The 115,343-nt window shown below is 71.9% G+C and carries 92 protein-coding genes and 1 pseudogene (1 of these 93 running past the window's edge); 55 read left to right on the forward strand and 38 right to left on the reverse strand.

What is annotated here, in order from left to right:
* Positions 1–196: 196 nt before the first annotated feature.
* The 7 genes from ACFWJ8_RS15075 (at position 197) to ACFWJ8_RS15105 (ending at position 12,095) form a co-directional block, all read left to right on the forward strand.
* Positions 197–3,106: a glycoside hydrolase family 2 TIM barrel-domain containing protein gene (locus ACFWJ8_RS15075; RefSeq protein ID WP_378812976.1), complete on the forward strand. Its 2,910-nt coding sequence runs from the start codon at positions 197–199 to the stop codon at positions 3,104–3,106.
* A 31-nt stretch (positions 3,107–3,137) separates the two neighbouring features.
* Positions 3,138–4,688 (forward strand): alpha-N-arabinofuranosidase, encoded by a 1,551-nt coding sequence (locus tag ACFWJ8_RS15080; protein WP_378812978.1) that lies wholly within the window; start codon positions 3,138–3,140, stop codon positions 4,686–4,688.
* 117 nt (positions 4,689–4,805) lie between these two features.
* Complete coding sequence (locus ACFWJ8_RS15085; RefSeq protein WP_378812981.1) at positions 4,806–7,271, forward strand: beta-galactosidase; 2,466 nt, start codon at positions 4,806–4,808, stop codon at positions 7,269–7,271.
* 23 nt (positions 7,272–7,294) lie between these two features.
* A complete protein-coding gene (locus ACFWJ8_RS15090; protein ID WP_378812984.1) occupies positions 7,295–8,602 on the forward strand; it encodes a glycoside hydrolase family 27 protein in 1,308 nt (435 codons plus the stop codon).
* Between the two features lie 231 nt (positions 8,603–8,833).
* On the forward strand, positions 8,834–9,961 hold the full coding sequence (locus tag ACFWJ8_RS15095; protein ID WP_378813215.1) for a Gfo/Idh/MocA family protein: 1,128 nt from the start codon (positions 8,834–8,836) through the stop codon (positions 9,959–9,961).
* Between the two features lie 5 nt (positions 9,962–9,966).
* Positions 9,967–11,199 carry a dihydrodipicolinate synthase family protein gene (locus ACFWJ8_RS15100; protein ID WP_378812986.1) on the forward strand — a complete coding sequence of 411 codons (1,233 nt, stop codon included), beginning with the start codon at positions 9,967–9,969 and terminating at the stop codon, positions 11,197–11,199.
* The gene (locus ACFWJ8_RS15105) at positions 11,196–12,095 is read left to right on the forward strand and encodes a sugar phosphate isomerase/epimerase family protein (protein ID WP_378812989.1); all 900 of its coding nucleotides are present in this window, start codon (positions 11,196–11,198) and stop codon (positions 12,093–12,095) included. The genes ACFWJ8_RS15100 and ACFWJ8_RS15105 overlap by 4 nt, the downstream gene beginning before the upstream one ends.
* A 474-nt stretch (positions 12,096–12,569) precedes the next feature.
* Here the strand turns inward: ACFWJ8_RS15105 and ACFWJ8_RS15110 are convergent, their stop codons facing one another.
* Positions 12,570–14,846: a beta-L-arabinofuranosidase domain-containing protein gene (locus tag ACFWJ8_RS15110; protein ID WP_378812991.1), complete on the reverse strand. Its 2,277-nt coding sequence runs from the start codon at positions 14,844–14,846 to the stop codon at positions 12,570–12,572.
* Positions 14,847–14,943: 97 nt separating this feature from the next.
* On the opposite strand from ACFWJ8_RS15110, the gene ACFWJ8_RS15115 reads away from it, so the two are divergent.
* The 7 genes from ACFWJ8_RS15115 (at position 14,944) to ACFWJ8_RS15145 (ending at position 23,033) form a co-directional block, all read left to right on the forward strand.
* A complete protein-coding gene (locus ACFWJ8_RS15115; RefSeq protein WP_378812994.1) occupies positions 14,944–15,978 on the forward strand; it encodes a LacI family DNA-binding transcriptional regulator in 1,035 nt (344 codons plus the stop codon).
* 62 nt (positions 15,979–16,040) lie between these two features.
* The gene (locus ACFWJ8_RS15120; RefSeq protein ID WP_378812997.1) at positions 16,041–17,045 is read left to right on the forward strand and encodes a LacI family DNA-binding transcriptional regulator; all 1,005 of its coding nucleotides are present in this window, start codon (positions 16,041–16,043) and stop codon (positions 17,043–17,045) included.
* Positions 17,046–17,107: 62 nt separating this feature from the next.
* Entirely contained in the window at positions 17,108–18,460 is a 1,353-nt protein-coding gene (locus ACFWJ8_RS15125) for a Gfo/Idh/MocA family protein (RefSeq protein WP_378812999.1), read from the forward strand.
* Positions 18,457–19,527, forward strand: a complete 1,071-nt coding sequence (locus ACFWJ8_RS15130; protein ID WP_378813002.1) for an NAD-dependent epimerase/dehydratase family protein — start codon at positions 18,457–18,459, stop codon at positions 19,525–19,527. Before ACFWJ8_RS15125 ends, ACFWJ8_RS15130 begins: the two co-directional genes overlap by 4 nt.
* On the forward strand, positions 19,524–20,423 hold the full coding sequence (locus ACFWJ8_RS15135; protein WP_378813005.1) for a 5-dehydro-4-deoxyglucarate dehydratase: 900 nt from the start codon (positions 19,524–19,526) through the stop codon (positions 20,421–20,423). The genes ACFWJ8_RS15130 and ACFWJ8_RS15135 overlap by 4 nt, the downstream gene beginning before the upstream one ends.
* A 71-nt stretch (positions 20,424–20,494) precedes the next feature.
* On the forward strand, positions 20,495–21,574 hold the full coding sequence (locus ACFWJ8_RS15140) for a mandelate racemase/muconate lactonizing enzyme family protein (protein ID WP_378813217.1): 1,080 nt from the start codon (positions 20,495–20,497) through the stop codon (positions 21,572–21,574).
* Between the two features lie 19 nt (positions 21,575–21,593).
* On the forward strand, positions 21,594–23,033 hold the full coding sequence (locus tag ACFWJ8_RS15145; protein WP_378813007.1) for an aldehyde dehydrogenase (NADP(+)): 1,440 nt from the start codon (positions 21,594–21,596) through the stop codon (positions 23,031–23,033).
* 143 nt (positions 23,034–23,176) lie between these two features.
* Here ACFWJ8_RS15145 and ACFWJ8_RS15150 read toward each other — a convergent pair whose 3' ends face one another.
* Both ACFWJ8_RS15150 and ACFWJ8_RS15155 read right to left on the reverse strand, forming a co-directional pair.
* Positions 23,177–24,205 carry a magnesium and cobalt transport protein CorA gene (locus ACFWJ8_RS15150; RefSeq protein WP_378813220.1) on the reverse strand — a complete coding sequence of 343 codons (1,029 nt, stop codon included), beginning with the start codon at positions 24,203–24,205 and terminating at the stop codon, positions 23,177–23,179.
* A gap of 234 nt (positions 24,206–24,439) precedes the next feature.
* Positions 24,440–25,606 carry a glycerate kinase gene (locus tag ACFWJ8_RS15155; protein WP_378813010.1) on the reverse strand — a complete coding sequence of 389 codons (1,167 nt, stop codon included), beginning with the start codon at positions 25,604–25,606 and terminating at the stop codon, positions 24,440–24,442.
* A 51-nt stretch (positions 25,607–25,657) separates the two neighbouring features.
* Here ACFWJ8_RS15155 and ACFWJ8_RS15160 point away from each other — a divergent pair, with 51 nt between their 5' ends.
* On the forward strand, positions 25,658–26,329 hold the full coding sequence (locus ACFWJ8_RS15160) for a ThuA domain-containing protein (RefSeq protein WP_378813013.1): 672 nt from the start codon (positions 25,658–25,660) through the stop codon (positions 26,327–26,329).
* Positions 26,330–26,428: 99 nt separating this feature from the next.
* Entirely contained in the window at positions 26,429–27,406 is a 978-nt protein-coding gene (gene galE / locus ACFWJ8_RS15165; RefSeq protein WP_378813015.1) for a UDP-glucose 4-epimerase GalE, read from the forward strand.
* Positions 27,407–27,487: 81 nt separating this feature from the next.
* Here galE and ACFWJ8_RS15170 read toward each other — a convergent pair whose 3' ends face one another.
* Entirely contained in the window at positions 27,488–28,459 is a 972-nt protein-coding gene (locus ACFWJ8_RS15170) for a LacI family DNA-binding transcriptional regulator (protein ID WP_378813222.1), read from the reverse strand.
* 108 nt (positions 28,460–28,567) lie between these two features.
* Between ACFWJ8_RS15170 and galT the strand changes: the two genes are divergently transcribed.
* From galT to ACFWJ8_RS15185, 3 genes are all read left to right on the forward strand, one after another.
* Positions 28,568–29,779 (forward strand): galactose-1-phosphate uridylyltransferase, encoded by a 1,212-nt coding sequence (galT, locus tag ACFWJ8_RS15175; protein ID WP_378813225.1) that lies wholly within the window; start codon positions 28,568–28,570, stop codon positions 29,777–29,779.
* Positions 29,776–30,972, forward strand: coding sequence for a galactokinase (gene galK, locus ACFWJ8_RS15180; protein WP_378813016.1), 1,197 nt, complete (start codon positions 29,776–29,778; stop codon positions 30,970–30,972). Before galT ends, galK begins: the two co-directional genes overlap by 4 nt.
* Before the next feature lie 119 nt (positions 30,973–31,091).
* On the forward strand, positions 31,092–31,934 hold the full coding sequence (locus ACFWJ8_RS15185; protein ID WP_378813018.1) for an alpha/beta fold hydrolase: 843 nt from the start codon (positions 31,092–31,094) through the stop codon (positions 31,932–31,934).
* A gap of 81 nt (positions 31,935–32,015) precedes the next feature.
* Here ACFWJ8_RS15185 and ACFWJ8_RS15190 read toward each other — a convergent pair whose 3' ends face one another.
* Entirely contained in the window at positions 32,016–34,325 is a 2,310-nt protein-coding gene (locus ACFWJ8_RS15190) for a glycoside hydrolase family 3 C-terminal domain-containing protein (RefSeq protein ID WP_378813021.1), read from the reverse strand.
* An 85-nt stretch (positions 34,326–34,410) separates the two neighbouring features.
* A complete protein-coding gene (locus ACFWJ8_RS15195; RefSeq protein ID WP_378813024.1) occupies positions 34,411–35,682 on the reverse strand; it encodes an MFS transporter in 1,272 nt (423 codons plus the stop codon).
* Between the two features lie 172 nt (positions 35,683–35,854).
* Here ACFWJ8_RS15195 and ACFWJ8_RS15200 point away from each other — a divergent pair, with 172 nt between their 5' ends.
* Positions 35,855–36,493, forward strand: coding sequence for a TetR/AcrR family transcriptional regulator (locus tag ACFWJ8_RS15200; RefSeq protein ID WP_378813026.1), 639 nt, complete (start codon positions 35,855–35,857; stop codon positions 36,491–36,493).
* 51 nt (positions 36,494–36,544) lie between these two features.
* Here ACFWJ8_RS15200 and ACFWJ8_RS15205 read toward each other — a convergent pair whose 3' ends face one another.
* Both ACFWJ8_RS15205 and ACFWJ8_RS15210 read right to left on the reverse strand, forming a co-directional pair.
* A complete protein-coding gene (locus ACFWJ8_RS15205; RefSeq protein WP_378813028.1) occupies positions 36,545–37,747 on the reverse strand; it encodes an ROK family protein in 1,203 nt (400 codons plus the stop codon).
* Positions 37,748–37,803: 56 nt separating this feature from the next.
* Positions 37,804–38,586, reverse strand: a complete 783-nt coding sequence (locus ACFWJ8_RS15210) for a histidine phosphatase family protein (RefSeq protein ID WP_378813031.1) — start codon at positions 38,584–38,586, stop codon at positions 37,804–37,806.
* A 188-nt stretch (positions 38,587–38,774) separates the two neighbouring features.
* Here ACFWJ8_RS15210 and ACFWJ8_RS15215 point away from each other — a divergent pair, with 188 nt between their 5' ends.
* Together ACFWJ8_RS15215 and ACFWJ8_RS15220 are read left to right on the forward strand one after the other, a co-directional pair.
* Positions 38,775–40,088, forward strand: a complete 1,314-nt coding sequence (locus ACFWJ8_RS15215) for an MFS transporter (RefSeq protein ID WP_378813034.1) — start codon at positions 38,775–38,777, stop codon at positions 40,086–40,088.
* A gap of 26 nt (positions 40,089–40,114) precedes the next feature.
* Positions 40,115–41,611, forward strand: coding sequence for a carboxylesterase/lipase family protein (locus tag ACFWJ8_RS15220; protein WP_378813037.1), 1,497 nt, complete (start codon positions 40,115–40,117; stop codon positions 41,609–41,611).
* 195 nt (positions 41,612–41,806) lie between these two features.
* Here ACFWJ8_RS15220 and ACFWJ8_RS15225 read toward each other — a convergent pair.
* The 6 genes and pseudogenes from ACFWJ8_RS15225 to ACFWJ8_RS15250 all read right to left on the reverse strand — a co-directional run.
* Positions 41,807–42,592 (reverse strand): annotated as a pseudogene (locus tag ACFWJ8_RS15225) (type IV toxin-antitoxin system AbiEi family antitoxin domain-containing protein); the annotation flags it as partial.
* 218 nt (positions 42,593–42,810) lie between these two features.
* Complete coding sequence (locus ACFWJ8_RS15230; RefSeq protein WP_378813039.1) at positions 42,811–43,797, reverse strand: LLM class F420-dependent oxidoreductase; 987 nt, start codon at positions 43,795–43,797, stop codon at positions 42,811–42,813.
* A 50-nt stretch (positions 43,798–43,847) separates the two neighbouring features.
* A complete protein-coding gene (locus ACFWJ8_RS15235) occupies positions 43,848–44,777 on the reverse strand; it encodes a DNA-methyltransferase (RefSeq protein ID WP_378813041.1) in 930 nt (309 codons plus the stop codon).
* Complete coding sequence (locus ACFWJ8_RS15240) at positions 44,774–45,823, reverse strand: biotin/lipoate A/B protein ligase family protein (protein ID WP_378813042.1); 1,050 nt, start codon at positions 45,821–45,823, stop codon at positions 44,774–44,776. The genes ACFWJ8_RS15235 and ACFWJ8_RS15240 overlap by 4 nt, the downstream gene beginning before the upstream one ends.
* A gap of 153 nt (positions 45,824–45,976) precedes the next feature.
* Complete coding sequence (locus ACFWJ8_RS15245) at positions 45,977–47,575, reverse strand: glycoside hydrolase family 6 protein (RefSeq protein WP_378813044.1); 1,599 nt, start codon at positions 47,573–47,575, stop codon at positions 45,977–45,979.
* Positions 47,576–47,718: 143 nt separating this feature from the next.
* On the reverse strand, positions 47,719–48,567 hold the full coding sequence (locus ACFWJ8_RS15250) for an alpha/beta fold hydrolase (protein ID WP_378813046.1): 849 nt from the start codon (positions 48,565–48,567) through the stop codon (positions 47,719–47,721).
* Between the two features lie 71 nt (positions 48,568–48,638).
* Between ACFWJ8_RS15250 and ACFWJ8_RS15255 the strand changes: the two genes are divergently transcribed.
* Together ACFWJ8_RS15255 and ACFWJ8_RS15260 are read left to right on the forward strand one after the other, a co-directional pair.
* On the forward strand, positions 48,639–49,106 hold the full coding sequence (locus tag ACFWJ8_RS15255; RefSeq protein ID WP_378813047.1) for a MarR family winged helix-turn-helix transcriptional regulator: 468 nt from the start codon (positions 48,639–48,641) through the stop codon (positions 49,104–49,106).
* A 5-nt stretch (positions 49,107–49,111) separates the two neighbouring features.
* Positions 49,112–50,452, forward strand: coding sequence for an MFS transporter (locus ACFWJ8_RS15260; RefSeq protein WP_378813228.1), 1,341 nt, complete (start codon positions 49,112–49,114; stop codon positions 50,450–50,452).
* A gap of 23 nt (positions 50,453–50,475) precedes the next feature.
* Here ACFWJ8_RS15260 and ACFWJ8_RS15265 read toward each other — a convergent pair whose 3' ends face one another.
* The gene (locus ACFWJ8_RS15265) at positions 50,476–52,917 is read right to left on the reverse strand and encodes a glycoside hydrolase family 2 TIM barrel-domain containing protein (RefSeq protein WP_378813049.1); all 2,442 of its coding nucleotides are present in this window, start codon (positions 52,915–52,917) and stop codon (positions 50,476–50,478) included.
* Positions 52,914–53,663: a TetR/AcrR family transcriptional regulator gene (locus ACFWJ8_RS15270; protein WP_378813052.1), complete on the reverse strand. Its 750-nt coding sequence runs from the start codon at positions 53,661–53,663 to the stop codon at positions 52,914–52,916. The genes ACFWJ8_RS15265 and ACFWJ8_RS15270 overlap by 4 nt, the downstream gene beginning before the upstream one ends.
* 197 nt (positions 53,664–53,860) lie before the next feature.
* On the opposite strand from ACFWJ8_RS15270, the gene ACFWJ8_RS15275 reads away from it, so the two are divergent.
* The 8 genes from ACFWJ8_RS15275 (at position 53,861) to ACFWJ8_RS15310 (ending at position 67,166) form a co-directional block, all read left to right on the forward strand.
* On the forward strand, positions 53,861–55,393 hold the full coding sequence (locus ACFWJ8_RS15275; RefSeq protein ID WP_378813055.1) for an ABC transporter substrate-binding protein: 1,533 nt from the start codon (positions 53,861–53,863) through the stop codon (positions 55,391–55,393).
* 63 nt (positions 55,394–55,456) lie between these two features.
* Positions 55,457–56,398, forward strand: coding sequence for an ABC transporter permease (locus tag ACFWJ8_RS15280; RefSeq protein ID WP_378813056.1), 942 nt, complete (start codon positions 55,457–55,459; stop codon positions 56,396–56,398).
* Positions 56,395–58,257: a dipeptide/oligopeptide/nickel ABC transporter permease/ATP-binding protein gene (locus ACFWJ8_RS15285; RefSeq protein WP_378813059.1), complete on the forward strand. Its 1,863-nt coding sequence runs from the start codon at positions 56,395–56,397 to the stop codon at positions 58,255–58,257. The genes ACFWJ8_RS15280 and ACFWJ8_RS15285 overlap by 4 nt, the downstream gene beginning before the upstream one ends.
* Entirely contained in the window at positions 58,254–59,102 is an 849-nt protein-coding gene (locus tag ACFWJ8_RS15290; RefSeq protein WP_378813061.1) for an ATP-binding cassette domain-containing protein, read from the forward strand. The genes ACFWJ8_RS15285 and ACFWJ8_RS15290 overlap by 4 nt, the downstream gene beginning before the upstream one ends.
* Before the next feature lie 90 nt (positions 59,103–59,192).
* The gene (locus ACFWJ8_RS15295) at positions 59,193–61,643 is read left to right on the forward strand and encodes a glycoside hydrolase family 3 protein (protein ID WP_378813064.1); all 2,451 of its coding nucleotides are present in this window, start codon (positions 59,193–59,195) and stop codon (positions 61,641–61,643) included.
* Entirely contained in the window at positions 61,640–62,776 is a 1,137-nt protein-coding gene (locus ACFWJ8_RS15300) for a serine hydrolase domain-containing protein (protein ID WP_378813066.1), read from the forward strand. The genes ACFWJ8_RS15295 and ACFWJ8_RS15300 overlap by 4 nt, the downstream gene beginning before the upstream one ends.
* A 17-nt stretch (positions 62,777–62,793) precedes the next feature.
* Positions 62,794–64,317 (forward strand): family 43 glycosylhydrolase, encoded by a 1,524-nt coding sequence (locus tag ACFWJ8_RS15305; protein ID WP_378813068.1) that lies wholly within the window; start codon positions 62,794–62,796, stop codon positions 64,315–64,317.
* Positions 64,317–67,166 (forward strand): family 78 glycoside hydrolase catalytic domain, encoded by a 2,850-nt coding sequence (locus tag ACFWJ8_RS15310; RefSeq protein WP_378813071.1) that lies wholly within the window; start codon positions 64,317–64,319, stop codon positions 67,164–67,166. Before ACFWJ8_RS15305 ends, ACFWJ8_RS15310 begins: the two co-directional genes overlap by 1 nt.
* A 33-nt stretch (positions 67,167–67,199) precedes the next feature.
* Here ACFWJ8_RS15310 and ACFWJ8_RS15315 read toward each other — a convergent pair whose 3' ends face one another.
* From ACFWJ8_RS15315 to ACFWJ8_RS15325, 3 genes are all read right to left on the reverse strand, one after another.
* Positions 67,200–68,678 (reverse strand): nucleoside hydrolase-like domain-containing protein, encoded by a 1,479-nt coding sequence (locus ACFWJ8_RS15315; protein WP_378813074.1) that lies wholly within the window; start codon positions 68,676–68,678, stop codon positions 67,200–67,202.
* Complete coding sequence (locus tag ACFWJ8_RS15320) at positions 68,645–69,703, reverse strand: nucleoside hydrolase (RefSeq protein ID WP_378813076.1); 1,059 nt, start codon at positions 69,701–69,703, stop codon at positions 68,645–68,647. Before ACFWJ8_RS15320 ends, ACFWJ8_RS15315 begins: the two co-directional genes overlap by 34 nt.
* A gap of 139 nt (positions 69,704–69,842) precedes the next feature.
* Positions 69,843–71,093, reverse strand: coding sequence for a D-arabinono-1,4-lactone oxidase (locus tag ACFWJ8_RS15325; RefSeq protein WP_378813077.1), 1,251 nt, complete (start codon positions 71,091–71,093; stop codon positions 69,843–69,845).
* A gap of 167 nt (positions 71,094–71,260) precedes the next feature.
* On the opposite strand from ACFWJ8_RS15325, the gene ACFWJ8_RS15330 reads away from it, so the two are divergent.
* Together ACFWJ8_RS15330 and ACFWJ8_RS15335 are read left to right on the forward strand one after the other, a co-directional pair.
* Positions 71,261–72,916, forward strand: coding sequence for an N-6 DNA methylase (locus ACFWJ8_RS15330; RefSeq protein WP_378813080.1), 1,656 nt, complete (start codon positions 71,261–71,263; stop codon positions 72,914–72,916).
* 59 nt (positions 72,917–72,975) lie between these two features.
* Positions 72,976–74,067, forward strand: coding sequence for a hypothetical protein (locus ACFWJ8_RS15335; protein WP_378813082.1), 1,092 nt, complete (start codon positions 72,976–72,978; stop codon positions 74,065–74,067).
* A gap of 9 nt (positions 74,068–74,076) precedes the next feature.
* Here the strand turns inward: ACFWJ8_RS15335 and ACFWJ8_RS15340 are convergent, their stop codons facing one another.
* Complete coding sequence (locus ACFWJ8_RS15340) at positions 74,077–74,814, reverse strand: FadR/GntR family transcriptional regulator (RefSeq protein WP_378813084.1); 738 nt, start codon at positions 74,812–74,814, stop codon at positions 74,077–74,079.
* A 125-nt stretch (positions 74,815–74,939) separates the two neighbouring features.
* On the opposite strand from ACFWJ8_RS15340, the gene ACFWJ8_RS15345 reads away from it, so the two are divergent.
* From ACFWJ8_RS15345 to ACFWJ8_RS15380, 8 genes are all read left to right on the forward strand, one after another.
* Positions 74,940–76,349: an MFS transporter gene (locus ACFWJ8_RS15345; RefSeq protein WP_378813087.1), complete on the forward strand. Its 1,410-nt coding sequence runs from the start codon at positions 74,940–74,942 to the stop codon at positions 76,347–76,349.
* Entirely contained in the window at positions 76,346–78,106 is a 1,761-nt protein-coding gene (locus ACFWJ8_RS15350; protein WP_378813090.1) for a dihydroxyacetone kinase family protein, read from the forward strand. The genes ACFWJ8_RS15345 and ACFWJ8_RS15350 overlap by 4 nt, the downstream gene beginning before the upstream one ends.
* Positions 78,096–78,578: a ribose-5-phosphate isomerase gene (locus ACFWJ8_RS15355; RefSeq protein WP_378813092.1), complete on the forward strand. Its 483-nt coding sequence runs from the start codon at positions 78,096–78,098 to the stop codon at positions 78,576–78,578. Before ACFWJ8_RS15350 ends, ACFWJ8_RS15355 begins: the two co-directional genes overlap by 11 nt.
* A gap of 86 nt (positions 78,579–78,664) precedes the next feature.
* Positions 78,665–79,534, forward strand: a complete 870-nt coding sequence (locus tag ACFWJ8_RS15360) for a triose-phosphate isomerase family protein (RefSeq protein WP_378813095.1) — start codon at positions 78,665–78,667, stop codon at positions 79,532–79,534.
* A complete protein-coding gene (locus ACFWJ8_RS15365; protein WP_378813098.1) occupies positions 79,531–80,325 on the forward strand; it encodes a sugar phosphate isomerase/epimerase family protein in 795 nt (264 codons plus the stop codon). Before ACFWJ8_RS15360 ends, ACFWJ8_RS15365 begins: the two co-directional genes overlap by 4 nt.
* Positions 80,322–81,185 (forward strand): phosphogluconate dehydrogenase C-terminal domain-containing protein, encoded by an 864-nt coding sequence (locus ACFWJ8_RS15370; protein ID WP_378813101.1) that lies wholly within the window; start codon positions 80,322–80,324, stop codon positions 81,183–81,185. Before ACFWJ8_RS15365 ends, ACFWJ8_RS15370 begins: the two co-directional genes overlap by 4 nt.
* A 9-nt stretch (positions 81,186–81,194) precedes the next feature.
* Entirely contained in the window at positions 81,195–81,950 is a 756-nt protein-coding gene (locus tag ACFWJ8_RS15375) for an SDR family NAD(P)-dependent oxidoreductase (protein ID WP_378813104.1), read from the forward strand.
* Between the two features lie 76 nt (positions 81,951–82,026).
* The gene (locus ACFWJ8_RS15380; protein WP_378813107.1) at positions 82,027–83,793 is read left to right on the forward strand and encodes a hypothetical protein; all 1,767 of its coding nucleotides are present in this window, start codon (positions 82,027–82,029) and stop codon (positions 83,791–83,793) included.
* Between the two features lie 79 nt (positions 83,794–83,872).
* Here ACFWJ8_RS15380 and ACFWJ8_RS15385 read toward each other — a convergent pair whose 3' ends face one another.
* Positions 83,873–84,544, reverse strand: a complete 672-nt coding sequence (locus ACFWJ8_RS15385) for an aspartate/glutamate racemase family protein (protein WP_378813109.1) — start codon at positions 84,542–84,544, stop codon at positions 83,873–83,875.
* Positions 84,545–84,720: 176 nt separating this feature from the next.
* On the opposite strand from ACFWJ8_RS15385, the gene ACFWJ8_RS15390 reads away from it, so the two are divergent.
* Positions 84,721–85,047, forward strand: a complete 327-nt coding sequence (locus ACFWJ8_RS15390) for an NUDIX domain-containing protein (protein ID WP_378813230.1) — start codon at positions 84,721–84,723, stop codon at positions 85,045–85,047.
* A 212-nt stretch (positions 85,048–85,259) separates the two neighbouring features.
* Complete coding sequence (locus ACFWJ8_RS15395) at positions 85,260–86,168, forward strand: GyrI-like domain-containing protein (protein ID WP_378813111.1); 909 nt, start codon at positions 85,260–85,262, stop codon at positions 86,166–86,168.
* 94 nt (positions 86,169–86,262) lie between these two features.
* Here the strand turns inward: ACFWJ8_RS15395 and ACFWJ8_RS15400 are convergent, their stop codons facing one another.
* A complete protein-coding gene (locus ACFWJ8_RS15400) occupies positions 86,263–87,279 on the reverse strand; it encodes a LacI family DNA-binding transcriptional regulator (RefSeq protein ID WP_378813114.1) in 1,017 nt (338 codons plus the stop codon).
* 165 nt (positions 87,280–87,444) lie between these two features.
* Between ACFWJ8_RS15400 and ACFWJ8_RS15405 the strand changes: the two genes are divergently transcribed.
* The 6 genes from ACFWJ8_RS15405 to ACFWJ8_RS15430 all read left to right on the forward strand — a co-directional run bounded on the left by ACFWJ8_RS15405 (position 87,445) and on the right by ACFWJ8_RS15430 (position 94,565).
* The gene (locus ACFWJ8_RS15405; RefSeq protein ID WP_378813117.1) at positions 87,445–87,837 is read left to right on the forward strand and encodes an L-rhamnose mutarotase; all 393 of its coding nucleotides are present in this window, start codon (positions 87,445–87,447) and stop codon (positions 87,835–87,837) included.
* The gene (gene rhaI / locus ACFWJ8_RS15410; protein WP_378813118.1) at positions 87,834–89,000 is read left to right on the forward strand and encodes an L-rhamnose isomerase; all 1,167 of its coding nucleotides are present in this window, start codon (positions 87,834–87,836) and stop codon (positions 88,998–89,000) included. Before ACFWJ8_RS15405 ends, rhaI begins: the two co-directional genes overlap by 4 nt.
* 78 nt (positions 89,001–89,078) lie before the next feature.
* The gene (locus ACFWJ8_RS15415) at positions 89,079–89,936 is read left to right on the forward strand and encodes an alpha/beta hydrolase fold domain-containing protein (RefSeq protein WP_378813121.1); all 858 of its coding nucleotides are present in this window, start codon (positions 89,079–89,081) and stop codon (positions 89,934–89,936) included.
* Between the two features lie 42 nt (positions 89,937–89,978).
* Entirely contained in the window at positions 89,979–92,015 is a 2,037-nt protein-coding gene (locus ACFWJ8_RS15420) for a bifunctional aldolase/short-chain dehydrogenase (protein WP_378813123.1), read from the forward strand.
* 196 nt (positions 92,016–92,211) lie between these two features.
* Positions 92,212–93,573 (forward strand): rhamnulokinase family protein, encoded by a 1,362-nt coding sequence (locus tag ACFWJ8_RS15425; RefSeq protein ID WP_378813233.1) that lies wholly within the window; start codon positions 92,212–92,214, stop codon positions 93,571–93,573.
* Positions 93,570–94,565: a serine hydrolase domain-containing protein gene (locus ACFWJ8_RS15430; RefSeq protein WP_378813126.1), complete on the forward strand. Its 996-nt coding sequence runs from the start codon at positions 93,570–93,572 to the stop codon at positions 94,563–94,565. Before ACFWJ8_RS15425 ends, ACFWJ8_RS15430 begins: the two co-directional genes overlap by 4 nt.
* A gap of 12 nt (positions 94,566–94,577) precedes the next feature.
* Here ACFWJ8_RS15430 and ACFWJ8_RS15435 read toward each other — a convergent pair whose 3' ends face one another.
* Genes ACFWJ8_RS15435 through ACFWJ8_RS15445 form a run of 3 tightly spaced genes read right to left on the reverse strand, consistent with a single transcriptional unit; the run spans position 94,578 to position 98,076 of the window.
* On the reverse strand, positions 94,578–95,423 hold the full coding sequence (locus ACFWJ8_RS15435) for a transglutaminase N-terminal domain-containing protein (protein WP_378813128.1): 846 nt from the start codon (positions 95,421–95,423) through the stop codon (positions 94,578–94,580).
* Positions 95,420–96,352, reverse strand: coding sequence for an alpha-E domain-containing protein (locus ACFWJ8_RS15440; protein WP_378813131.1), 933 nt, complete (start codon positions 96,350–96,352; stop codon positions 95,420–95,422). The genes ACFWJ8_RS15435 and ACFWJ8_RS15440 overlap by 4 nt, the downstream gene beginning before the upstream one ends.
* Positions 96,346–98,076: a circularly permuted type 2 ATP-grasp protein gene (locus ACFWJ8_RS15445; protein ID WP_378813134.1), complete on the reverse strand. Its 1,731-nt coding sequence runs from the start codon at positions 98,074–98,076 to the stop codon at positions 96,346–96,348. Before ACFWJ8_RS15445 ends, ACFWJ8_RS15440 begins: the two co-directional genes overlap by 7 nt.
* A gap of 97 nt (positions 98,077–98,173) precedes the next feature.
* Between ACFWJ8_RS15445 and ACFWJ8_RS15450 the strand changes: the two genes are divergently transcribed.
* Both ACFWJ8_RS15450 and ACFWJ8_RS15455 read left to right on the forward strand, forming a co-directional pair.
* Positions 98,174–99,796, forward strand: a complete 1,623-nt coding sequence (locus ACFWJ8_RS15450; protein WP_378813137.1) for a molybdopterin-dependent oxidoreductase — start codon at positions 98,174–98,176, stop codon at positions 99,794–99,796.
* Positions 99,797–99,937: 141 nt separating this feature from the next.
* Positions 99,938–100,621, forward strand: a complete 684-nt coding sequence (locus tag ACFWJ8_RS15455) for a FadR/GntR family transcriptional regulator (protein WP_378813139.1) — start codon at positions 99,938–99,940, stop codon at positions 100,619–100,621.
* 21 nt (positions 100,622–100,642) lie between these two features.
* Here ACFWJ8_RS15455 and rocD read toward each other — a convergent pair whose 3' ends face one another.
* From rocD to ACFWJ8_RS15480, 5 genes are all read right to left on the reverse strand, one after another.
* Complete coding sequence (rocD, locus tag ACFWJ8_RS15460) at positions 100,643–101,836, reverse strand: ornithine--oxo-acid transaminase (protein WP_378813234.1); 1,194 nt, start codon at positions 101,834–101,836, stop codon at positions 100,643–100,645.
* Between the two features lie 104 nt (positions 101,837–101,940).
* On the reverse strand, positions 101,941–102,831 hold the full coding sequence (gene ddaH, locus ACFWJ8_RS15465; RefSeq protein WP_378813142.1) for a dimethylargininase: 891 nt from the start codon (positions 102,829–102,831) through the stop codon (positions 101,941–101,943).
* Positions 102,832–102,993: 162 nt separating this feature from the next.
* Positions 102,994–104,010 carry an NAD(P)-dependent alcohol dehydrogenase gene (locus tag ACFWJ8_RS15470; RefSeq protein ID WP_378813145.1) on the reverse strand — a complete coding sequence of 339 codons (1,017 nt, stop codon included), beginning with the start codon at positions 104,008–104,010 and terminating at the stop codon, positions 102,994–102,996.
* Position 104,011: 1 nt separating this feature from the next.
* Positions 104,012–104,227: a helix-turn-helix transcriptional regulator gene (locus tag ACFWJ8_RS15475; protein WP_378813146.1), complete on the reverse strand. Its 216-nt coding sequence runs from the start codon at positions 104,225–104,227 to the stop codon at positions 104,012–104,014.
* Entirely contained in the window at positions 104,227–104,661 is a 435-nt protein-coding gene (locus ACFWJ8_RS15480) for a hypothetical protein (protein WP_378813149.1), read from the reverse strand. Before ACFWJ8_RS15480 ends, ACFWJ8_RS15475 begins: the two co-directional genes overlap by 1 nt.
* Positions 104,662–104,865: 204 nt before the next feature.
* Between ACFWJ8_RS15480 and ACFWJ8_RS15485 the strand changes: the two genes are divergently transcribed.
* On the forward strand, positions 104,866–105,882 hold the full coding sequence (locus tag ACFWJ8_RS15485) for a LacI family DNA-binding transcriptional regulator (protein WP_378813151.1): 1,017 nt from the start codon (positions 104,866–104,868) through the stop codon (positions 105,880–105,882).
* A 78-nt stretch (positions 105,883–105,960) separates the two neighbouring features.
* On the opposite strand, the gene ACFWJ8_RS15490 is transcribed toward ACFWJ8_RS15485, so the two are convergent.
* The 7 genes from ACFWJ8_RS15490 to ACFWJ8_RS15520 form a co-directional block, all read right to left on the reverse strand.
* Positions 105,961–106,959 carry an arabinan endo-1,5-alpha-L-arabinosidase gene (locus ACFWJ8_RS15490; protein WP_378813153.1) on the reverse strand — a complete coding sequence of 333 codons (999 nt, stop codon included), beginning with the start codon at positions 106,957–106,959 and terminating at the stop codon, positions 105,961–105,963.
* Positions 106,956–108,467: an alpha-N-arabinofuranosidase gene (locus ACFWJ8_RS15495; RefSeq protein WP_378813156.1), complete on the reverse strand. Its 1,512-nt coding sequence runs from the start codon at positions 108,465–108,467 to the stop codon at positions 106,956–106,958. Before ACFWJ8_RS15495 ends, ACFWJ8_RS15490 begins: the two co-directional genes overlap by 4 nt.
* Before the next feature lie 79 nt (positions 108,468–108,546).
* Entirely contained in the window at positions 108,547–109,224 is a 678-nt protein-coding gene (locus ACFWJ8_RS15500; RefSeq protein ID WP_378813159.1) for a YesL family protein, read from the reverse strand.
* A complete protein-coding gene (locus ACFWJ8_RS15505; RefSeq protein WP_378813161.1) occupies positions 109,221–110,540 on the reverse strand; it encodes an arabinan endo-1,5-alpha-L-arabinosidase in 1,320 nt (439 codons plus the stop codon). Before ACFWJ8_RS15505 ends, ACFWJ8_RS15500 begins: the two co-directional genes overlap by 4 nt.
* A gap of 2 nt (positions 110,541–110,542) precedes the next feature.
* Positions 110,543–111,502, reverse strand: coding sequence for a carbohydrate ABC transporter permease (locus ACFWJ8_RS15510; protein WP_378813164.1), 960 nt, complete (start codon positions 111,500–111,502; stop codon positions 110,543–110,545).
* Positions 111,503–111,511: 9 nt separating this feature from the next.
* Positions 111,512–112,417 carry a carbohydrate ABC transporter permease gene (locus ACFWJ8_RS15515; RefSeq protein WP_378813165.1) on the reverse strand — a complete coding sequence of 302 codons (906 nt, stop codon included), beginning with the start codon at positions 112,415–112,417 and terminating at the stop codon, positions 111,512–111,514.
* A gap of 103 nt (positions 112,418–112,520) precedes the next feature.
* Positions 112,521–113,855, reverse strand: coding sequence for an ABC transporter substrate-binding protein (locus ACFWJ8_RS15520; RefSeq protein ID WP_378813168.1), 1,335 nt, complete (start codon positions 113,853–113,855; stop codon positions 112,521–112,523).
* A gap of 316 nt (positions 113,856–114,171) precedes the next feature.
* On the opposite strand from ACFWJ8_RS15520, the gene ACFWJ8_RS15525 reads away from it, so the two are divergent.
* Both ACFWJ8_RS15525 and ACFWJ8_RS15530 read left to right on the forward strand, forming a co-directional pair.
* Positions 114,172–115,017: a PIG-L deacetylase family protein gene (locus tag ACFWJ8_RS15525; protein ID WP_378813170.1), complete on the forward strand. Its 846-nt coding sequence runs from the start codon at positions 114,172–114,174 to the stop codon at positions 115,015–115,017.
* Between the two features lie 41 nt (positions 115,018–115,058).
* Positions 115,059–115,229, forward strand: coding sequence for a hypothetical protein (locus ACFWJ8_RS15530; protein ID WP_378813173.1), 171 nt, complete (start codon positions 115,059–115,061; stop codon positions 115,227–115,229).
* Positions 115,230–115,239: 10 nt separating this feature from the next.
* Here ACFWJ8_RS15530 and ACFWJ8_RS15535 read toward each other — a convergent pair whose 3' ends face one another.
* Positions 115,240–115,343, reverse strand: the final stretch of a protein-coding gene (locus ACFWJ8_RS15535) for a proline dehydrogenase family protein (protein ID WP_378813175.1). The gene runs 3,841 nt beyond the window's last position; the window shows 104 of its 3,945 coding nt (coding positions 3,842–3,945); its start codon lies beyond the right edge, outside the window; it ends in the stop codon at positions 115,240–115,242.

Genomic DNA, 115,343 nt, shown 5'->3' on the forward strand with positions numbered 1-115,343 from the left:
GGCCGCTTCTGTTGTTTATACCCCCCGGGGGGTTGGCCGCGCCCCGCGCCCGCGGCACCCACCTCTCTTCCGACGATCGATTCCGATCATCTGAAAGACGAGCCGACGCGCCTGGACCATTCGGCCGCGAGCTGCGGTAGGACCTTAACCCGGTGCCACGGAAGGCACCGCCCCGCAGTCCGCTCATCGACGAGGAATGCCTTTGGACATCGCCACCCCCACGCCCGGATCGGGCGCCGTCGCACCTCGTGCCCGGCTGCGCTCGGACGCCCCGCAGCAGTCCCTCGACGGGCAGTGGAGGTTCCGCGTCTCGCCGTCACTTCGCAGCGCACCGGCCGACTGGCGCTCCGCCGAGACGGCGGGCTGGGGCACGGTCGACGTGCCGGGCCACTGGAACCTGCAGGGGTACGGAACGCCCGCGTACTCGAACGTGCAGATGCCGTTCCCCCTCGACCCGCCGTACCCGCCGGACGCCAACCCGATCGGCGACCACCGATTCGAGTTCGTGGCGTCCGACGCGGTGCTCGCCCACCGTCGCCGCCTGCTGCGCTTCGACGGCATCGAGTCCGCGGCCGAGGTCTGGCTCAATGACACGCTGCTCGGCACCACGCGCGGCAGCCGCCTGACGCACGAGTTCGACGTGTCGACGGTGCTCGCCCAGGGCGTGAACCGTCTCGCGGTGCGGGTCGCCCAGTTCAGCGATGCGACCTACATCGAGAACCAGGACATGTGGTGGCTGCCGGGCGTGTTCCGCAGCGTCACGCTGCTCGCGCGCCCCGATGGCGGGATCGACGACGTCTTCGTGCGGGCAGATTACGACGCGAGGACCGGCGCAGGACTGCTCGACGCGGCCGTCGAGGTCGACGGCGGCGGCGAGGCCCGCATCGTGCTCCCCGAGCTGGGCGTCGACGCCCCCGCGGGCAGCGCGCTGCGCCTCGACGGCATCGAGCCGTGGAGCGCCGAACGCCCACGCCTGTACGACGTCGAGGTGCGCACCGCCGCCGAGACGGTGCGCCTGCGCGTCGGGTTCCGTCGCGTCGAGGTCGCGGACGCGCAGCTGCTCGTCAACGGCGCGCCCATCATGTTCCGCGGCGTCAACCGCCACGAGCACCACCCCGAGCACGGGCGCGTGTTCGACGCCGACGTGGTCCGCGGCGAGCTGCTGCTCATGAAGCGCCACCACATCAACGCGATCCGCACGTCGCACTACCCGCCGCACCCCGACGTGCTCGACCTCTTCGACGAGCTCGGGTTCTGGGTCATCCTCGAATGCGACCTCGAGGCGCACGGCTTCGACCGGGTCGGGTGGCGCGGCGTGCCCAGTGCCGAACCGGCCTGGCGCGCGGCGTACCTCGACCGCATGCAGCGCACGGTCCACCGCGACAAGAACCACGCGAGCGTCCTGCTGTGGTCGCTCGGCAACGAGTCGTACCGCGGCGCGAACCTCGAGGCCATGGCCCGCTGGACCAAGGACTTCGACCCGACGCGCCTGGTGCACTACGAAGGCGACCCCGCGAGCCGCTACGTCGACGTGCACTCGCGCATGTACGCGCCGCACGACGAGATCCGCGAGCTCGGCGAAGAGGGCCTGCGCCCCGCGCCCGTCCGCGCGACCGCCGACGAGCTGCACCGACTGTCGCTGCCCGTGATCCAGTGCGAGTTCGCCCACGCGATGGGCACCGGCCCCGGCGGCATGCAGGAGTACTGGGACCTCTTCGAGCAGTACCCGCGGCTGGCCGGCGGCTTCGTGTGGGAGTGGATCGAGCACGGCATCCTCGCCCCCGACGACGGCACCGGCCGGCGTCGCATGCTGTACGGCGGCGACTTCGGCGAGGCCGTCCACGACGGCACCTTCGTGATCGACGGGCTGGTCGACGCCGACCGCCGCCCGCGCCCCGGACTCGTCCACTACGCGGCCGTCATCGCACCCGTCGTCGTGACCGTGGCGGCGGACCGCCGCCGTGTCGCCGTCGCGAACCGGTACGACGTCCTCGACCTCGCCCACGTCGCGCTCTCGTGGGAGCGCGTGGTCGACGGCGAGCGGGTGGATGCCGGCATCCTGACCCTCCCGTCGTGCCCGCCCCGCTCCGCGGTCGAGGTCGAGCTGCCCGAGTCCGCCCGCACGGCGCACCCGCACGCGGTGTCGGACGTCGTGACCGTCACCGCGACCACTGTCGCCGACAGCCCGTGGGCGGCGCCCGGACACGAGGTCGGCGCCGGACAGGACGTCGTGCGCCGCGCGCGGAGGGCCGCCGCACCGGCGCAGGCCCCGGCATCCGATCACGGCGTCGGTCCACTCGAGCTCGACCTGACCACCGGGCGGGTGACCGCCCTCGGTGGCCTCGCCCTCAGCGGCCCGGCCGTCGGTGTCTGGCGCGCGCCCACCGACAACGACCGCGACTACGGCCTGGAGGAGCTCGACCTGCCGACGATGGCCGACCGCTGGCACGACGCCGCGATCGACCGCATGGTGACGCGACTGGTCGGCATCGACGCCGACGGCGGCTCGGTGCGCGTGCGCACCCGCACCGGCACGCCGATCTTCGACACGGCGATCGACGCGACCGCGACGTGGACGGCGCTCGAGGACGGCGCCGTGCGCCTCGACATCGCACTCGAGCCGAACGCGAGCTGGACGGGCGAGTGGGCTCGCCTCGGCCTCGACTTCGAGCTGCCCGGCGCCCCGCGAGACGTCGACCTGGTCGGGTACGGCCCCGTGCCGAGCTACCCCGATCTGCGCGCCGGTGCGCGCTTCGGGTGGTGGCGCATCCCGGCCGCCGAGCTCACCGTCGACCACGTGCGCCCGCAGGAGAGCGGGTCGCGCATCGACGTGAGCGAGGCGACGATCCGTCTGCGGGACGGCGCGCTGCGGATCCGCTCGCTCACGACGCCGTTCGCGCTCACCGTGTCGCCGCACAGCAGGCCGGCGCTCGCGGCCGCCGCGCACGACTGGGAGCTGCCCGACGAGGACCGCACCTTCGTCTCGATCGACCTCGCCCAGGCGGGCGTCGGCACGGCGACGTGCGGTCCGGGAGTGCTGCCGCGGCACCGCCTGTTCCCGCGCGCCGCCGCGATCTCGCTCACGTTCGAGCACCTTCCGCTCTGATTCCGCCCCGATCCGATCCCCTGGAGCCCTGATGCCCGCTGACAGCACGACCGCCACCGCCCGCCTCGACCCGCACCACGGGATCTCCGACATCGACCGTCGCCTGTTCGGCGGCTTCGTCGAGCACCTCGGGCGGCACATCTACGACGGCATCTTCGAACCCGGCCACGCCGAGGCGGACGCCGACGGCTTCCGCACCGACGTCGTCGAGCTCGTGAAGGAGCTCGGCGTCTCCACCATCCGCTACCCCGGCGGCAACTTCGTGTCGGGCTACCGGTGGGAGGACGGCATCGGCCCGAAGGCCGACCGCCCGCGCCGCCTCGACCTGGCGTGGCACTCGACCGAGACCAACGAGGTGGGGCTGCACGAGTTCCAGGCCTGGCTCGACCGCGTGGGCAGCGACCTGATGCTCGCCGTCAACCTCGGCACGAGGGGCACGCAGGAGGCACTCGACCTGCTCGAGTACGCGAACGCCGACACCCCCACGGCATGGACCGACCAGCGCGCCGCGAACGGCCGCGACACCCCGTTCGGCGTCACGATGTGGTGTCTCGGCAACGAGATGGACGGCCCGTGGCAGGTCGGCCACCGCAACGCCGACGACTACGGCAAGCTGGCGATGCGCACCGCGAAGGCGATGCGCATGATCGATCCTGGCGTCGAGCTCGTGGTGTGCGGGTCGTCGGGACGCGGCATGCCGACGTTCGGCTCGTGGGAGCGCCAAGTGCTCGAGCACACGTTCGACGACGTCGACTTCATCTCGTGCCACTCCTACTACCAGGAGCACGACGGCGACGCACAGGAGTTCCTCGCGTCGGGCGTCGACATGGCGCGCTTCATCGAGTCGGTTGTCGCGATCGCCGACACGGTCGCCGCGACGAAGAAGAGCGACAAGCGCATCATGATCTCGTTCGACGAGTGGAACGTCTGGTACCTGCACGACGACGAGGGCGGCCAGAACGACAAGCCCGAGGAGAAGGGCTGGCCGGTCGCCCCGCGCCTGCTCGAAGACAAGTACAACGCGCTGGATGCCGTCGTCTTCGGCGACCTCCTGATCACGCTGCTGCAGCACGCCGACCGGGTGCGCTCGGCCTCGCTCGCGCAGCTCGTGAACGTGATCGCGCCGATCATGACCGAGCCGGGCGGCCCGGCCTGGCGCCAGACGACGTTCTTCCCGTTCTCGATCACGTCGCGCCTGGCGCACGGCCGCGCGGTGCGCGTGCCGGTGTCGGCGGGCACGTTCGTCTCGGAGAAGCTGGGCGAGGTCGCGAACGTCAACGCGGTCGCCACGATCGATGCTTCGACGGAGCTCAGCACAGGCGGCGTCTCGCTGTTCGTCGTGAACCGCTCGACGACGGATGCCACGACCCTGCGCGTCGACCTCGCCCCGCTCGTACGGGACCTCGGTCGCGACCTCGCGATCGCCGAGGCGCATGTGCTGTACGACGACGACCTGTACGCGGCGAACACGCTGGCCGACCAGACGCGCGTCGGAGTGGGCGTGGCCGAGGCGGCGATCGACGGCGACGTGCTCACGATCGAGCTGCCCGCGGTCTCGTGGGCGGCGATCCGGCTCGCCTGAGCCCGCGCGCGCCACGCGCAGAGGGGATGCCGCCGGCGGAGGATTCTCCGACGGCATCCGCTCCTCCTCCCGTGGCTCCTCCTCCCTCGTGACCGCCTCGCCCGACCGGAGCCCCGCATGCTGCACCTCGACGCCACCCACGGCGCCACCGACGAGCGCACGCCGCGCATGGCGAACGACGAGGACGCCCGCCCCGGGCTCTCGCTCACGAGCCGCAGCCTCGTCCGGGACGGGCGGCCGTGGCTGCCCGTCTCGGGCGAGCTGCACTACACGCGCGTGCCACGGGAGCGCTGGACCGAGCGACTGAGACTCATGCGGGCGGGCGGGATCACGGTGGTCTCGACGTACGTGCCATGGCTGCACCACGAACCGGTGCGGGGGCGGGTGCGCTTCGACGGGCGCTACGACGTCGGCGCGTTCGTCGACGCCGCGCGCGCCGAGGGCCTGGAGGTCGTGCTGCGGATCGGTCCGTGGGTGCACGGCGAGATGCGCAACGGCGGGTTGCCGGACTGGGTGCAGCACGCACCGGTCGCCCATCGCACCGACGATCCGGCGTACCTCGCGCTGGTGCGGGAGTGGTTCGCGCGCATCGCGGGTGCGCTCGACGGCCGTGGCACGCCGAGCACGCTGCTCGGCATCCAGCTCGACAACGAGCTCTACGACCAGCCTGGGCACCTGCTCACCCTCAAGCGCCTCGCCCGTGAGGCTGGGCTCTCGGCGCCCCTGTGGACGGCGACCGCGTGGGGCGGGGCGCAGCTCCCCGACCCGGAGGTGCTGCCCCTGTGGGGCGGGTACGGCGACGGGTTCTGGGTCGACCCGGGCGAGCCGTGGGATCCCACCTTCCGCGCCCACTTCTTCTTCTCCGACACGTGGGACGACCCCGGCATCGGCGTCGACGTGCGCGAAGCGGATGCCGCCGCCGCGGCGTCGGCCGGATCGCCCGAGCCGCGCTTCGTCTCGGTCGTTCCTCCCTCGCTCAGCGACCGGAGCACGGGCTCATCCCAGCCCACCCGGGCCCTCAGCGACCGGAGCACGGGTGCATCCCAGCCCACCCGGACGCTGAGCGACCGGAGCACGGGTGCACCGCAGCCCACCCGGGCGCTGAGCGAGCGCCAGCGAGACGAAGCGTGGCCGCGCGACCTCGGCGGCACCGCAGGGCTGTCGCCGTGGTTCCCGGCCGCGACGTGCGAGCTGGGCGGCGGCATGGCGACCGCCTACCACCGACGACCGCGACCCGAGGCCCTCGACATCGCGGCCGTCGCCCACGCCAAGCTCGGCAGCGGCTCCGCGTGGCAGGGGTACTACATGTACGCCGGCGGCACGAACCCCGGCCCCGACCTCGAAGAGACGCAGGCGACCGGGTACCCCAACGACATGACGCCGCGCGGGTACGACTTCCACGCGCCGATCGGCGAGGCCGGGCGCACCGCGCCGAGCCACGCCGCATTGCGACTGCAGCACGCCTTCATCGCCGCGTTCGGCGACCGCCTCGCACCGCTGCCCTCGTACCTGCCCGACGCGGGTCCGGTCGGGGTGACCGACTCCGAGACGCTGCGGTGGGCGGTGCGCGCCGAGGACGGCGCGGGCTTCGTCTTCATCGGGTGGCATCAGCCGCACGACCCGCTCCCCGTCTACCGCGAGGCACAGTTCCGGATCGAGACGCCACGCGGGTCGGTCGAACTGCCGAGCGCACCGGTCGACATCCCGCCCGGGACGCTCGCCCGATGGCCGCTCGGACTCGAGGTCGGCGGCGTCACGATCGACGGGGCGACGGCGTCCGCGCTCACCGTGCTCCCCGGTGCCGTGCCCACTCTCGTGCTGACCGAGGATGCCGGCATCCCCGTCGAGGTCGTGCACGACGGCGTCGTGCACCACGTCACGCCTGGAGGTGGGGCGCTGCGCCTCCGGGATTCACTCGACGTGCTGGTGCTGACCGCCGCCGAAGCCGCGGTCGCCTGGGTCGTCGAGGCGGGCGAGCGCCGCCTGCTCGTCTCACCCGACGAGGTGACGTGGGATGCCGCGGGCCGCGTCGCGGTGAGGTCGGCGACGGCGCACCCCGACGTGCGCGAGTACGTCGACTGCGGCTGGCGTGCCGTCGACCTCGTGCGGGTCTCCGGCTCCGCCCTGACGGCAGGGCTCGGCGTCCGCACCGAGCGCGAGGCGACCGTGCCGTCGGGCGACTACGGTGTGCGCGACGGGCGGCAGGCCGCACCGCGCGACGACGTGCTCGACGCGCACGCAGCGGTGTACCTGCTCGACGTGCCCGAGCACACCGCCGATGCCGTGCTGCGGGTGCGATGGGCCGGCGACGTCCTGCAGCTGCGGGTCGACGGCGAGACGGTGACCGACCGGTTCTGGGACGGATCGGAGCTCGTCGCGAACCTGCACGACGCGGGCGTCCGTCCCGGCTCGCGCGTCGAGGTGCGGGTGCTGCCGCTGCGCACCGACAGCGGGGTGCACCTGCCCGCCGACGCCGCCGCACGCCTCGCCGCGGCGTCGACGGCGCTGTGGGCGCTCGACGACGTGACCATCGATCAGCGTGCCCTGTGGCTGGAGCCGCAGCAGCCCGAGAAGACGACCTGACGAGAGACGAAGGAGACCCTCCGATGACCCTGCGCAAGACCCCGACGCCGCCCCTGGGCTGGAACAGCTGGGACAGTTACGGCACCACCGTCACCGAGGACGAGGTGCTCGCCAACGCCGAGTTCATGGCCGAGCACCTGCTCCCCCACGGCTGGGACACGATCGTGATCGACGCGGACTGGGCCGATCCGCACCCTCGGTCGCACGGCTACAACGAGGACGCCCGGCTCACGATCGACGCGCACGGCCGCCTGCAGCCCGACCCGGCGCGATTCCCGAGCTCGGCCGGCGGGGCCGGATTCGGACCGCTCGCGGCACGCCTGCATGGGCTCGGCCTGAAGCTCGGCGTGCACGTGATGCGCGGCATCCCGCGCGTCGCCGCCGCGGCCGACACCCCCGTGCTCGGCACGTCGACGACGGCGGCGGCCATCGCCGACGCCACGAACGTGTGCGAGTGGAACCCGCACTACCTGGGCCTCGACCACACGAACCCGGCCGCGCAGGCGTATTACGACTCGTGCGTCGCGCAGTTCTCCGAGTGGGGCCTCGACTTCGTCAAGGCCGACGACATGCTGTGGCCTTACCAGGTGCCCGACATCGAGGCCTATTCCCTCGCCGTGCAGCGCGCCGACCGCGACATCGCGCTGTCGTTCTCGCCCGGGCGCGACCTGTCGGCCGCCCACCTCGAGCACCTGCGTGCCCACGCGACGATGTGGCGCGTGTGCGACGACGTGTGGGACCGCTGGGACGACATCGAGCCCAACTTCGCGCGCCTGGCCCGGTGGGCGCCGTTCGCCGGCCCCGACGGCTGGCCCGACGCCGACATGCTGCCGCTCGGCCGCATCGGCATCCGCGCCGAGCGCGGTGAGCCTCGCGAGGGCGCGCTGACGCTGCCCGAGCGCCGGTCGCTCATGACGCTGTGGATCATGGCCCGCTCGCCCCTCATGATCGGCGGCGACCTGCCGACGAGCGCGCCCGAGACCATCGCGCTGTTCACGAACGACGAGGTGCTGCGCATCCTGCGCGACTCCCACGGCAACCGCGAGCTGCTGCGCGAGCGCGGACTCGTGGTGTGGGCCGCGGAGGGGCCCGCCGGCGAGCGCTGGGCGGCCGTGTTCAACCTCGGCGACGAGCCACGGGAGGAGCCGTTCGATACACGGTCTCTCGGCCTGGGCGCCGCGCCCGCCGGCGTCGTGGACGTGTGGGGCGACGAGGCCGTCGCCGTCGAGGCGGTGCACGAGCAGTCGAATGCGGCGCGCAGCGTGGCCCCCGGCAGCTCCGTCGTGCGGCTCGCGCTGGAGGCGCACGGCTGCGTGCTGCTGCGCGCCTGACGTCGGGGCGGTCGCCCGGACCGCGGGAGTGGATGCCGCGGGAAAGCGCTTGCGGGGCATCCACTCTCATGGCACACTGGATTGACAACTTGGAAAGCGTTTACCCGCTGGGCACATCGCCCCGGGCGACCACAGAGCATTCAGAGCAGAAAGCAGGACCCCGTGACCGATACGACCCTCGCCCCCGCCGGCACCGAGGCATTCCCCCAGGTGCGTGAGATCGGCATCATCATGAACGGCGTCTCGGGCCGCATGGGGTACCGCCAGCACCTCGTGCGCTCGATCCTCGCGATCCGCGACCAGGGCGGCATCGAGCTGTCCGACGGCACCAAGGTCACCGTGAAGCCGCTGCTGGTCGGCCGCAGCGAGGCCAAGCTCGCCGAGCTCGCCGCCAAGCACGGCATCGAGGACTACACGACCGACCTCGACGCCGCCCTCGCCGACCCGCGCTGGGAGATCTACGCCGACTTCCTCGTCACCAAGGCCCGCGCCTCGGCCCTGCGCAAGGCGATCGCCGCCGGCAAGACCATCTACACCGAGAAGCCCACGGCCGAGACCGTCGCCGAGGCCCTCGAGCTCGCACAGCTCGCGCAGGAGGCCGGCGTCAAGACCGGCGTCGTGCACGACAAGCTGTATCTGCCGGGTCTGCAGAAGCTCAAGCGGCTCATCGATTCCGGCTTCTTCGGCCGCATCCTGTCGGTGCGCGGCGAGTTCGGCTACTGGGTGTTCGAGGGCGACTGGCAGCCCGCCCAGCGTCCGTCGTGGAATTACCGCGCCGAGGACGGCGGCGGCATCATCGTCGACATGTTCCCGCACTGGAACTACGTGCTGGAGAACCTGTTCGGCGAGGTCAAGACCGTCTACGCGCAGGCCGCCGTGCACATCGCCGACCGCTGGGACGAGAAGGGCGAGCACTACACCGCGACCGCCGAGGACGCCGCGTACGGCATCTTCGAGCTCGAGGGCGACATCGTCGCGCAGATCAACTCGTCGTGGACGGTGCGCGTCAACCGCGACGAGCTCGTCGAGTTCCACGTCGACGGCACGCACGGCTCGGCCGTCGTCGGCCTGTTCGGGGCGAAGATCCAGCACCGCAACGCGACTCCGAAGCCGGTGTGGAACCCCGACCTGGCGGACGACCACGACTACGACGCCGACTGGGCCGAGGTGCCCGTGAACGACGTGTTCCAGAACGGCTTCCGTCAGCAGTGGGAGGAGTTCCTCGAGTCGTACGTGCTCGACACCCCCTACGCCTTCGACCTGCTGTCGGGCGCCCGTGGCGTGCTCCTCGCCGAGGCCGGCCTGCAGTCCAGCCGCGAGGGCCGCAAGGTCGAGCTGCCCGCGCTCACCCTGGAGTGAACCGGATGCCGCACCTCACCCTGCTCTCGGCCGACGGGGTCCTCTCCGCCGCCGAGCTGAACGAAGCCCCGGGGTACACGCGTCCCGACAGTCCGTTGCGCTCGCGCGTCGCGTACGCCGCCGCGCACGTGGTTCCGAAGACGTGGGCCGACAACACCCCGGGTCAGCCGGCCGAGGTCGACTGGGATGCCACCCTCGACTTCCGCCGCGCGGTGTACTCGTGGGGTCTCGGCGTCGCCGACGCCATGGACACCGCACAGCGCAACATGGGCCTCGACGCCGCCGCGACGCGCGACCTCATCGCCCGCTCGGCGCAGGTCGCGCGCGAAGAGGGCGGCTCGGTCGTCGTCGGGGTCAACACCGACCACGTCGACGGCGAGCGCATCTCGATCGACCAGGTCATCGACGCCTACAAGACGCAGCTGCATTTCACCGAGGAGCAGGGCGCCGGCCCCGTGCTGATGGCGTCGCGCCACCTGGCGCGGGTCGCCGAGTCGGCCGACGACTACCGTCGCGTCTACCGCGAGGTGCTGCAGTCGGCGGCCACGCCCGTCGTGCTGCACTGGCTCGGCACCGCGTTCGACCCGGTGCTCGAGGGCTATTTCGGCTCGACCGACTGGCGCGAGGCGTCGGCGGTCCTCCTCGACATCATCGGGGAGAACGTCGACAAGGTCGCGGGCGTCAAGATGAGCCTGCTGGATGCCGCCTCCGAGGTGTCGGTGCGCGAACGGCTCCCCGAGTCCGTGCGCATGTTCACCGGCGACGACTTCAACTACGTCGGCCTCATCGGCGGCTCCTCGGTCCCTGAGCTCGTCGAAGGGTCCGGGGAAGGCGCCTCGACCGGCTCAGCGACCGGCAAGGGCTATTCGGACGCGCTGCTCGGCGCGTTCGCGGCGATCACACCCGTCGCCTCGGCGGCGATCCAGGCGCTCGACGCCGGCGACCCGGCGCGGTACCTCGAGATCCTCGGCCCGACCGAGGAGCTCAGCCGCCAGGTGTTCGCCGCGCCGACGTTCTACTACAAGACCGGCGTCGCGTTCCTCTCGTGGCTGAACGGCCACCAGTCCGCCTTCCAGATGGTCGGCGGCCTGCACTCGGCACGGAGCCTTCCGCACCTGTCGCGCATCGTCGAGCTGGCCAACGCGTCACTGGCGCTGGAGCAGCCCGAGCTCGCGGCGGTCCGGTGGCACGGCATGCTGCGCCACAACGGCATCGAGGTCCCGGGGGTGCTCGCGTGAGCGCCCTTCGACCGGCTCAGGGACCGGACCCGCGCCTGTCGATCAACCAGGCGACCATCAAGTACGCCGACCTCGCCACCGCCCTGCGCGTGACGGCCGAGGCGGGCGTGCAGGGCATCGGCCTGTGGCGCGAGCCGGTCAACGAGGTGGGTCTGCAGACCGCCGCGTCGATGCTGGCCGACTCGGGCCTGCGCTTCACGACGCACTGCCGAGGCGGGTTCTTCACGGTGCCCGAGGGTCCTGTGCGGCGCGCGTCGATCGATGACAACCGGGTCGCCATCGAGGAGACCGCGACGCTGGCCGCCGCCGGCGCTGCCGGATCGACCGCCATCCTGGTGCTGGTCGCGGGCGGCCTGCCCGAGGGCTCGCGCGACGTCGCCGGTGCGCGTGAGCGCGTGCGCGATGCGATCGGCGAGCTCGCTCCGGATGCCGCCGCCGCGGGCGTCACCCTGGCGATCGAACCGCTGCACCCGATGTATGCCTCAGACCGCTGCGTCGTGTCGACGCTCGGCCAGGCGCTCGACATCGCGGCGGACTTCGACCCCGCCGTGGTCGGCGCGACCGTCGACACGTTCCACATCTGGTGGGACCCCGACGTGCTCGCCTCGATCGAGCGGGCCGGCCGCGAGGGCCGCATCGCCACGTACCAGGTGTGCGACTGGAAGACGCCGCTCGCCGCGGACGTGCTGCTGAGCCGCCACTACCCGGGCGACGGCGTCATCGACTTCGCATCGCTGACCGCCGCCGTCGAGGCGACCGGCTACGACCGCGACATCGAGGTCGAGATCTTCAACCAGGAGATCTGGGACACCGACCCCCGCACGGTGGTCGAGCGCACGGCCGCCGGGTTCGCGGCATCCGTCTCGCCGCATCTGCGCGCGCGCGTCGCAGGCTGACGCCGCCCGAGTCTCGGAGCGCCCGCGGGGTTCTTGGCCCCCGCGGGCGCTTCGTCGTTCGTGTCCCACGCTTCGTCTCGCTGGCGCTCGCTCAGCGACCGGCACCGGACCTTCAGCGAGCCGGGAACGGCCGCACCCACCGGTACCGGACGTTGAGCGAGCGAGGAACGAGCGAGACGAAACGCCCCGACCGCGCCGTCGACCTCCCTGCGCCACGCTTCGTCTCGCTGACGCTCGCTCAGCGACCGGCACCGGACCTTCAGCGAGCCGGGAACGACCGCACCCACCGGCACCGGACGTTGAGCGAGCGAGGAACGAGCGAGACGAAACGCCCCGACCGCGCCGCCACGCTTCGTCTCGCCGGCGCTCGCTCAGCGACCGGCACCGGACCTTCAGCGAGCCGAGAACGACCGCACCCACCGGCACCGGACGTAGAGCGAGCGAGGAACGAGCGAGACGAAACGCGGCGTCGGCTCAGCGATCGGAGGCCGCCGACAGCAGGCGCAGCTCCCCCAGACGGGGCGTCACGAGGCCCGCGGCCTCGATCCGCACCGTCAGCTCCACCGCGCCGGACGCGGTGCCGAGAGGCACCTCGCGCGTGAGCGCGGGCGACCCTGCGGGGACGGACTCGTCGAGGACGACGGCATCCCCCACCGCCACACGCACGCACGCCGGCTCGTCCGACGCGAGCCACGACACGCGCAGCGCGTCTGCGGTGCCGCTCCAGTCGCGCAGCGTGAGCGAGATGGTGCCGCGGGTGCGACGCCACCGCGCGTCGCCGTCGATCCCGGTCTCTTCATCGGATGCCGTCAGTCCGTGGTCCGACTCCGGCTGCTGCTCGCCGAACGCGACGAGGTCGCGCGTACGCGCCTCGAGGCCGAGGGACGCCGTGTCGATCGCCTTCAGCGCGGCCCTGCGTTCGGCGGCCGAGGTGACGGCGACCGGCCAGGACACGGTGTAGCGCGCGTCGTGGATGCCGGCGAAGGGCTCCAGCTCGACGACGCCGCCGTCGGCGGTCGGCACCCGCACGCGCCCGGGCGCCGTGCGCACGGCACGCGAGACGGCGTCGGACGCGAGCACCGGGGTCTCGGCGAGCGGCCGCAGCGGCCCGACGGCGATGTGTCCCATGCGTGCGCCGCTGCCCCGGTAGGCGACCCCGTCGTCGGCGATGCGCTGCGCGAGCACATCGGGACCGTCGACGATCCAGCCCCAGTCCGAGCCGTCCGCCGGGCGCTCGACGCGCAGGCGCCGCGGCAGCGTGAAACGCACGATAGCTCTGCCCGGCTCGACCTCGATCGCCGCCCGCGTGCCCGACGCGACCCGGCGGGTGGCGGCATCCTGTTCCACGACGGCCTTACCGGCGACCCAGTCCGGGATCAGCACTGCGACACGCGAGGACCGATCGGTCTGGATCTCGAGCGTCGCGTGCACGGCGTCCGCCTCGGACGTCGCATCGACCGCGAGCGCGACCTCGACGCCATCGAACCGCCCACGCGACGGCACGAAGGCGTTCACGCGCACCTCGTCGGGGCCCTCCGAGAACACGAGGGCCGCGTGCCGCGCCTGTGCCTCGAACCCCGAACCCATGCAGCACCAGAAGCCCTCGGCCTCCGGGGAGTAGACGCGGTAGTGCCCGGGCCGCTGCGGCGTGAAGTACACCAGCCCGCCATGATCGGGATGCTGCGCCGAACGCAGGTGGTTCGCCCGCGCCCGCTCGGCCCAGTGCAGGTACGCGTCGTCGCCCGTCAGCACGTGCAGCTCGGCGGCGAGCTTGACCATGTTGTGGGTGTTGCACGACTCCGGTCCTTCGCGGGCGATGAACATGCTCGCGAAGTCCGACGGGAAGTGCTCGCGCACGCTGTCGCCGCCGATCGCCGCGCTGCGGTGCCGCGCCACGCGCTCGAAGAACACGCGTGCGGCGGCACCCTCGCGCGCCTCGATGTCGGGCAGCAGCTCGGGCGCCACCTCCCGGGCCGCCCGCTCGATCGTCGCGAACCCCACCGCGACGGGGATCTGGGTGTTGGCGTGCAGGCCGTCGAGCTCGTCGCGACCGGCGGCGAGGGGCTCGACGAGCCCGCGGCGGGCGAACCTGCGCGCGAGGCGCAGGTAGGCGGCATCCCGGGTCACGAGCGCCAGACGGGCGAAGGCCTCGGTCATGCCGCCGAACTCGCAGTCCAGGATGCGGTCGAACACCGCGTCGTCGAGGGCGTCGTCGACGCGCAGCCACCAGGCGCCGAGGTCGTCGAGCGTCGTTCGCGCGACCGGGTCGCCGGCGAGCTCGACCGCGTCGACGAGCCCGGCGAGGATCTTGTGCAGGTTGTAGAGAGGCACCCACCGGCCGTTGAGGTGGAAGGCGCCGACGTCGGCGCGTCCGGCGCGCAGCTCGTCCCACAGCGCCTCGCCGCCCGGCACGCCGCCGACATAGCCGGTGCCGCGGGCGAGCTGGCATTCGCGGATGCCGCCGACCAGCGTCTGCACGAGAGCCGAGGCCGCCGCATCCCCTCCCGCGGCCAGCGTGCTCGCCGCCGAGAGCACGTGCCCGGCGGTGTGGCCGTCGAGCCCCTCGGCCTCCCAGCCGGGGTACGTGTCGGCGTGCGGGAGCCCCGCTTCGCGCCGGAACGGAGCGAGCAGCCGGTCGGGGTCGAGGCGGCGGATCGTGGCGCCGACCGTGACCTGCGCGTCGAGGTCGGCTCCCGGTTCGAGCCGCACGCGGGACGCCGGCAGGAAGCGCAGCGGGGCTGAGAGGGGCATGGCGCTCCTTCGCGGTGACGGATCCGGCTCGCCGCAATGCGGGAAACCGTTTCCCAATCTACCGCGCGAACCGGACAGAGGCCCTAGACTCTGGCCTGTGAGCGACACATCCGCGCCCGCCCGGGGCGCTGCCACCCTTCACGACGTCGCACGCGAGGCGGGCGTCTCGCTCGCGACCGCGTCACGCGTGCTCAACGGCTCGACCCGCAAGGTCGCCGAGAGCTATCGCGAGCGCGTGGAGGCCGCCGCGGAGAAGCTCGGATACACCGCGAACCTGTCGGCACAGGCCACTGCGCGCGGCACCGCGGCGATCGTCGCGCTCCTGGTCGCCGACATCGCCGACCCCTACTTCGGACAGCTCGCCGCCGGTGTCGCCCGCGGCGCCGACGAGGCCGGCCTCGTCGTCACCATCGCGATCACCGAGCGCGACCCGCAGCGCGAGGTGCGCCTCGTGCGGGCCCTGCGCGGTCAGCGTCCGCGCGGGCTCATCCTCGCGGCATCCCGCACCGAAGGCACCGACGCGGTCGGCCTCGCCGACGAGCTCGAAGCCTTCGCCGGCATGGGCGGACGCGTCGCGGTCGTCGGTCCCGGCGGCGGCTCGGCGCGCACCGTCGCCCTCGACAACCGCGGCGGAGCGGCCGCCCTCGGCGCTGAGCTCGCACGCCTCGGGTATCGCGAGGCGATCGTGGTCGCGGCATCCGAGGGCATCCGCACGTCGGACGACCGCGTCGCCGGGTTCACCGAGGGCTTCGGCGCGGGCGGCGGGACGGTGCGAGAGGTGCGCCGCGCCGGCTTCACGCGCGACGCCGGCTACGAGACGGCGCAGCGGCTGCTGGCCGACGGCCTGCCCGAGGGCACACTCATCTTCGGCATCAGCGACGTGGTCGCGATCGGCATCATGTCGGCGATCCGGGATGCCGGACGCCAGGTCGGTGCCGACGTCGCCGTCGCCGGGTTCGACGACATCGCCACCGGGCGTGACGTCCGCCCGGGCCTCACGACCGTGCACGTGCCGCTGGAGGATCTCGGCTACCGCGCACTGCACGCCGCGACCGATCCGGAATGGGATGACGCCGCCCCGCCGCTCCCCCTCGAGGTCGTCGTGCGCGGCTCGACCCCACAGCGCGCCTGAACCGCGTGCACCGCGGGAAGCGTTTCCTGCCCGGTTAGGCTGAGCCGACCGGAAGGAGCCGCATGACTCGACGGAACGACGGACCGGCGCGCGTCACGATCGCAGATGTCGCCGCACGGGCAGGGGTGTCGCTGTCGACGGTGTCGCGCGCGCTGAACGGCAATCCGACCGTGGACCCCGCCCTCGCTGAGCGGGTGAAGGATGCCGCAGCCGCCCTCGACTACACCGCGAGCCCCGTCGCGCGCAGCCTGGTGCTCGGGCGCACGCAGACGGTCGCGGTGATCGTGCCCGACCTCGGCAACCCGACGTTCCAGGAGATCCTGCGGGGGCTGAGCCGCGCGGCCGTCGCCGACGACTACCACGTGCTCGTGGCCGACTCGGCGGAGTCGGTCGACGAGGAGCGCGTGCTCGCGGGCACCACCAGGCGCCGCACCGACGGCGTGATCCTGTGCGCCCCCCGGCTGCCTCAGGACGAGCTCGACCGGCTGGTCGGCGGTCTCCGCCCGGTCGTGCTGATCAACCGCACGGCAGGCGACGTGCCCTCGGTGCGCGCGGACTACCGCAGCGCCCTGACCGCCGAGCTGGACCATCTGCACGGCCTCGGCCACCGGCGCATCGTCTACCTCGCGGGCGCACCCGGCAGCGTCGCGAACGCCGCGCGCCTCTCGGCGATCGCGGCGTTCGTGGCGGCCCATCCCGACACCGAGGTCGCCGAGATCCCGTGCGGCGTCGACTTCGAGGCGGGGGCCGCGGCCGGCGCCGCCGTGCTCGCGGCCGGGGCGACGGCCGCCCTCGCCTTCAACGACCTCGTGGCGATGGGACTGCTCAGCGCGGTGCAGGAGAGTGGATGCCGCGTCCCCGGCGACCTGTCGATCATCGGCTTCGACGACATCCCGTTCGCCCGGTACACGACTCCCCCGCTGACGACCGCCGCGGTGCCCGCGGGTGAGCTCGGCGCCCAGGCGTGGTCGCGCATGCGCGACCTGCTGGAGGGCGCCGAGCCGGGGCATCCCCTCACCGTCCTCCCCGAGCTGACCGTGCGCGGGTCCACGGGCCCCGTCACCTGAACCCGGGCAACGCTTCCCCAGTTCAGGTGGTAGCCTGAGAAAACGTTTCCTGAAGGAGTGAGATGAGCCACCGCCGGTATGCCCTCGTCGGTGCGGGACACCGCGCCCAGATGTACGTCGACGCGATCATCGGCCGTTACGCCGACGACGCCGCGCTGGTGGCGATCTGCGAGCCGAACCCGGTGCGCGCGCAGTACTACGTCGATCGCGTCGTCGCCGCCGGCCGCCCCGCTCCCGCGGTGTACGGCCCCGATGATCTGGAGGCGATGATCCGTGAGCAGCAGGTCGACCGCGTCGTCATCTGCGCGCGCGACGACCTGCACGCCCCGCTCATCGTGCGCTCCCTCGACGCCGGCGCCGACGTCGTGGTCGAGAAGCCGCTCACGATCGACGGCCCCAGCGCCGCGGCCATCGAGGACGCCATCGACCGCACCGGCCGCGAGGTCGTCATCACGTTCAACTACCGCTACTCGCCCCGCAACTCGGCGCTGCGCCAGGTCATCCAGGACGGCACGATCGGGCAGGTCACCTCGATCGACTTCTCGTGGGTGCTCGACACCAAGCACGGTGCGGACTACTTCCGCCGCTGGCACCGCGAGAAGGAGCACTCGGGCGGCCTGCTGGTCCACAAGGCCAGCCACCACTTCGACCTCGTCAACTGGTGGATCCGCTCGGCGCCGCGCCGCGTGTACGCCTCGGGCGGCCTGCGCTTCTACGGCGCCGACAACGCCGCGGCCCGCGGCATCCACGACCGTCCCGCCCGCGGCACCCACGACGGGCACGATGCGTTCGAACTCGACCTGCGCGACGACGCCCGGCTGAAGGCGCTCTACCTCGACGCCGAGCAGCACGACGGCTACCTGCGCGACCGCGACGTGTTCGGCCAGGGCATCACGATCGAAGACAACCTCGCCCTCGTCGTCGACTACGCCTCCGGCGCCACCCTCAGCTACTCCCTCAACGCGCACTCGCCCTGGGAGGGCTACCGGGTCGCCGTCAACGGCACCCTCGGCCGCGCCGAGCTGGAGGTCGTCGAACGCGGCGCCGTGCTCGCCGACGAAGGCCTGCACCCCGTGCTCGACCCCTCCGCCGTGCACGCCGGTGACTCGGGATCGCTGCGCCCCGAGGGTGAGCGCCTGATCGTGCAGAAGCACTGGGAGGCCGCCTACGAGGTGCCCATCCTCGCGGCGGGCGACGGCGGTCACGGCGGCGGCGACGCCCTGCTGCTGGCCGACGTGTTCGAGGGACCCGGCGACGACCCGCTGGCCCGTCCGGCCGACTGGCGCGACGGCGTCCGCTCGATCGCCGTCGGTATCGCCGGCAACCGGTCGCTGGCCACCGGACTGCCCGTCCAGGTCGCCGACCTCGGCATCCGCTTCCTCGCGTCCGACGCGGCGGAGGCGTCTCGCGCATGACCCGCATCGTCGTCACCGGCGGTGCCGGCCGGCTCGGGCGCAGCCTGGTCGCCGGGCTGGCGGCATCCGGTCACGATCTCGTCTCCCTCGATCGAGCGGTGTCGGACGCCCCTGAACTCGCGGACGTCGAGCAGATCGCGATCGATCTGAGCGACGCGGATGCCGCGGCTCGCGCCCTCGCCGACACCCGCGCCGACGCGCTCATCCACCTCGCCGCGATCGCCGTGCCGTTCAGCGCGCCCGAGGACGTCATCATGCGCACCAACGCCGGGCTCTCCGTGTCGGTGCTCGGCGGAGCCGTGAGGGCCGGCATCCGGCGCGTCGTCGCCGCGTCGAGCCCGACCGTGCTCGGCTATGGCGCCCCGACCGGATGGGTGCCCGACCGCTTCCCGCTGGACGAGGACACGCCCGCCCGTCCGTGGAACGCGTATGCGCTGTCGAAGCTGCTGATCGAGCAGACGATCGGGATGCTGGCGCGGCAGACAGGCGATGCGACGCGGTTCGCGGCGTTCCGCCCGTGTTACGTCATCGCGCCGGAGGAGTGGTCGGGCGCACTCACGCAGCAGGGGCACACGGTGCGCGAGCGCCTCGACGATCCCGCGCTGTCCGCGCCCGCGATCTTCAACTATGTCGACGCGCGCGACGTCGCCGCGTTCGCCGACACGCTGCTGCGGGCGCTCCCCGACATCCCCAACGGCGAGACGTTCTTCGTCGCCGCCGACGACGCGCTCGCCCGCGAGCCCCTCGCCGACCTCGTGCCCCGCTTCTACCCCGGCACCGCCGAGCTCGCCGCCGTGCTCACCGGCACGACCCCCGCGTTCTCGAACGCGAAGGCCCGCCGCGTGCTCGGCTGGCGGCCGGCGCACTCGTGGCGCGGCGAGCTCGGCGAAGCGGCCGGCGCTTCGACAGGCTCAGCGACCGCAACGGGCTCAGCCACCGCAACGGGCTCAGCCACCGCAACGGGCTCGGCCACCGCAACGGGCTCGGCCCCCGCAACGGGCTCAGCCACCGCGACAGGCCGAGCGACCCACTCCGACCCCGCGACCCGAAAGGACGTGCTGGCGTGAACTTCGACGGCATCCTCTTCTTCCCCGTCACCCCGTTCGACGCGCAGGACCGCGTCGACGAGGACCTGCTGCGACAGCACCTCGAGACGACCCTCGCGCACGCGCCGGGCGGCGTCTTCCCGGCGTGCGGCACGGGCGAGTTCCACGCACTGTCGACAGAGGAGGCGACGCGCGTCGTGCAGGTCGCGACCCAGACCGTCGCGGGGCGCGTGCCCGTCGTCGCCGGCACGGGCGGCCCGCTCGGCCACGCGAAGGCGCTGGCGCGCGCGGCTGCCGACGCCGGTGCGGATGCGCTGCTCGCACTGCCGCCCTACCTCGTGGGCGGCCCGCAGGCGGGCCTCGTGGCGTACGTCGAGGCGGTGGCGGCGGCATCCGATCTTCCCGTCGTGATCTACCACCGCGCGAACGCGCAGTTCTCGGTCGACGCGGTGCGGCGCCTGGCGGCGAACCCCAAGGTCGTCGGCTTCAAGGACGGCGTCGGCGATGTCGGCCTGGCGCAGCAGGTCGTGCGTGCCGTCGCCGCGGAGGGGCGCGAGGACTTCGCGTTCTTCAACGGCCTGCTCACCGCCGAGCTGACGCAGGGCGCGTACCGCGGCATCGGCATTCCGCTGTACTCGTCGGCGGCGTTCGCGATGATCCCCGAAGTGGCGAACGCGTACTACCGCGCCTACGTCGCCGGCGACGAGGACCGCCGCAACGCGCTCGTCGACGGCTTCTACTCGCCGCTCGTCCGGCTGCGTGACGAGGCGCCGGGCTTCGGCGTCTCGCTCATCAAGACCGGCCTGCGCCTGGGCGGCCTGCCGGTCGGCTCGGTGCGTGCGCCGCTGGTCGACCCGGCCCCCGCCCAGCAGGACCGCCTCGCCGAGATCCTGGCCGCCGGACGGGCGCTGCTGTGACGAAGGCCGGAGAGGTGGATGCCTCGGCCCGCACCGTCGCGGGGGCCGAGGCATCCCTCGCCGAGGCGACGATCGTGTCGCTCGACGCCCGCCTGATCCGGGTTCCGCTCATCCGGCCGTGGGCGGCGGACGTGACGTCGGTCGGCGTGATCGCGACGCACGTGGTGCGCTCGGACGGCGCCGAGGGCTGGGGCTTCTCGTGGACGCCGCAGATCGGCGCCGAGGCGGTGCACGCGCTGCTCGTGCACGACGTCGCGCCGTTCGCCGCGGGACGCACGGCCGATCCGTCGGCGCTGTGGAGCGACGCGTGGCGCCACCTGCACGAGGCTGGCGGGGGCGGTGTCACGACGATCGCACTGGCCGGGCTGGACCTCGCGCTGTGGGATGCCGCAGCCCGCGCCCGTGACCTGCCGGTGTCGGAGCTGCTCGGGCGACGCCGCGCGTCCGTGCGCGCATACGGCTCGGGTGTCAACCTGCACTACACGCAGGACGAGCTCGTCGCCCAGGTGCGGCGGTGGGTCGCTGCCGGGTTCGACGCCGTGAAGATCAAGGTCGGCAGACCGGACGTGCACGAGGACGCCGACCGGCTCGCCGCGGTGCGCGAGGTGCTCGGCCCCGATCGCGCGCTGATGATCGACGCCAACCAGCGCTGGGACCTCGCGCGGGCCACCGCGTCGATGGAGGTACTGGCGGCGTACGACCCCGCGTGGATCGAGGAACCGCTGCGCGCCGACGACCTCGCGGGTCACACCGAGCTCGCCCGACGACTCGCTGTCGGTGCCGGCATCCCGATCGCGCTCGGCGAGAACGTGCACACGGCCTACCGGTTCGCCGAGTTCCTGCGCGCCGGCGCCGCGCAGATCGTGCAGCCGAACGTCGTGCGCGTGGGCGGCATCACACCGTTCCGGCGGATCGCCGAGCTCGCCCAGGAGCACGGCGCGACGCTCCACCCGCACCTGCTGCCCGAGCTCTCCGGCCAGCTCGCCCTCACCCTGCCGGTCGCGCCCGGCGCCGTCGCACCGATGGCCGAGGACGTCGAGGACGCCGGTTTCGGCGCGCTCGGCGCCCTCGACGGCCCGTCGCCCGTCCGCATCGCCGACGCGACCCTCACCGAGACGCCGCACGTCGGCCTCGGCCTCCGCTTCCGCTGACTCTCCCGAAGGGACCCTCATGACCACCACGACCGCCGAACTCGACGCCCTCACCGCGGCCGCGGCCGCCGCCGCACCCGTGTGGCGGGCAGCGGATGCCGCCACCCGCGCCTCGTGGCTGCGCGCCGCCGCCGACGCCCTCGACGCCCACCTCGACGAGCTGGTCGCGATCGCGGACGACGAGACGCGCCTCGGCGAGACCCGCCTGCGCGGCGAGGTCGGCCGCACCACCGGACAGCTGCGCCTGTTCGCGACGGTCGTCGAAGAGGGCTCGTACCTGGAGCTCACGGTCGACGACGCCGACGCGTCCGTGCCCCGCCCCGAGCTGCGGCGCATGCTGACCGGCGTCGGGCCTGTCGCGGTGTTCTCGGCGTCGAACTTCCCGTTCGCGTTCTCGGTCGCCGGCGGCGACACCGCCTCTGCCCTCGCGGCGGGCAATCCCGTGATCGTCAAGGCGCACTCGGGTCACCCGCGCCTGTCGGAGCGCACCGCGGCGATCGTCGCCGAGGCGCTCGTCACCGCCGGCGCGCCCGAGGGCTCGCTCGCGCTCGTCGAGGGCCGCGAGGCCGGCAACGCCCTGGTGCAGCATCCCGTCATCCAGGCCGCCGGGTTCACCGGCTCGCTCGGCGGAGGCCGCGCGCTGTTCGACCTCGCGTCGGGCCGCCCCGACCCGATCCCGTTCTACGGCGAGCTCGGCTCGGTCAACCCCGTCGTCCTCACGCCGGCCGCGGTCGCCGCCCGCGGCGAGGCGCTCGCGCAGGGCCTCGTCGGATCGTTCACGCTCGGGGTCGGCCAGTTCTGCACCAAGCCGGGTGTCGTGTTCGTCCCCGCCGGCGCGGGCTTCGAAGACCTCGTCGCCGGTTTCGCCGCAAGCGCATCGGGCGGTCCGCTGCTCACGGAGCGCATCACGGCGGCCTTCCCGTCCGGCGTCGCGCACCTCGAGTCCGACCCGTCTGTCGCCGTCGTCGCGCACGGCCTCGAGGCGGAGCCCGGGTCGGCGCAGCCGTTGGTGCTGTCGACGGATGCCGCAGCCGTCGCCGCGCGTCCCTCCGTGCTGTTGGAGGAGTGCTTCGGGCCCGTGACGCTCCTCGTGCGCTACGCGTCCGCGGCCGAGCTGCACGCCGCGCTGGAGGCCGTGCCCGGGTCGCTCACCGCGACCCTGCACGCCGAGGACTCCGACGACGTCGCGGCGGTGCTGGAGGTGCTCACCCGCAAGGCCGGGCGCGTGCTGTTCGCCGGCTGGCCGACGGGCGTCGCGGTCACGTGGTCGCAGCACCACGGCGGGCCGTGGCCCGCGACGACGTCGCTGCACACGTCGGTCGGCGCGACCGCGATCCGCCGGTTCCTGCGTCCGGTCGTGTTCCAGGACGCCCCGGCAGCCCTGCTGCCCGAGGTGCTGCGCGACGAGTCCCTCGAGCGCCTGCCGCACCGCCGCAACGGCGTGCTGCGCGTGCCCTGAGCTCCGAGGGGCCGACTGTCCGCCCGAGGCGTTTCGTCTCGCTCGTTCCTCCCTCGCTCAACGACCGGGCACCATGACACCCGGTCGTTGAGCGGAGCGCGCTCCGGCGCGCGCAGACGAAACGCGAACCGGTACGGGATCGGTCAGAGCCAGCGCTTGAACTTGAAGACGCCGTAGAGCACGAACCCGAGGCCGAGCATCAGCAGCAGCGCGAACGGGTACCCGTAGGTCCAGTGCAGCTCGGGCATGTGGTCGAAGTTCATGCCGTAGACGGTGCCGATGAGGGTCGGCGCGAACAGGATCGCCGCCCACGACGAGATGCGCTTGATCTCCTCGTTCTGGGCGAGGCCCGCCTCGCTCATGCGCCGCATCTCCTCGTTCTGCCGCTGCGCGACGAGCGTCGACTGCACATTGAGCGCGTTCTCGAGGATCGACCGGAAGGCACCGGCGCGCTCGACGATGCGCAGCACGTGGTCGAGCACGTCGCGGAGGTACCGCTGCAGCTCGAGGTCTACCTCGTACTTGTCGGATCCGCGGCGCAGCGCCTCCAGCATCCCGGCGAGCGGCTGCGTCGCCCGCTGGAAGTCGATGACCTCGCGCGAGAGGTCGTAGATGCGGCGCGAGACCGCCTCGACGTCGGCCTCGGCGCTGCCGAACAGCTGGTCCTCGATCTCGTCGATGTCGTTCTCGAGCCCGGCGATCACGGGGCCGTACTCGTCGACGACCTCGTCGAGCACGGCGTACAGCACCGCCTCGGGTCCCATGGCGAGCAGCTCAGGCGCGGCTTCGAGCCGCCGGCGCACCTTGCCGAGGTTCGGCGCCTCGGCGTGCCGGATCGTCACGACGAAGTCCGGCCCGACGAACACGTGCAGCTCGCCGAACTCGACCTCCTCGGCGGCGTCGAGATAGCGCGCGGGGCGCAGCACGACGAAGAGCGTGTCGCCGTAGCGCTCCAGCTTGGACCGCTGATGGCCGGTCAGTGCGTCCTCGACCGCCAGCGGATGCAGGCCGAACTCGTCGGCGATCGATCGCACCTCGCCTGCTGTCGGCCGGTACAGTCCGATCCAGGCCATCCCGCCGCGGTCGCGCATGACCTCGTACGTCTCGTTCAGGTTCGCCGGGTCCTGTGTGCGTCGTCCGGCGACGTACACGGCGTTGTCGATCAGGGCCATCATGATTCACCTCGATTGCTCGCGTCGGCACGGCGCAGGGCGCCGCGAAGAAGGGCGCGCGCAGACGCGCGCACCGGCGCCACCGCTCGCTCGCGAGGGATCAGTGCATCGAGATGCCGACCAGCGAAGACGAAACGGTGGCGCGGCGACTATCACTGGACATCGCGCATCACCTGCCTTCCTGGTCTCCGGCCGAAACGGCCTCCGCCACCCTAGGCGACGGCGCCTGAGAGGTCAACCGGCGGCGCGCGCGAGTGCGGCGCCCGCGGCGGCGAGCCAGCGCGCCGGATCTGCCATCGCGGCCTCCGCGGATCCTGCGAGCGCGGTGAGCGACGCCGTCGCCGCGAATGCCGATACGTCGGCATCCTCCGCGATGCGCCCGGCGACGAGGTCGACGGGCACGCCCGCCGCCGCCGCGAGGGACCCGACGTGCGCGGGCACCTTGCCCGCGGAGGATTGTCCGTCGTACGATCCTTCGCCCGTGATGACGAGGGATGCCGCGGCCAGCGCGCTCCCCAGCCCCACGAGCTCCGCGACCGCCGCCGAGCCGGGCACGAGTGTCGCGCCCCACGCCAGCAGGCCGAAACCGGTGCCGCCGGCTGCACCGGAGCCGGCGGCACGTGTGCTGAGCGAGGGACGAGACGAAGCAACCCGATCCGCACGAAGAGCCGCGGCGCCGAGCACCTCGGCGAAGCGGGCGAGGCCGGCGTCCAGCGCCGGGATGTCCTCCGGCGCGGTGCCCTTCTGCGGTCCGAAGACGGCCGCGGCGCCGCGCTCTCCGAGCAGCGGGTGGGTGACGTCGCTGAGCACGGTGACCCCACCGGGCGGGAGCGCCGCGAGCCGGGACAGGTCGGCGACCGCGACGTCGGCGAGTCCGCGGGCGCCGTCGACGATCGGTGCGCCCTCGGCATCTGCGAACCGCGCCCCGAGTGCGGTCAGCATGCCGGCGCCGCCGTCGGTGGACGAGCTCGATCCGATGCCGAGCACGAGACGCGAGACGCCGTGTGCGAGGGCGGCCGCGATCGCCTCACCGAACCCCCGCGTGTGCGCGTCGAACGGGCGCAGGCGCGGCGGTGTGCCGAGCAGTTCGATGCCGCTCGTGCTCGCGAGCTCGACCACACCGGTGCCGCCGGGGGCATCGGGCGTCGGCGGCAGCAGCACCCACGAGGCCGCGACCTCGGCACCCTCGGGGCCGGCGACCGTCACGGGCATGCGCCGGGCGCCGGGGACGGCCGTCGCGAAGGCGTCGACGGTGCCCTCGCCGCCGTCGGCCATCGGCAGGAGTCGCACGTCGTCGGCCGGGCGTTCGCCGTGCCAGCCCTCGGCCAGCGCCTGTGCGGCCGCCGCGGCGGAGATGGTGCCCTTGAACGAGTCCGGGGCGATCACGACGGCGTGGTTCATGGGGCCTCCTCGATGGCGCAGGAAAGCGCTATCCTGCAGATCATGGTACCCATGGAACGACCGGAGCGCCCACGCGTCGTCATCGCCACCGGAACCGGCCGGTACGCCGACCCGTGGCATCCCTACCCCGCGACGTCGGCCCGTATCGCCGGGATCCTGCGCGCCGACGGATGGGACGCCGTGGTCGACGACGAGGTCGACCACGCGCTCGCCCACCTCGACGGCGCCGACCTGCTCGTCGTGAACGCCGGCGATCCGTGGCGCGACGGCGGCGAGCCCCGCCCTGACTTCGCGGCCGAGGCGGGGCTCGCCGCCGCGATCGAGCGCGGCATCGGGCTGATCGGCATCCACGCCGCCCTGTCGAGCCTGCGCGACCACCCCGCCTGGCGGGAGGCGATCGGCGGCGAGTGGGTGCCCGGCACGTCGTGGCACCCGCCGATCGGCGACACCCGCGTGCGCATCACCGACGGCGACCACGCGGTCACCGACGGGATGCCGCACCTCGACGTCTTCGACGAGCGGTACAGCGACCTCGTGGTCGATGCCGGTGCGCGTGTGCTCGCCGTGCACGACGTCGAGGGCGCCGTGCACCCCGCCGTCTGGGTGCGCGAACGGCCGACGCGCGCCGTCGTGTCGTCGCTCGGCCACGACGAGCGGGCCTACGACTCCCCCGAGCTCGCGGGTCTGCTGCAGCGCGCCGCGCGCTGGGCCGCCCGGGTCTGAGCCGCCGCCTCCGCATGCCGGGCGTCCGGCCACGGGACTCGGCATCCATCCCGACCCGGCACAATGGAACGCGAACCCGCCCCCGACCACTGGAGTGACATGTCCTGGCTCGTGACCGGAGGCGCCGGCTACATCGGCGCCCACATCGTCCGCGCGCTCGCCGAGGCGGGCCTGGCGTCCGTCGTCATCGACGACCTGTCGAGCGGCCACGCCGAGTTCCTTCCCGACGGCGTGCCGTTCGTGAACGGGTCGATCCTCGACACGGCGCTGGTCGAGAGCACGCTGCGCGAGCACGGTGTCGTGGGCGTCATCCACCTGGCCGGGTTCAAGTACGCCGGCGTCTCGGTGCAGCGTCCGCTGCACACGTACGCCCAGAACGTCGAGGGGACGCGGTCGCTGCTGGAGGCCATGCAGAACGCGGCCGTGTCGAACCTCGTGTTCTCGTCGTCTGCGGCCGTGTACGGCACGCCCGACGTGCCGCTGGTCACCGAGGACCTGCCCAAGCGCCCGGCGTCGCCGTACGGCGAGTCCAAGCTGATCGGCGAGTGGCTGATCGCCGACCAGGCCGTCGCGACGGCCGGATCGCAGCACCCGCTGCGCCACACCGCGCTGCGGTACTTCAACGTGGTCGGCTCGGGCGACCCCGTCGTGTACGACACCAGCCCGCACAACCTGTTCCCGCTGGTGTTCGAGGCGCTCATCGAAGGCCGCACGCCGCGCATCAACGGCGACGACTACGACACCCCCGACGGCACGAACGTGCGCGACTACGTGCACGTCGCCGACATCGCCGCCGCCCACGTGGCCGCCGCCCAGCGACTGCTCGCCGGTGAGCCGCTCGAGCCGGCCTACAATCTGGGCTCGCAGAACGGCCTGAGCGTGCGCGAGATCATGGACGCCATGGCCCGCGTCACCGGCATCGACTTCACCCCCGAGATCGCGCCGCGCCGCGCCGGCGACCCCGACCGCATCGTCGCGACCGGCGAGCTCGCCGCGCGCGACCTCGACTGGAAGAACCGCTACACCGTCGACGAGATGGTCCGCACCGGCTGGGAGGCCCGCCGCAGCGCGGGCTGAGCACCCGTCCGAGACAGTGGATGCCGGCGGCCGGGCCCGGCCGCCGGCATCCACTGTCTTCGATCCGGATCGGCGTCAGCGTCAGCGGGCCGTCGCCGTGCTCTCGCGCACGATGAGCCGCGTCGGCACGGTGTCGAACGCCGCGGGCGCACCGGCCTCGATGCCGTCGACGAGCGCCGCGACGGCGCGTGCGCCGAGGGCGTCGAAGTCCTGGTGCACGGTGGTGAGGGGCGGCCGGTAGTCGGCGGCATCCGCGATGTCGTCGAAGCCGACGACGCTCACGTCGCCGGGCACGGCGCGACCCGCCTCGGCGATCCCCCGCAGCAGCCCGAGCGCCATCTGGTCGTTCGCGGCGAAGACCGCCGTGGCGCCTGCCGCGAGCAGAGTGGATGCCGCACCGTGCCCCGATGCCGACGTCCAGTCGCCCCGCACGAGGCCGGGCACCGGCGCGCCTTCTGCGTCGAGCGCGGCGCGCCAGCCGCGCTCGCGCTCGGCCGCGGCGAACGAGCCCGAGGGCCCGGCGAGGTGGTGCACCGTCCGGTGGCCGAGGGCGAGCAGGTGGCGCACGGCCGATTCCGCTCCCCCGGTGTGATCGGTCTCGACCACACCGAAGCGGTCGTCCGGTGGTGAATCCACGACGACGAGCCGCAGTCCCGCCGCCCGCACGTCGGCGCCGCGTACGCGGGCGGTGGCCTCGTTGAGCACGATCGCGCCGTCCACGCCCTGCTCGGCGAGGCGCTCGAACGCCTCGGCGACGCCGCCGTCGGGGCCGAGCGTGACCACCGTGAGCGCGTAGCCGCGGGAGGATGCGGCATCCGCCACCGCCTGCAGCATGCGCGAGTTCCCGACCGACGCGAGCGTCGATACGACGAGGCCCAGGGTCTGGGTGCGCCCCGTCCGCAGCGCGCGCGCGGCGCGGTGCGGCCGGTAGCCGAGGTGGGCCATCGCGGCCTCGACGCGCGCCCGTGTGTCGGGATCGACCCGGGGGCTGCCGTTGACGACGCGCGACACGGTCTGCCCCGAGACGCCGGCGCGCTCGGCGACGTCGGCCATCGACACCCGTCCGCTGCCGCTCACACGCCCACCTCACTCGTCGAGAAATCAGGAACCCCGATCGTGTTGACGCTAACATAGCCGACTTGCTACCGTGTTGACGTGAACATTCCTGAGTTCGGTACGGGGACGGATGCCGTCGTCCTCGGCGGCGGCGTCGTCAAGCGCCCGACACGCCTCGCCGACGGGCGCGAGCTCGTCTACTACGACGACCCCGGCACGACCCTCGGCCCGGACCGGGCGATCGACGCGCGCGAGCTCTCGCCGCGGCCGGAGACCGCGACGATGCGCCGCGACGTGCTCACCGGCGACTGGGTGTCGATCGCTGCGGCGCGCCAGAACCGGGCGTTCCTGCCGCCCGCCGAGCTCGACCCGCTCGCACCGCAGACGCCGGCCAACCCGTCCGAGATCCCGTCGCGCTACGACGTCGCGGTGTTCGAGAACAAGTCGCCGTCGTTCGGCCCCGCCCTCGCGGCCGCCCACGGCGACGCACCGGCCGGCGCGGACGCCCCGCGCGACCTCGACGATCTCGTCGCCCCGGGCCTCGGCCGCACGCGCACGAGCGTCGGGCGCTGCGAGGTCGTGTGCTTCAGCCCCGAGCACTCGGGCTCGTTCGGCTCGCTGACCCCGACCCGCGCGCGCACCGTCATCGAGGCGTGGGCCGATCGCACCGCCGCGCTGTCTGCGCTCCCGGGCGTCGAGCAGGTCTTCCCGTTCGAGAACCGCGGCGAGGCCATCGGCGTCACGCTCCCCCACCCGCACGGCCAGATCTACGCCTACCCGTACATCACACCGCGCACGACGGGCCTGCTGGCCTCGATCGACCGCGAAGGTCCCGACCTGTTCGACCGCATCCTCGAGTTCGAGCGCGCCGGCGAGCGCGTCATCCTCGAGGGCGAGCACTGGACGGCGTTCGTGCCGTTCGCCGCCCGCTGGCCGATCGAGATCCACCTCCTGCCGCACCGCCACGTCGCCGACTTCGCCGAGACCACCGAAGCGGAGCGCGACGAGCTCGCGCCGCTGTACCTGCGCCTGCTGCGCGGGGTCGACGCGCTCTACGACTCGCCGACGCCGTACATCGCCGCCTGGCACCAGGCGCCCGTGCATCGCGGCCGCGACACGGCCCGCCTGCACCTGCAGCTGACGTCACCCCGCCGCGCTGCCGACAAGCTCAAGTTCCTCGCCGGTTCCGAGGCCGCCATGGGCGCCTGGATCGGCGACATCCCGCCCGAGACTGCCGCCGCGAAGCTGCGCGAGGCCGTCGCACTCGTGCCGAGCGAGGAACGAGACGAAGCATCCAACCCCGAGGAGACCCTGTGACCGCCACCGAGACCCGCACCTCCGACGCCGCCCGCGCGCTGTTCGCCGAGCGCTTCGGCGCCGAGCCGGTGGGCACGTGGTCCTCGCCCGGCCGCGTCAACCTCATCGGCGAGCACACCGACTACAACGACGGCTTCGTGCTGCCGTTCGCGATCCAGCACCGCACGCACGTGGCGCTCGCCCCGCGCACCGACGGGGTGTTCCGCGTGCGCGTCGCGTCGACGTTCGACGACGCGACCGCCGAGGTCGCACTCGATGCACTCGACGTCGTGTTCCCGGATCAGCGCGACGACGTGCCCGAGTGGGCCCGCTACCCCCTCGGCGTGGCGTGGGCGCTGCTCGCGGCATCCGGAACCGATCCCGCCGACGTCACCGGCGTCGACCTCGCGTTCGCGTCCGATGTGCCCGTGGGCGCCGGCCTGTCGTCGTCGGCCGCGATCGAGGGGGCGACCGCCGTCGCCCTGGCCGACACGTGGGGCATCGACCTCGACCGGGTGGCCCTCGCGAAGGTCGGCCGTCGCGCCGAGAACGAGGCCGTCGGCGCCCCCACCGGCATCATGGACCAGATGGCGTCGCTGCTCGGGCGCCCCGATGCCGCGATCTTCCTCGACTGCCGCTCGCTGGAGGCCGAAGTCGTCGACCTGGGCTTCGCCGAGGCGGGCCTGGAGCTCGTCGTCATCGACACCGGCGTCAAGCACTCCCACGCGACCGGCGGCTACGGCGAGCGCCGCGCCGCCTGCGAACGCGGCGCCGCGGCGCTGGGCGTGCCCGCGCTGCGCGATGTCACCGTGGGCGATCTGCCCCGCCTGGCCGAGCTCGTCGACGACGTCACGTTCCGCCGCGTGCGCCACGTCGTCACCGAGGACCAGCGCGTGCTCGACACCGTGCAGACGCTGCGTGAGCAGGGCCCCACCGCCATCGGCGATCTGCTCGTGGCCTCGCACGCGTCGATGCGGGACGACTTCGAGATCTCGGTGCCCGAGCTCGACACGGCCGTCGAGGCAGCACTGTCGGCCGGAGCGATCGGAGCCCGCATGACCGGCGGCGGCTTCGGCGGGGCCGCCATCGCCCTCGTCGCCCACGACAGGGTCGACGCGGTCCGGGATGCCGCCACCGCCGCGTTCGCGGCGGCCGGCTTCGCCGCCCCGACGATCTTCACCGTCACGCCGTCGGCAGGAGCCGTCCGCGACTGAACGGGACGTGAACGGTCGCCTCGCGGCGACACACGCACTGGCGATGAGGGATGCCGCGGCCTAGCGTCGGACGCAGGGTCGCGGCATCCCTCACTCGTCGTGGTCCGGAAGGAGCGATCGTGGCGCACATCACCGTCGGGACCGAGAACTCGGTCGACGTCGACCTCTACTACACCGACCAGGGACCGGCCGAGGCGCAGCCCGTCGTGCTGATCCACGGGTTCCCACTGAACGGCGAGTCGTGGGGCAAGCAGCAGGCGGCCCTGCGGGACGCCGGCTACCGCGTGATCGCGTACGACCGCCGCGGGTTCGGTGCGTCCAGCAAGGTGGGCTCGGGGTACGACTACGACACGTTCGCCGCCGATCTGCACGCGCTGATCGAGGACCTCGACCTGCACGACGCGATCCTCGTGGGCTTCTCGATGGGCACCGGCGAGATCGCCCGCTACCTGTCCCGCTACGGCTCGGCGCGCGTGGCCAAGGCGGCGTTCTTCGGCTCGCTCGAGCCGTACCTGCTCATCACCGATGACAACCCCGACGGCGCCGGACCGCAGTCCTTCTTCGACGGCATCGCCCAGTCGGTGCGGGACGACCGCTACGCGTTCGTCACCGGCTTCTTCCAGGACTTCTACAACCTCGACGACACGCTCGGCTCGCGCATCTCGCAGCAGGCGGTCGATGCCAGCGTTCAGGTGGCCAACCTCGCCGGCAACACGGCGATCGCCGCCGCGCCGCTGACCTGGCCGACGGACTTCCGCGCCGACATCCCCGCGATCGACGTGCCGACGCTCATCGTCCACGGCACGGCCGACAACATCCTGCCGATCGACAAGACGGCCCGGCGCTTCCGCGAGCTGCTGCCCGACGCGACCTACGTCGAGCTCGAGGGCGCCCCGCACGGACTCCTGTGGACCCACGGCGCCGAGGTCAACGAGGCGCTGCTCGCCTTCCTGGCGGACTGACCGCGATCGAGCACGGAACGACGGATGCCTCGACCCGGGCCTGCGGTCAGGCCCGGGTCGAGGCATCCACTGGTCCGAGGCTCAGGCCTGGGCGGGCACACCGCCCGCGTTCGCCATGGCGATCAGGCCGTCGATCATCTCGGGGCTCGCGCCCGCGCCGTCGCCGGCGAGGCCCGCCATCATGCCGATGCGGCCGATGGGGAAGGACTCCATCATCTTCGACATGTCGACGCCCTCCGGCATGATCGACGCCGCACTGTCGGCGACGCCGCCCATCGCCTGCGCGATCATCGACTGCACGATGGGGCCGGCCACCGGGTGACGCAGCACCTCGCCCATCGACGAGGCGCGCGTAAGGGGCAGCGTGAACACGTCGCCCTCGATCGTCGCCTCGGCGGTGGAGCGGATGTCGCGGCTCGACGCTCCGACCGACACGGTGTACGAGCCGCCCTCGACGATCCAGCGGTCGGCGCGGATGTCCCAGTACGCGAGGTCCTTGCGGCGCACCGTGAGCGTCACCGTCTGGGTCTCGCCGGGCTCCAGTGCGACCGCGGCGAACGCCTTGAGCTCGCGCGGCGCGCGCTGCACCTGCGATCCGGCGAGCCCCGTGTAGACCTGCACGACCTCGTGACCGGCGCGGTCGCCCGTGTTGGTGACGGCCACGGTCACCTCGAGGTCGCCGTCGGCGTCGACCTGGGCGACGGCATCCCCGTACGCGAAGGTCGTGTACGAAAGACCGTGGCCGAACGGGAACGCCACGTCCATGCGCCGCGCGTCGTACCAGCGGTAGCCGACGAACAGTCCCTCGCCATAGCGGACGTGCGAGAACTCGCCCGGGAAGTCGAGGTACGCGGGGGTGTCCTCCAGGCGCACCGGGATCGTCTCGGTGAGCTTCGCCGAGGGGTTCACGTCGCCGAACAGCACGTCGGCGGTGGCGCCGCCGCCGGCCTGACCGAGCAGCCAGCCCTCGAGGATCGCCGGAACGCGGCCGGCGAACGGCAGCGCCACGACGCCGCCGTTGGAGAGCACGACCACCGTGTTCGGGTTGGCGGCGAGCACCGCGTCGAGCAGCTCGAGCTGCGCGGCGGGCAGGTCGATGTCGTCGCGGTCGTAGCCCTCGGACTCCAGGCGCGCCGGTAGGCCCAGGAACAGCACGACGACCTCGGCCGCCTCCGCGGCGGCCACGGCCTCGGTGCGCAGCGCAGCGGCGTCCTCGGCCGACACCTGCAGTGCGTTGCTGAAGCCCTGCGCGTACGACACGTCGCCGCTCGAGAGCGCACGGATCTCGTCGAGCGCGTTGTCGAGGCGCGTCGGGTTGATCATCGACGACCCGGCGCCCTGATAGCGCGGGGATGCCGCGAACTCGCCGATCACGGCGACATTCGCATCCTTCGCCAGCGGCAGCACCGGTCCCTGAGCCGGTCGAAGGGCCTCGTTCTTGAGCAGCACGATCGAGCGTCCCGCGGCCTCGCGGGCGAGCGCGTGGTGCGCGTCGACGTCGAGCGGACCGGCGACCGCGCCGGCGCCGTCCTGCGCCTTGCGCACGAGGTCCAGCACGCGGCCGGCGGCGACGTCGAGCACGGACTCGTCGAGCGATCCGTCCTGCACGGCGGCGACGATCTGCGCGTCGGTGGCGCCGCCCGACGACGGCATCTCGAGGTCCATGCCGGCGGCCAGGCCCGGGACGCGCTCGTTGACCGCACCCCAGTCCGACACCACGAGTCCCTCGTAGCCCCACTCGTCGCGCAGCACCTGCGTGAGCAGCCACGGGTCCTCCGAGGCGTACACGCCGTTGATGCGGTTGTACGAGCACATGACGGTCCACGGCTGGGCGTCCTCGACGACGCGCTCGAAGCCGCGCAGGTAGATCTCGCGCAGCGGTCGCGGGTCGACGTCGGACGACGCGCGCATGCGGTCGTTCTCCTGGTTGTTGGCGGCGAAGTGCTTGAGCGACGTGCCCACGCCCTTCGACTGGATGCCCTGGACGATGGCGGCACCGAGCACGCCCGAGACGATCGGGTCCTCCGAGAGGTACTCGAAGTTGCGGCCGCACAGCGGCGAGCGCTTGATGTTGATGCCGGGGCCGAGCAGCACCGCGACGTTCTCGATCGAGGTCTCGGTGCCGAGCGCCTCGCCGACGCGGTGGATCAGGTCGACGTCCCACGACGAGCCGAGCCCGACGGCGGGCGGGAAGCACGTCGCCGGCACGCTGTCGCCGATGCCGAGGTGGTCGCCGCCCTCACGCTGCTTGCGCAGGCCGTGCGGACCGTCGGTCACCATGATCGCCGGCACGCCCACGCGCTCCACCGGCTTGGTGTACCAGAAGCTCGCGCCGCTGGTCAGCGACGCCTTCTCTTCGAGGGTCAGTTCCGTGACATCGGGGATGCTCATGGAGTTCCTTTCATCGGGGGTCGGTGGGGAGGGTGGATGCCGGTGCCCCCGGCATCCACCGCTTCCGAGGTGTCGGTGACGGACGTCATCGTGTCGCCTTGATCGGCCACACCGCGAGGGCGCCGAGGATGCCGAGCACGATCGCGACCGGGAACAGCGCCGCGTAGCCGAACGCGAGCGCGATCGCGCCGGCGACGCCGGGAGCGAGCGTCTGCGGCAGGGTGGCGGCGATGTTGACGACGCCGAGGTCCTTCGCGAACGACTTGGCCGACGGCAGCACCTCGCTCATGAGCGCCTGGTCGACGGCCTGGAACATGCCGAAGCCGAAGCCGGCGATGAAGGTCATGATCATCCAGGCGTTGAGGTCCTGCCAGAACCACGGCAGCAGGAACGCGAGCGAGACGACCGCCGCCGAGGCGAACACGAACGGCTTGCGGCGACCCACCTTGTCGGACAGCGGCCCCGACACGAGCGTCGAGATGATGATGCCGACGAGGCTCAGCATGCCGAGGAGCGGGATGACCGACTCGGGGCTCTCGACACCGAAGTAGTCGGTGAGGAGGTACAGCTGAAGACCCGTCACGGCGAAGTAGCCGGTGTACAGCAGGAGCCGGCCGGTGAAGGCCCAGAAGAAGTCGGGGTGCTTGACCGGGTTGACCCAGAACGTGCTCAGGAACTCGCGGAAGCTGAAGGGCTCGCGCTCGAGCTTCGTGCTGGGGTAGTCCGGGTTGAACGCGACGAACAGTCCCAGGATCACCACGGCGAACACGGCGAACACGATGTAGCCGAGCGTGATGCTGTGGAAGAAGAACGAGCCGACGATCTGGCCGCCGATCGCGCCGACCATGAGGCCGATGCCGGAGAGTGCGGCGAACGTGCCGCGCCGCTTGAGCGGCACGCGGTCGGGCATCACCGCCGACAGCGGGCCCTGCGCGAAGTTGTAGCTGATCTGCACGAGGGTCCAGGCGATGATCAGTCCGACGACCGAGCTCGCGAACGCGAGACCGACGAGCGCGAGCGCGCCGGCAAGGGCGCCCAGCATGATCCACGGCGCGCGGCGACCGTAGCGCGAACGCGTGCGGTCGGAGATCTGGCCCGCGATGGGCTGCGCGACCATAGCGGCGAACGCGCCGATCGTGGCGATGACGCTGTATGTGGCGAGCTTGTTCTCCTCGCCGAAGAGCACCGCGATCTGCTGCGGCAGGAGGATGCCGGGCACGGCGCCCCAGATGAGGAAGATGCCCAGGTTGGCCGGGACGATCCACCACATCAGCCGCCGCAGGCCCTTGACGGGTGCGGGCGGATCGTCGTTGCCGGCGGCGTTCTCGACGAACGTGTTGGTGGTGATGGGAGCCATCGGCTCAGACGGCGCTGTCATGGATGTCCTTGCTGCGGGTAGCGGGCACTCCTCATCGAGCGCCTCGAGAGAAAACCATATGTCACTAGGTTTTGAGAAATCAAGCACTGTTCGGTTTACTTCTCCTATGGCAGACAGCGGAACGGGGCGACGGGGCTCCTACGCGAAAGGCGTGGCGAAGCGCGAAGAGATCCTCACGCGGGCGCTCGACGTGATCGCACGCGAGGGATACCGCGGGGCCTCGGTCAAGGAACTGGCGGATGCCGTCGGCCTCAGCCAGGCCGGACTCCTCCACTACTTCGACAGCAAGGAGGAGCTCTTCACCGAGATCCTCCGCAAGCGCGACGAGCTCGACTCGGTCGGGCAGGGTCTCGACGGCGACGTCGAGCACGGCCTGCGCACCGACGCCGACCTCGACCTCGGCGCCGTGCGCGCGGGCTACCTCGGCGTCGTGCGCCACAACGCCGACGTTCCCGGCCTCGTCCACCTGTTCGCGCGCCTCTCGGTCGATGCGGCAGACCCCGAGCACGCCGCGCACGACTACTTCGTGCAGCGCGGCATCGGTCTGCGCGACTTCTTCAGCAGGGCGATCGCCGAGGGCCAGGCCTCCGGCGACATCGACGACAGGGTCGACCCCGAGGTGCTCGCCCGGCTGTTCCAGGCGGTCGCCGACGGCATGCAGGTGCAGTGGATGCTGGAGCCCGAGGTCGACATGACCGCGGCCGTCGGTGCGCTCTTCGAGCTGATGACGCCGCGCGCCGCACCGCCTGCCGAGCCGGACGAAACGCCCCGCCGCAGCTCCGGTCGTTGAGCGAGCGAGGAACGAGCGAGACGAAACGCCCCGACCGACGGTCGGCGCTCGTCAGATCGCCAGCGGATCGGCGAGGAGCCGCATCCGCGCGTCCCGGAGCGCACCGCGCAGCGCAGCGTCGGCACCGAGCGTGCTGCCGACCACCGGCGCGACCGGCAGCACCGGCGCGTGCGCGATGCGCGGCTGGATCGTGCGGAACACCGCGTCGACGTCCGCGGCGAGCGCCGCGACGAACCCGCCGAGCACGATGACGTCCGGAGCCACGGTCAGCGCCACGATCTGCAGCGTGCGGGCGATCTCGCGCGCCGCCTCCTGCCACACCGACGCGGCCGGCTCGGCGCCCGCCCGCACCTGTGCGACGAACGCCTCCAGGGCGACGGTCAGTCCCTCGTCGGCGGCAAGGGGCCCGAGCCCCGAGCGCGACAGCAGCACATCCGGACCGGCGACGGTGACGAGGCACCCGTGCTGGCCGCACGCGCAGCGCACGCCTCCCGGGACGACCGGCAGGTGACCGAGCGCTGCCGCGAGCACGCGCGTCCCGGAGTCGTCGCCGGCCGAGAGCACGACTGCGCCACCGATGCCGGAGTCGGCCTTGAGGTAGAGCAGCGTCTCACCCGCGACCGCGACATGCTCGGCGAGCGCCGCGACCTCGGAGTCCGACACCAGCCGGGCCACTGCACCGGCGCCTTCGAAGGCGGCGACGGCTGCGGACCGCGCCCGGAGGAGTCCGAGCAGGTCGACCTCGCCCCACTCCAGATCGGTGTCGGCGAGGACGCGGGCCGGGGTTCCGCCGACGGGCGCCCACACGACCACGCACACGTCCGCGATCCGCCGCCCGGTCGCGGCGACACGCGCGGCCGCGTCGTCGACCGCTTCCGCCAGCACATCGACGACAGCAGCGGGGTCGCCCATCGGCCGCCCGTGGCGGAGTGAGACCCGGGCGAGCTCGTCCCCCGACAACGTGGCGGCGACCGCTGTCGCATGGTCGGCGTCGAGCAGCGCGATGAGGACGCAGGGAGCGGATGCCGCCGGCGCGAGCGTCGTGCGCGGCCGGCCCATCCCGGCCGGCGCCACGACGTCGCTCTCTTCGACGAGGCCCGCGTCGATGAGCTCGGCGACCAGCGACGTGACGGCACCGCGCGAGAGGCCTGTCGCCCCGGCGATGTCGGCACGCGCCTCTCCGGCACCCTCGAGCACGCGCCCGAGCACGAGGCCGAGGTTGTGTCGGCGGACGTCGGGCGTTGCGAGAGGCATGATCGCCATCGTAGGCCGGGGCGGCAGCGGCGATGCGCGCCACCGCCCCGCCCTGCTCACTGCTGGGCGTAGTGCGTGTCGTTCACCGTCTCGACGGTCCATACGCCGGCCTTGTACGTCAGCAGGTTGACGGCGCCGTTCGCGATGCCGGTCTCGGGCACGCGGTCCTCGGCGCCGAGGTCGACCAGCACGCATGAGATCGAGAGTCCGCTCGAGACGACGAGCACCTTGTCGTCACGGTGCTTGGCGGCATCCTTCGCGATCGCGTTCAGCGAGGCGAGCATGCGCGACGAGACGTCGTCGCAGTTCTCCCCTGGCAGCGACGCGACGGGGTTGGTGGCCTTGATCGCGTCGGTCATCTGCCCGAGGGTCGGCTCGGCGATCCCCTGCTGAGCGAGGTAGCCGAACACGGCCGCGCCCATCGCGCTCTGCTTGGCCCCCTCCCAGCCGCCGAAGTTCAGCTCGCGCAGGCCCAGGTCGCGGGTCGGCGAGAGCTTCGAGCCCATGCCCTGCAGCATGAGCGTCGCCGTCTCGTAGTGGCGCACCATGTCGGCCGAGTAGGCGGCATCCAGCTTCCCGATCTCGGCGCCGAGGTTTGCGCCGACGGTGGTCGCGGTCACCCGGCCCGCCGCGGTCAGGGGCGAGTCCGACCACCCCTGCACGAGGTGGAGGGCGTTGAGCATCGTCTCGCCGTGGCGCGTGAGGTACACCTGCACGGTGGCGTCGCGGTTCGAGGCGGGCGGGTTCGCAGCGGCGGGAGCCGTGGTCCAGCCGCCGAGCGCGGCGGCACCGAGTACGGCGACGGCCGCGAGGGCGACGCGGGGAATCAGTCGGTTCATGTCATCTCCTTCGATCGAACGGACTGAACGCTAGCGACATTCGGGATTCGCACAGTGGGGTCGTTGCGCGATCGTTATACATAGTTCAGGTCTTGAACTTTGTGTCCGGCTGCGGCACACTGATCCCGAATGCCGTTCGCATTTCGCACCCCGACAGACCCGAGACGTCTCGACGAAGAGGAGTCAGCATGACCGCACAGCCCGCGCCCGATCCCGCCCTCGATCTCGCTCCGACCGGCCTCATCCGCAGCACCACGCCCGCACCCGGCGAGCCGCCGGCCAGCCCGCCCGCGAACCGGCGACTGCTGCCGAGCATGCTGGTCGGGGGCCTCACCCTCTTCGCCACGTACGCCGGGCTCATCGCGATCCTGCTGCCGACCCAGATCCAGGTGCTGTTCGGCGAGAAGAATGCCGAGGCGAACCTCGCCGTCGTCACCACGACCTCGTTCGTCTTCACGCTGTTCGCGCAGCCGCTCGCCGGAGCGTTCAGCGACCGCACCCGGTCCCGCTTCGGCCGCCGCGCACCCTGGATGGTCATCGGCGCGTTCGTGGGCGGCATCCTGCTGCTCGGCATGGGATCCCTCACGCAGCTCGTGTGGATCACGATCTTCTGGGTCGTCATCCAGGTGGCGCTGAACTTCCTCCAGGCGCCGCTGACCACCATCACCGCCGACCGGTTCCCGCGCTCGAAGCGCGGCGGGGCCAGCGCCATGCTCGGCATCGGCATGCAGCTCGGCGGCATGATCGGCGTCATGGTCGCCAGCGCCCTCGCCGCGCAGTTCGGCGTCGCGTACTCGATCTTCGGCATCGGCGTCATCATCGTGACCGTGCTGTTCGTCGTGCTCAACCGGGACTGGTCGTCGAAGGACGCCCCCATGGAGCCGTTCCGATGGGGCGCCTTCTTCACGGGCTTCTGGGTGAATCCCCGCAAGCACCCCGACTTCGCGTGGGCCTTCGCCGCGCGTTTCCTGCTGATCCTCGGCTACTTCGTCGTGTCGAGCTACCAGCTCTACATGCTGCAGAAGTACATCGGCCTGTCGCTGGTGGACGCGCAGGGCGCCGTGCTCACCCTCACGCTCGTCGCGTTCGTCCCGACGCTCCTCGCCATCGGGCTGTCGGGCTGGTGGAGCGACAAGGTCGGTCGCCGCAAGGTGTTCATCTACGTCGCCTCGGTCATCATGGCCGTCGGCTTCATCATGCCCCTGGTCATGCCGAACATGACGGGCATGATCGTCATGAGCGTCATCAACGGCGTCGGTTTCGGCGTCTACATGGCCGTCGACGCCGCGCTCATGACCGAGGTGCTGCCGAACGCGAGCGGCGCCGCCGCCAAGGACCTCGGCATCCTCAACGTCGCGACCAACATCCCGCAGGCGCTCAGCCCGTCGATCGCGCTCCTCATCATCTCGTCGCTCGGCGGGTACGCCATGCTGTTCGTGTTCGCGATCGTGTTCGTGATCCTCGCAGCGATCGCCACGGCGCCTATCAAGGGCGTCCGCTAGAGTCCGCAAGAAGGGACCCTCCCCCCATGACAGACACCACGACCACCCTCCGCTACGCCGAGGCAGACACCGCCACCGGGCGCGTGCGCGGCTTCTGGCGCGGCGAGCCCGGAGCAGGCGGCAGCGCCGCGTTCCTCGGCATCCCGTTCGCCCAGCCGCCGGTCGGCGACCTGCGGTTCGCGGCGCCGGTGCCCGCCGAGCAGTGGCAGGGCGTGCGCGACGCGCTGGAGTTCGGCGCGACCGCGCAGCGCGGCGACCCCGGCGTGACGCTCATCCCCGAGCCGTCGGTGCCGGGCGAGGCGACACTCAACGTCAACGTGTTCACGCCCGTCCCGGGCGAGACCGACGCCGCGCTGCCCGTGCTGGTGTGGATCCACGGCGGCGGGTACTTCGCGGGCTCCCCCGCGAGCCCGTGGTACGACGGCCGGTCGTTCAACCGCGACGGCGTCGTCACCGTGACGATCTCGTACCGCCTCGGCTTCGACGGCTTCGGCTGGATCGAGGACGCCCCCTCCAACCGCGGCGTGCGCGACTGGCTGCTCGCCCTCGAGTGGGTGCGGGACAACATCGCGCAGTTCGGCGGCGACCCGTCGCGCGTCACGATCGCGGGCCAGTCCGCCGGCGGCGGCGCGGTGCTCACGCTGCTCGGGATGCCGGCGGCCCAGCACCTGTTCCACTCGGTGTGGGCGCTGTCCGGCGCGACAGCCGACGTCGCTCCGGCGACATCGGAGCGCATCGGCCGCGATGTCGCCGCGCGCGCCGGCGTGGCCCCGACCCGCGCCGGGCTGTCGACGGTGCCCGAGGAGCGGATCCTCGAGGCGCAGAAGGCCGCGACCGACGTGTCGGGCCCGAACGCCATCACGAAGCTGCTCGACGACGGGCTGACGCTCGGCCCCACGATCGACGGCGACCTCCTCACCCGGTCGACGCTCGACTCGCTCGCCGCGGGCGTGGGCGCCGACAAGCCGCTCGTGCTGGGCGCCACCGAGGACGAGTTCTCGATGGTCGTGGCGGGATCAGCCAAGACGCTGCGGTGGATCCCGCTGTCGTTCCTGCTCGGCAAGTCGGGCCTCAAGGGCGCGCAGCGCAAGTCCTACCTCGCCGCGAACCGGGACGTCATGGCCCGCGGCCACGCCGCCGTGCTCGGCCGGTACATCACCGACCGCATGTTCCGCACCGCCGTCGTGAAGACCGCGACGGCGCGCGGCGCCGCGCCGACCTGGGTGTACCGGTACGCCTTCCGCTCGACGCAGCCGGGCATGGTGCACGACGCGGCAGTGCACTGCATCGACGTGCCGTTCTGGTTCGACTGCCTCGACTCGGTGCAGGTCGAGCCCCTGACCGGCCCGAACCCGCCGCAGTCCCTCGCCGACCAGACGCACGGCGCCGCCGTGGGCCTCGTCACCGGCGGCGACCCGGGCTGGCCCGCCTGGTCGGCCGCCCCCGGCACGACCCGCGTGTTCGGCGGGGCGACCCCGGGCGTCGACCCCGAGGGCTACGCCGCGGTGGACTCGCTGCTCTGACCCGCAGGACCCCGGAGGGGTGGATGCCGCGAGCCGCGGCATCCACACCTCCTCTGTGTGCATCGGGTTCAGGCGAGCACCGTAGAGAATCCAGGAGACACGCCGCGCGGCGGACTGCCTGCGCCGCGCGCGAGCCCGCTGCGCCTGAATCCTTGACGGCCGGCTGCGTTCTGTCAGCCCTCGGATCGCGGTCAGGACGACGGCGGGGTCCCACATGATGTCTTCGGCGATCGGCCGGTACGTCGCATACCCCAGCGCGGCGGCGGCCTGATCGCGCCGCCGGTCGCGCCGCTGGGCGTCCCACGTCGAGTGGTGCGCCACGCTGTCGCACTCGATGATCAGCCAACCCTCGACGACGAAGTCCACGCGACCGACACCACGGATGTCGACCTGCGCCTCGAACCTTAGGCCGAGCGACCGGAGCATCAACCTCACGAGCGTCTCGGGCCCGGACTCGCTCCGCGGATCGATGAGGCGCCGGAGCAGGGCGAGTCTGAGCGGAAGAGCTTCGAACAGCTCGTCGAGATCGCACTCGTCCAGCACGCCCGCGTGGAGGGCGGAATCCAACGTCGCGACCGCTGCGCGCGGCGGCTGACACGCCACGGCCTGGATCAGCGCATCGAAGAGGTCGACGCTGGTCGCCCGAGGATGCGGTTCGCGTCGCAGCCGCCCCCAGTGGCGGAGGAGGCCGGCTCCGGCCGGGCGAAGACGCGACGCGTTCGCGCTGACATGAACGTGGAGTGGCGCGGAGTCCAGCACGAACACGCCCACCGCCGCGAGCGCACTGACGCAGGCGAGGCGTCCCCCGGCGCGGCAGGCTGCGACGATGTCGGCCGGAGCCTCCGCGGGGAGATACATCCCTCCCCTCGGCCGCAGGAGGCGTCCACTGCGGACGTCGTCCGCGATCGCGCGATCCGTCCAGCCCGCGGCGCGCAGGTCGGCCCGGCGGGCGAACGACGAGCCTGATCGGGCGAGGTCCACCCGCCCAGCGTCGAGCCACGCCGACGCAGGCCGGTGCTCACCGGCGCGGATTGTGGACAGCCCGCGCCGAGGTGTCCTCCGGGTGCGGCCGGGGAGGACGCACTCCGATGTGTTGAGAATTCAGGAGACACGCCGCACCGTGTGGCCGCCTGGCGGCCACACGGTGCGTCCGTCCTGAATTCTCGTCGTCAGGGCCGGGCCGGTCGACCCGCCCGGGCTCAGGCGACCGCCGGGATGACCTCGCGCTCGAACAGCTCCACGCCTGAGACGTCGTACGCGGCCTCGGGGAAGTAGTGGATGCTGTAGCCCAGGCCGTGCTCGGCGCGCTCGGCGAGGCGCTCGGCGACCTGCTCGGGGGTTCCGAAGCCGGGCGAGGCGAGGTAGTCGTGCTCGATGTGCGCGGCGCGCTCGTCGCCCACGTGCGGGCGCAGCCGCTCGATGACCACCGCGAGGCGGTCGCGGGCCTCGGCCTCGGTGGCGCCGACGATCGTGTTGAAGTTCGACGAGCGCGTGATCGACGCGAAGTCGCGGCCGAGGGCGTCGCAGTGGCCGCGCAGCACGTCGCTCTTGTGGTCGAACTCCTCCAGCGAGCCCGCGAAGTTCGTGTACGAGGCGTACTGCGCCGCGATCTTGAGCGTGACCTTCTCGCCGCCGCCGGCGATCCAGAAGGGGATGCCGCCGTCCTGCAGCGGGAGCGGCTGCACGATCGCGCCGTCGACCTGGAAGTGACGCCCGTCGAGCGTCGCGCGCCCGGTCGTCCACGCCTGGTTCATGATGTCGACGCCCTCGCGCAGCATGCGGAGCCGCTCGGGCACGGGCGGGAAGCCGTAGCCGTACGCCTTCCATTCGTGCTCGTACCAGCCGCCCCCGATGCCCATCTCGGTGCGCCCGCCCGACACGATGTCGACGGTCGCGGCGACCTTGGCGAGGTACGCGGGATTGCGGTAGCCCATGCACGTGCACATCTGGCCGAGGCGGATGTTCGAGGTCGAGGCGGCGAACGCGGCCATGAGGGTCCACGCCTCGTGCGTGGCCTCGTCCGAGTGCACCGGGGTGGTGTGGAAGTGGTCGTAGACCCACAGCGACTCCCACGGCCCGGTGTCGGCGCGCTGCGCAAGCCCGCTCATCACCGCCCAGTGGTCGGCGGGGTCGATGCCGACGAGATCGAATCGCCAGCCTTGGGGGATGAAGGTTCCGAAACGCATGCCCCCCAGCCTAGGGAAGCGCCGTTTCGTCTCGCTCGTTCCTCGCTCGCTCAACGACCGGGGGCGCCGAACACCCGGGCGTGCGGCATCCGGGCGCGCATCACGGTGATCGCCTCGGGATTGTGGTCCACGAGCACGGCGTCGCGGCCGAGGGCCGAGGCGACCGCCCCGGTCGTGCCGCTGCCGGCGAAGAAGTCGAGCACGCGGTCGCCGGGCCGTGACGACGCCTGCACGATGCGCCGGAGGATCCCCTCCGGCTTCTGCGTCGGGTAGCCCGTCTTCTCGCGGCCCGTGGTCGGCACGATCGTGTGCCACCACACGTCGGTGGGCAGCTTGCCGCGCTCGGCCTTCTCGGGCGTGACGAGCCCGGGCGCCATGTACGGCTCGCGGTCGACGGCCTCGGAGTCGAACCAGTACGCCCGGGGGTCCTTCACGTACACGAGGATCGTGTCGTGCTTGGTCGGCCAGCGCTTGCGCGTCTTGGCGCCGTAGTCGTAGGCCCAGATGAGCTCGTTGAGGAAGCGGTCGCGGCCGACGAGCGCATCCATGAGCACCTTGGCGTAGTGCGCCTCGCGGTAGTCGAGGTGCAGGTACAGCGTGCCGTCGTCGGCGAGCAGCCGCCAGGCCTCTTCGAGCCGGGGCTCCAGGAAGCCCCAGTAGTCGTCGAACCGGTCGTCGTACGCACGCAGGTCACCGCGGATCCGCTCGTACTCGCGGCCGTGGAACCCCCGGCGCACCACCGCGGGCGACGTGGGCACGGCCGGCGCGGCGGCGGGATCCTGCGGGAGATCGGATGCCGCCCACCTGGCCGTCTCGAGCGCCCGCTCCTGCGTGCGGCCGGTGTTGAACGGCGGGTCGAGGTAGACGAGCGTGAACGACGCGTCGGGCAGGCTCCGGATGACCTCGAGGTTGTCGCCGGCGTGGATCTCGACCGATCCGGGCCGGACAGGCTCAGTGGCCGGGACGGGGACGGAGGTCACGGGACGCGGCGCAGCCACGCGTCGGTCGAGAACTTCGACGCGACGAGCGCCTCCGCCTCGGCGTACTCGTCGGGCGTGATGCTGCCGGGCACGGCGCCGTACAGGTTCGTGAAGGTCTCTTCGAGCTTCGCGATGATCGCCTCGCGCGGGAGCCCGGTCTGGCGGCGCAGCGGGTCGACGCGCTTGGCGGCCGAGGTGGTGCCCTTGTCGCTGAGCTTCTCCCGCCCGATGCGCAGGACCTCGGTCATGACCTCGCCGTCCATGTCGTAGCTGAGGGTCGCGTGGTGCAGCACTCCCCCGTTGGCGAGGCGCTTCTGGGCGGCGCCGCCGATCTTGCCCTGCGGCGAGGCGATGTCGTTGAGCGGCTGGTACGTCGCCTCGATGCCGAGCGCACGCAGCGCCTGCAGCACCCAGTCGTCGAGGAACGCGTACGAGTCCGCGAACGTCAGCCCCTGCACGAGGGATGCCGGCACGTAGAGCGAATACGTGACGATCGAGTTGGCGCCCATCATCATGGCGCCTCCGCCCGAGATGCGCCGCACGACGTCGTACCCGTGCCTGGCGGCACCGTCGGGGTCGACCTCGTTGCGGAGGGACTGGAACGAGCCGATCACGACGGCGTTCTCGTCCCATTCCCAGATGCGCAGCGTCGGGCGCCGGCGTCCGTCGCCCACGCGGCCGGTGAGCACCTCGTCGAGTGCGAGGTTCATGCGCGGCGACACCGGGCCGTCGTGCACGATCTCCCAGTCGAAGTCCCGCCACCCGGGCGCGGTGACGAGCGCCCGCCGCACCGCGGTGCCGACGGCCTCAGGGGTGAAGCCCAGCAGCTGCGCGCCCTCGGGGAGCGCGCCGCGCACGGCGGCCGCGATGGTCGAGACGTCGGCCTCGATCGGCAGCCCGTTCACGGCGGCGTCGATGTCGAGCAGCGCGTCGTCGGGCTCGAGGAAGAAGTCGCCCGCGAGGCGGAAGTCCGCGATGCGCCCGTCGCGCTCTTCGAGGTCGACGACCACGAGCTTGCCGCCGGGCACCTTGTATTCGCCGTGCATGGGAATCAGCCTACGGCGCCGGGTGGATGCCGCGACCGACGCCCGCGGCGCGGTCCAGACGTTTCGTCCGCGCACGCCGGAACGCGCTCCGCTCGACGACCGGGACGATGAGTCCCGGTCGTCGAGCGAGACGAACCGCCCCGACCGCACCCGCTAGGACGTGCAGGCACGCCCCGCGAGCAGGAACTGCCACGGAGTGGCCGGCGCACCTGTGGCGTGCACCACGGTGTCGGGTGCGTTGCCGGTCCGCTTGGTCGTGCCGGTCACCGTGACGATCGCGCCGGTCTGCGTGACGCTCGCGCGCGTCGCCTTCGCGACGGTCTGGCCCTCCGGCATCGCGAAGCTCAGCGCGAACCGATCCGCGACGGCACCCGAGAGCCGCACGGTGGCCGAGAACCCGCTCTTGTCTGCGGCGGGCGCCCACTCCACGTGGCAGTCCAGCGGGGCGATGGCGGGATCGGCGAGCGCGATGAGCTCGCGCGCCTGCTGCGTGAACCAGTGCCCGGCGTCGGGGTCCTCGTAGCCGCGCTCGGGGTCGTTCGGACCCGCTGTGCCGCGGTAGCACTTGCCGTCGGACTCTCCGGGCACCTTGATCCACAGGTACGCGTCGACGAGCGCGACACCGGTCGTCGTGTCGGGGAGCAGACCCAGACCGCGGTCCGGAGGGTTGCACCAGTCCTCGTGGGCCGTGTAGACCCCCGCGGGGTACTGCCACGGTCCGAGGCCGTTGCGGCTCGTGTCGATCACAAAGCGTGTGGTCGGCTGCGTGCCGCCGAGGATGAGTTCGTAGCGAGAGTCCACCCCGGAGGTGTTCAGGGCGGGGTCGGCGGCATCCACGCTCCACTGCCCGTACTGCGACATGCTCACGCCCTGCCAGTCGGTGGCGGGGCCGCCGTTCCAGTACTGGTTGCCGCACGCGCCGAAGTCGCCGGGGTTCACCTCGGTGACGTAGGCGATGCACTGCGAGACCCACGTGCCGAACGCGGTGGAGTTGGCGGTGAACTGGTAGTTCGACGCGTTGAGGAAGAACCCGTCCGCGCGCTGCACGCCGCCCTTGATCAGGCGGTCCGAGATCTCGCCGACGTTGAGCCAGCTCGCGCCGGTGCCGTCGAGGTAGACCGAGGTCGCGGGCAGTGCCGCGAAGGCGTCGACCGCGTGGTTCAGCTGCGCGAAGCGGTCGGCCGCGGCGCTGTCGGCGGGCACCTCGGCCGGCTGGCACCACTCGGCGACGCCGTCGAGGGTCGTGTAGTGCGGGATGATGCCGAGTCCGTCGGGTTCGAGGATCACGGTGGCGTCGCGCCCGCCGACGCCCGCGGCGAACGCGTCGATCCACGCCTCGTACGCGGCCGTGTCGGCGGCACCGCCGGCCGAGTACTGGGCGCAGTCGCGGAACGGCAGGTTGTAGGCGACGAGCACGGGCATCCCGCCCTGCGCGGCGGCCGCGGAGACGACGTCGTCGACGCGCGCCTGCACTTCGGCGGGGCTGCCGTCGGTGAACCACGTCGCCGAGGCGATCGAGCCGAGCAGCTGGGCGTCGTCGCGCGCCTGGCCGCTGAGGGACTGCGCCGCTTCGAGCGTCGTGCTCCACGGGTCGACGTACAGCTGCGAGCCGGCGAGGCCGGAGTCGGCGGCGACCGCGGCCGTCGCTGTCAGCGGCAGCGCGAGTCCGGCGGCCAGCGCGGCCGCCGCGCCGAGGGCGAGCGCTCGTCTCGCGCGCGTCCCCCCGCGGGATCGATGGTGTGCCGCGGTCATGGGTGTCCTCCTTGGTCGTCATCGACCGCCGGGCGTCGTCGCCCGGGGAGCGGCATCGTGCACACGGAGCATGGGAGCGCTCCCACGATGATCACTGCGGCCAGGATGGCGCATGCGGCGCCCGACCGTCAACGCCGTGCGTGTCAGGAGCGCGCCGGGAACCTCGGCTCGAGCCACGCCAGCAGGTCGGCGAGCACATCGGCCTGCATGACCTCGTTGAAGATCTCGTGCCGCGCACCCGGGTAGACCAGCGTCGTCACGTCGGTGAAGCGCGACCGGGTGCGGTAGGCGTCGGCGAGGCGGTGGACGCTGCGCGGGCCGCCGACGGTGTCGTCGCGCCCGACCATGAGCAGGGTCGGGATGCCGCGCCCGACGCGCCGGCGCGGCTTGCCCAGCAGGCGCAGCGTGTCCATCGGGCCGAACAGCTTCGGCAGCGGGGTGGTGGTGGTGAGGGGGTCGGCCAGGAACGCCTCGCCGACCGCCGGATCGGACGACAGCCACTCGACGCCGCTGGAGCGGGGACCGCGCCACGGCTTGTTGAGATCGCCGGAGTTGAGCGAGCCGGGCCACAGCAGCGACGAGCCGCTGAGCACCAGACCGTCGTACGCGTCGGGGTGGGCGTTCACGAGCTTCTGCGAGAGGAAAGAGCCCCACGAGTGGCCGAGCAGGATGAGCGGGAGCCCGGGGTTCTCGGCGCGGATCAGCTCCGTCAGCTGCCACTCGGCCGCGATCGCGGCGCGCAGGCCGCCCGGACCGAGGCGTCCGAGCTGCGACGCGTCGCCGCCGTGCTGCTTCATGCCGGTGCGGCCGTGCCCCCGGTGGTCGTCGGCATACACGGTGAAGCCGTCAGCGTTGAGCGCCTCGATGAGAGCGACGTAGCGGCCGGCGTGCTCCCCGACGCCGTGCAGCAGCTGCACGACCGCCCGCGGCTCGGTCGCCGGATGGACGTCGTAGACGATCGCGACACCGTGCGCGTCGATGAACTCGGGCATGGCGAGAGTCTAGGGGTGCGGCATCCCCGTCTTTTCTTTAGCAAGGCTAATGAGCTATGCTAAATAACCGGATGAGCACACACGGAACCCCCACGACACGCCACGACACCGACCACGATCCCGATCTCGCCGCCGCCGCCTCGCAGCTGCGGATCGCCACCTTCCGGCTCGCGCGGCGCATGCGCACGCAGCGCGCCGTCGACTCGATGAGCGACGGCCAGTTCGCCGTGCTCGCCGCCCTCTGGAAGACCGGCCCGCACACCCTCGGCGAGCTCGCGGAGCGCGAGCGCGTGTCGGCACCCTCCATGAACCGCACCGTCAACTGCCTGCAGGACTCCGGCTGGATCACCCGCAGCGCCGACGAGAACGACGGTCGCAAGGTCGTCATCTCGCTCACCGAATCCGGCCGCTCCGTCGTCGACGAGACGGCGCGCCGGCGCGACGCGTGGGTCGAGTCCGCACTCGCAGAGCTCACCGAGGAGGAGCGCGCGACGGTCGCCGCCGCCGCCGAGATCATGGCGCGGATGGTGACGCTGTGAGCGCGATGTTCCGATCGCTGTCGGTCTTCAACTACCGCGTGTGGTTCATCGGCGCACTCGTCTCCAACGTCGGCGCATGGATGCAGTCCACCGCGATCAGTTGGGTGGTGCTCACCGAGCTGACCGACAACGACGCCGCGGCGATGGGGATCACGATGGCCCTCCAGTTCGCGCCGCCGCTGCTGCTGGTCGGCGTCACCGGCTGGGTGGCCGACCGCTTCGACCGCCGCCGGCTGCTGTTCGTCACGCAGGCGCTCCTGCTCGTCCTCGGCCTCGCCATCGGGGCACTCCTGTTCGCGGGCGCGATGACGCTGCCCATCATGTACGCGTTCGCGTTCGCTCTCGGCCTCGTGGCCGCGTTCGACAACCCCACCCGTCAGGCGTTCGTGTCGGACCTCGTCGCGCGTGAGAACGCCTCGAACGCGGTGGCGCTGAACGCGGCCTCCTTCAACACCGCCCGCATGATCGGCCCGGCTGTCGCGGGCATCGTCATCGTCGCGGTCGGCACCGGCTGGGTCTTCGTGGTCAACGGCGTCACGTTCCTGGCGATGCTCGGCGCGCTCGCGATGATCCGCACGCGGGAGCTCGTGCCGCGACCGACGCAGCGCGGCGCGGCCCGCCTGGCGGACGGATTCCGGTACGTGGCCGGCCGCCCCGACCTGATGGTCACGTTCGCGATGGTGTTCCTCATCGGCGCGTTCGGCATGAACTTCCCCATCCTCGCTTCGACCATGGCGCTGGAGTTCGGGCAGGAGGCGGACGGCTACGGCCTGCTCAGCTCCATCCTCGCGATCGGCTCGCTCGCCGGTGCGCTGATGGCCGCGCGGCGCGACCGCGCCCGCATCCGCGTGCTCATCATGGGCACGCTGCTCTTCGCCCTCGCGGCGACGGTGTCGGCGTTCATGCCGACGTACTGGCTGTACGCCGTGACGCTCATGTTCACGGGCTTCTCGGTGGTCACGATGATGACCACGGCCAACGGCTACGTGCAGACCACCACCGACCCGGCGCTGCGTGGACGCGTGCTGGCCCTGTACATGGCGATCCTGATGGGCGGGACCCCGATCGGCGCCCCGATCGTCGGCTGGGTGGCCGCACAGCTCGGCCCGCGCGCGGCGATCCTCGTCGGCGCGGTCGCCGCAGTCGCCGCCTTCGTCATTGGGTTCACATGGCTCGTCGCGTCCGGCCGGCTGCGGCGCCATGAGCAGAAGCGGTTCCGCCTGACGCTCGACGAGACCCGGCCGCTGTCGATCGTGACACCCGAGCAGTTCAGCGACGAGGTCGCCGCCACGACGCCGATCCGCGCCCTCACCCCCGAGACCTCGCGCGCCGCCAGGGCCGGCTGACCCCGGCCGGCACCTGCTCCGCGTCAGCCGCGGAACGTCAGCGGCACCCGCGCCGGCGCGTAGCCCGCGGCGGTGACGGTCACCGTCGCCTCGCCGTGTCCGGTGGGCCGGATGATGGCCAGGGCGCGGCCGTCGTGCGTCGTGACCGACGCACCGGCGAAGGACTCCTCGGTGCGGATGCGGCCGGTGCCGAGGCCGGCGAGCTCGCCGGACCCGACGACGGTCACGGTGATCGCCACGTCGGCGTCGCCGGCGACCACGCCGTCCGCGTCGGCGAGCGTGACGCCGACGAAGGCGAGGCCATCCGCCGTCACCTCCGACGCCTCGGCCACCGCGGTGAGCACGAGCGGCCCGGCCGTGCGCAGCATCGTCCGGCCGATCTCCCGGCCGTCGGTGCGGGCCACGGCGACCAGCTCGCCGGGGCGATAGACGGTCTCGAACCGCGCGCGGAACGCCTTGTCGGCTCCGACCTCGGCGATCCCCAGCGAGACCCCGTCCCGCAGCAGCTCGACCTCGTCGGCGCGCGCGTACACGTCGACCGTGACCGGCGCGCCGGGCGCGGCATCCCACGTCCACGACGACACGGTGTCGTCCCACGACCACGGCGTGGTCGCGGTGGGACGGCCGTGATGCCGCGGCGGATGCACGGCGAGGTACGGCTCGGTGCGCAGCCCGAACACGATCTCGCGGTAGTACGACACCGGGCGGCGGTGGCCGGTGATGTCGAGGTCGCCGCAGCCGGCGAGCAGGTGGGGGTACGGTCCGGCGGTGCCCGTCGGGACGTAGCCCGGCTCGTCCGTGTAGTCCACGCGGCCGATGCCGGCCTCGCCCAGATAGTCCCACCCCGTCCAGGTGAAGTCGCCGATCACCTGGGGCAGGTCTTCGACGAGCTGCCACATCCGCTCGATGCGCGACGGAAAGGTCTCGGACCCCACGATGACGCGGTGCGGGAACAGCTCACGATCGAGCTCGTATCGCGACTCGGCATAGTTGAACCCCACGACGTCGAGCACCGACGCGGACTCCTCGGTCGTGGCCGTCACCAGCTCCGATGCGTTGGCGCGCGCCATCGTCTCGCCCATCGTCGCCATCATCGTGTTGGGATCGGATGCCTCGTCAGCAGGCCGATCGTCGGCCTCGGCCGCCGCGATGTCGGCCATGCGGTCGAGGTTCGCGATGATGCCGTTGATCCCGTTCGTGACCAGGCGCGTGTCGTCGCGCTCGCGGACCGCCTCGGCCAGTCGCCTGCTCCAGGCGGCGCCGGCGGGCGTGGCGAGCTCGAGGATCTCGTTCCCGATCGAGTACATGATGACGCTCGGGTGGTTGAGGTCCTTCGCGACCAGCGCGTCGACATCGTGCCGCCAGCGCTCGGCGAAGCCGGGCGCGGCGTCGAAGGCCACCTTGGACCGCGTCCAGGTGTCGGTGAGCTCGTCCATCACGTACACGCCGTGCCGATCGCAGGCGTCGAGCATCGCGCGGCTCATCGGATTGTGGGCGCTGCGCAGCGCGTTGAACCCGGCGGCTTTCAGCAGGCGCACGCGGCGGTCCTCGGCGGCGGCGAACGTGGCCGCGCCCAGCGGCCCGCTGTCGTGGTGCACGCACGCGCCGCGCAGGTTCACCGGCACGCCGTTGATACGCAGACCGCGCTGCGGGTCGGCCTGGATGCGGCGGATGCCGAACGCCGCGGCATCCGCGTCGATCTCGTCGCCGTGCTCGTCGGCGAGCGTCGTGCGGACACGATGGAGGGCGGGCGAGGCGTCGCTCCACAGCGCCGGAGACTCCACCGCGAGGCGGATGCGGGCGACGGACTCGGTGCCGGGCAGCACCGTGACCGGCGCGGAGCCGGCGACGACGTCCGCTCCGTCCGGGCTCTCGATCGTCCACGCGACGCGCAGCGTGCGAGTGTGCCGCGAGCCGTTGCGGACGCGCGTCGCCACATGGACGAGCGCACGGTCCGCGTCCACGTCGGGCGTCGTGATACGGGTGGCGTCCAGGGGCAAGTGCACCGGGTCCGCCACCACGAGATGCACGGGACGATAGATGCCGGCGCCGGAATACCACCGGCTGTCGCGGTGCGCGCGGGCCTCGACCGTGATGCGGTTGGGCTCGCCGTAGCGCAGATACGGATCGAGGATCGCTTCGAACGCGTTGTAGCCGTTCGGCTCGTGGGTGACGGCATCCCCGTTCAGGAACACCACCGCGTCCCGGTAGACGCCCTCGAACTCCACCCGCACGGTCCGCTCGCGCCACTGATCGGGCGCGTCGAAGGTCTTGGCGTACTCGAACACGCCGCCGGGCACGTAGCCGGTGTGCACGCCCTGGTCGCCGTCGGCGGAGCGGGGCAGGTCGCGCACGGCGTCGTGCGGGAGGCGCACCGGACGCGGTGCGGACTCGGCGGTCGCCGCTTCGAACGCGCCGAGCTTCGGCCCGACGGTCCAGCCGTCGAGCCACGGTTCGCGGATCATGCGTCGCGCTCCGGCGTTGCAGCGGCATCCTCGGGCGAGTCCTGGGAGGCTCCCTCGACCTTCGCGTCGAGTCCGTCGAGCACGTTCTCCAGGCCGACGAGGTCGTAGCCGCGGATGAGGCTGCGGAAGACGTCGTGCAGCGCCTCGGCCATGTCGGTCGAGGCGGGGTCGAGCAGCCACTGCACCTGGAGGCCGTCCATGAGCGCGATCGTCGCGACCGCCGCACGGCGCGGGTCGACGCCATCGCCCAGGCGTCCGGCATCGGCGACGCGCTGGAAGGAGCGGGTCACACTGTCGCGGACGGAGATGTACCGGTCGATGAAGTAGTCGTGCGCGGGATGGTCCGGCGCGGTCGCCTCGGCAGACAGCACGCAGTACAGCTCGACGATGCCGGGGTTCGCGGCGTTGAAGCGTGCGAGCTCGGCGAGCGAGCGAAGCGCCTCGACCCCGTCGGGGATGTCGAAGTCGACGCGCGAGCGCGACATCTCGTCGCGGTGCTCGAGGAGCGCCATCAGCAGGGCGCTCTTGCTGCGGAAGTGGTGCAGCAGGCCGGCCTCGCTCATCCCGACCCGCTCGGCCACCTCACGCAGCGAGCCGGCGCGGTAGCCGGACTGCGAGAACACCTCGAGAGCCGCGTCGAGGATCGCCGTGCGCTTCTCCTTCGACTTGGCGTACTCGCCGCGCGGCTTGCGCCCGGTCGTGGGAGCGGTCTCTTCCCGCATGACGGCGGTCGTCGTCTCGGTCATCGTCTCACCGTATCCCCGGGTCGTCTCGCCACACCCGCTTCGGTGTGCGCCGGGATCCTTCTCCTCCGTTCTATAACGAATTTCTAGGAATCGCTAGTTTTTTGTGTCAAAAACCTAGCGGTCATTCGATATTGCTGTTAGCGTCAGCGGCCAGCAGGCGATCCGCAGGGGCATCGCCACCTATGAAGGGACCAAGGATGTTCCGTTGGAAGGCCACAGCAGCCACCATCGCGATCGCCACTCTCGCCCTCACCGGCTGCGCCGGCGGCGGTGACAGCGGGTCTGGCTCGAGCGACTCCGGCCACGCGGAGCGGCTCACGCTCACGGCGATCGCCGCCCCCACCAGCTACGACATCGGCGCGGGCGCCGAGTACGGCAACCGAAGCCCGTTCTTCCAGGCGGTGTTCGACACGCTGCTGCAGAAGGACTCCACGGGCGAGATCGAGCCCTGGCTGGCCACGAAGTGGGAGTACAACGACGACAACACGGTGCTGACCCTCACGCTCCGCGACGACGTCGAGTTCACCGACGGCACGAAGCTCGACGCCGACGCCGTCGTCGCGAGCCTGGAGCGCTTCCGCGACGGCACCTCGCCCCAGGCGGCGACGTTCGCGGGCAAGGAGTTCGCGGCCGTCGACGCCACCACCGTCACGATCACGCAGGCGGCACCCGACCCCTCGCTGGTCAACCTGCTCTCGATCGCCCCCGGCCTCATCCAGGCGCCGTCGACCTTCGATGACCCCGACTCCGCGACCGAGCCCATCGGCTCCGGCCCGTACGTGCTCGACACCGCCTCGACGGTCACCGGTACGACCTACGTGTACACGGCCAACCCGGACTACTGGAACCCGGATGCCGTCAAGTACGACAACCTCACGATCAACGTCATCGAGGACCCGACCGCGACACTCAACGCGCTGAAGGCCGGGGAGGCCAACGGCGCCAAGATCGTCAACAACGACACGATCCCCGAGATCGAGGCCTCGGGCTGGACCATCGAGTCCAACGAACTGGACTTCCAGGGCCTGCTGCTATTCGACCGCGACGGCACGATGGCTCCCGAGCTCGCCGATGTCAACGTTCGCAAGGCCATCAACATGGCCTTCGACCGCGAGGCGCTGCTCAAGGCGCTGCAGGCCGGCTACGGCACGGTCACCGAACAGGTCTTTCCCGCCACCTCGGTCGGCTACGACGAGTCACTGGACAGCACGTACGAGTACGACCCCGACGGCGCCAAGAAGCTCCTCGCCGAGGCCGGCTACCCCGACGGCTTCACGCTCAACATGATGTCGACCCCGGCGTTCCAGACCACGTTCGACCTCGTCGCGCAGCAGTTGGCCGACATCGGGATCACCGTCAACTACACCGACCCCGGCACCGGCAACTTCATCACCGACATGCTCGCCCCGAAGTACCCGGCGACCTGGATGGCGCTGGAGCAGAACCCCGACTGGCAGCTGATCAACTTCATGATCGCCCCCGACGCGACGTTCAACCCGTTCCACTCGGAGGACCCGCAGATCGACGAGTACATCAGCACGATCCAGATGGGGACGCAGGACGAGGCCGAGCAGGCCACGAAGGACCTCAACGCCTACCTCGTCGACCAGGCCTGGTTCGCCCCGTTCTTCCGCGTGCAGGGCACGTTCGCGACGGACGCGAACACGAACCTCGAGTTCTGGCCCACCAACGCCTACCCGTCGATCTTCGACTTCTCGCCGAAGAACTGAATCCTCTCCCCGTCCGCCCGCACACCGCGGGCGGGCGGGGAGACACCACCCACGGGAAACGTCATGCTTGCATTCATCCTCCGGCGCCTGCTGTCGGGCGTCATCCTCATCGCGGTGATCTCCTTCCTCGCGTTCGTGCTCCTCTACGCGTCCGGCGGCGACATCGCCCGCCGCATCCTCGGCGAGAACGCGACCGCCGACACCGTCGCCAAGAAGGCCGAGCAGCTCGGCCTCGACAGGCCGCTGCTGGTGCAGTACTGGGACTGGGTCACGTCGGCGCTGACCGGCAGCCTCGGCCGCAGCTGGTTCACCGGTGAGCTGGTCTCGGTGAGCGTGTCCAACCGCGTCGCGGTGTCGCTCTCGATCGTCATCGGAACGACCCTCGTGTCGGCGATCCTCGCGGTCGTCCTCGGCGTCCTCGCCGCCCGCCGCGGTGGCGGCGTCGACGGCACCGTCCAGGTCGTCTCGCTGATCGGCTTCGCGATCCCCGGCTTCCTGATCGCCCTCGTGCTCGTGCTCGTCTTCGCGATCAACCTGGGATGGTTCAAGGCCACCGGCTACGTCCCTCTCACGACATCCGTGTCGGGGTGGCTCTCATCGGTCACGCTTCCGATCATCGCCCTCTCGCTCGGGGCGATCGCGGCGGTCTCGCAGCAGGTGCGCGGCTCGGTCATCGACGCGATGTCGCGCGATTACGTGCGCACGCTCCGCTCCCGCGGCCTCGGCACGAACTCGGTCGTCTACCGCCACGTGCTGCGCAACGCCGGCGGCCCCGCGCTCGCCGTGCTCGCTGTCCAGTTCATCGGCCTGCTCGGCGGCGCCGTCATCGTCGAGCAGGTCTTCGCCATCCCCGGCATGGGCCAGCTCACGGTCCGCGCGACCACGCTCGGCGACATCCCGGTCGTCATGGGACTGGTGATGGCCTACGCGATCATCGTCCTCATCGTGAACCTCCTCATCGACCTCGCCCAGGCGGCGCTGAACCCGAAGGTGCGACTCTCATGACCGCCATCGACGTCCCCCTCGCGGTACCGGTCGCGCCGGTCCGCGTCTCGCTCTGGCGCCGGCTGCTGCGCCGCCCGGTCGGCCTCGCCTCGCTGATCTTCCTCGTCTTCCTCGGCGTGATCGCGATCATCGGGCCGGCCATCGCCCCGCAGGACCCGAACTACGCCGACATCCGCAACGTGCTGGCCCCGCCGAGCGCCGCGCATCTGCTCGGCACCGACGGCAGCGGTCGCGACGTGTTCTCGCGCCTGCTGGCGGCGACGCAGACGACGGTCGTCGCGGCCCTTCTCGCTCTCGTGGTGGCGCTCATCCTCGGCGTGGTCAGCGGCCTCATCGCCGGCTACTACCAGGGCTGGTTCAACAGCACCGCCACGTGGGTCACCGAGCTCAACATGGCGCTTCCCGGCATCGTGGTCCTCCTCGCGGCGCGCGCTGTGCTCGGACCGTCGGTCTGGATCTCGATGTTCATCTTCGGCATCCTGCTCGCACCGGCCTTCTACCGGCTGGTGTACGCGTCGGTGACCGCCGTGCGCACCGAGCTCTATGTGGACGCGGCCCGCGTGTCGGGTCTCAGCGACACGCGCATCATCGGACGCCACGTGCTCTCCGTGGTGCGGGCGCCGATCATCATCCAGTCCGCGATCATCGCCGGCATCGCCATCGCGATCCAGTCGGGCCTGGAGTTCCTGGGCCTCGGCGACATCGCGGTCCCCACGTGGGGCCAGATGCTCAACGACGGCTTCAAGAACATCTACAAGGAGCCGCTCCTGATGCTCTGGCCGTCGCTCGCGATCGCCCTGACCTGCATCGCGCTGACGCTGCTGGCGAACGTGATGCGCGACGAGCTGGAGCGCACGGTGTCCGTCCGGCGCAAGCGCCGCCGGGCCGTCGCGACGGCGACCGGATCGGTGGCCGCCGTGACGACGTCCGTCGGCCTCAGCGGCGGCGACGTCGTCGACCTCGACGAGCCGCCGGTCTTCGAGAGCGAGGGCGTCATCGTCCACCAGGGGGATGCGCGCAGCAAGGCCACCGAGAAGGTCCTCGACATCCGCGACCTCCGCGTCGGCTACGACCAGCCGGACGGCTCGCACATCGAGGTCGTCCACGGCGTCTCGCTCGACATCCGCAAGGGCGAGGTCCACGGCCTCATCGGCGAATCGGGGTCGGGCAAGACCCAGACCGCATTCGCCGTGCTGGGCCTGCTCCCCCGCGGCGGCCACGTGACGGCCGGCTCGATCCTCTACGAGGGCACCGAGCTCGCCGGCGGCGACGACCGCGAGTACGCCGGTCTGCGCGGCAAGCGCATCGGCTACATCCCGCAGGAGCCGATGTCGAACCTCGACCCGTCGTTCACGATCGGCAGCCAGCTGGTCGAGCCGCTGCGCAAGAACCTCGGACTCTCGAAGAAGGCGGCCGCCGAGCGCTCGCTCGAGCTGCTCGCCCGCGTCGGCATCCCGAACCCGAAGCGCACGTTCGACGCGTACCCGTTCGAGGTGTCGGGCGGAATGGCGCAGCGCGTGCTCATCGCGGGTGCCGTCTCGACCGACCCCGACCTCATCATCGCCGACGAGCCGACAACGGCCCTCGACGTCACGGTGCAGGCGGAAGTGCTGGAGCTCCTGCGCGACCTGCAGGCCGAGCGCAACATGGCGATGCTGCTGGTGACGCACAACTTCGGCGTCGTCGCCGACCTGTGCGACCGGGTCACCGTCATGCAGAGCGGCCTGTTCGTCGAGCAGGGCCCCGTGCGCGCGATCTTCAACGACGCGCAGCACCCGTACACGCAGGCGCTGCTGGACGCGATCCTCGACGAGGGTCCCGCCCGCGGCCCGCTCGTCACGAAGGGAGCGAGCGCATGAGCACTCCGCTGCTGGACATCAAGGACCTCGTCGTCGAGTACCCGGGCAAGGGCTTCCGCGCCCAGCCGTTCCGGGCTCTCAAGGGCGTCTCGCTCGACATCCGGCCCGGCGAGACCGTGGGCCTGGTCGGCGAGTCGGGGTCGGGCAAGACCACACTCGGTCGAGCGGCACTCGGCCTCGCGCCGGTCACCGAGGGGTCGATCGTCTACGACGGCAAGGACATCTCTCACCTCAAGCGGCAGGAGCGCCGCGCGCTCAGCTCGGAGATCCAGGTCGTGTTCCAGGACCCGTACTCCTCGCTGAACCCGTCGATGACGATCGAGCAGATCCTCACCGAGCCGCTCACCGCGGCGGGCGTGGCGCCGAAGGAGGCGAAGTCACGGGTGCGCGACCTCCTCGATCAGGTCGGGCTGCCCGCCGACGCGCGAGGACGTCTCCCCCGCGAGTTCTCGGGAGGTCAGCGTCAGCGTGTCGCGATCGCCCGCGCGCTCGCCCTGCGGCCGCGGCTCATCGTGTGCGACGAGCCGGTGTCGGCGCTCGATCTGTCGACGCAGGCCCGCGTCCTCGATCTGTTCATCGACATCCAGGACCGTACCGGCGTCGCCTACCTCTTCGTGACGCACGACCTCGCGGTGGTGCGTCACATCAGCCACCGCGTGGCCGTGATGTATCGGGGCGAGATCGTCGAGACCGGTGACGGCGACCGGGTGACCTCCCGGCCGGAGCACCCGTACACGCAGCGACTGTTCATGGCCGCGCCCGTGCCCGACCCCGACAAGCAGGAGCAGCGGCGCGTCGCCCGCCGTGCCCTGCTCGAGGCCGAGGCGGCAGCCGGCGTCGCCTGACAAGCCAGGATGCCGCGGCCCGGCCCTTCCCGTGGGTGGCGGGTCGCGGCATCCTCCCCCTGAATCGATCGCGAGAAAGAACCCTCCCCGATGACCGACACCGCCACCTCCACCCCGTCCGACGCGGTGCTGCACCTCCTGCCGCTGCTGACGCGCCTCACACTCGAGCAGAAGGCCGCTCTCGTGCAGGGCGCCGATTTCTGGACCACCGTCGCGATTCCGGAGATCGGGCTTCGCGCGATGACCCTGTCGGACGGTCCCGCGGGCGTCCGCGGCCCGCGGTGGGACGAGCGCGAGCCGTCGCTGAACCTGCCGTCGGGCTCGGCCCTCGCGGCGTCGTGGGACGTCGACCTGGCCTATCGATATGGGGCGGCCGCGGCATCCGAGGCCCGTCGCAAGGGCGTCGACGTCGTGCTCGGACCGACGATCAACCTGCACCGCTCGCCGCTGGGCGGCCGGCACTTCGAGTGCTTCAGCGAGGATCCCGAGCTGACGGCCGAGCTCGCCGCGGCCTATGTGCGCGGCCTGCAGGACAACGGCGTCGCCGCGTGCCCCAAGCACTACGTGGCCAACGACTCCGAGACCGACCGCTTCACCGTCGACGTGCGCGTGGACGAACGTGCACTCCGCGAGCTGTACCTGGCGCCGTTCGAGCGCGCGGTCGAACAGGCCGGCGCGTGGACCATCATGAGCGCGTACAACGCGGTCGACGGCGTCACCATGACGGAGAACGAGCTGCTCGAGACGCCGCTGAACAGCGAATGGGGCTTCGACGGCACGGTGATCAGCGACTGGACGGCCGTGCGCTCGCTCGCCGCCGTGCCCGCCGCACAGGACCTCGCGATGCCCGGTCCCGCACCGGCGTGGGCGGACTTGGTCGACGCGATCCGCGACGGTCGCGTGGCCGAGGCCGACCTCGACCGGAAGGTGCTGCGCCTGCTGCTGCTCGCCGAGCGCGTGGGCGCCCTCGGCGACGCCGAGCCCCTCGAACCCGCCCCGCTCGACGGGCCCGCCTTCGCCCGCGCCGCGGCGATCGACGGCACCGTGCTGCTGCGCAACGACGGCGTGCTTCCGCTCGCGACGGCCGCGCTCGGCCGCGTGGCGGTCATCGGTCAGAACGCACGCGAGGCGCGTACGCAGGGCGGCGGCAGCGCGACCGTGATCCCCGAGGCCGTCGTCTCGCCGCTGGAGGCTCTGCGCGCAGCGCTGCCCGGCGCCGAGGTGCGCTTCGCGCTCGGCGCGGTGGTGCAGGAGGGCGTCTCCGAGATCCCGCTCGACCAGCTGACGAACCCGGCGACGGGCGAGGCGGGCGTGCGCGTCGCCTTCTTCGACGCCGAGGGCACCGAGCTGTTCGCCGAGAACCGCCGGTCGACCGCCCTCGTGTGGTTCGGCGGCGATGCGCCCATCTCGGCGAGCGCGACGGTCGTCTTCGAGACGCTGTACACACCGGCCGAGACCGGCGACATCGAACTGGGCTTCGCGGGCGCCAATCCCGGCCGCCTGTTCGTCGACGACGTGCTCGTGCTCGACGATTCCCCCGTCATCGAGGGCACGGACCTCGGCGCCGCGTTCCTCAACCCGCCGTCGATCACCGCGACCGTGCACGTCGAGGCGGGGCGTGAGACCGCGGTGCGGGTCGAGTTCGCACGCGCCGACGCCGGCGCGCTGTCGGGCGCGCTCAGCGCGACGCTCGGCATCGCCCCCGAACGCACCGACCCCGACGAGCTCATCGCGCGCGCGGTGGCCGAGGCCGAGGCATCCGATGTCGCCGTCGTGGTGGTGGGCACCAACGCCAGGGTCGAGTCCGAGGGCTACGACCGCACGAGCCTCGACCTTCCGGGACGCCAGGACGACCTGGTGCGCGCCGTCGCCGCCACCGGTACGCCCACGATCGTCGTCGTCAACGCCGGTTCGCCGGTCGTGCTGCCGTGGGCCGACGAGGTCGACGCGGTCGTGCAGGGCTACTTCGGCGGGCAGGAGTTCGGCCACGCGATCGCCGACGTGCTCACCGGTGCCGCCGAGCCCGGCGGACGGCTCCCCACGACGTGGCCCGCGTCGCTCGCCGACGTGCCCGTCACCGACGTCACGCCGCAAGGCGGCCGCCTCGACTATCGCGAGGGCCTGCACATCGGCTATCGCGCATGGCTGCGCGACGGGGATGCCGCCGCCCCCGCGTTCCCCTTCGGACACGGGCTCGGCTACACGTCGTGGGCGTTCGGCTCCGCGCAGCGCATCGGCGACGCCCTCGAGGTCACGCTCGAGAACACCGGCGACCGCCCGGGCAAGCAGGTCGTGCAGGTCTACGCCGAGCGTGCCGACTCGGCGGTGGAGCGCCCGGTGCGCTGGCTCGTCGGGTTCGCCCCGGTGCAGGCCACGCCCGGCGAGACCGTGACCGCCACGATCCCGGTGCCGGCACGGCGCCTCGCGCACTGGGCGGGCGAATGGGTGGTCGAGCCGGGCGCGTACACCCTGCGTGTCGGCGCGTCGGTGGCGGATCTGCCGCTCACACTGGCGTGGCACACCGAAGGAGCCCCGGCATGACCCTCTCCCTGCTCACCTCTCCGCATCTGCGCGGCACCGCCGACGAACGTCTCGACGACATCGTCGAGCGCCTCGACCGCTCCCTCGCCGCCGATCCCGATCTGTCGTTCCAGGTCGCCGCGTTCCACGACGGCGCGCCCGTCCTCGACGCGTGGGGAGGACCGCACCTCGCCGAGGACTCGGTCCTCGTGCCGTACTCGGTGACCAAGAACACGATCGGCCTGTCGATCGGCCTGCTCGTCGAGCGCGGCGAACTCGACCTCGACGAGCGGGTGGCGCACTACTGGCCAGAGTTCGCAGCGAAGGGCAAGCTCCGCGTGACCGTGCGCCAGCTGCTGTCGCACCAGGCCGGGCTTCCGCAGGCCACCCCGCAGCTGACGTGGGCCGAGCTGCTCGACGACCACGCCGCGGCGGCGAGACTGGCCGACACGTGGCCGTTCTGGCAGCCGGGCAGCGCATTCGGCTACCACGCGGTGACGATCGGGAACCTCGCCTCGGAGCTCGTGTACCGGGTGACCGGTCGCACGCTCCACGAGTACTACGAGCAGGAGATCCGCGCACCGCACGACGTGGACTTCTACCTCGGCCTGCCGCGCGACCAGGAGGCGCGCCGGGCCCCGGTGCTCCCGATGATCCGCCCTGTCTCGGACACGACGACGATGCAGCCGACCGCGCTCGGGCTGCACACCTGGACGACGCCCGGGCCGCCCGTCGATCTCGGCAACGACGAGGTCAGCTGGCGCTACGGGCATCCCGCGGGCTCCGGGACCGGCACGGCACGCGGGCTGGCGCGGCTGTTCGCCGCCGCGGTCACGGGCGTCGACGGCCGGGCCGCCTTCCTCTCGCCCGACACGGTGGCCCAGATCGGTCAGCAGCAGGTCCACGGCGACGACGAGGTGCTCGGCATGCCGGACCGCGCCCACGCCATCGTCTTCCAGAAGCCGAACACCGCCGTCGCGTTCGGCGGCCCGCGCGCGTTCGGCCACGACGGCGCGATGGGCGCGCTCGCGTGCGTGGATCCCGACACGGGCGTCGCCTTCGCCTGGACCATCGCCCGCGCCGCCTGGCCGGGCGGCGCCGACCCCCGCGCCGCCGCGATCGCCCACGAGCTCGGCGCCCTGCTCGCTTCCTGACCCCCACCGGAGACACCGTGACCACGCTCTACAACCCGCTCATCAACGGCTTCCATCCCGACCCCAGCGTCGTCGAGGTCGGCGGTGTGTACTACCTCGCCACGTCGACGTTCGAGTACCTGCCCGGCATCCCGATCCACCGCTCGACGGATTTCGAGACGTGGGAGCTCATCGGCCACGTCGCGACGCGACCGGGTCAGCTGGGCGTCGAGGACGTGCCGACCGGCGGCGGCGCCTGGGCGCCGACGATCCGCCACCACGACGGCGTGTTCCATCTCGTGATCACCGACGCGATGGGCCGCGGCATGCTGCACTTCACGGCGGACGACGCGGCGGGTCCGTGGAGCGACGGCGACCTGCTGTCGAAGGTCGACGGCACCGGCACGATCGAGGGCATCGACCCCGACATCGCGTGGGATGCCGGCGGCACCTGCTACATCACGTTCTCCGGCCTGCAGCTGACCGGGGCCCTCGACCCGAACCAGCCCGCCCATCTGGGTATCCAGCAGGTGCGGGTGGACCTCGGGACGCATCGCGCGCTCGAAGAGCCCCGCTCGCTGTGGTCGGGCACGGGCCTGATGTTCCCCGAGGCGCCGCACCTCTACGAGATCGACGGCGCGTGGTACCTCATGATCGCCGAAGGCGGCACCGAGCGTGGCCACTCGATCTCGATCGCCCGGAGCGACGCCCCCGAGGGTCCGTTCGACGGCGCCCCCGGCAACCCGCTCGTCTCGGCACGGTCGACGCCTCGTCCGATCCAGAACACCGGCCACGGCGACCTCGTCCTCGGCCCGGGCGGGCAATGGCTGTGCGTGCTGCTGGGCGTCCGGCCGCGCAGCGGCACCCGCGCCTTCTCGGCACTCGGCCGCGAGACGTTCGTCACTCCGGTCAGCTGGCACGACGGCTGGCCGGCCATCGCGCCCGTCGAGCGCAATCCTCGCCCCGGCACGCGGGTCGAGATCGCCTTCACCCCCGACGAGCCGCTCGACGCCGAGTGGGTCGGCATCCGCCGGCTGCCGACCGATGTCGCCGACCTCGGCTCGCGTCCCGGCGCGCTCGTGCTGCACGCCGACGGAACGACGCCGTCCGACCCGCGGCCCGTCTTCGTCGGCCGCCGCCAGGAGCATCTGAACAACTCCGTCACCGTGCGCGTCGACGTCAGCGACGGCGTCGGCGGCCTGGTCGTGCGCTACGACGAGGGCTTCCACCTCGAGATCGAGGCCGGCGGCGGCGCGGTGACGGCGAGGGCGGCCCTGGGCGGATTGCTCCAGGAGTGGTCCGCGCCCCTCGCGGGCGGGGTGGCCGACCTCCACCTGGACTCGGTGACGCCCGGCGCGGGCTGGCGCATGGTCTCGACGAGCGACGTGTTCCGGCTCGCGTTCACCCCCGTCGGCGGTGCACGCGCCGAGCTCGCCGAGGTCGACGGCCGCTTCCTGTCGTCCGAGGTCGCCGAGTCGTTCACCGGTCGCGTGATCGGCGTCTACGCCGTCGAGGGAGACGTCGCCGTGACGAGCTGGACGGCCGAGGGCGACGACGACTGATGGATGCCGCATCTCCCGCGTCGCTCGGTGTGGGCGCTGCGCCGGGCGTCCCTCGCGTCGCGACGCTTCGCGCCGAGCTGCGCACCGACAGCGCCTTCGTGGCGACGCCCACCCCGCGCCTGAGCTGGACTGTCGAGGCACCGGCCGAGTGGCAGCAGTCCGGTGTCGACCTCACGGACGGCCGCGACACCGTGAGCCTCGACGGCGGTGAGTCCGTGCTCGTCGCGTGGCCGTTCGCGCCGCTCGTCCCGGGCGAGACGCGCGCGGTGTCGGTCCGCGCCGGCTCTGTCTCCGGCGACCGGACCGCCTGGAGCGATCCGCTGCGCCTCGAGTCGGGCTTCCTCGCCGAGCATGAGTGGACTGCGCGGCCCGTCGGCCTCGCCGCCCCCGACCGCGAAGCGCAGCCGGCGCTGGTGCGCACGACCTTCATGCTCGACAGGCCCATCGAGCGCGCACTGCTCTTCTGGACCGCCCTCGGCGTCGCCGAGCCCGAGATCAACGGCGCGGCCGTGTCGGACGACGTTCTCTCACCGGGCTGGACGGCCTACCGCGACCGGCTGGTGCACGAGACCGTCGACGTGACCGCGCTCGTGCGCCAGGGTGAGAACGTCCTCGGCGCGACCATCGCGGGCGCCTGGTACACCGAGCGATACGGCTTCTTCACCTACGCCGACCGGCTCTACGGCACCCAGCCGACGTTCCTCGCGCAGGTGCGGGTGACGTACGCCGATGGGACGGTCGAGACCCTCGCCGCGACCGGCGAAGGCTGGTCCGCCACGGGCGACGGCCCGGTCGTCGAGAGCGGCATCTACGCGGGCGAGCACCAGGACCTCCGGCGCTCTCTGCCGGGCTGGTCGGCGCCGGGCTTCGACGACAGCCGGTGGACGCCCGTACGCGTGGGGGCGTCCGCCCGTCCCGGTTACGACGAGGTCCCCGTCCCCGAGGCCCGCATCGCTCCGCCGGTGCGCCGGATCGAGACCCTTCCGGTGGCGGCTGTCGTGTCCACACCGTCAGGCGGCACGATCCTCGACTTCGGCCAGAATCTCGTGGGCCGCGTGCGTGTCCGCGCCCGCGGGGAGGCGGGAGCCCGCGTCGTGATCCGTCACGCCGAAGTGCTCGAGCACGGCGAGCTCGGCGTCCGGCCGCTGCGCAACGCGCAAGCGACGGCGACGTTCGATCTGTCGGACGCCGACGAGGTGCTGGAGTCCCGCTTCTCGTTCTACGGCTTCCGCTACGCCGAGATCACCGGCCTCGATGTCGCGCCGGACGACGTCGAAGCCGTCGTCCTTCACACCGACATGATCCGCACGGGCTGGTTCGCATCGTCGAACCCTCAGCTGAACCGGCTGCACGACAACGTCGTGTGGGGCATGCGCGGCAACTTCGTGTCGATCCCCACCGACTGCCCCCAGCGCGACGAGCGCCTCGGCTGGACCGGGGACCTTCAGGTCTTCTCACCGACTGCGTCGTTCCTGTACGACTGCGCCGGATTCCTCACCTCCTGGCTGCGCGACCTGACACGCGAGCAGGCGCGGCAGTCGGGCGTCGTTCCGCTCGTGATCCCCGCGGCGCTGCCTTCCTTCGGCGGCCTGGGGCCGACCGCGGCGTGGGGCGATGCCGCGACTGTCGTGCCGACCGTGCTGCACGACCGCTTCGGCGACCGGGGTGTGCTCGAAACCCAGTACCCGAGCATGCGGGCATGGGTGGACGCGGTGCGGGCGGATGCCGGCGACAGCGGCCTGTGGGCCGGCCGGATGCAGCTCGGCGATTGGCTCGACCCTGCCGCCCCGCCCGACAAGCCCGGCCAGGCCAAGGTCGACGGCGACATCGTCGCCTCGGCCTATCTCGCCCGCTCGCTGCGGATGGTTGCCGACGCTGCCGCGCTGCTCGGTCTGGACGCGGATGCCGAGACCTACCGCGCGCTCGCCGAGCGCAGCCGCACCGCCTTCGTCGCCGAGTACGTCACGCCGGCCGGGCGGATGATGAGCGATGCCCCGACGGCGTACGCGCTGGCGCTGGAGTTCGACCTCGTGAACGACCCCGCGGTTCGCGCCGCGCTGTCGACCCGGCTCGCCGCACTCGTGCGTGAGGGCGGCTACCGGATCGGCACCGGGTTCGTCGGCACACCGCTGGTCGCCGACGCGCTCGCGTCGGGCGGGCACCTCGCCGCCGCGGAGCGCCTGCTGCTGCAGACCGAGTGCCCGTCGTGGCTGTACCCCGTGACGATGGGGGCGACGACGGTGTGGGAGCGCTGGGACTCGATGCTCCCCGACGGCACGATCAACCCGGGTGAGATGACGTCGTTCAACCACTACGCGCTCGGCGCCGTCGCCGATTGGCTGCATCGCGTCGTCGCGGGCCTCGCCCCCGATGCCCCGGGTTACCGCCGCCTGCGCATCGCGCCGCGTCCGCTGTCGTCGCTCGCACACGCCGCCGCCCGGCACATCACGCCATACGGAGAGGCCGCCGCGAGTTGGGAGCGGGACGCCGACACGATCGTCGTCCGTGCGGTGATCCCGCCGAACACGACCGCCGTCGTCGACCTCCCCGGCGCGGACTCGCCGTTCGAGGCAGGCTCGGGCTCGCACGAGTGGCGCGTTGCTGCGGAGCGGATGCCGCAGCCGCCGCCCCTGCCCGGGCTCGAGGCGTCCCTCGCCGACGTCATCGACGACCAGCGTGCGTACCGGGCGCTTCTCGACGCCCTGGAGAAGGCGGACCCCGCCCGCGCCGAGACCGTGCGTGCCGGGACCGTCTGGGCGACCGGCCGGCCCCTGTCGAGCGCGCTCATGTTCACGCCGCCCGAGGTGATGGCCGCAGTGGACCAGGCCGTCCGCACCGCCACCGCCTGAGCACGGACTGACCAGAACGCCCGGGCGATCTGGTCAGTCCGAGGCGACCGTGAGGATCACCCGCTGCCAGGCCGTGAGCGGATGCACGGCGGCGGCGTCGGATGCCTCGGCCACAACGTGGATCGTGTCGCCGGGGCGCGCGTCGCCCGGCACCCCGATGACGACCCGGCTGCCGGACGTGAGGTCGAGTGCGGCGGCCGTCGGGGCGGCCTCGTGGTCGATCCGCCAGCGCACCGAGACCTCGTCCCCGTCGGGATCGTCGACGACGGCGGTCAGCTGCACCGCGGTGCCGGCCCGGACGTCGACGTCGGCGCCGGGCTCGATCCGCAGCGTGGGGTGATGGTTCGCGTCCGCGAACCGGGGCGTGACGCTCCACTGCAGGCGCGCGGCGAAGTCGGACTGCGCCGCGGCGAACCACCGGGTGACCGACGCCTCGTCGCCCCCGCCGCCGAATATCGCCCCGTCGGCCAGGCCCCACGTGTCCACGCCGTCGGCGGTGCGCGCGTAGCGTCCGCCCCAGCCGCCGTACGAGGGATCCTCGTGCCCGCGCAGCGCCGGCACCAGCAGATTCAGCATGTTGGTGGTGTCGCCCTCCGAGATCCATTCGCCGTGCGGCTGCGGATCTGTCCACACCCGGTAGCCCTGCGCGCGCAGCTCGTCGGCGGAGAAGCCTGAGAGGTGGAAGTAGTCGGTGAGGTCGCCGGGCACCATCTGCCGCCCGTCGCCCCACACGCGGTACAGCGCGCCCAGGGGGCCGACGCTCGTGACGTTGTCGTGCATCCACTCGGCGCTCAGCAGCCGCTGATCGTGCGCGGGCACGGTGAGGCGGGCGAGGTACCCCCAGGCGAGGGTCGCCACCTCGATCACCCGGATGCGGGGCCACGTCACCGCGATGTACTCGTCGTACGAGGCATCCTGCGAGGCGAACTTCGTGATGATCGCCTTCGCCGACACCTCGGCGTGGATCCGGTCCCATTCGGGGGTGCCGGCGAAGCGCTCCTCGATCGACAGGAGTGCGCGCGCCACGGTGCTCGGGCCGGCCCACAGCTGCAGGTGCAGCGGCCCCGGCCGTTCGTCGAGAAGCGCGTCCGCGATCAGCTGCGACCCGGGCGACTCGCGGGACGTGTCGCCCTCGAAGTCGACGTTGCCCTCACGGATCACGGCGCGCAGACTCCCGGGCGAGGGGTAGCGCGGGTCGTGCACGACGAGGTTGTCGTACACCTGGGCGTAGGCGTCGACCGCGTCATCGATGAACCGCTCGCCGGGCGCCCACCGCCATGACGTCTGCGGCGCGGCGTACTCGCGATCGGGAAGGAAGAACTCGGTGCCCCGGCCGTCTCCGCGCCAGTGGAATCGGCTGCTCGCGTAGACGAGCCCCTCGATCTCGACCTCGTTGCTGTACAGCAGGAACCGGATGAGCGAGTTGAGATCGTCGAGCTCGGGGTCGGCCGTGACGATCGTGCGCGGGCGGGCGGCGGTCATGCCGCGCCCGTCGCCGCTTCGGACTGCCACCGGCCGAACTCTGCGAGCTTGAGGTAGAAGTCCTCGAACATGAGCCGCGTGTCCACCCAGGTGTACACGCGCATCGGACGGGCGTCCGGCACGTCGAGATAGGCGCCGTCGTCGCCGAGCGCGGGCGTCGGCCGCGTGACGTACCGGCTCGACGACGGGTCGGGCTCGAACACCGACTGCAGCGCGGTGAGCAGCACGAGCGGCGAGTCGCCCAGCGCGTAGCTCTCGGACGCACCGCCGAGGTGCGTCGCGATCATGGTCGTCACGACCGCGACCTCGTCGTAGAGGTACCTGCCCAGCGGGCCTGTCCCGGCCACGCGGACGCGCAGTTCGGCGTCCGACACCAGGCACTGCCGGTACACGTCGCGGGGCACCTGCCACACCGGGATCGTCGAGTCGCCGAAGACGACCTGGCCTGCGACCGGGTCGATGAGCAGGTTGTACTCGATCGGCATTGGATTCGGCGGTGCACCGGCGAGCCCGTCGTGCTCGGCGCCGCCGATCCACACGAGCGTGAGGCGTTCGGCGATGCGGGGCTCGACGAGGCAGGCGGAAGCGATGTCGGTGAGGCCGCCGCCGGCGACGTAGAACAGCGGCGTCGACACGTCGTCGCGCAGGGCCTCGGCGATGATCGCGTCGACGGCGGGCGCCGGCTGCGGGGTCGCGCGATCGCGCAGCGGGGCGTCGCTGCCGGCGACGACGACCTCGGCCGAGGTCAGGCCCATGCGCGCGAACACGTCGCGCACGACGGCCGCGGCGTTCTGCGCGCTGCGCCCCGAGGGGTCGAACGGGTCGTCCGGCCGCAGGTGCGACGCGACGACGAGGCGGATGTCGACGCTCGGCGACAGCAGGTGGTGCACCAGCTGGTAGAGGTCGTCCGGGTCGCCTGAGAAGTCATTGTCGATGATCACGCGTGCGCGCGGCGCCCCCACGGGCGGGATCCGCTGCCACGGCGTCGTTCCCAGGGTCCAGGTGCGCTCCGCGGTGTCGGTCGGGCGGGTCTCCCCGTTCGGAATCCGTGTCATCGTCGACTTCCCTTCCGTCGCTGCGTCACGACCGATGTCGTCGATACTGTAACACCGGTTGACCAATTCACGTCGTCATGTGTCGGCCGACGGCGGGGGACGCCGGCGGCCGGGCCGCCGGCATCCCCCACCGAAGCGGTCAGCGCGCCTCGCGCACGCCGACGCGCTCGAGGTGGGCGTTCGTGAAACGGCCGTCCGGGTCGAGGCGCTCGAACACGGCGCGCGCGTCGGCCAGGCGCGGGTGCACCCGCTCGATCGCGGCGCGATCGAAGCCGTGCACCTTGCCCCAGTGCGGACGGGCCCCGAAGGGCTCCAGCGCGGCCTCGATGCGCGCGACGGCGGCAACGACGTCGTCGGGGTGGTTGTACCAGGTGAAGTGGATGATCACGGTCTCACGGCCGTAGGCGGGGCTCAGCCACAGCCCGTCGGCCGCGGCAGTGCGCAGCTCGGTCCAGATGAGGTGGGGACGGATGCCGTCGCCCAGGGCGCGCACTGCGTCCAGCGCCGCGGCGGCATCGGCCCGGTCGACGAAGTACTCCGTCTGGATCTCGTCGCCGAACGACGGCTGCGCGTCGAGGCGGAAGTGCGGCAGCCGCAACAGCCACGGCCCGGGCACGCCGCCGATCTCGGTGGCGTTGTCGCCGTCCTCGAAGGGCGACACGTCGCCGAGGGTGCGGGTGCCGTCCAGCAGCGTGTCGGCGACCAGCTGATCGTCGGTCTCGACCCGCGTCTTGACCCACACGAAGCCGACCGACGGCTCCTCCCAGCGCGAGAACACCGACACGCTGTACCCCGCGGACGTGAGCTCGTCGTAGCGCGAGAGGGCGGCATCCCACGTCACGCCGGTGTAGATGTCCTGCCGCAGCCGGAACGCCGGCACGATGTCGAGGGTCAGCGACACCACGATGCCGTAGGCGCCGAGACCCACCACGAGCGCGTCGAAGTCGGCGTCGCCGCGGCGCACCTCGTGCACCTCGGCGTCGGCGCCGACGTAGCGCAGAGCCCGCACCGAGGCCGACAGCACCTGGTTGCCGTCGCCCGAGCCGTGCGTGCCGGTGGCCGTCGCGCCCCCCACGTTGATGTGCGGCAGGGAGCCCATGTTGCGCAGCGCCCAGCCGCGATCGTGCAGCCACACCGCGAGCTCGCCGTAGCGGATGCCGGCGGGCACCGTCACGGCGCCGGCCGCCTCGTCGAGCACGAACCCGGGTGCGAAGCCGGTCATGTCGACGAGGGTCCCCGTCGTGTCGGGCAGATCCGTGAACGAGTGGCGGGTGCCGAGCGCACGCACGCGACCGGGTTCGGCCAGGAGGCGCTGCACGTCGTCGACGGTGGACGCCGTCACGATCCGCGGCGCCGCGTACTCGTAGGTGCCCGCCCAGTTGCGCGCCATCGCACTCCCCCTCAGATCCGGTCGACCTCTCCATCCTGCCTGGTCTGCGACTCGCGGTTCCGCTGCATGTCGGACCCCGCCCGTACCGTCGAACACGTCTTCGACCGCGTGCGCGTCATGTCGGAACCCGAACGAGAAGGTGGGCGAGAATGAGTATCGTGCCGGAAATGCTGGAGCGAGCCGCCGACGACTCGGCGGGTGCGCGGAAGGCGCGCGGCGCGTTCTTCACGCCTCCGGCGATCACGCGCTTCCTCGCGCAGTGGGCGATCCGCGAGGGGACGGATGCCGTCCTCGAGCCGTCCGCCGGCGACGCCGCGTTCCTCGTCGAGGCGGTGCGACGGCTGCGCGACCTCGGCGCGGCCGAGCCCCCCGCGGTGAGCGGCATTGAGATCCACCCCCACAGCGCCGAGGTCGGTCGTGAGCGCATCGAGCGCATCGGCGGCTCGCCGGCGCTGATCGTCGACGACTTCTTCAACGTCGAGCCCGAGGCGCGCTTCGACGCGGTGATCGGCAACCCGCCCTACATCCGGTACCAGCAGTTCACCGGCGAGGCCCGCGCCCGCGCCCGCGAGGCGGCCTTCCGGGCGGGTGTCGCACTGACCGGCCTCGCCTCCAGCTGGGCGGCATTCACCGTCCAGTCGGCGCTGCACCTGCGGCCCGGCGGACGCCTCGGCCTCGTGCTGCCGGCCGAGCTGCTGAGCGTCAACTACGCCGCACCGGTGCGGCGGTTCCTGTTCGAGCGCTTCGCGCGTCTCGAGTTGGTGCTGTTCACGGAGCAGGTCTTCCCCGAGGCCGAGGCCGACGTCGTGCTGCTGATGGCCTCCGGCTTCGACGAAGGCGCTAGCCGCCATGCCACCGTGTACGAGACGACCAACGCGGCCGGGCTCACGGCGCTCCCCGAGGGGCTGACCTTCACACCGGCCGACCCCTCTGACAAGTGGAACAGCGCGCTCGTCGACCCCGACGCGATCGAGCCGCTGCACTCGCTGCGCCAGGCGGGCGCGTTCGTCCCGCTCAAGGCGTGGGGCGAGACGACGCTCGGCATCGTCACCGGCAACAACGGCTGGTTCACGCTGAGCCCCGCGCAGGCGGCGAAGCTCAAGCTCGACCCGTCCGAACTCGTGCCGCTCTCGCCCCCGGGCAGCAGCCACCTGCGCGGACTCGCGCTGACGCCCGCGCTGCTCGCCGAGCTCGGCGCCACCGGGCGAGCAACGCTGATGTTCCGCCCCTCGGCCGAGACGCTCTCGCCGGCGGCGAAGCGGTACGTGCGCTCCGGCGAACGCGAGCGGGTCCACGAGGCGTACAAATGCCGCACGCGCACGCCCTGGTACCGCGTGCCGCTCGTGCCCCCGGCCGATCTGCTGCTCACGTGCATGAACGCCGACACCCCCCGTCTCACGACGAACGAGGCCGGTGTCCACCACCTCAACTCCGTGCACGGCGTGTATCTCGATCCGGCGCTGCGCGACATCGGGCGCGACCTCCTGCCTCTCGCGAGCCTCAACTCGGTGACGGTGCTCAACGCCGAGATGGTGGGCCGGGCGTACGGCGGCGGCATCCTCAAGATCGAACCGCGCGAGGCCGACCGCTGGTCCGTCCCCTCCGCCGACCTCATCGCCGAACGAGCCGCCGAGCTGCGCGCGGTGCGCGACGTCGTGGCCGCAGACCTCGCCGCGGGGCGCTTGTGGGACGCCGTGCAGCGCATCGACGAGGCACTCTTCGCCGACCGCGATCTGCCGTCGGAGGATGACCTGCATGCCGTCCGCGCAGCACACCGAAGGCTCATGGAGCGGCGCGTCGCCCGCTCCCGCACCGCCCGCTGAAACGCCCGCGCGCCGACCGGCGCACGCACTCCGCCGCCGAATCGAAGGACACCCACTCCGTGCCGATCAGGAAGCCGTCCATCGCCGAGCAGGGCTGGGCGCTGTTCGACCGCATCGTCGAGCGGGCGACCACCGGCGGCCACTCCTCGCCGTGGGCGGTCGAGGGCGGAGTCGTCGCGTACCGGCCGGACTTCGAGACGCTCCGGCTGCTGCTCGGCGTGCCCCTGCACCTCGGCGCGAACTCGCAGTCCGGCGTGCCCGCTCTCGCGCTCGACGTGTGGATCGGGTACGAGCTGCGCCGCGCCGGCTTCGACCCCGACGCGGTGTGGCCGCGCGAATCGGACCCCCGCATCATGCCGGCCGCCCTCGCGGCGCTGCTCGAGGCGACACCCACGCGCGGTGGCGAGCGGGCGGCGCTCGAAGAGCGCATCCGCATCAGCGGGTCGAAGTCCGGGCTCGTCGCCGGCAAGGCGAAGATCCTCGGCAAGAACTACCAGAAGCAGGTCGACGTCGTCCTGTCCGACTGGCGCACCGGGCCCGAGATGCTGATCAGCACCAAGCGCATGGACTCGTCATTCGGAAAGAACGCCGCCAACCGCGTCGAGGAGTCCTATGGCGACGCGAAGAACCTGCGGCTGCGGCATCCCCTCGCCTCGCTCGGGTTCGTGTTCGGCCTGCGCACGACGATCTACGAGAAGGAGTCGGCCAAGGCCGCCTGGCTGATCGATCTGCTCGGCAAGCTCGGCCAGGAGGACGACGCGTACGACGCCGTCGCCCTCGTCCTGATGGACTACGCGCAGGACCCGCCCGCGGACGGCGACGACGTCAACGAGCCCGAGTCCGGGCCCGAGGCGGGACTGGAGACGACCGGCGATCCGGACCAGCTGTTCGCACTCGACGATCCGGGCGCCGTCGACACCGCCGCGGCGCCGGCCGCCGTCCGCGCCGAGCTCGACGCCGCGATCGCGGTCCTGCCGGCGGTGTCGATCGTGCTCGATGACCGCGTGCCCGACGAGCTGCACCCGGCGCGGTTCCTGCGGGCGATGGTCGAACGCACCCTCGCGATCACGCCGGTCGACCATCACGTCGAGGCACGGATTCGGCGTGACGCGGCGATCCGGGCCGCACGCCAGGCTGCCACCCCGGCCTGAGCGGACGAGTCAGCCGGCGGCTGCCGCGGCGAGGCGCTCGGACGCGGTGGCCATGTGGGTCGCCATCGCCGAGGCTGCGGCATCCGCATCCCCCGCCTCGACCGCACGGTATACGGTGTCGTGCTCGTCGATGGCCGCGCGCGCCTCGGCCTCGTCGTGCACCGCGCGGTCCGCGTACACCTGCAGGAGCGAGCGCACCACGTGCAGCAGGTCCACGAGCGTGTCGTTCGCGGCCGCAGCGGCGAGCGCGTTGTGGAAGTCGAGGTCGGCGCGGGCGAACGACTTCAGGTCGCCGACGCCGGTGCGCATGCGCTCGAGCGACGACTGGAGGGCGCTGCGATCGGATGCCGCGGCTCGCCCGGCGGCCAGCCGTGCGACGTAGATCTCCAGGCCGGAGCGCAGTTCGAGCAGCTCGGCGGTGTTCTTCCGGCCGATGAGCAGCCCCCAGCGCAGCGTCTGCGGCAGCAGCTCGCTCGCGGTACCCCGGAGATAGGTGCCCGAGCCCGGGCGGACGTCGACGATGCCGAGGATCTCGAGCGCGGCGAGCGCCTCGCGCACGGCGGAGCGCCCCACGCCGAGCGTCGCCGCCAGCTGCCGCTCGGGCGGCAGCCGCGTTCCGGCTTCGAGCTCGCCGCTGGTGAACAGGTCCATGAGCCGCCGTGCGACCTCCGACACGGGCGTTCCGCTCGGAAGCGCCCCGAGGGCGGCCGTGATCTCGGCGGAGCGGTCGTCTGGGTACGCGGGCATGCGAACAACTTAGCCTGCTGGCACTCCTCAGGAAAGATTTGGTCAACCGGTTCTTGCTTTTGGTCAACCGGTTTGCCACACTAGGGTCATCCATCTCGATCACCGTCGATGAGCCAGGAGTCAACGTGGACCAGAACCAGACCACCGCTGCCGCACCGCCCGTGGCGCGCTCGACGATCCGCAAGGTGTCGATCCGCCTCGTGCCGTTCGTGGCGCTGATGTTCTTCATCAACTACCTCGACCGCACGGCGATCGGGTTCGCCGCCCCCAACGGCATGAACGAAGACCTCGGCCTCAGCGCGGCTCAGTTCGGATTCGCGTCAGGCGTCTTCTTCATCGGCTACATCCTGTTGGAGGTGCCCTCGAACCTGGCGCTGCACAAGTTCGGCGCGCGCCGGTGGCTCTCGCGCATCATGGTCAGCTGGGGCGTCGTCGCGCTGCTGTTCACGTGGGTGCAGAACTTCGAGCAGCTGGTCGTGCTGCGCTTCCTGCTCGGCGTGGCAGAGGCCGGGTTCTTCCCCGGCGCGATCCTGTTCCTGAGCCTGTGGGTGCCCGCGCAGTACCGCGGGCGCATCCTGATGCTCTTCTACCTGGCCCAGCCGCTCACCACCGTGATCGGCGCCCCGCTGGCCGGCTGGCTCATCCAGCAGCACGGCGCGCTCGGCCTCGAGGGCTGGCGGTTCATGTTCCTCGGCGTGGCCATCCCCGCGATCGTGGTCGGCATCGTCGCCTGGTTCTATCTGAAGGACCGGCCGGCAGACGCCAAGTGGCTCACGCGAGACGAGCAGGTGTGGCTCACCGACGCCCTCGACCGCGAGAAGGCGGCGACCCAGAAGAAGGAGCACGGCCACGTGTCGGCGCGCTTCGCCTTCAAGAGCGGTCGCGTGTGGGTGCTCTCGTTCATCTACTTCGGCTTCATCTACGGCCTGTACGCGCTGGCGTTCTTCCTGCCGACGATCATCGAGGGCTTCCAGACGCAGACCGGGCAGACCTTCGACACGCTGCAGAAGGGCCTCATCACGGCGATCCCCTACCTCCCCGCCGCGATCGTCATGTACTTCTGGTCGCGCAGCGCCTCCAAGCGCGGCCTCAAGACGTGGCACATCGCCGGTCCCGCGGTCGCCGGCGCGGTCAGCATCCCGCTCGCGCTGTTCATGGGGTCGCCCGCCGCGACGATCGCCGTCATCACGGTCACGGCGTGCGCGATCTTCGCCGCCCTCCCCAACTTCTGGACGCTTCCCACGCGCTTCCTCACGGGCGCCGCGGCCGCCGCAGGCGTCGCGCTGATCAACACGATCGGCAACCTCGCCGGCTTCTCCGCTCCGTTCGTCACCGGCGCGGTGCACGACTGGACCGGCGGCTACGAGGTGCCGATGTTCATCGTCGGCATCGTGATGCTCGTCTCGGCGGTGCTCATGGTGCTGCTGGCCCGCAGCAACCGCATCAACCCCGTCGAGGTCGACGACGCGGAGGGCCCGGATGCGGCCTCCCGCGCCTCTGCGCCGGCCGGCACCGCGAACGGCGACGCCCGATGACCCGGCTCTGGAACGAGCCCGCGGACTTCGCGGACGAGATGATCGACGGCTTCGTGGCGGCGAACGAGCGCTATGTGCGCCGGGTGCCGGGTGGCGTCGTGCGTGCGACGGTGTCCCCGGCCGGTCAGGTCGCGGTCGTCGTCGGAGGCGGCTCGGGCCACTACCCCGCGTTCGGCGGACTGGTGGGCCCAGGACTCGCGCACGGCGCGGCGATGGGCAACCTGTTCGCCTCGCCGTCGACCCAGCAGGTGTACGCGGTCGCGAAGGCGGCCGACAACGGCGGCGGCGTGTTCTTCTCCTACGGCAATTACGCCGGCGACGTCCTCAACTTCGACGCCGCGCAGGAGCGCCTGCGCGCGGAGGGCATCGCGTGCGCGACCGTCACGGTCACCGACGACATCGTCAGCGCGACCCGCGACGAGAAGCACAAGCGTCGCGGCATCGCGGGCGACCTCACCGTCTTCCGCATCGCGGCCGCGGCCGCCGAAGCGGGCGCCGACCTCGCCGAGGTGACGCGGCTGGCGCGGCTCACGAACGAGCGGACGCGATCGTTCGGCGTCGCCTTCACCGGCTGCACCCTGCCCGGCGCCGAGCAGCCGCTGTTCACGGTGCCCGAGGGGCGCATGGCGATCGGGCTCGGCATCCACGGCGAGCCCGGCATCGACGAGACCGGCATCCCGACCGCCGACGGTCTGGCCGAGCTGCTCGTCGAGAAGCTGCTGGCCGAGGTGCCCGACGGGGTCGAGGCCGAGGGCGCCCGGGTCGTCCCGATCCTCAACGGCCTGGGCTCGCTCAAGTACGAGGAGATGTTCGTCGTCTACCGGCGCATCGCACAGCTGCTCGCCACGGCGGGCATCGAAGTCGTCGATCCGCACGTCGGCGAGTACTGCACGAGCTTCGACATGGCCGGCACCTCGCTCACGCTGTTCTGGCTCGACGAGACGCTCGAGGCCCTGTGGCAGGCTCCCGTCGACACTCCCGCGTACCGCCGCGGCTCGGTCGCTCCCCAGGAACGGGATGCCGCCGCCTTCGAGGCGGCAGCCGCCGATGCCGTCGTCGCACCCGGCGACGAGGCATCCCGAGCCGTCGCCGCGGTCGTGCTCGCCGCAGTGAGGACGATCGCCGAGACCGTCGACGCGCACGTGGACGAGCTCGGCCGGATCGACGCGATCGCGGGCGACGGCGACCACGGCATCGGCATGCAGCGCGGCTCGCGTGCGGCCCTCGTCGCGGCCGCCGACGCGGTCGAGGCCGGAGCCGGCGCGCGTACGACCCTCGAGCGGGCGGCCGACGCGTGGTCCGACCGGGCCGGCGGCACGTCGGGCGCACTGTGGGGCGTCATCCTCACGGCGATCTCGGCCCGCCTCGGCGACGCGGGCGCCCCCGACGCGGCCGCGGTCGCCGCCGGCGTCGCCGCCGGCGCGCAGGGCGTCATGGACTACGGCAAGGCCGAGGTCGGCGACAAGACCCTCGTCGACGCCCTCGTGCCGTTCGCCGCGACGCTGTCGCAGGGCATCGACGACAGCGGGCTCGTCGAGGCGTGGCGGGCCGCCGCGGCCGCCGCGACCTCCGCCGCGGAGGCGACCGCGGCCCTGCTCCCCCGCATGGGTCGTGCCCGCACGCACGGCCAGAACAGCGTGGGCACCCCGGACCCCGGCGCGATCTCGCTCGCGCTCATCGCGACCGCCGTGGGCGACACGCTCGCCGCCGCGGCCGCAGCCCACAACGACGACAAGGAGAACGCACATGTCGACTGAGAGCGCCCGGCCGCTGCGGATCGTGATCGGCGCCGACGATGCCGGCTTCGACTACAAGGAGATCCTCAAGCAGGACCTCGAGCACAACCCCGGCGTCGTGTCGGTGGTCGACGTCGGCGTGGACGCCGACGGCCACACCCCGTACCCGAAGGTGGCGATCGAGGCCGCGCAGCGGGTCGCCGCGGGCGACGCCGACCGCGCCCTCCTCATCTGCGGCACGGGCCTGGGCGTCGCGATCGCGGCCAACAAGGTGCCCGGCATCCGCGCCGTCACCGCGCACGACTCCTTCTCGGTCGAGCGCGGCGTGCTGTCGAACAACGCACAGGTGCTGACGATGGGCCAGCGGGTCGTGGGCATCGAGCTCGCCCGCCGGCTGGTGCGCGAGTGGCTGACCTACCGCTTCGACACCGCCTCGGCCTCGGCCGACAAGGTCGCCGTCATCGACGAGTTCGAGACCACAGGCAGCTGCTGATGTCGACGCACGAACTCCGCAGAATCTCACCGGATCCGCCGGATTCGGCCGGGGTCCTGCCGGATCCGCCCCCCTCTGCGGAGTCCGTGACCCGCAGGGACGGCGCGGCCGCGCCCGTCACGGTCGGGGTGAGCCTCAAGACCTACTTCGGGCATGAGCGGGCGCGGGCCTGGTTCGCCGACCTCGCGGCGCGCGCCGGCGCACACCCCGCCGTGGCCTCGGGCGCCGTGCGCGTGTTCGTGATCCCGACCTACCTGCAGATCCCGGCAGCGGCCGAGGCCTTCGCGGGCACGCCCGTGCTCGTCGGCGCACAGGACGTGTCGGAGTTCGAGCCGGGCCCGTACACCGGCGAGGTCACCGCCACCGAGCTCGCCGAGGTGGGCGTGGCGGTGGCCGAGATCGGGCACGCCGAGCGCCGCCGCCTGTTCGGCGAGACCGACGCCGTCATCGCCCGCAAGGCCGCCGCCGCTCTCGCCCACGGGCTCATGCCGGTGCTGTGCGTCGGCGAGACCGAGCGCCTTTCGGAGAGGGATGCCGCCGCCGCGACGGTCGCGCAGCTCGCCGCCGACCTGGCCGGCGCCCCCACCGGGCCGGTCATCGTCGCCTACGAGCCGGTGTGGGCGATCGGCGCACCGGAGCCCGCCCCCGCCGCGCACATCGCCGCCGTCACCACGGCGATCACGGCCGCCCTGCGGGCCGACCTCGGACGCACCGGCTCCGCCGTCATCTACGGCGGCTCGGCCGGCCCCAACCTGCTCACCCGCCTCGGCGACACCGTCGACGGCCTGTTCCTCGGGCGGTTCGCGCACGACCCCGACTCCCTCGTCGCCGTGCTCGACGAGGCCTCGGCTCTCGCGACCCTTCGACAGGCTCAGGGACCGGGTCAGGCTCAGGGACCGAGTCAGGCTCAGGGGCCCGGTCAGGGTCGGGGACCGGATGCGGGGGCCGCCGCGTGATCGGCCTGGGCACCTACGCCTTCTTCTGGCAGCACTCCGATCTCGTCGACGAGCCGCTGTCGCTGACCGGCGCGTTCGAGGCGACGAAGGCCCAGAGCGTCGACCTGTTCCAGATCTGCGACTACGCCCCCCTGGAGGCGATGGACGACCACGAGCTCGCCGACGCCGCGGCAGCGGCCCGCGACCTCGGTCTCACGATCGAGCTCGGCACCAAGGGCGTCGAGCCCGATCGGCTCGCCCGGTTCCTCGACCTCGCGGCCCGCTTCGACGCGGGCCTCGTACGCAGCATGCTGTACTCGCCTGAGACGCGGCCGACGCTCACCCAGGCCGAGGAGTGGCTGCGCGCCGCGCTGCCGGCGTACGAGGCATCCGGAGTCGACCTCGCCCTCGAGACGTACGAGCAGGTGTCGACGGCCGAGCTCGTCGCACTGATCGGGAGCATCGACAGCCCGCGGCTGGGCGTGTGCCTCGACCCCGCCAACGTCGTCGCGCGCCTCGAACGGCCGCGCGACTGCGTCGAGCAGACCGCCCCGCTCGTCAAGAACGTGCACGTCAAGGACTTCGCCTTCGCCCGTCAGCCCGGCTGGGTCGGCTTCACCTACGGCGGCGCCGCCATGGGCGAGGGCCTGCACGACTACCCGCACCTGCTGCAGACCGTCCGGCCTCGCGAACGCGGCGTCAACGAGGTCGTCGAGCACTGGCTGTCGTGGCAGGGCGACGCCGAGACCACCGTCCGCACCGAGCGGGAATGGACCCGCACCACCATCGAGTACCTGAGGAGCCACTCATGAGCACCACCACCGAGACCTTCAAGATCGCCGTCGTCGGCGCGGGCGGCAAGATGGGCATGCGCGTGTCCAACAACCTCGTGAAGACCGACCACCAGGTCGCATATGTCGAGAACTCGCCTGCCGGGCGCGAGCGCACCGTCGAGGCGGGTCGCGAGCTGACGGATGCCGCCGTCGCGGTCGCCGATGCCGACATCGTCGTGCTGGCCGTGCCCGACCTGGCGCTGCAGTCGGTGACCGCCGACCTCGTGCCGCAGCTCAAGTCGGGTGCGATCGTCCTGACGCTCGACCCGGCCGCCGCGTACGCGGGGCTGCTCACCACGCGCGAGGACGTCGTGCAGGCCGTCGCGCACCCGTGCCACCCGTCGATCTTCCTGCAGCGGCAGAGCCCCGAAGAGTGGGCCGACACCTTCGGCGGCATCGCCGCCCCCCAGGACGCCATCGCCGCCGTCGAGTCCGACGACCCCGCCAAGAAGGCGATCGTCGAGGCCACCGTGCGCGCCATCTACGCGCCCGTGATCGACGTGCACTGGGTGAGCGTCAAGCAGCTCGCGCAGCTGGAGCCGACACTCGTCGAGACCGTCGCCTGCATGATCGGCGCCCTCCTGAACGAGGCGCTGCACGAGACGGTCAACACCATGGGCGTTCCCGAGGCCGCGGCCCGCAGCATCCTCTACGGCCACACACAGGTGGCACTGGCCAACGGACTCCGCGGCGACAACCCGTTCTCGGACGCCTGCCTCATCGCGATGGACTATGGCCGCGAGAGCATCATCAAGGACGACTGGAAGAAGATCTTCCGCGACGACGAGCTCGACAAGAACCTCGCGCGTATGCTCCACCTCGACCACATCGAGCGCTGAGGAGCACCCGTGTCACGACTGCAGGGAAAGACCGCCCTCGTCACCGGATCCGGCACCGGCATCGGGCGGGCGGTCGCCGAGCGCTTCGCCCGTGAGGGCGCGCGCGTCGTCATCGCCGACCGCGACGCCGCAGCCGCGTCGGCCGCCGCCGACGCGATCGGCGAGACGGCTCGGGCCGCCGTCATGGACATCTCGGACGAGGCGTCGGTCGAGGCCGCGTTCGGCCTGCTCGGCGCCGAGGGCTGGGCCCCCGACGTCGTCGTCGCGAACGCGGGCGTGCAGCTGTTCAGGCAGGATGCCGCAGCCGCCGACCTCGACCTCGACGTGTGGAAGCGCACGATCGACATCAACCTGACGGGGACCTTCCTGACCGTCAAGCACGCCGTGCGGTCGATGCTCGAGCACGGCGCGGGCGGGTCGATCATCCTCACCGGAAGCCCGACGGGCGTCAACGGCGAGGGCAAGGACTTCACCGCGTACAGCGCTTCGAAGGCCGGCATCCACGGTCTCGCCCGCACGGTCGCCTCGGCCTACGCCGATCGCGGCATCCGCGTCAACACGGTGGTGCCGGCGTACACGGAGACGTCGCTCGTGACGACGATCACGAGCGACCCCGAGGCGCGCGCCGCCATCATCGGCCGCATCCCGATGGGACGCGCGGGCGCCCCCGCCGACGTCGAGGGCATCATGGTGTTCCTCGCCTCGGACGACGCGGCCTTCGCGACCGGCGCGTTGTTCGCCGTCGACGGCGGCATGACGATCTGACGCCGCATCGGGCGGGTGCGGCGAGCGCGCGGCGACTGCCCGCAACGGACGACGGAACGGGACGAGGATGGGACGCATGACCGACTCGTGGCACACGGACGAGGCACGGCCGTGGCGAAGCGGACGCTGGTCGCTGGAAGTGCGCGGCGACGAGCTCGCCGATCTCGCCTGCGACGGACGCATCGTGCTGCGCTCGGTGCGCGCCGTCGTGCGCGATCGCAACTGGGACACCGCGACGCTGGTCGTGGACCGCGTCGACGCGTCGGATCTCGCGCTGACCCTGCACGTGCACTCGGCGGGGCTCGGCAGCGACCTGCGCGGGGTGGTGCGCGCCGAGGTCCGCGGCGGGCGCTTGCGCGTGCTCACCGATCTCGAGTCCCTGACCGCGTTCCCGACCAACCGCACGGGGCTGGTCGTGCTGCACCCGCCGGCGCTCGCCGGGGCGCCGCTGCGCGTGACGCACCCGGACGGCGGGGTCGAGGCATCCGCGTATCCCTCGCGCATCAGCCCGCACCAGCCCGCATTCGACATCTCGGGGCTCGCGTGGTCGCACGGCGGCCTCGACGTCGCGGTCCGCTTCGACGGCGACGTGTTCGAGATGGAGGACCAGCGCAACTGGACGGATGCCTCCTACAAGACGTACAGCCGGCCGCTGTCGCTGCCGTTCCCCTACCCACTGGCCGCGGGTGAACGGGTCGTCCAGTCGATCGACATCGAGGTGGCGGGCGAGCCCGCGCCCGCCGATGCGGACGACGTGACCCGCATCCGGCTGGCCGAAGGCCCGGCGCTCCCGCACATCGCCGTCTCGGCGGCGACCGCGCCGGATCCCGCGCCGGACGCGCCGACCACCGCCGCGGCGGTGCTGGTGGAGCTCGACCTCGCCACGCGGAATTGGCGTGCGGCGCTCGCCCGGGCGGCGGCATCCGGGTGTCCCCTCGATGTGAGGTTCGTGCTCGCGGACGACGCCCCGACGCGCGTGCGCGACGGGGCGCTCGCACTGCGCGGGCTGCCGGTCGTGCGCGTGACGGCGTTCTGGCCCACCGGGCCGGCACAGCACGTGGCCGACCTCGAGGCGATCGCCCTGCTGCGCGAGGCGCTCCACGACGCCGGTGTCGAAACGGACGTCGTCGGCGGCGTGCGGTCGCACTTCACCGAGCTCAACCGCGAGCACCACCGGCTGCCGCGGGGCCTCGACGGCATCGTGTTCAGCAGCACCCCGCTGTTCCACAGCCTGAGCGCGGCGCAGCTCGTCGAGTCACTGCCGATCCAGCGCCTCGTGGCGACGCAGGGCGTCGAGCTCGCCGGCGGGCTGCCGGTGCACATCGGCCCGATCTCGCTGCGGCCGCATTTCAACGACGTCGCCACGACCGCGCCGCCGATGCCAGCGCACGACGATCTGCGCGACGGGTACGGTCCGGCCCTCACCCCCGCCGCCGACCCGCGTCAGGCCTCGCCCGAGCTCGCCGCCTGGACCGTCGCGAGCGCAGCGGCCCTCGCCGTGCCCGGTGTCGCGACCCTCGCCTTCTTCGAGGAGTGGGGGCCGCGCGGCCTCCGCACCGCCGACGGGTCGCCCCTGCCCGCGCTCGACGCCGTATCGGCCCTCGCCGCGATCGCCGGCGAGCCGGGTCTGCGCGGCGACTCCCCCGACGGCCTCGTGTGGGCGATCGGTGCCCGCCTCGGCGACGGCGACACCGTCCTCGTCGCCAACCTCGACCGCGCGCTGCGCACCGTGGAGGTCGAGCTGCCGGGCGGCGCGACGCGTACGGTCGACGTCGCACCCGGCGCCTTCGTGGTCAACAGGATCGCGCGGCCGGAGGGCCGGCGGGTCGTCGGGGGGTTCTGAGGCCCCGGATCAGCTGCTGAACGGCGGTCAAGCGCCCGGAGCCGCCGATCGACGGACACGACCGGTCGCCTCGACCCGCTCAGTGGTGCGAGGAAGAGGCGAGGGATGCCGCCAGCCGTTCCACGGCGAGGCGCGGGCTCGTGAGCACCGGCACCGCGACGACCACGGCTTCGGCGGCGGATGCCATCGACGCCTGAGCCAGCACGATGACGTCGGCTTCGGCCGCACCTCGCTCGACGGCAGTGGCGACGAGACGGTCGTGCGTGGCACGGTCGCCGGCGGTCACGGCTGCGAAGGCTCCGGCCACGACCTCGCTCGACAGTTCCGGGTCGGCGCCGGCGAGTGCGGCACGCTCCGCCAGCAGCGCGAGCGTGGGGCGGCGGGTCGTCTCCAGCGTGGCGAGCACGCGGATGCGGCGGCCGCTGCGGACCGCCGCATCGGCCAGCGCCTCGTCCACGCGCAGCACCGGCACTCCGGTGTCGCGCGCCGCAGCGGCGGCGAGAGCCGAGATCGACGAGCAGGTCAGCATGACGGCATCCGCTCCCCCCGCCGCGGCCGCTCGCACCAGATCGCCGACGCGTTCCGGGACGGATGCCGCGCGCTCGGAGTCGGCGAGGTCGCCGACGATGGCATCGTCGAGGTAGTTCACGACCGTCGCACCGGGGAGCAGCTCGGCCGCGAGGGCGGTGAAGGGGGCGATGTTGACGGCACCTGAGTGCACGAACGCGACGCGGGTCGAAGCGGGGGGCATGTGATCAGTCTCGTCGGTGCGCCGGCGGCCCGCGGTAGGGTTCTGCAGAAATGAGTCGCTTCAGCATCGTCCCCTCCTCGTACGTGTACCTCCGCCGCGGCTCGTCCGTCCTGCTGCAGCTGCGGCAGAACACCGGCTACATGGATGGATGCTGAGCTGCCGGTGCCGCCGGCCACATCGAGCTCGGCGAGACCGCCGCCGCCGCCGGCATCCGCGAGTCCCGCGAGGAACTCGGGATCACCGTGGACGCCGCACGGCTGTCGCCGATCGCGGTCATGCAGCGCACAGACGGCACCGACGATCCGATCGAGCAGCGCGTGGACTGGTTCTTCGCGTGCGACGAGTGGGACGGCGAACCCCGGATTCTCGAGCCCCGCAAGTGCGCCGAGCTCGCCTGGTTCGACCTGGACGCCTCGCCCGACCTGATGCCCGACTACGAGCGCGCGGCGCTCCGGGCACTCCGCGAGGGCGGATCGGCGACGCTGCTCGACGTGGGCTTCTGACCGCGCCGCGGACGCGCGAGAATCGGAGATCCCGCGACACTCGGACGTCTGGGCCGGATCCGTCCGCACGAAGCGGGATCTCCGAGCTTCGCGCGGGCAGCGGGCCGCGGGCAGCGGGACGCGGGCCGCGGGCCGCGGGCCCGATCGAATCCGGCTCGGATAGTCGGGCACGGCGCCCGCGAACCGGCGAACCTTGTGTCGAAGGGAGAATCGTGATCGCGACGCTCAACCGGCTCACCGACCATGTCGAGGACCATCTCGCCGACGACCTCGACATCGCCGGATTCGCCCGCGGCCACGGCACCACCGAGTACCACCTGCGCCGCATGTTCTCGGCGCTCGCGGGTATGCCGCTGTCAGAATACGTCCGGCGTCGACGCATGACCGTCGCGGCCGCGGACGTCCTCGGCGACGACGAGCTGCTGGGCATCGCGGTCCGTCACGGCTACGGGTCCACCGAGGCGTTCGCGCGCGCGTTCCGCGCAGTGCACGGCGCCGGTCCCGGTGATGTCCGCCGTGACGGCGGCTCCCTTCGCACCCAACCGAAACTCAGGTTCCGCCTGACCGTCGAAGGAAGCACTCCCATGGACACCCGCATCACCGATCGCCCCGCGTTCCGCCTCATCGGGCACGCCGCCCGTGTGCCGCTGATCCACGAAGGCGTCAATCCTCACATCCAGGCCCACATCGCCTCGCTCCCTGTCGAGGAGCACTCCCGGCTCAAGGAGCTGAGCGCCACCGAGCCGGCCGGCCTGCTGCAGGTCTCGGCGGACGTCGACCCCGACTACCTCGAGGGCACGCCGCTGACCTACCTCCACGGTGTGGCGGTGAGCGAGGGATCGCCGGCCCCCGAGGGCCTCGACGTGATCGATGTCGCCGCCGGGCAGTGGGCCGTGTTCCGCGCTGTCGGCGACTACCCCGCAGTGCTTCAGGAGACGTGGGCGGCAACGGCGGCCGACTGGTTCCCCTCGAACCCGTGGCGGCTCCGGCCCGGGCCGTCGATCGTCGCCGTCCTCGACCGCTCGCCCGACTTCAGCACCGCCACGTGCGAACTGTGGCTGCCGGTCGAGCGCACGTCGCCCGGCGCGGCTCCGCGCCGCGGCGCGGATGCCGGCCTGTAGGCCGAGGCCGCGCCGGCCCACGAGACGGGCGGCGGTGCGAACGACAGCTCAGGCTCGCCGACGCCCCGCCCCGCCCCGCCCCGCCCCGCCGGGATCAGCGCGCGGACGGCGCCGTGGACTCACGCACCACGAGCTCGGGCTGGAAGCGGACGGTGCGCTCGTGCGCACCGTCTGGGTCCTCGAGTTCGCGGAGCAGCAGATCGACGGCGGTGTAGCCGATGAGGTGCGCCGGCTGGCGGATGGAGCTCAGCGGCACGACGGTGGCGGAGGCGAAGTCGATGTCGTCGTAGCCGATGAGGGCGATGTCGTGGGGCACCTGAACGTCCGACATGAGCGAGAAGGCCTGGAGCGCGCCCACCGCGAGCAGGTCGTTCGCCGCGAAGACGGCATCCGGCCGCTCGCCTGCGGGGCGCACCCGCAGCCGCTCCCCCGCCTCGCGCCCCTGCAGCACCGAGAGCGCCGCCATCTCGACGACCTCGAGCGTGGCCCCTTCGACCTCCGCGACGGCGCGCCGCGCACCTTGGAGGCGATCGGCGACCTGGCGGATGGTGTGCGGGCCGCCGATGAAGGCGATGCGCCGGCGTCCGGTCGACAGCAGGTGCGCCACGGCGAGGTACCCGCCTTCGACGTCGTCGACCGACACCGATGCGAGTGCGGTGGCGGAATCCTCGTGATCGACGAGGATCACCGGCACGCCGCCGTCGCGCAGCCGTACCAGTGCGGTGAGGTCGGCGTCGACGGGGGTGACGAGCACCCCGTTGACGCGCTGTTCGCGGAACAGCTCGAGGTACGCGTCCTCGCGGTCGGAGCGCTCGTCGCTGTTGCCGAGCAGCACGCTCATGCCCGATTCGGCGGCGCGATCCTCGGCACCGCGGGCGACTTCGGCGAAGAACGGGTTGCCCGAGTCGAGCACGATGAGAGCGATGCTGCGGCTGCGACCGGCGCGCAGCTGGCGGGCGGCGTCATTGCGCACGAACCCGAGCTCCTCGATCGCCTGCGTCACCCGTTCCACCGTCGCCGGCGACACCTTCTCGGGTCGGTTGAGCACGTTCGAGACGGTCCCCACCGACACGGACGCCGCCACCGCGACATCTCTCACGCTCACTGCCATCGAGGCACCTCCACGCGCGAAACGCTACCGCTTCCGTCTCGAATCAGGGCATCGCACGCCGGTAAGCGTTCTCCCGTTGCGTGCCGACGACTTCATGGCTATAGTTTGAAACGATTCACGAACGGATGCCGGAATCGCGGCATCCCCCGTCCCACAGGAGCCCCGATGCCGAGCACCGCGACGAAGCGGATCTGCTTCCAGCTGATGGTCCGCCCTGAGCTGCTCGACGAGTACGTCGCCCGCCACACGCCCGTGTGGCCCGAGATGCTGGCCGAGATCGCCGCCGCGGGCCGCCGCAACTACTCGCTGTTCCTCGGTGGGGGCGGCCGGCTCATCGGCTACTACGAGACAGACGACGACGAGGCCGCGCAGGCGTACCTCGCGGGCTCCGAGGTCGCCGCGCGCTGGGAGGCCGAGATGGGCCGCTTCTTCGTGGCCCTCGACGGGCGGCCCGATCAGGCCGCCATCCCTCTCACCGAGATCTTCAACCTCCACGACCAACTGACCGCGGCGCAGGCCCCGGTCGCCGCATCCGAGAACGAGAGCACCGCATCATGACGACGCTGTCACCCGACATCCTGTCCACGCTCGAGGGGCAGGGCATCGAGCTGCCCAGTTGGGCGTTCGGCAACTCCGGCACGCGCTTCCGCGTGTTCACGACGCCCGGCACGCCCCGCGACCCGTACGAGAAGATCGCCGACGCCGCGCAGGTCAACGCCTTCACGAAGCTCGCCCCGAGTGTCGCGCTCCACATCCCGTGGGACAAGGTCGACGACTACTCCGACCTGCGCCGCCACGCCGAGGACCTCGGCGTCACCCTCGGCACCATCAACTCGAACACGTTCCAGGACGAGGACTACAAGTTCGGGGCGCTCACGCACCACGACGATCGCATCCGCCGGAAGGCGATCGACCACCACCTCGAGTGCATCGACATCATGGATGCCACGGGCTCGCGCGATCTCAAGATCTGGCTCGCTGAGGGGTCGAACTATCCCGGGCAGGGCGACATGCGCGCCCGCCAGGACCGCCTGCAGGACTCGCTGCAGCAGATCTACGCGCGCCTCGGCGACGAGCAGCGCCTCGTGCTCGAGTACAAGTTCTTCGAGCCGGCGTTCTACCACACCGACGTTCCGGACTGGGGCACGTCGTACGCCCAGGTCGCCGCCCTCGGCGACAAGGCGATGGTGTGCCTCGACACCGGGCACCACGCGCCGGGCACCAACATCGAGTTCATCGTGATGCAGCTGCTGCGCCTCGGCAAGCTCGGCTCGTTCGACTTCAACTCGCGCTTCTACGCCGACGACGACCTCATCGTGGGCGCCGCCGACCCGTTCCAGCTGTTCCGCATCATCTTCGAGGTCGTGCGCGGCGGCGGGCTCAACAACCCCGACGTGGCGTTCATGCTCGACCAGTGCCACAACATCGAAGACAAGATCCCGGGCCAGATCCGCTCGGTGCTCAACGTCCAGGAGATGACGGCGCGCGCCCTCCTCGTCGACCGCGAGGCGCTCGCGGCGGCCCAGCAGGCGAACGACGTGCTGGCCGCCAACGCCGTCTTCATGGATGCGTTCTACACCGACGTCCGTCCCGCACTCGCGCAGTGGCGCGAGTCGCGCGGACTCGCGGCCGACCCGATGGCGGCGTATGCGGCATCCGGCTACCAGTCGAAGATCGCGGCCGACCGCGTCGGCGGCACGCAGGCCGGCTGGGGCGCGTAAGCGCCCACTCAGACACACCCGGGGCTCGGGCTGCCGATCCCCGAGCCCCGGGTGCACCATCCGAACCCGAAGGACCCCATGAGCGAGCCTTACTCCGCCGCCGACGGCCTCGTGCGCGTCTATCCCGCACGCGAGCCGAACGGCACGGGCCTGGTGTGGGCGCACGGTGGTGCGTTCGCGTTCGGCGACCTCGACATGCCCGAGTCCGACTGGGTCGCCTCGCAGCTCGCCGCCCGCGGCACGACGGTCGTCTCGGTTGACTACCGCCTCGCGCCCGTCCCGGAAGGGTGGGATGCCGGCGGCCGAGGCCCGGGCGGTCACCACTACCCCGCGGCGTCCGACGACGTGCTCTCGGCGTGGTCGTGGACCGTCGACAACGCCGACCGCCTGCGCGTGGACCGCACGCGCCTCGCGATCGGCGGCACGAGCGCGGGCGGCAACCTCGCCGCCGGCGCGGCGCTGCGGCTGATCGAGCGACGCGCAGAGGTGCGCCCCGCGCTCGCGCTGCTCGCCTATCCGACCCTCCTCGCCGTGCAGCCCGCGCCCGATGCCGCACTCCGCGCCGCCCTCGACGCACAGCCCGAGGCCGACCGCTTCGGTCCCGACCTCGTGCTCTCGATGTACGAGAACTACCTCGGCGGTCCCGCCGACCGTGCCCCGCTCGGTGCGATCCCGGGCCTGGCGCGCCCCGTCGACCTGGTGCAGTTCCCGCCGACGCTGATGGTCAACGGCGAGGTCGACGAGCTGCGGGTGTCGGGCGAGGCCTTCGCCGCGACGCTGCGCGCCGCGGGACGACCCGTCGAGGTCGTCGCCGAGCCGGGCACCGAGCACGGCCATCTGAACCGCCCGCAGGAGGCGGCGGCATCCCTCACCCTCGCACGCTTCGCGGACCGCCTCGCGGCGATCCCGACCCGCCAGAACGCACCGGTCGCCTGACGCCTCGGCGCACCGCCCTGACCACACACGAAGGAACCCGACATGAGCAACCCGGCCGTCACCGACCTGATCACGCGGTCGAACCGCCTCGGCGCCGACCCGAAGAACACCAACTACGCGGGCGGCAACACGTCCGCGAAGGGGACCGAGACCGACCCGGTGACCGGTGAGCCGGTCGAGCTGCTGTGGGTCAAGGGCTCGGGGGGCGACCTGGGCACGCTGAAGCCCGAGGGCCTCGCCGTGCTGCGCCTGGACCGCATGCGCGCGCTCGTCGACGTGTACCCGGGCGTGGAGCGCGAGGACGAGATGGTCGCCGCGTTCGACTACTGCCTGCACGGCAAGGGCGGCGCCGCGCCGTCGATCGACACCGCGATGCACGGACTCGTGGATGCCGCGCACGTGGACCACCTGCACCCCGACGCCGGCATCGCGATCGCGACCGCCGCCGACGGCGAGGCGCTCACCGCGAAGATCTTCGGCGACAAGGTCGTGTGGGTGCCGTGGCGCCGCCCCGGCTTCCAGCTCGGGCTCGACATCGCCGCGATCAAGGCAGCCAACCCGCAGGCGATCGGCACGATCCTCGGCGGCCACGGCATCACCGCGTGGGGCGACACGTCCGATGAGGCAGAGGCGAACTCGCTGTGGATCATCGAGACCGCGCAGGCCTACATCGACGCCAACGGCGCAGGCGACCCGTTCGGCGGCGTCCGCGCCGGATTCGAGGCGCTGCCCGAGTCCGAGCGACGGGCGAAGGCCGCCGCGCTGGCCGCGACGATCCGCGGACTCGCCTCGACCGACAAGCCGATGGTGGGCCACTTCACCGACGCGGCCGTCGTCACCGACTTCCTCGCGTCCGAGAAGGCGCCCGCGCTCGCGGCGCTCGGCACCAGCTGCCCCGACCACTTCCTGCGCACCAAGGTCAAGCCGCTGATCCTCGACCTGCCCGCCGACGCGTCGGTCGAGGCATCCATCGAACGCCTCGGCCAGCTGCACGAGGCCTACCGTGCCGACTACCAGGAGTACTACGACGCACACGCGACGGCCGAGTCGCCCGCGATCCGCGGCGCCGACCCGCTCATCGTGCTGATCCCGGGTGTGGGCATGTTCTCGTACGGCGCGAACAAGCAGACCGCGCGCGTGGCCGGTGAGTTCTACGTCAACGCCATCAACGTCATGCGCGGCGCCGAGGCCCTTTCGACCTACGCGCCGATCTCGGACGCCGAGAAGTTCCGCATCGAGTACTGGGCTCTCGAAGAGGCCAAGCTGCAGCGCATGCCCAAGCCCAAGACCCACCAGGGCCGCATCGCGTTCGTCACCGGCGCCGCGTCGGGCATCGGCAAGGCCATCGCGACGCGCCTGGCGGCCGAGGGCGCGTGCGTCGTCGTCGCAGACCTCGACCTCGAGAAGGCGCAGGCCGGCGCGGCCGAGCTCGGCGGCACCGACGTCGCGATCGGCGTCGCGGCCAACGTCGCCGACGCCGACGGCGTGCAGGCCGCCATCGACGCCACACTGCTGGCCTTCGGCGGCATCGACCTCGTCGTCAACAACGCCGGCCTGTCGCTGTCGAAGCCGCTGCTGGAGACCACCGAGAAGGACTGGGACCTCCAGCACGACGTCATGGCGAAGGGCTCGTTCCTCGTCTCGAAGGCCGCCGCGAAGGCGCTCATCGAGCAGAAGATGGGCGGCGATGTCATCTACATCTCGTCGAAGAACTCCGTCTTCGCCGGCCCGAACAACATCGCATACTCGGCGACGAAGGCCGACCAGGCCCACCAGGTGCGTCTGCTGGCGGTCGAGCTCGGCGAGCATGGCGTGCGCGTCAACGGCATCAACCCGGACGGCGTCGTGCGCGGCTCGGGCATCTTCGCCGCGGGCTGGGGCGCGAACCGCGCGGCGACCTACGGTGTGAAGGAAGAGGACCTCGGCCAGTTCTACGCCAACCGCACGATCCTCAAGCGCGAGGTCGTGCCCGAGAACGTCGCCGACGCGGTCTACGTCCTCACCGGCCCCGAGCTCAGCCGCACCACCGGCCTGCACATCCCCGTCGACTCCGGCGTCGCCGCCGCCTTCCTGCGATGACCGCGCCCGCCCGGCCCCCGGCATCCATCCACCGCGCGGAGCGCGTGCTCTCGCCGACCGCACACGATCGTCGCGCGCGCATCGTGTCGCCTCGACGAGAGCACGGGATCTCGACGGCGCGGTCCGACGCACGGGGCGACCGGTGACGGGCGGCGTCGTGGCGGCGGTCGACCTCGGCGCGACCAGCGGCCGCGTCATGCTCGGCTACGTCGGCGACGGGACGCTGCGACTCGAACAGGTCTCACGGTTCCCGAACGGGCCCGTCGAAGGGCCGGACGGCCTGCACTGGGACTTCACCGCGCTGTACCGGCACATCGTCGATGGCCTCGCCGAGGCACTGCGGCGCGAGCCGGGCATCGCGAGCATCGGGATCGACTCGTGGGCCGTCGACTACGGCTTGGTCCACGGCGACGAGGTGCTCGGCGAGCCGTTCCACTACCGCGACGAGCGCACGGCGCGGGGAGTGGATGCCGTCCACCAGGCCGCCCCGTTCGCCGAGCTGTACCGGCGCAACGGCCTGCAGTTCCTGCCGTTCAACACGCTCTACCAGTACGCCGTCGAGGAGCGCCTGACGGATGCCGATGTCGCGCTGCTGATCCCCGACCTCGTCGCGTTCCTGCTGACCGGAGCGCGCGCGGCCGAGCGGACGAACGCCTCGACGACCGGCCTGGTCGACGTCCGCACCGGCGAGTGGGACCGGGAGCTCGCCGCCCGGCTCGGGCTGCCGGCATCCGTCCTCCCGCCGCTCGTCGATCCGGGCGACACGCTCGGGACACTGCGCGGCGAGGCGCGCGAGCGCATCGGCGCGGCGCTCGAGGTCGTCGCGGTCGGTTCGCACGACACCGCGTCGGCGGTCGTCGCGGTGCCGCTGAGCACCCCCGACGCCGCGTACATCTCGTGCGGCACGTGGGGGCTCGTCGGCGTCGAGCTCGACGCGCCCGTCGTCAGCGATGGGGCGCGCGCGGCGAACTTCACCAACGAGGGCGGCGTCGACGGACGCGTGCGGTTCCTGCACAACGTCACCGGACTGTGGCTGCTGAGCGAGGCCGTGCGCACCTGGGAGGCCGAGGACGGCGCCTCCCTCGACCTTCCCGCGCTGCTCGCCGACGCCGCCGACGTGACCGGCGGCGTCCCGCTGTTCGACGCGAACGACGCACGCCTTGCGGCGCCCGGCGACATGCCGGCGCGCATCGCCGCCGTCATCGCCGAGTCCGGCGCCGAGGTCCCCTCGACCCGGGCCGCGTTCGCGCGCACGATCGTCGAGAGCATCGCCCAGGCGTTCGCGGACGCCGTCGCAACGGCCGGGCGCCTGACCGGGCGCGACGTCGACGTGATCCACGTCGTCGGCGGCGGCGCGCTCAACCGCCTGCTGTGCCAGGCGACCGCGGATCGGTCGGGGCTGCCCGTGCTCGCGGGGCCGGTCGAGGCCACCGCGCTCGGCAACGTGCTGGTGCAGGCGCGCGCGCACGGCTGGTTCGGCCCCGACGCGACGCTGGAGGACCTGCGCCGCGTGGTCGCCGAATCCACGGCTCCCGAACGCTACGAGCCGCACGCGTGACCGGCTACGGCGCCGCGTTCGACTGGGCGCGCGGGCACGTCGAGGCCGGCCGGCTGCCCACCGCCGTGCTGGGCGTCGCGACCGCCGAGGGCATCGTGGCGCTCGACGCGTTCGGCGCGACGGACGGCCGCCCCGCGCAGGTCGACGACCCGTTCTGGCTGTTCTCGATCACCAAGGTGCTGACGGGCCTCACCGCCGCCCGGGCGATCGAGCGCGGGTTCCTCACGACCGAGACGCCCCTGACCGACGCGATCCCCGGATTCGGCGCCACCCGCCCCGCCGACGACGTCGTGCGTCTGCGGCACCTGGTGAGTCACACCGCGGGCATCCCCGAACCGCCCCTCGATCCCGCCGGCGGCCTCGGCGACGCACTGCGCACGCCCGGACGCGACTTCGCCGCCGGCACGGCCTCCCGCTACTCGACGGTGGCGTTCGAAGGCGTCGTCGAACTGCTGCGGCACACCGCCGGATGGGAATGGGATGCCGACATCTCGGCGTGGTCGGCCGGACTCGGCGGTGCGGGCTTCACCCTCGACCCCGCCGCCGGCCCGCACACCGTCGTCGATGCCGAGGGCTGCGGCATCGACATGGCGCGGCTCGCACGCGTCCGCAACGCCGGCGCCGGCATGATCGGCACGGCCGGCGACCTGCTCGCTCTCGGGTCGGCGCTCCTGCGCATCGGGCAGGGCGAGCGCGACGGCGTCGTGCAGCCCGAGACGCTCGCGATGATGCGGCGGCCGCTCACCGGCGACATCCCGAGGCTCGACCCGTACCCGGTCTCCGCGGGCCAGGACTGGGGCTTCACGTTCAACCTGCGCACCCGGGCGCCCGGTCTCATCGACCAGGACGTCTACGGCCACGCCGGCTGGGCGGGCACCGAGTTCTGGGTGCACCCCACCGCGGGTGTCGCCTACGTGCTGCTGACGAACCAGGGCGTCCGCACCGGCGTCGATGCCGATCGGCTCGACAATGCGGTGGTCGCCGCACGCTGAGCCGCGGACGGTTCAGACCTCGCGGGTGATCGTCACCTTGACGTGGAGGTTGCTCTTGAACGGCCCGGCGTACACGCCGCGCAGCGGCGGCACGTCGCCGTAGTCGCGGCCGCGGCCCACGAGCACGTGGCGGTCGCCGATCTCGATGTTGTTCGTGGGGTCGAAGCCCTGCCACTGCCCCGCGAACCATTCGACCCATGCGTGCGACTCACCGGTCACCGCGACGCCGACCTCTGCCGACGGCCGCGGGTGCAGGTAGCCCGACACGTAGCGCGCGGGGATGCCGACGATGCGCAGGGCCCCCAGGGTGATGTGCGCGATGTCTTGGCACACGCCCTTGCGGGCCTCCCACGCCTCGGCGGCGGTCGAGTGCACGCCGGTCACACCGTGCATGTACTCGACGGCATCCCCCACCGCCACCGAGATGGCGTGGGCGGCGCGGCCGGGGTGGTCGTGCTGCGCGGCGATCGAGCGGGCGAGCTCGGCGACCTCGTCGTGCGGCCGGGTGCGGTTCGTGAGCGAGAGCTGCTCGACGGTCTCGATCGAGCGGTTCGACTCGCGGGTCAGTCCGTCCCACGTCACGTCGATGTGCTCGAGCGGGCGCGGACGCACCTCGACGAGCGAGCGCGCCGTGATCGACAGCGCCGAGTGCGGAGTGAGCACGTCGAACGCCGCGACGCGCGTGCCGAAGTAGTCGACGTACTGGTTGACCGACGTCGACGGCTCGATGTCGAGCGACGAGTTGAGCACGAACTGGCTGTCGGTCGAGACGGGCAGCATGCGGGCCTCGTTGTACGACGCCGTGACGTCGCCGCCGTAGCTGAAGCCGGTCTGGTGCTCGATGCGCAGGCGCTTCATGAGATCTCTCCGATCCAGCTCGGCTCGGCCTGCGTCGGGAAGAACCGGCCGCGGATCGCCTCGGATGCCTCGCGTGTGACCTGCTGCACGCGGTCCATGTGGGTAGGCAGCTCGCTGAGGATCTCGGCGATGGGCCGGTACTCCAGGTCGTTGCGGATCTGCCCGAGGGCCCGCAGCACGGTGTTGGAGTGCCCGACGCGGTCGGCGCGGGGGTCGATGGCGCTCATGCACTCCTCGGCGCGCTGGATCGAGTAGATGATCGAGCGCGGAAAGAGACGGTCCAGCAGCAGGAACTCGGCCGCGTTGCGCGCGCTCGGCATGCCGCGGTATGTGCGCAGGTAGGCCTCGTACGCCCCGCATGAGCGCAGGATCGTGGTCCACGACGGCCCTGAGGCCTCGGTCAGCGATCGCGTGGCGAGCAGCCGCGCGGTCATGTCGGTGCGCTCGATGCTGCGACCGAGCGTGAAGAACTGCCAGGCCTCGTCGCGGCTGGTGGACGAATCCTGGATGCCGACGGCCAGTGCCGCGCGTTCACGCACCCACTGGAAGAACTCGTGCACCCGGTCGTTCTGCAGACGCCGCGGCATGCGCGCGTTCGTGGTGTTGAGGGTCTCCCACAGCTCGGTCGAGACGATCTCGCGGGCGCGTCGGGCGTTCTCGCGCGCCGCGGTGAGTGCGTACGCGATGCTCGACGGGTTCATGCGGTCGACGGCCAGTCGCGAGAGGACGTCCTCGCGGCGGACGTGCTCGACGCCCTCGGGCGGGAGCGAGCCCATGACGCTCAGCAGCGACCGGCACGCGGTGTCCTCGTCGATCCACGGGTCTTCCAGCAGCAGCTGCAGGTGCACGTCGAGGATGCGGGCGGTGCCGTCGCTGCGCTCGATGTAGCGGCCGATCCAGAAGAGCGACTCGGCGATGCGGCTCAGCATGAGGCACCTCCGTGTCCCGGTCCGTGAGCTTGTCGAAGGGCCGTCTCGGCGGTCTCGGCGACCGACGCGGTCTGCTGCTGCTGTTCGTGCTGCTCGTGGTTGCTGCGCCCCGGGTCCTGCGGCGAATGCGTGGGCTCGGTCTGCGCGTCGTAGATGATCGGGATCGCAGCCGTCACGTTCGCGGCCTGGTCGGCGACGAGCTCCGAGACGCCGCGGCCCTGGCCGTACTCGACCTGACCGGGGGCGGACCCGCCGACGATCCAGGTGTCCTTCGACCCGCCGCCCTGGCTGGAGTTCACCACGAGCTGCCCCTCAGGAAGGGCGACGCGGGTGAGGCCGCCGGGCAGCACCCAGACGTCCTCGCCGTCGTTCACCGCGAACGGGCGCAGGTCGGCGTGGCGCGGCCGCATCCCGTCCTCGACGAGGGTGGGGATGGTCGACAGCATGACGACGGGCTGTGCGATCCAGCCGCGGGGGTCGGCGAGCAGGTTCTTGCGGAGCTTCTCGAGCTCGGCGGGCGAGGCATCCGGCCCCACGACGAGACCCTTGCCGCCCGAGCCGTCGACCGGCTTCACGACGAGCTCGTCGAGCCGGTCGAGCACCTCCTCCAGGGCGCCCGGATCTTCGAGGCGCCAGGTGTCGACGTTCTTGAGGATCGGCTCCTCGGCCAGGTAGTACCGGATCAGGTCGGGCACATACGTGTAGAGCAGCTTGTCGTCGGCGACGCCGTTGCCGACCGCGTTGGCGATCGTGACGTTGCCCAGGCGTGCGGCGAGCATGAGGCCCGGAGCGCCCAGCATCGAGTCGGCGCGGAACTGCAGCGGGTCGAGGAAGTCGTCGTCGACACGGCGGTAGATGACGTCGACGCGCTTGGGTCCGCGCGTGGTGCGCATGAACACCTTGCCGCCCACGCACAGCAGGTCGCGGCCCTCGACGAGCTCGACGCCCATGAGACGGGCGAGCAGCGTGTGCTCGAAGTAGGCGGAGTTGTAGACGCCCGGCGTCAGCACGACCACGTTGGGGTCCTCGATGCCGGCGGGCGCCGAGGCGCGCAGCGCCGCGAGCAGCTTGTTGGGGTAGTCGCCGACCGGTCGCACGCGCATCGACACGAACAGCTCGGGGAGCGTCTGCGCCATCACCCGGCGGTTGGAGATGACGTAACTGACGCCCGAGGGCACCCGGACGTTGTCTTCGAGCACCCGCATCTCGCCGTGCTCGTCGCGGATGAGGTCGATGCCCGACACCTGGATCCGCACCCCGTTGGCGGGCTGGATGCCGGCGGCCTGGCGATAGAAGTACTGCGAGCTGGAGATCAGCCGGGCCGGGAGCACCTCGTCTCGCACACAGTGCTGGTGTCCGTACGCGTCGGCGAGGAACGCCTCGAGCGCGCGCACGCGCTGCTTGACGCCCGCCTCGACGCGCGACCACTCGTCGAACTCGATGATGCGCGGCACGGCGTCGAGCGGGAACGGCCGCTCCTCACCCGCGAAGTCGAACGTGACGCCCTGCGCGAGGTACGAGCTCGCGAGCGAATCAGTGCGTCCGCGCAGCTCCTCCTGCGTCATCTGCGCCAGCGCCTGATACAGCTCTCGATAGGCCTCGCGCGACTCGGCCAGGGCACCGGGGTGAGCCGGGCTCCCGAACATCTCGTCGAACGCGGGCACCCCCGAGGGCGTCTTGCGCGGCGCGAGCGTCGAGCCGTAGCCGTCGAACAGATCACCCATGCCAAGAGCCTAATGCGGCCTGGATTGCGGACATGTTTCGCGGCGCGCGACGACGAGAGACGATGCGGATGCCGCGCCCCGAACGTACGCTTCTGTCATGGCTCGTTCGTCCCGGCGGGACCGCGTTCCGGCGCCCCTGGCGTGGGCTGCGGGCGTGGCCGCCGTCGTGCTCGGAGCCGGGCTGGGCGAGCTCACCGCGGCGGTGGTCGCGCCGTCGTCGAGCCCCGTCGCCGTCATCGGCGGCGCACTCATCGACGCGGCTCCGCCGTGGGCGAAGGACACCGCGATCGCGCTGTTCGGGACGGGCGACAAGGCCGCGCTGCTGACCGGCATCGGCGTGGCGATGATCGTGCTCGCCGCCCTCGCCGGGTGGCTCGAGGCCCGGCTGGCTCCGTGGGGTGCGGCGGTCGTCGCGTTCTTCGGCACCGCCGGCGCGGTCGTCGCGGCGACGCGCCCCGGTGCGGGTGCGCTGGCATGGCTGCCGGCCGTGGTCGCGGGCGCGGTCGGCGCCGTGGCGCTGTGGCTGCTGGTCGGGCTGCTGCGTCCACGGCCGGAGCGCACCCCTCGGGAATCGACCGAGGCGGATGCCGCGACCGGCGGCGAGGAGGTCGCAGCACCGAGGAGTTCGAGCGCCCCCGCCCCCGACGGGCAGCCGAGCCGCCGGACCTTCTTCGCCTGGGCCGGAGCGGCGACCGTCGTCGGGATCGTGGCGGTGGCGGTCGGCGGTCTGCGCAGCGCGGCGTCGACGGGCGTGGCCGCAGCGCGGCGCGCGCTGCGGCTGCCGGAACCGGCGGTGGCGGCATCCCCCGTCCCGGCCGGTGCCGAACTCGACCTGCCGGGCCTCGCCGACGTCGTGACCCCGAACGACAGCTTCTACCGCATCGACACGGCGCTCATCGTGCCCGAGGTGGACCCGTCGGAGTGGCGGCTGCGGATCCACGGCATGGTCGCCCACGAGGTGGAGCTGACGTGGGACGAGCTGCTCGCGCTGCCGCTGCAGGAGTCGTGGACGACGCTCACGTGCGTGTCGAACGAGGTGGGCGGAAGCCTGATCGGCAATGCGCGGTGGCTGGGGTATCCGGTGCGCGAGCTGCTCGCCCGTGCGCAGCCCGCCGCGGACGCCGACATGGTGCTGTCGCGGTCGGTCGACGGGTTCACGGCATCCACTCCCCTCGAAGCACTCACCGACGAGCGCGACGCGATCCTCGCGGTCGGCATGAACGGCGAGCCGCTGCCGCTGGAGCACGGCTTCCCGGTGCGCATGGTCGTGCCGGGGCTGTACGGCTACGTGTCGGCCACGAAGTGGGTCGTCGACCTGGAGGTGACGAGGTTCGATCAGGCCCGCGCGTACTGGACCGACCGAGGGTGGTCCGAGCGCGGACCCATCAAGCTCGAGTCGCGCATCGACGTACCGCGCCGCGAGCAGGGCCTCAAGGCCGGCGACGTGATGATCGCGGGCGTGGCGTGGCAGCAGCAGGTGGGGGTCGAACGCGTCGAGGTGCGCATCGACGAGGGCGAATGGCAGACCGCCACGCTCGCCACCGCGATCTCGGACGACACGTGGGTGCAGTGGAGCTTCCCGTGGACGGCCGACAAGGGCGATCACGTCATCCAGTGCCGGGCGACCAGCAAGACGGGCGAGGTGCAGACCGAGACCGAGGCGCCGCCCGCCCCCGACGGCGCGACGGGCTGGCATTGGCGGACGGTCTCGGTGTTCTGATGCCCTCACCGGGCGCCGTGCGCGCGCCGGATATGTCCAGGTGTCCACAGGTTTCCGCGTACCGGACGCGCGTGACCGGAGAGCCCGATAGCATGCGGTGAGGACCGGCCGCTGGGGAGCGCCGGTACGTGGGAGGTATGGGTGCCTGATCCGTTGGAGCTGCTCGTCGCGCGTCTCATCGAGCTCGCGACGATCGACGAGACCATCGGCATGCGCCGCCTGCCGCCCGAACGCGAACTGTGCGACGCGCTGGGCATGAGCCGCGGCACGCTGCGCGAGCAGCTCGCCGTTCTGGAGCGGCTGGGATTCCTCACCCGTACGCAGGGCCGTGGCACCTACCTCAGCAACCCGTCGTACGACTTCGTGCGCACGTTCTTCGCGATCGCCCGCGAACTCGGGCACCTCACGGACGACGAGTTCTCGGAGTCCCGCGTGCTGCTCGAAGAGGCGCTCGCCGAGGCCGCCGCGCGGCGTGCGACCCCCGATGAGGTCGCGGAGCTGCGCGCGGTCGTCGACCGCATGGTCGCCTCGCAGGCCGCCGGCGACTCCCACGACGCGCAGGAGGCGGACGTCGCCTTCCACCGTCGGCTGCAGACCGTCGTCGACAACTCGGTGCTGCAGTTCCTCCACGAGGGGCTCAGCCATGTGCTCCGCGACGACATCGCCGCACGCCGGCTCGCGGTCGCCGAGGCGCCGGAGGACGTCCGCACCGACAGCATCCACTACGAGATCGTCGACGCGATCGCCGCCGGTGACCCTGCGGGAGCCCGTTCGGCGATGCGCCGGCACTTCGGCGGCCGCGCGCCGGGCGTCCGCTCGGCCTGAGACCCCGGGCCGTCGGTCGGCTCAGGCGGCGAGCACCGTCCGCAGCTGCTCGACCGCCCAGTCGAGCTCGGTCGCGCGGATGACGAGCGGCGGCGCGATGCGGATCGTCTGACCGTGCGTGTCCTTGGCGAGCACGCCGCGGGCGATGAGACGCTCGGCGATCTCGCGGCCCGTGCCGACGGCCGGGTCGATGTCGACGCCGGCCCACAGCCCCGCGACGCGCACGGCGGTGACGCCGTGGCCGACGAGCTCCTGCAGCTTCGCCTCGAGGTGCTCCCCGAGCAGCTTCGCGCGCCCCTGGAACTCTCCGGTCTGCAGCATCTCGACGACCCGCAGCCCGACGGCCGCCGCGAGCGGGTTGCCGCCGAACGTCGAGCCGTGCTCGCCCGGGCGGATCACGCCGAGCACGTCGCGGTCGGCGACCACGGCCGAGACGGGGAGGATGCCGCCGCCCAGCGCCTTGCCGAGCAGATACACGTCGGGCACGACGCCCTCACGATCGCATGCGAAGGTCTCGCCGACGCGGCCGAGGCCGGACTGGATCTCGTCGGCGATGAACAGCACGCCGCGCGCCGTGCAGATCTCGCGCACCGCGCGCAGGTAGCCCTCGGGCGGCAGGATGACGCCCGCCTCGCCCTGGATGGGCTCGATGAGGACGGCGACCGTCTCGGGGGTGATCGCAGCCTCGATCGCCGCGGCGTCGCCGAACGGCACCGACACGAAGCCGGGCGTGAACGGACCGAACCCGTCGCGGGCGGACTCGTCGTCGCTGAAGCCGACGATCGTGGTCGTGCGGCCGTGGAAGTTGCCGTGCGCGACGACGATGGTCGCGGCATCCGCCGGCACGCCCTTGACGCGGTAGCCCCACGCGCGGGCGACCTTGATGCCCGTCTCGACGGCCTCGGCACCGGTGTTCATCGGCAGCACGAGGTCCTTGCCGCACAGCGCGGCGAGCGCCGCCGCGAACGGCCCGAGCCGGTCGTTGTGGTACGCGCGACTCGTGAGCGTGAGGCGGCCCAGCTGCTCCTGCGCGGCCGCGACGATCGCGGGATGCCCGTGGCCGAAGTTCAGCGCCGAGTAGGCCGACAGCAGGTCGAGGTACCGCTTGCCCTCGACGTCGGTCACCCACGCGCCCTCGCCGCGCGAGATCACGACAGGCAGCGGGTGGTAGTTGTGGGCGAGGTGCTCCTCCTCGCCGGCGATGATCCGGATCATCGCCGTGTCGGTGAGCGCCCGCTCCCCGAGGTCGGGCCGGTCCCCGAGGTCGGACCGATCCCCGAGCTTGTCGAGGGGTGTCGAGGTCATGTCTGCTCCTCCGCTCAGCGCCGCAGCTCGAGAGTGCAGCACTTGATGCCGCCACCGCCGAGCAGCAGCTCGGACAGGTCCACCAGCACCGGGTCGTACCCGCGCTCACGCAGCTGCGCCTCGAAGCCGGTCGCACGCGGCGAGATGATCACGTTGCGGCCGTCGCTGGCCGAGTTGAGCCCGAACACGGCCCCGTCGGCGTCGGCGACCTTGATGGCGTCAGGGTAGCGCTCGGCGAGGATCGCCTGGCAGCGCGCGTCGAAGGCGTGCTCGAGGTACGCGATGTTGGCCTTGTCGACGCCGCCCGGACCCTGCACGGGGTCGAGCACCGAGATGGCGGTGTCGAGGTGGTAGAACCGCGGGTCGACGAGCGTCAGGCTCACGACCTCCTTGCCGAACACGTCGGCGAGCTCGCGGTGGCTGTCGCCGGTGGAGCGGAACCCGGTGCCGGCGAGGATCGTGTCGCCCACGAGCAGGAAGTCGCCCTCGCCCTCGTTGACCTCGACCGGCGCCGCCACCTCGAAGCCGTTGTCGCGGAACCAGTCCATGAACGCGGGCCCCTCGGGCACCCGCTCCTGGTAGCGGAACTTCGCACCGTACGCCACGCCGCCGATCACGAACCCGCCGTTGGCGGTGTAGACCATGTCGGGAAGGCCGGGGATCGGGTCGATCAGCTGCACGTCATGCCCGAGCGCAAGGTACGTGTCGTACAGCGCCTGCCATTGCCGCACCGCGAGGGCGGTGTCGGTCGGGTTCGCCGGCTCCATCCAGGGGTTGATCGTGTAGCTCACCGTGAAGTGCTCGGGACGGCACATCAGGTAGCTGCGGTGCTGCTGGATCCGGCCGGTCCCTGAGCCCGTCGAAGGGGCGGTCTCGGCGGGTGCGGGCGCGATGTCGTTGGACATGTGTCTCCTTGCGAAGTACGGCGGACGCTGTCCAGAGGCCCGGCGGCTCCACCTCACTCGGTCCAGAGCTTGGCGAAGAGCAGTCCCGGGCACGCCAGACCCATTGTCTCACGCCCGCCGCGCGCGGACGGGGAACCGGGAGGGAATCCGGATGCCGCGACCTCAGTCCGCGAGCACCACGATCTTGCCGGCGACGTGGCCTTCTGCGACCTCGGCCAGCGCCGCGCCCGCGCCGCCGAACGGGGCGGTGCGCGAGACGACCGGACGCAGCTCCCCCGCGTCGGCGAGCGCGACGAGCTCGGCCAGCACGTCGGGCTCGGCCGTCGCGGCGAGCGGCACGAGCGGACGCTTCGACCCGATCGACAGCAGTCCTGCCCGCAGCAGGCGCCCGATCGGGCCGAGCACGCGGCCGCCCTCGCCCGACACCAGCACGACCCGGCCGCCGTCGCGCACAAGCCGCCGCAGCACCCGCAGCGAAGCGGTGCCGGCGATGTCGACCACGGCGTCGAACGCACCGTGGCCGAGTTCGGCCGCGCCGGGCTGCACGCGACGGTAGTCGAAGGTGCGGGCCGCGCCGAGCGATTCGACGAGGGCGCGGTTGCGTTCGCCGCACAGGGCCCACACCTCGGCTCCGCGCAACGCGGCGAGCTGCACGGCGAAGGTGCCGACGCCGCCCGACGCCCCGATCACGAGCACTCGTGCGGGCTCGGAGCCGGCGGCGCCGAGCCGGGCCTTCTCGAGGGCCTGCCAGGCCGTCCCGCCCGCGACGGGCAGGGCCGCAGCGAGCACGGGATCCAGCGTGTCCGGCCGCGACACCAGACGCTGCGCGGGAGCGGATGCGAACCGCGCGAGCCCGCCGCCGGGCAGCTCGCCGACGACCTCGTCGCCGACCGCGACCCCGGTCACGCCCTCACCGACGGCGACCACGGTGGCGGCGGCATCCATCCCCCGCACCGGCTGCCGGGGTCGGCGGAGCCCGAACGCGAGGCGCAGGAGCAGCGGCTCGCCGCGCATGACGCGGATGTCGCCGTTGTTGAGGCCGGTCGCCCGCAGGCGCAGCAGCACCTCGCCGCGGGCGGGCGCCGGCACGGCGGCGCTTCCGAGGGTCACGGCGTCGGCTTCGCCGTAACGGCGCTGCCGCCAGGCCGGCATGGTCGGGGTGGACGTCTGGCCGGACATGTCATGCTCCCGGGTAGTCGAAGAGATCGTCGAGCCCGACGCCGAAGGCGCGGGCGAGCTGGAAGGCCAGTTCGAGGCTGGGCGAATAGCGTCCCTGCTCGATCGCGATGAGCGTCTGCCGCGTCACCCCCACCGTGCGGGCGAGCTCGGCCTGGGTCATGCCGGCGGCCTCGCGCGTCGCGCGGATGGAGTTGGTGACCTGCGTGGGCTTGACCATCACGCGAGTCCGCGCCGGTAGGCGATGACGCTCGCGACGCCGCCCACGATCGACGACAGCGCGAACCCGAAGAACATGGTGTTGGCGATCCAGAACCAGTCCGCCTCGAACGCGCAGAGCACGATCACGCCAAGTCCCGCGATGACGAGGAAGGCCTGCCCGACGCGGGTCGACATGTGGGCGATGTCGCGGTCGCGCTGGTCGCTCTTGCCGACCCCGTCGGGGTCGCGCATGCCGGCGAGAATGCCCCACGCGATGCTGAGCAGGATGGCGGCCACGATGCTGCCGCCGATGGTCCACAGCATGATCGGCACCCAGTCGACCTCGACGAGCGGCCCACCGTCCGCCTGCTGCAGGACGACCGCGACGTACACGATCATCCCGACGACGCTGACGATGAGGCTCGCCCAGATGTTGCGTTCTTCGTAGACCATCGCTCCACCCTCCTCGTGTAAAGAATCTTTGACACCTGCACGGTACGCCGAGACCCTTGTCGATGTCAAGGATTCTTTACATTGCCGTCGTCGCCGCGCGTCGGCCACAATGGTCGACGATGGGCCGATCGGTCCTTACAACGTTGTAGGCTCGGAGCACGCCGACCGGGGAGTCGGCGGCTTCGAAGCGATCGGGGGTGGGCGATGGCGGCAACGCTGCACGACGTCGCGCGCTTGGCCGGCGTGTCGATCAAGACCGTGTCGAACGTCATCAACGACTATCCGCACATCCGCCCCACCACGAAGGAGCGGGTCGAGGCCGCGATCGCCGAGCTCGGGTACACCCCCAACCTCACCGCCCGCAGCCTGCGCTCCGGACGCACCGGATCCATCGCCCTCGCGGTGCCCGATCTCGCACTGGCCTACTTCGCCGAGCTGGCGGCATCCGTCATCGCCGCCGCCGAGACGTCGGGCCTCGTCGTCACGATCGAGCAGACCGGCAGCGGCGGGCGCCAGCGCGAGCTCGACCTGCTCACGAGCCCGCGCCGCAAGATGAGTGACGGCCTCATCTTCAGCCCGCTCGAGATGAGCCAGGACGACGTCGCCCACCTGAACGTGGACTACCCGCTCGTGCTGCTCGGCGAGCGCATCTTCGAGGGGCCCACCGATCACCTCACGATGCGCAACGTCGAGGCCGCGCGCGCGGCGACCGAGTACCTCATCGAGTCCGGGCGGCGCCGCATCGCGATCGTCGGCGCCCACGAGGGCGAGCTGATCGGCTCGGCCGCCCTGCGCCTGCAGGGCTACCGCGAAGCGCTCGACGCCCATGGCATCGCGTTCGACGGCCGCCTCATCGGCCCGTCCATCGAATGGCACCGCGCGAACGGGGCCCGGTCGATGCGCGAGATCATCGAGCGCGGCGCGGACTTCGACGCCGTCTTCGCCCTCAACGACACGCTGGCCTTCGGTGCCATGCGTGCACTGCAGGAGGCGGGGCTGCGCGTCCCCGACGACGTGGCCGTCATGGGCTTCGACGACATCGACGAGGCGCAGTACTCGATCCCCTCGCTCACGACGGTCGACCCCGGCCGCGCCTGGATCGCCCGCACCGCCGTGTCGACCGTCATCGAGCGCATCGAGGGGCTCGACGCTCCTCCGCGCCTGCTGCTCGCCGACTTCGAGATCGTGCAGCGCGAGTCGGCTCCCGCGGTCGCCCGCTGACGCTGTCGCCGACCACCGGGAGCCGGGATGCCGTCGCCCCGGGCATCCGCAGCACCCGGGGCGACGGCATCCCGTGTCTCAGTCCTCGGCGGGCCACTCCACGTGCGGCCAGCCGTCGCGCCACTGCAGCGGCAGCAGACCCAGGCGGAACTGCCCGTCGAGGTCGGCGTCGTACCAGTGGAAGGCGAGCAGGCCGCCCGAGACCGACTGCCCGCCGGGACCGACGCGGCTGCCCGACGTCGCGAGCACCGGGGTGCCGCCGTCTTCGAGGAGGGGAACGCCCTCGGCGTCGACGTACGGACCGGTCACCGACGAGGACCGCCCGACCGCGATGCTGTACGTGCTGTCGGCGCCCTTGCAGCACGAGTCGCGCGAGACGAACAGGTAGAAGTATCCGTCGTGCGCCACGATGTACGGCGCCTCGATGGCGTTCGGCGGCGACTGCCGGTCGGCCAGGCGCAGCGGCTCATCGCCCTCGGTGCCGGCGGCACGCAGTCCGCTCGGCCACTCCAGCGGCACCATGCGGATGCCGCTCCAGAACGACCCGAACGCCAGGAACGGATCGCCGTCGGCGTCCTCCACGATGCCCGGGTCGATCGCGTTGAAGTCGGTGCCCGCCGACTCGATCACGACGCCCCGGTCGACCCACTCGTATTCGGGGTCGTCCGGGTCGAGCGTCGTGTTGGTCGCCAGCGCGATCAGCGACGAGTTGGAGCCGAACGTCGACGCCGAGTAGTACAGGTACCACGTGCCGTCATGCGCGTAGAGCTCCGGAGCCCAGAGGTTGTCGACACCCGGCACGGCGTCGACGAGCCACTGCGGCTTCTCGTCCCAGACGGTGCCGGCATCCTCCCAGTCCGCGCCGTCTTCCGATCGCCGGATCTGGATGTTGCCGTCGCCGATCCGCCCGTTGCCGGTCGAGTAGAGGAACGAGGGCGCACCGTCCTCCCCCGCCACGAACGCGGGGTCGTGCACGAACGTGTCGCCGGTGACCTCGGGCGCGGCAGTCGTTCCCGCGCAGCCGGTCAGCGCGGCGGCGACGAGCAGGGACGCCGCCGCCGCGACGAGCGACCTCACGCCAGCGCGATCGCCGACCATGACACCGGAGGCAGCGTGACGGTGAGCGTGCCGCCGTCGAGCGCGACGCCGTCGAGGGTCTTGAGCCCCACGCGCTCCTGGTCGGCGAGCGTGTTCTTGGCGTACACGTCGTCGTCCCACATGGTCACGGCCTCGACGACCGTGGCGACGCCGAGCTCCGACACGTCGACGGTGACCGTGATCGCGTCGGTCAGGCTGCGGTTCACCAGGAACACCGCCGCGGCACCGTCGTCGACGGTGACGACCGAGTCCACCAGCGGCGCGTCGCCGTAGACGGCCGTCGAGTACGTGCCGGCGTCGACGCGAGGCCTCAGCACCTCGCCGCGCGCGAGGCGCGACGTCACCGAGAACGGGAAGAAGGTGGTCTGGCGCCAGGCGGCCCCGCCGGGCTCGGTCATGATCGGCGCGATGACGTTGACGAGCTGCGCGAGCGACGCCGAGGCCACCCGGTCGTGGTTCTTGAGCAGCGTGATCATGAGGTTGCCGAGCACGACGGCATCCGCCACCGAGTAGACGTCCTCCAGCTGACGCGGGGCATACCGCCACTGGTCGTTGACCTCGTCGGACTCGCGGTGCTCGTCGAGGTACCAGATGTTCCACTCGTCGAACGAGAGCTTGATCTTCTTCTTCGACTTGAGCTTGTTGCCCACGTGATCGGCGGTCGAGACCACCGTCTCGATGAAGTACTGCATGTCGATCGACGACGCGAGGTACGAGCCGAGGTCGCCGCCGCGCTCCTGGTAGTACGCGTGGCACGAGATGAAGTCGACGTGGTCGTACGCGTGCTCGAGCACGGTGCGCTCCCAGTCGCCGAACGTCGGCATGGCCGAGCCCGACGAGCCGCACACGACCAGCTCGAGGCTGCGGTCGGCCGCCTTCATCGCCTGCGCGGTGCGGGCCGCGAGCTTGCCGTAGTCCTCGGCCGTCATGTAGCCGGTCTGCCAGGGGCCGTCCATCTCGTTGCCCAGGCACCACATCCTGATGTCATGCGGCTCGACGGTGCCGTTGGCGATGCGCTGGTCGCTGAGCGCGGTGCCCGACGGGTGGTTGCAGTACTCGAGCAGGTCGAGGGCGGCCTCGATCCCGCGGGTGCCGAGGTTGACGGCCATCATGAGCTCCGAGCCGGTGAGCTTCAGCCACCGCGAGAACTCGTCGACGCCGACCTGGTTGGTCTCCAGCGAGTGCCACGCGAGGTCGCGACGCACCGGGCGCTGCTCGCGCGGGCCGACCGAGTCCTCCCACCGGAAGCCTGACACGAAATTGCCGCCCGGGTAGCGGATCGTGGTCGAGCCGAGCTCGCGCACCAGCTCGACGACGTCGAGGCGGAAGCCGTCCTCATTGGCCGTCGGGTGGCCGGGCTCGTAGATGCCGTCGTAGACGCAGCGGCCGAGGTGCTCGACGAACGACCCGAAGATGCGACGGTCGATCGGGGCGACGACCGCTTCACGGTCGACCGAGATGCGGGCGGTGGCGGGTGACGTGGTCACGTTTCTCCTCCAGGGATGGGCCGGCTGCGGGCAGCACGGCAGGACGGTGCGGGGGCGCGCCCGCGAGTTCGGGGGTGTTTCAGTGGCCGGATGCCGCCGACGCGGGCACCGGGTCGGCCCGGCGGTCGCCCGCACGGGGGTGGTCGGGGTCGAGGGCCGCGAGCCGGTGGTCGACGAACCATCCCGCGACGAACAGCACGACGGCGAACCCGACGAGCGGCACGAGCATGGGCAGCAGTCCGAAGGCGACGCCGATGACAGCGAGGGTGCCGAGCAGTGCGAGGCTCATCACGGGCGACGTGAACGGCAGCACCGCGGCATAGCGCAGCACCGCCACGGGCTTCTCGTCGTAGCGCACGGCCACGGTCAGTGCGCTCGCGAACGCGAGCAGCGCCGCGGCGCCGACGACCCATGTGAACCCGGCGAGCGCGGCGGCGACCGGCCCGGCGAGCCCGGGCAGCACGGCGGTGTCGAGCGCCACGAGGACGGCGACGGCGCCGAACGGGAGGCCGATGAGGTTCGCGCGCCAGAACTCGGCGCGATAGGTCCTTACGAACACGCGCACGAGGCCGGTCTCGAGCTCGCCGTCCCGCATGTGTGTGAGGCACGCGGTGGCGGCGAGCGCGGCGGGCGCCAGGCCCAGTACGACCAGTCCCACGATCACTCCGGCGACGAACAGCAGGTTCACCACGATGAGGCCGGCGACGATGCGCAGCCACGCCATGACGCGGCCGGTCCAGCCGTACTCCGCGATCATGCCGTCACCGCCTTCGAGCCGGTCCACACGACGCCCGCCGCGTCCAGCCCCGCGAACGCCAGCACCGGGCGCTGCGCCACGGGGTCGAACGCGCCGAACACGACGGCATCCAGCACGATGTCGGCGTCGTCCGGGCCGCCCGAGGCGGACACGATGAGCGGTGTCGTCAGCGCCTGCCCGTCAGTGTGGGCCGCGGCGACGACCGGGAGGCGGACGGATGCCGCGACGCCGCGCTCGGCCGGATCGAACCGTACGACGTCCCAGTCGCCCGACACCGCCTCGGGCGCACGCAGGCGCTCGGAGTCGTACCCCGCGAACGGATGCGGCGAGACCAGCGGCCAGCCCGACGCCGTGACGTGCACGCGGCGGATCTGCGCCTCGTGGCGCGTGGGGTCGTCGGCATGACGGACGTGGTGGACGAGGAAGAGGCGGTCGCCGTCGCGAAACACCGAGTTGTGCCCCGGCGCGATCCACGCCGTGCCGTCCGGGAACCGGTGGCCGCCGAGGATCTTCGTGCCGACGGCATCCGGAGTCCCGCCCGACACGTCGGTGAGCGTGCGGCCGTTCGCGTCGAGGTACGGCCCGGTCACTGACGACGAGACCGCGACCCGCATGCTGTAGCTGTCGAACAGCGAGTCGTACGAGACGAACAGCACGAAGCGGTCCTCCTCCGGCCGGTAGACGATGTACGCCCCCTCGACCGCGCCGTCCACGCTCGCAGGCCGGCGTGCGATGAGCGTGCCGACCTCGCCGGGGCGCTCGGCGAATCCGGTCCGCACGTCGAGCGGGAGAATGTGGATGCCGCCGAAGAACGAGCCGTACGTCAGCCAGGGCCGCCCCGCCCGGTCGAAGACCACGGCGGCGTCGATGGCGTTGTGGCCGTCGACCTGGTGCGTCGTGGTGACGACGGGGCCGGCATCCGTCCACGGTCCGGCCGGCGACGAGGCCGTCGCCAGGCCGATGACGGACGTGCGCGACCCGAACGTCGACGCGGAGTAGTACATGTGCCACCGGGGCGACCCGTCGGCCGAGGGCCAGCGCACCACCTCGGGCGCCCACAGCCCTGCGGCGCCCGAGTGGGCGAAGGCGGCGGCCGGCACGCCGTCCAGGGCCGTGCCGACGAACGTCCACTCCACCAGGTCGGGCGACGTGCGCACGTGCACGCCCGCGGGGACCTCGTCGACGCCGGCCGCGGCGTCGGTCGAGAACATGTACCAGCGGCCGTCGTCGCCGCGCACCACGGTGGGGTCGTGCGCGTTGCGGGCACCCCACGTGGTCGGGTCGGCGGCGGTGGCGGCATCCCTCGAGGACATCATGATCAGCCTTTCGCTCCCGTGAGGGCGACCGACTCGATGATCTGGCGCTGGAAGATGACGAACACGGCGAGCACCGGGATCAGCGCGATGAACGAGGCCGCCATGATGAGCGGGTAGTCGGTCTGGCTGGCGTACGTCGCGTTGAAGCTCGCGATGACGAGCTGCAGCGTCTGCTTCTCGGGCGAGTTCAGGTAGATGATCGGGGCGAGGTAGTCGTTCCACACCGCCATGAACCACAGGATGAACTGCGCCGCGATCGCCGGGCGGATCGCCGGGAAGATGAGCGTGAAGAAGATGCGGAGGTAGCCGGCGCCGTCGATCTTCGCCGCCTCGATGATCGAGTCCGGCACCGAGTCGAGGTACTGGCGGATGAAGAAGATCATCACGATGTTGCCGAAGACCCCCGGCAGGATCAGCGGCCACAGGGTGTCGACCATGCCGAGGTCGGCGAACAGCTTGAACTGCGGGATCATGATCGTCGGGAACGGGATCATGATCGCGGCGAGCAGCATGAGGAAGAGCACGTTCTTGCCCGGCAGGCGCAGCTTCGCGAACGCGAAGGCGGCGAGCATCGACGTGACGGTGCCGACGATCGTCACGGTGGCCGACACGATGACGGAGTTGACGATGCCCGACAGCAGCGGGCCGGCCGACCAGACCCGCACGTAGTTCTCCCACATGACCGGGTCGGGGATCCACTGGGGCGGCAGCGCGAACACGGCTTCGCGGGTCTTCAGCGACGTCGAGAAGGTCCACACCAGCGGCGCGACCATGACGATGCCGCCGATCGACAGCACGATCGTGAGGATGACGTTGACGATGCCGTAGGTGCCCGACCAGCGGCGGCGTCCGGCGGAGTTGCCGGTGGGGCGTCCGATGCGGCGCGTGGGCAGTCTGCGGGCGGGCGCGCCCTCGAGGTCGGAGTTCAGGGCCGACACGGCCCCGGGAGTGGTGAGCGTCATGATGGTGCCTCAGTCGATCGAGAACTGGAAGCGGCGGTTGAGCCGGAACTGGATCGCGGTCACGACGAAGACGAGCAGCCCGAGGACGACCGACATCGCTGTCGCGTAGCCCATCTGGAGGTAGTTGAACGCCTTCTGCCAGATGTACCAGACGATCGACGCCGAGCTGAACTCGGGACCGCCGGTGGGGGTCATGATGTTGATCTCGATGAAGATCTGGGCGCCGCCGATGATGCTCGTGACGACGAGGAAGAAGGTCACCGGGTTGAGCATCGGCACCGTGATGTGGCGGAACTGCTGGAACGCCCCGGCGCCGTCGAGCGCGGCCGCCTCGTACAGATGGCGCGGCACCGACTGCAGAGCCGCCAGATACAGCAGCATCGAATAGCCGAGGCCCTTCCACACCGCCATAATGATGATCGCGGGCTTGACGGTGTCGGCGTTCTGCAGCCAGTTCGGGCCGTCGATGCCGAACAGCGCCAGCACCTGGTTCACGAGGCCGAAGTCGCCGTTGTACGCCCACTGCCACAGGATCGCGACCGCCGCGAGCGACGAGATCACCGGCACGTAGTACACCGTGCGGAAGAACGTGGTGCCGCGCATCCTGCGGTTGAGCGCCAGGGCCAGCAGCAGCGACAGCACGAGGCCGATCGGGATGCCGATCATGTAGAAGACCGTGTTGCCCATGGCCTGCCAGAAGTACCGGTCGTTCGCCATCTCGACGAAGTTGGCGATGCCGTTGAACACCGGCTCGCTCAGGCCGTTCCACTTCGTGAACGACGCGTACACCGAGAACACCAGCGGGTACGCGGTGAACACGAGGAACCCGACGATCGGGATCGCGACCAGCGCGAGCGCGGCGCGATGCTCACGGCGGTGCAGCCGCGACCGGCGGACGGGGGTCGTCGTCGACATGGGGAACCTCGTTTCGGGAGAGATCAGGAGAGGGAGGGATGCCGCGGCCCGCGGCCTCTCGCGGCGTCGGGCCGCGGCATCCCCTCGATCAGGGCGTGTGTCGTCAGCCGATGCCGGCGTCGGTGTTGGCCTTGTCGAGCATCTCCTGCATGCGAGGCTGGACTTCCTCCAGGTAGTCGGCCGCGGTCTGCTTGCCGTCGAGGACGGGCTGGATGTTCTTGAACAGCTCGTCGTACCACTCGGCGCTGTACGTCGTGTTCGCGGGGAGCGCCCGGCCGTAGTCCTCGACGATGTCGAGGAACTCCTGCTTGTTGTCGGGCGGGAGCGTCGACGACGTGACCCATTCGTTGGCCATGTCGATGAGGTTCGGGATCTGCACGCCGGCGTCGACGAGCGACTGCTGCGCGGTCGGGTCGGTCGACAGGTAGATCGCGAGCTTCGCGGCCGTGTCGGGGTCCTTGGTGGTCTCGCTGACGGCGATGCCGAGCGTGCCCGTCCAGGTCGCGGTCTCACCGGTCGAGCCGACCGGCCAGGGGATGAGGTCCCAGTCGAAGTCGAGCTTCTCGTACGTGGGCACGTCCCACGGGCCGACCGGGAAGAAGCCGATCTCGCCCTTCATCCACCGCTGGTAGGTGTCGAGCGTCTGCGCATCGGTGGCCGACGGGGTCACGCCCTCCACGTTGGTCAGGTCGGCGAAGTACTGCAGCGCCTCGGCGAACTCCGGGGAGTCGACGGTGACCTTCGTGCGGTCCTTGTTGAGCCAGTCGCCGCCGTTGGACCACACGAACGCCTGCAGGTTCCACACGACGTTGAGGCCGGTGCCCCACTGGTCGAGCGTGCCGTCGCCGTTCGTGTCCTGCGTGAGCTGCTTGGTGACGGCGGTGAACTCGTCCCATGTGAGCGGCTGATCCGCGTCGGGCAACGGGAGGCCGGCCTTCTCGAACATCGACTTGTTGTAGCCGAACGAGAACGGGCCCACGTCCTTGGGCATCGCGTAGATCGCGCCCTGCCCCATGAGCTTTCCGTCGAAACGGTAGCTGTCGACGCCGTACTGCCAGACGTTGTCGAGGTCGAGGTCGTCGTCGTTCTCGACGTACTCCGTGATGTCCTTGATGATGCCGGTCTTGACGTAGGCCTGCACACTGCCCGGGTCGATGTAGAAGACATCGGGCACCTGCTTGCCGGTGATCGCGGCCTTGAGCTTCGTGCTGTACTCGTCGGCCGTCGTCATGATGATCTTGACGTCGACGTCGTTGTCCTTCTCGAACTGCTCGATCGCCGCGGTGTAGGCCGCCTTCTCGGCGTCGCTGCCGCGGAACATGAAGGTCAGCTGCTCGGTGCCGCTGTCGCCAGAGCCGCCCGCGCAGCCCGACAGCATGAGCCCGCCGACCGCCAGCATCGCCGCCGCGGCGATGACCGGCTTCCGTGACTTCGTCATCACGTTTCCTCTCGTAGTGCTGTGTTCCAGCCTGCGGGGATCCAGGGATCGATCGCCGCTGACCGGTGTTGTCCCGTTGATTTACAACGTTGGAATTGGTGGGTGGAAAACAGTGTGCGACGGGATCGGACGCCGTGTCAAGCCGTTCGGATGAAAAAGTTCCAACGTTGTAGAAGCGTAATGGCTCGCGCACGAGAAGGGGATGCCGGGCACACCCGGCATCCCCGAGCCGCATTCTTTCACCGAGCGCTGTTCGGTTTATGATGCCTCAGCCCGTCATCGCGGACGGGCGCACACAGCACCCCCGGAGTCCCACATGCGCAAGCGCTGGATCGCGCTCATCGTCGTCGCGTCCGTCCTCGTCGTCGCCCTCGTCGGCGTCTACTGGGCGGGCCGCAGCCTCTTCCACATGCCCACCGCGAAGGGGGTGGACTCGGTGGTCGGCGAGCTGGGCGGCACGCGCGTGCTCGGCGTCTTCGCGCACCCCGACGACGAGCAGACGGTCAACGGCCTGTTCTGGCGGGCGAAGACGCAGGACGGCGCGTACACCGCCATGATCACTGCGACGCAGGGCGAGGCCGGCCACCAGGTTCCCGTCGTCGCACGGCAGGATGACCTCGGCGACATCCGCAAGGCCGAGGCGCTCAAGAACAGCTTCAACCTCGGCGTCGACGAGCATGAGGTGTGGGACTACCCCGACGGCGGCGTGCCCGAGGTGGACGAGCAGGAGCTCGTCGACCGGGTCGCCGACACGATGAAGCGCATCGAGCCGGACGTCGTCGTGGCGTTCTGGCCCGAGTCCGGCGCGACCGGCCACAAGGACCACATGCGCATGGGCGAAGTCGCCGAGAAGGCGATCGCCCAGCTCGAGGACGAGGGCGGCTCGTACACCGGCCCGAAGTACATCGTCTACACGATCAGCCCCACGAAGGCGCTGGAGCTGTTCGGCGGCGAGACCGGCGCCTTCGTCGTCGAGAACCAGCCCGACCCCGAGTACGCCATGTCGGCCGAGACCGGCAAGAAAATGGAGGGCTGGAAGATCCACGCCTCGCAGGAGAACTTCCTCCAGGAGGCCTACCACCTGCCCGCGTGGCTCGTGTACCTCCTGTGGGACCAGGAGTTCTACCACGTCCGCGATCTCCAGGCCGACCCCCTGGACTGATCCGGGATGCCGCGGCCCGCGGCATCCACTAGGTTCTCGCCATGGGATTCCTCACGGCGCTCGTCTTGCCGCTCCTGTTCATCGTGATCGGTTTCGTGGCGCTGTTCTACGTCGTACGCGGCGCGGTGCTCAGCGCGCTGCGCGCGCACGACGCCGAGGCGCACCGGCCGTCGCAGTCCGCGCCACGCTACCTCGACGCCGACGGACTCTGATCACCGGCGATCAGATCACCGACTCGCTCCACGGGTCGGGGTTGCCGAAGCGGTGCGCGGTGATCGTGACGGACTGCTCGTGGAGGAACGGCAGCAGCTCCAGCCGGCCGGCGG

The sequence above is a fragment of the Microbacterium sp. NPDC058389 genome, from assembly GCF_042722305.1.
In the GTDB taxonomy this organism is placed as follows: Bacteria; Actinomycetota; Actinomycetes; order Actinomycetales; family Microbacteriaceae; genus Microbacterium.

Coding starts and splice junctions, on each gene's coding strand:
- ACFWJ8_RS15290 (WP_378813061.1), top strand. CDS start 58,254: ATGAGCACTCCGCTGCTGGACATCAAGGACCTCGTCGTCGAGTACCCG.
- ACFWJ8_RS15370 (WP_378813101.1), top strand. CDS start 80,322: ATGAGCACCACCACCGAGACCTTCAAGATCGCCGTCGTCGGCGCGGGC.
- ACFWJ8_RS15215 (WP_378813034.1), top strand. CDS start 38,775: ATGACCGCACAGCCCGCGCCCGATCCCGCCCTCGATCTCGCTCCGACC.
- ACFWJ8_RS15190 (WP_378813021.1), bottom strand. CDS start 34,325: ATGAGCATCCCCGATGTCACGGAACTGACCCTCGAAGAGAAGGCGTCG.
- ACFWJ8_RS15480 (WP_378813149.1), bottom strand. CDS start 104,661: ATGGTCTACGAAGAACGCAACATCTGGGCGAGCCTCATCGTCAGCGTC.
- ACFWJ8_RS15260 (WP_378813228.1), top strand. CDS start 49,112: ATGTTCCGATCGCTGTCGGTCTTCAACTACCGCGTGTGGTTCATCGGC.
- ACFWJ8_RS15085 (WP_378812981.1), top strand. CDS start 4,806: ATGCTGCACCTCGACGCCACCCACGGCGCCACCGACGAGCGCACGCCG.
- ACFWJ8_RS15090 (WP_378812984.1), top strand. CDS start 7,295: ATGACCCTGCGCAAGACCCCGACGCCGCCCCTGGGCTGGAACAGCTGG.
- ACFWJ8_RS15330 (WP_378813080.1), top strand. CDS start 71,261: ATGCTGGAGCGAGCCGCCGACGACTCGGCGGGTGCGCGGAAGGCGCGC.
- ACFWJ8_RS15530 (WP_378813173.1), top strand. CDS start 115,059: ATGGGATTCCTCACGGCGCTCGTCTTGCCGCTCCTGTTCATCGTGATC.
- ACFWJ8_RS15250 (WP_378813046.1), bottom strand. CDS start 48,567: ATGCCCGAGTTCATCGACGCGCACGGTGTCGCGATCGTCTACGACGTC.
- ACFWJ8_RS15385 (WP_378813109.1), bottom strand. CDS start 84,544: ATGCCCCCCGCTTCGACCCGCGTCGCGTTCGTGCACTCAGGTGCCGTC.
- ACFWJ8_RS15350 (WP_378813090.1), top strand. CDS start 76,346: ATGACCCGGCTCTGGAACGAGCCCGCGGACTTCGCGGACGAGATGATC.
- rocD (WP_378813234.1), bottom strand. CDS start 101,836: ATGATCCGGATCATCGCCGGCGAGGAGGAGCACCTCGCCCACAACTAC.
- ACFWJ8_RS15445 (WP_378813134.1), bottom strand. CDS start 98,076: ATGGGTGATCTGTTCGACGGCTACGGCTCGACGCTCGCGCCGCGCAAG.
- ACFWJ8_RS15155 (WP_378813010.1), bottom strand. CDS start 25,606: ATGAACCACGCCGTCGTGATCGCCCCGGACTCGTTCAAGGGCACCATC.
- ACFWJ8_RS15310 (WP_378813071.1), top strand. CDS start 64,317: ATGGATGCCGCATCTCCCGCGTCGCTCGGTGTGGGCGCTGCGCCGGGC.
- ACFWJ8_RS15125 (WP_378812999.1), top strand. CDS start 17,108: ATGAGCCACCGCCGGTATGCCCTCGTCGGTGCGGGACACCGCGCCCAG.
- ACFWJ8_RS15450 (WP_378813137.1), top strand. CDS start 98,174: ATGGCTCGTTCGTCCCGGCGGGACCGCGTTCCGGCGCCCCTGGCGTGG.
- ACFWJ8_RS15400 (WP_378813114.1), bottom strand. CDS start 87,279: ATGGCAGTGAGCGTGAGAGATGTCGCGGTGGCGGCGTCCGTGTCGGTG.
- ACFWJ8_RS15470 (WP_378813145.1), bottom strand. CDS start 104,010: ATGTCCGGCCAGACGTCCACCCCGACCATGCCGGCCTGGCGGCAGCGC.
- ACFWJ8_RS15210 (WP_378813031.1), bottom strand. CDS start 38,586: ATGAACCGACTGATTCCCCGCGTCGCCCTCGCGGCCGTCGCCGTACTC.
- ACFWJ8_RS15285 (WP_378813059.1), top strand. CDS start 56,395: ATGACCGCCATCGACGTCCCCCTCGCGGTACCGGTCGCGCCGGTCCGC.
- ACFWJ8_RS15510 (WP_378813164.1), bottom strand. CDS start 111,502: ATGACGCTCACCACTCCCGGGGCCGTGTCGGCCCTGAACTCCGACCTC.
- ACFWJ8_RS15110 (WP_378812991.1), bottom strand. CDS start 14,846: ATGCCCCTCTCAGCCCCGCTGCGCTTCCTGCCGGCGTCCCGCGTGCGG.
- ACFWJ8_RS15520 (WP_378813168.1), bottom strand. CDS start 113,855: ATGACGAAGTCACGGAAGCCGGTCATCGCCGCGGCGGCGATGCTGGCG.
- ACFWJ8_RS15435 (WP_378813128.1), bottom strand. CDS start 95,423: ATGAAGCGCCTGCGCATCGAGCACCAGACCGGCTTCAGCTACGGCGGC.
- ACFWJ8_RS15095 (WP_378813215.1), top strand. CDS start 8,834: ATGAACGGCGTCTCGGGCCGCATGGGGTACCGCCAGCACCTCGTGCGC.
- ACFWJ8_RS15130 (WP_378813002.1), top strand. CDS start 18,457: ATGACCCGCATCGTCGTCACCGGCGGTGCCGGCCGGCTCGGGCGCAGC.
- ACFWJ8_RS15485 (WP_378813151.1), top strand. CDS start 104,866: ATGGCGGCAACGCTGCACGACGTCGCGCGCTTGGCCGGCGTGTCGATC.
- ACFWJ8_RS15475 (WP_378813146.1), bottom strand. CDS start 104,227: ATGGTCAAGCCCACGCAGGTCACCAACTCCATCCGCGCGACGCGCGAG.
- ACFWJ8_RS15240 (WP_378813042.1), bottom strand. CDS start 45,823: ATGCACGGCGAATACAAGGTGCCCGGCGGCAAGCTCGTGGTCGTCGAC.
- ACFWJ8_RS15255 (WP_378813047.1), top strand. CDS start 48,639: ATGAGCACACACGGAACCCCCACGACACGCCACGACACCGACCACGAT.
- ACFWJ8_RS15075 (WP_378812976.1), top strand. CDS start 197: ATGCCTTTGGACATCGCCACCCCCACGCCCGGATCGGGCGCCGTCGCA.
- ACFWJ8_RS15145 (WP_378813007.1), top strand. CDS start 21,594: ATGACCACCACGACCGCCGAACTCGACGCCCTCACCGCGGCCGCGGCC.
- ACFWJ8_RS15320 (WP_378813076.1), bottom strand. CDS start 69,703: ATGACACGGATTCCGAACGGGGAGACCCGCCCGACCGACACCGCGGAG.
- ddaH (WP_378813142.1), bottom strand. CDS start 102,831: ATGTCCAACGACATCGCGCCCGCACCCGCCGAGACCGCCCCTTCGACG.
- ACFWJ8_RS15515 (WP_378813165.1), bottom strand. CDS start 112,417: ATGTCGACGACGACCCCCGTCCGCCGGTCGCGGCTGCACCGCCGTGAG.
- ACFWJ8_RS15425 (WP_378813233.1), top strand. CDS start 92,212: ATGCTCGGCTACGTCGGCGACGGGACGCTGCGACTCGAACAGGTCTCA.
- ACFWJ8_RS15245 (WP_378813044.1), bottom strand. CDS start 47,575: ATGACCGCGGCACACCATCGATCCCGCGGGGGGACGCGCGCGAGACGA.
- ACFWJ8_RS15340 (WP_378813084.1), bottom strand. CDS start 74,814: ATGCCCGCGTACCCAGACGACCGCTCCGCCGAGATCACGGCCGCCCTC.
- ACFWJ8_RS15100 (WP_378812986.1), top strand. CDS start 9,967: ATGCCGCACCTCACCCTGCTCTCGGCCGACGGGGTCCTCTCCGCCGCC.
- ACFWJ8_RS15265 (WP_378813049.1), bottom strand. CDS start 52,917: ATGATCCGCGAACCGTGGCTCGACGGCTGGACCGTCGGGCCGAAGCTC.
- galE (WP_378813015.1), top strand. CDS start 26,429: ATGTCCTGGCTCGTGACCGGAGGCGCCGGCTACATCGGCGCCCACATC.
- ACFWJ8_RS15500 (WP_378813159.1), bottom strand. CDS start 109,224: ATGATCGCGGAGTACGGCTGGACCGGCCGCGTCATGGCGTGGCTGCGC.
- ACFWJ8_RS15525 (WP_378813170.1), top strand. CDS start 114,172: ATGCGCAAGCGCTGGATCGCGCTCATCGTCGTCGCGTCCGTCCTCGTC.
- rhaI (WP_378813118.1), top strand. CDS start 87,834: ATGACGACGCTGTCACCCGACATCCTGTCCACGCTCGAGGGGCAGGGC.
- ACFWJ8_RS15230 (WP_378813039.1), bottom strand. CDS start 43,797: ATGCGTTTCGGAACCTTCATCCCCCAAGGCTGGCGATTCGATCTCGTC.
- ACFWJ8_RS15415 (WP_378813121.1), top strand. CDS start 89,079: ATGAGCGAGCCTTACTCCGCCGCCGACGGCCTCGTGCGCGTCTATCCC.
- ACFWJ8_RS15080 (WP_378812978.1), top strand. CDS start 3,138: ATGCCCGCTGACAGCACGACCGCCACCGCCCGCCTCGACCCGCACCAC.
- ACFWJ8_RS15420 (WP_378813123.1), top strand. CDS start 89,979: ATGAGCAACCCGGCCGTCACCGACCTGATCACGCGGTCGAACCGCCTC.
- ACFWJ8_RS15120 (WP_378812997.1), top strand. CDS start 16,041: ATGACTCGACGGAACGACGGACCGGCGCGCGTCACGATCGCAGATGTC.
- ACFWJ8_RS15160 (WP_378813013.1), top strand. CDS start 25,658: ATGGAACGACCGGAGCGCCCACGCGTCGTCATCGCCACCGGAACCGGC.
- ACFWJ8_RS15270 (WP_378813052.1), bottom strand. CDS start 53,663: ATGACCGAGACGACGACCGCCGTCATGCGGGAAGAGACCGCTCCCACG.
- ACFWJ8_RS15300 (WP_378813066.1), top strand. CDS start 61,640: ATGACCCTCTCCCTGCTCACCTCTCCGCATCTGCGCGGCACCGCCGAC.
- ACFWJ8_RS15380 (WP_378813107.1), top strand. CDS start 82,027: ATGACCGACTCGTGGCACACGGACGAGGCACGGCCGTGGCGAAGCGGA.
- ACFWJ8_RS15440 (WP_378813131.1), bottom strand. CDS start 96,352: ATGCTGAGCCGCATCGCCGAGTCGCTCTTCTGGATCGGCCGCTACATC.
- ACFWJ8_RS15325 (WP_378813077.1), bottom strand. CDS start 71,093: ATGGCGCGCAACTGGGCGGGCACCTACGAGTACGCGGCGCCGCGGATC.
- ACFWJ8_RS15280 (WP_378813056.1), top strand. CDS start 55,457: ATGCTTGCATTCATCCTCCGGCGCCTGCTGTCGGGCGTCATCCTCATC.
- ACFWJ8_RS15170 (WP_378813222.1), bottom strand. CDS start 28,459: ATGGCCGACGTCGCCGAGCGCGCCGGCGTCTCGGGGCAGACCGTGTCG.
- ACFWJ8_RS15505 (WP_378813161.1), bottom strand. CDS start 110,540: ATGATGTCCTCGAGGGATGCCGCCACCGCCGCCGACCCGACCACGTGG.
- ACFWJ8_RS15220 (WP_378813037.1), top strand. CDS start 40,115: ATGACAGACACCACGACCACCCTCCGCTACGCCGAGGCAGACACCGCC.
- ACFWJ8_RS15405 (WP_378813117.1), top strand. CDS start 87,445: ATGCCGAGCACCGCGACGAAGCGGATCTGCTTCCAGCTGATGGTCCGC.
- ACFWJ8_RS15150 (WP_378813220.1), bottom strand. CDS start 24,205: ATGGCCCTGATCGACAACGCCGTGTACGTCGCCGGACGACGCACACAG.
- ACFWJ8_RS15275 (WP_378813055.1), top strand. CDS start 53,861: ATGTTCCGTTGGAAGGCCACAGCAGCCACCATCGCGATCGCCACTCTC.
- ACFWJ8_RS15355 (WP_378813092.1), top strand. CDS start 78,096: ATGTCGACTGAGAGCGCCCGGCCGCTGCGGATCGTGATCGGCGCCGAC.
- ACFWJ8_RS15295 (WP_378813064.1), top strand. CDS start 59,193: ATGACCGACACCGCCACCTCCACCCCGTCCGACGCGGTGCTGCACCTC.
- ACFWJ8_RS15205 (WP_378813028.1), bottom strand. CDS start 37,747: ATGCCTCTCGCAACGCCCGACGTCCGCCGACACAACCTCGGCCTCGTG.
- ACFWJ8_RS15195 (WP_378813024.1), bottom strand. CDS start 35,682: ATGGCTCCCATCACCACCAACACGTTCGTCGAGAACGCCGCCGGCAAC.